Annotated in this window: 93 protein-coding genes, 10 tRNA genes, 3 rRNA genes, 1 other RNA gene, 1 pseudogene and 1 riboswitch (2 of these 109 only partly in view); of the genes and pseudogenes, 54 read left to right on the forward strand and 54 right to left on the reverse strand. The window is 72.0% G+C overall.

From position 1 onward, the window contains the following. Positions 1–320: the 3' portion of an NAD(P)H:quinone oxidoreductase gene (gene wrbA, locus OG309_RS19070; RefSeq protein ID WP_329422452.1), read on the forward strand. The gene continues 289 nt to the left of window position 1, outside the view; only the last 320 of its 609 coding nucleotides appear in the window; the start codon falls outside the window, past its left edge; its stop codon occupies positions 318–320. A 178-nt stretch (positions 321–498) separates the two neighbouring features. Here the strand turns inward: wrbA and OG309_RS19075 are convergent, their stop codons facing one another. Next, entirely contained in the window at positions 499–786 is a 288-nt protein-coding gene (locus OG309_RS19075) for a metal-sensitive transcriptional regulator (protein ID WP_132918810.1), read from the reverse strand. Positions 787–871: 85 nt separating this feature from the next. Beyond that, entirely contained in the window at positions 872–1,537 is a 666-nt protein-coding gene (locus OG309_RS19080; RefSeq protein WP_329422454.1) for a TetR/AcrR family transcriptional regulator, read from the reverse strand. Between the two features lie 68 nt (positions 1,538–1,605). Between OG309_RS19080 and OG309_RS19085 the strand changes: the two genes are divergently transcribed. Then, positions 1,606–3,174, forward strand: a complete 1,569-nt coding sequence (locus tag OG309_RS19085) for an MFS transporter (protein ID WP_329422456.1) — start codon at positions 1,606–1,608, stop codon at positions 3,172–3,174. Positions 3,175–3,182: 8 nt separating this feature from the next. Here OG309_RS19085 and OG309_RS19090 read toward each other — a convergent pair whose 3' ends face one another. The 6 genes from OG309_RS19090 to OG309_RS19115 all read right to left on the reverse strand — a co-directional run bounded on the left by OG309_RS19090 (position 3,183) and on the right by OG309_RS19115 (position 9,780). Beyond that, positions 3,183–4,376, reverse strand: a complete 1,194-nt coding sequence (locus OG309_RS19090; RefSeq protein WP_329428435.1) for an RNA polymerase sigma factor — start codon at positions 4,374–4,376, stop codon at positions 3,183–3,185. Between the two features lie 290 nt (positions 4,377–4,666). Further along, complete coding sequence (locus OG309_RS19095; protein WP_329422457.1) at positions 4,667–5,101, reverse strand: YciI family protein; 435 nt, start codon at positions 5,099–5,101, stop codon at positions 4,667–4,669. Between the two features lie 149 nt (positions 5,102–5,250). Further along, complete coding sequence (locus tag OG309_RS19100) at positions 5,251–6,459, reverse strand: winged helix DNA-binding domain-containing protein (RefSeq protein ID WP_329422459.1); 1,209 nt, start codon at positions 6,457–6,459, stop codon at positions 5,251–5,253. Between the two features lie 217 nt (positions 6,460–6,676). Beyond that, positions 6,677–7,738, reverse strand: a complete 1,062-nt coding sequence (locus OG309_RS19105) for an aldo/keto reductase (protein WP_329422460.1) — start codon at positions 7,736–7,738, stop codon at positions 6,677–6,679. A gap of 60 nt (positions 7,739–7,798) precedes the next feature. Continuing rightward, positions 7,799–8,803, reverse strand: a complete 1,005-nt coding sequence (locus tag OG309_RS19110; protein WP_329422462.1) for an alpha/beta fold hydrolase — start codon at positions 8,801–8,803, stop codon at positions 7,799–7,801. Continuing rightward, positions 8,800–9,780, reverse strand: coding sequence for an ArsR/SmtB family transcription factor (locus OG309_RS19115; RefSeq protein ID WP_329422463.1), 981 nt, complete (start codon positions 9,778–9,780; stop codon positions 8,800–8,802). The genes OG309_RS19110 and OG309_RS19115 overlap by 4 nt, the downstream gene beginning before the upstream one ends. An 84-nt stretch (positions 9,781–9,864) precedes the next feature. Here OG309_RS19115 and OG309_RS19120 point away from each other — a divergent pair. Further along, positions 9,865–10,974, forward strand: a pseudogene (locus OG309_RS19120) (MFS transporter); the annotation flags it as partial. Between the two features lie 156 nt (positions 10,975–11,130). Here the strand turns inward: OG309_RS19120 and OG309_RS19125 are convergent. The 6 genes from OG309_RS19125 to OG309_RS19150 form a co-directional block, all read right to left on the reverse strand. Next, positions 11,131–11,343 (reverse strand): DUF4287 domain-containing protein, encoded by a 213-nt coding sequence (locus OG309_RS19125; protein ID WP_329428437.1) that lies wholly within the window; start codon positions 11,341–11,343, stop codon positions 11,131–11,133. Positions 11,344–11,547: 204 nt separating this feature from the next. After that, the gene (locus tag OG309_RS19130) at positions 11,548–13,827 is read right to left on the reverse strand and encodes an ABC transporter permease (RefSeq protein WP_329422464.1); all 2,280 of its coding nucleotides are present in this window, start codon (positions 13,825–13,827) and stop codon (positions 11,548–11,550) included. Then, positions 13,824–14,483: an ABC transporter ATP-binding protein gene (locus OG309_RS19135; protein ID WP_329422466.1), complete on the reverse strand. Its 660-nt coding sequence runs from the start codon at positions 14,481–14,483 to the stop codon at positions 13,824–13,826. The genes OG309_RS19130 and OG309_RS19135 overlap by 4 nt, the downstream gene beginning before the upstream one ends. A 21-nt stretch (positions 14,484–14,504) precedes the next feature. Further along, positions 14,505–14,921, reverse strand: coding sequence for a hypothetical protein (locus OG309_RS19140; protein ID WP_329422467.1), 417 nt, complete (start codon positions 14,919–14,921; stop codon positions 14,505–14,507). A 172-nt stretch (positions 14,922–15,093) separates the two neighbouring features. After that, positions 15,094–15,687, reverse strand: a complete 594-nt coding sequence (locus OG309_RS19145; protein WP_329422469.1) for a dienelactone hydrolase family protein — start codon at positions 15,685–15,687, stop codon at positions 15,094–15,096. A gap of 143 nt (positions 15,688–15,830) precedes the next feature. Next, positions 15,831–16,451: a GNAT family N-acetyltransferase gene (locus tag OG309_RS19150; protein ID WP_329422470.1), complete on the reverse strand. Its 621-nt coding sequence runs from the start codon at positions 16,449–16,451 to the stop codon at positions 15,831–15,833. Positions 16,452–16,555: 104 nt separating this feature from the next. Here OG309_RS19150 and OG309_RS19155 point away from each other — a divergent pair, with 104 nt between their 5' ends. Beyond that, entirely contained in the window at positions 16,556–16,876 is a 321-nt protein-coding gene (locus tag OG309_RS19155) for a hypothetical protein (RefSeq protein WP_329422471.1), read from the forward strand. Positions 16,877–16,915: 39 nt separating this feature from the next. On the opposite strand, the gene OG309_RS19160 is transcribed toward OG309_RS19155, so the two are convergent. After that, the gene (locus OG309_RS19160) at positions 16,916–17,557 is read right to left on the reverse strand and encodes a TetR/AcrR family transcriptional regulator (RefSeq protein ID WP_329422472.1); all 642 of its coding nucleotides are present in this window, start codon (positions 17,555–17,557) and stop codon (positions 16,916–16,918) included. 186 nt (positions 17,558–17,743) lie between these two features. On the opposite strand from OG309_RS19160, the gene OG309_RS19165 reads away from it, so the two are divergent. The 4 genes from OG309_RS19165 (at position 17,744) to OG309_RS19180 (ending at position 20,153) form a co-directional block, all read left to right on the forward strand. After that, positions 17,744–18,133, forward strand: a complete 390-nt coding sequence (locus OG309_RS19165; protein ID WP_329422473.1) for a VOC family protein — start codon at positions 17,744–17,746, stop codon at positions 18,131–18,133. Between the two features lie 165 nt (positions 18,134–18,298). After that, positions 18,299–19,180 (forward strand): GNAT family N-acetyltransferase, encoded by an 882-nt coding sequence (locus OG309_RS19170; RefSeq protein ID WP_329422474.1) that lies wholly within the window; start codon positions 18,299–18,301, stop codon positions 19,178–19,180. Between the two features lie 149 nt (positions 19,181–19,329). Next, complete coding sequence (locus OG309_RS19175) at positions 19,330–19,539, forward strand: hypothetical protein (RefSeq protein WP_329422475.1); 210 nt, start codon at positions 19,330–19,332, stop codon at positions 19,537–19,539. Positions 19,540–19,592: 53 nt separating this feature from the next. Next, positions 19,593–20,153, forward strand: a complete 561-nt coding sequence (locus OG309_RS19180; protein WP_329422477.1) for a hypothetical protein — start codon at positions 19,593–19,595, stop codon at positions 20,151–20,153. Between the two features lie 82 nt (positions 20,154–20,235). Here OG309_RS19180 and OG309_RS19185 read toward each other — a convergent pair whose 3' ends face one another. Together OG309_RS19185 and OG309_RS19190 are read right to left on the reverse strand one after the other, a co-directional pair. Continuing rightward, on the reverse strand, positions 20,236–21,003 hold the full coding sequence (locus OG309_RS19185) for a hypothetical protein (RefSeq protein ID WP_329422478.1): 768 nt from the start codon (positions 21,001–21,003) through the stop codon (positions 20,236–20,238). Between the two features lie 372 nt (positions 21,004–21,375). Further along, a tRNA-Ser gene (locus OG309_RS19190) sits at positions 21,376–21,463 on the reverse strand. A 117-nt stretch (positions 21,464–21,580) separates the two neighbouring features. Here OG309_RS19190 and ffs point away from each other — a divergent pair. From ffs to OG309_RS19220, 6 genes are all read left to right on the forward strand, one after another. Then, positions 21,581–21,679, forward strand: an RNA gene (ffs, locus tag OG309_RS19195) — signal recognition particle sRNA small type. Between the two features lie 50 nt (positions 21,680–21,729). Further along, entirely contained in the window at positions 21,730–23,865 is a 2,136-nt protein-coding gene (locus OG309_RS19200) for a DNA polymerase III subunit gamma and tau (protein ID WP_329422480.1), read from the forward strand. 61 nt (positions 23,866–23,926) lie between these two features. Beyond that, positions 23,927–25,177, forward strand: coding sequence for a phosphoribosylamine--glycine ligase (gene purD / locus OG309_RS19205; RefSeq protein ID WP_329422481.1), 1,251 nt, complete (start codon positions 23,927–23,929; stop codon positions 25,175–25,177). 300 nt (positions 25,178–25,477) lie between these two features. Next, entirely contained in the window at positions 25,478–27,421 is a 1,944-nt protein-coding gene (locus tag OG309_RS19210; RefSeq protein ID WP_329422483.1) for a hypothetical protein, read from the forward strand. A 219-nt stretch (positions 27,422–27,640) separates the two neighbouring features. Beyond that, entirely contained in the window at positions 27,641–29,101 is a 1,461-nt protein-coding gene (locus OG309_RS19215; protein WP_329422485.1) for a N,N-dimethylformamidase beta subunit family domain-containing protein, read from the forward strand. Positions 29,102–29,189: 88 nt separating this feature from the next. Further along, positions 29,190–30,086 carry a phosphoribosylaminoimidazolesuccinocarboxamide synthase gene (locus OG309_RS19220; RefSeq protein WP_329422486.1) on the forward strand — a complete coding sequence of 299 codons (897 nt, stop codon included), beginning with the start codon at positions 29,190–29,192 and terminating at the stop codon, positions 30,084–30,086. Positions 30,087–30,130: 44 nt separating this feature from the next. On the opposite strand, the gene OG309_RS19225 is transcribed toward OG309_RS19220, so the two are convergent. The 4 genes from OG309_RS19225 to OG309_RS19240 all read right to left on the reverse strand — a co-directional run bounded on the left by OG309_RS19225 (position 30,131) and on the right by OG309_RS19240 (position 31,045). Beyond that, positions 30,131–30,206, reverse strand: a tRNA-Gly gene (locus OG309_RS19225). A 167-nt stretch (positions 30,207–30,373) separates the two neighbouring features. Further along, a tRNA-Gly gene (locus OG309_RS19230) sits at positions 30,374–30,446 on the reverse strand. An 80-nt stretch (positions 30,447–30,526) separates the two neighbouring features. Then, positions 30,527–30,598: transfer RNA gene (locus tag OG309_RS19235), tRNA-Gly, on the reverse strand. 102 nt (positions 30,599–30,700) lie between these two features. Further along, positions 30,701–31,045 (reverse strand): histone-like nucleoid-structuring protein Lsr2, encoded by a 345-nt coding sequence (locus tag OG309_RS19240; protein ID WP_329422488.1) that lies wholly within the window; start codon positions 31,043–31,045, stop codon positions 30,701–30,703. A 361-nt stretch (positions 31,046–31,406) separates the two neighbouring features. Here OG309_RS19240 and purS point away from each other — a divergent pair, with 361 nt between their 5' ends. The 3 genes from purS to purL are packed head-to-tail and all read left to right on the forward strand — an operon-like array spanning position 31,407 to position 34,578. Continuing rightward, positions 31,407–31,652, forward strand: a complete 246-nt coding sequence (purS, locus tag OG309_RS19245; protein ID WP_046909015.1) for a phosphoribosylformylglycinamidine synthase subunit PurS — start codon at positions 31,407–31,409, stop codon at positions 31,650–31,652. Next, positions 31,649–32,329: a phosphoribosylformylglycinamidine synthase subunit PurQ gene (purQ, locus tag OG309_RS19250; protein ID WP_329422491.1), complete on the forward strand. Its 681-nt coding sequence runs from the start codon at positions 31,649–31,651 to the stop codon at positions 32,327–32,329. Before purS ends, purQ begins: the two co-directional genes overlap by 4 nt. Further along, a complete protein-coding gene (gene purL, locus OG309_RS19255; RefSeq protein WP_329422492.1) occupies positions 32,329–34,578 on the forward strand; it encodes a phosphoribosylformylglycinamidine synthase subunit PurL in 2,250 nt (749 codons plus the stop codon). The genes purQ and purL overlap by 1 nt, the downstream gene beginning before the upstream one ends. Positions 34,579–34,666: 88 nt before the next feature. Here purL and OG309_RS19260 read toward each other — a convergent pair whose 3' ends face one another. Further along, positions 34,667–35,077, reverse strand: coding sequence for a nuclear transport factor 2 family protein (locus tag OG309_RS19260; RefSeq protein ID WP_329422494.1), 411 nt, complete (start codon positions 35,075–35,077; stop codon positions 34,667–34,669). 66 nt (positions 35,078–35,143) lie between these two features. On the opposite strand from OG309_RS19260, the gene OG309_RS19265 reads away from it, so the two are divergent. The 4 genes from OG309_RS19265 to purM all read left to right on the forward strand — a co-directional run bounded on the left by OG309_RS19265 (position 35,144) and on the right by purM (position 39,727). Continuing rightward, positions 35,144–35,932: a maleylpyruvate isomerase family mycothiol-dependent enzyme gene (locus tag OG309_RS19265; RefSeq protein WP_329422496.1), complete on the forward strand. Its 789-nt coding sequence runs from the start codon at positions 35,144–35,146 to the stop codon at positions 35,930–35,932. Between the two features lie 97 nt (positions 35,933–36,029). Then, complete coding sequence (locus OG309_RS19270) at positions 36,030–36,824, forward strand: META domain-containing protein (RefSeq protein ID WP_329422497.1); 795 nt, start codon at positions 36,030–36,032, stop codon at positions 36,822–36,824. A 264-nt stretch (positions 36,825–37,088) separates the two neighbouring features. After that, positions 37,089–38,615 carry an amidophosphoribosyltransferase gene (gene purF, locus OG309_RS19275; protein WP_329422499.1) on the forward strand — a complete coding sequence of 509 codons (1,527 nt, stop codon included), beginning with the start codon at positions 37,089–37,091 and terminating at the stop codon, positions 38,613–38,615. A gap of 44 nt (positions 38,616–38,659) precedes the next feature. Beyond that, positions 38,660–39,727 carry a phosphoribosylformylglycinamidine cyclo-ligase gene (purM, locus tag OG309_RS19280; RefSeq protein ID WP_329422501.1) on the forward strand — a complete coding sequence of 356 codons (1,068 nt, stop codon included), beginning with the start codon at positions 38,660–38,662 and terminating at the stop codon, positions 39,725–39,727. A gap of 222 nt (positions 39,728–39,949) precedes the next feature. Here purM and OG309_RS19285 read toward each other — a convergent pair whose 3' ends face one another. Together OG309_RS19285 and OG309_RS19290 are read right to left on the reverse strand one after the other, a co-directional pair. Continuing rightward, a complete protein-coding gene (locus OG309_RS19285) occupies positions 39,950–40,204 on the reverse strand; it encodes a DUF3073 domain-containing protein (RefSeq protein WP_329422503.1) in 255 nt (84 codons plus the stop codon). A 301-nt stretch (positions 40,205–40,505) separates the two neighbouring features. Continuing rightward, positions 40,506–41,594, reverse strand: a complete 1,089-nt coding sequence (locus tag OG309_RS19290; RefSeq protein ID WP_329422505.1) for a Leu/Phe/Val dehydrogenase — start codon at positions 41,592–41,594, stop codon at positions 40,506–40,508. A 153-nt stretch (positions 41,595–41,747) separates the two neighbouring features. On the opposite strand from OG309_RS19290, the gene OG309_RS19295 reads away from it, so the two are divergent. Next, positions 41,748–42,662 (forward strand): hypothetical protein, encoded by a 915-nt coding sequence (locus OG309_RS19295; protein WP_329422506.1) that lies wholly within the window; start codon positions 41,748–41,750, stop codon positions 42,660–42,662. A gap of 588 nt (positions 42,663–43,250) precedes the next feature. Continuing rightward, entirely contained in the window at positions 43,251–43,457 is a 207-nt protein-coding gene (gene bldC / locus OG309_RS19300; protein WP_003949541.1) for a developmental transcriptional regulator BldC, read from the forward strand. A gap of 420 nt (positions 43,458–43,877) precedes the next feature. On the opposite strand, the gene OG309_RS19305 is transcribed toward bldC, so the two are convergent. Then, positions 43,878–43,954 (reverse strand) — tRNA-Asp (locus tag OG309_RS19305). An 88-nt stretch (positions 43,955–44,042) separates the two neighbouring features. Continuing rightward, a complete protein-coding gene (hrpA, locus tag OG309_RS19310; protein ID WP_329422507.1) occupies positions 44,043–48,017 on the reverse strand; it encodes an ATP-dependent RNA helicase HrpA in 3,975 nt (1,324 codons plus the stop codon). A 118-nt stretch (positions 48,018–48,135) separates the two neighbouring features. Here hrpA and OG309_RS19315 point away from each other — a divergent pair, with 118 nt between their 5' ends. Genes OG309_RS19315 through OG309_RS19325 form a run of 3 tightly spaced genes read left to right on the forward strand, consistent with a single transcriptional unit; the run spans position 48,136 to position 50,161 of the window. Next, positions 48,136–48,483, forward strand: coding sequence for a hypothetical protein (locus OG309_RS19315; RefSeq protein ID WP_329422509.1), 348 nt, complete (start codon positions 48,136–48,138; stop codon positions 48,481–48,483). A gap of 59 nt (positions 48,484–48,542) precedes the next feature. Beyond that, positions 48,543–49,331, forward strand: coding sequence for a DsbA family protein (locus OG309_RS19320; protein ID WP_329422510.1), 789 nt, complete (start codon positions 48,543–48,545; stop codon positions 49,329–49,331). After that, the gene (locus tag OG309_RS19325) at positions 49,328–50,161 is read left to right on the forward strand and encodes a cytochrome c biogenesis CcdA family protein (RefSeq protein ID WP_329422511.1); all 834 of its coding nucleotides are present in this window, start codon (positions 49,328–49,330) and stop codon (positions 50,159–50,161) included. The genes OG309_RS19320 and OG309_RS19325 overlap by 4 nt, the downstream gene beginning before the upstream one ends. Before the next feature lie 124 nt (positions 50,162–50,285). Here OG309_RS19325 and OG309_RS19330 read toward each other — a convergent pair. From OG309_RS19330 to OG309_RS19340, 3 genes are all read right to left on the reverse strand, one after another. Then, positions 50,286–50,359, reverse strand: a tRNA-Phe gene (locus OG309_RS19330). A gap of 22 nt (positions 50,360–50,381) precedes the next feature. After that, positions 50,382–50,455 (reverse strand) — tRNA-Asp (locus OG309_RS19335). Positions 50,456–50,494: 39 nt separating this feature from the next. Next, a tRNA-Glu gene (locus OG309_RS19340) sits at positions 50,495–50,567 on the reverse strand. 125 nt (positions 50,568–50,692) lie between these two features. Between OG309_RS19340 and OG309_RS19345 the strand changes: the two genes are divergently transcribed. The 5 genes from OG309_RS19345 (at position 50,693) to OG309_RS19365 (ending at position 58,117) form a co-directional block, all read left to right on the forward strand. Next, positions 50,693–51,043: a metallopeptidase family protein gene (locus OG309_RS19345; RefSeq protein ID WP_329422512.1), complete on the forward strand. Its 351-nt coding sequence runs from the start codon at positions 50,693–50,695 to the stop codon at positions 51,041–51,043. 239 nt (positions 51,044–51,282) lie between these two features. Then, positions 51,283–51,813 (forward strand): hypothetical protein, encoded by a 531-nt coding sequence (locus tag OG309_RS19350; protein ID WP_329422513.1) that lies wholly within the window; start codon positions 51,283–51,285, stop codon positions 51,811–51,813. Between the two features lie 201 nt (positions 51,814–52,014). Beyond that, positions 52,015–54,372 (forward strand): DEAD/DEAH box helicase, encoded by a 2,358-nt coding sequence (locus OG309_RS19355; RefSeq protein WP_329422514.1) that lies wholly within the window; start codon positions 52,015–52,017, stop codon positions 54,370–54,372. 207 nt (positions 54,373–54,579) lie between these two features. Next, the gene (locus OG309_RS19360; RefSeq protein ID WP_329422516.1) at positions 54,580–57,945 is read left to right on the forward strand and encodes a FlgD immunoglobulin-like domain containing protein; all 3,366 of its coding nucleotides are present in this window, start codon (positions 54,580–54,582) and stop codon (positions 57,943–57,945) included. A 99-nt stretch (positions 57,946–58,044) separates the two neighbouring features. Further along, positions 58,045–58,117: transfer RNA gene (locus OG309_RS19365), tRNA-Lys, on the forward strand. A gap of 91 nt (positions 58,118–58,208) precedes the next feature. Here the strand turns inward: OG309_RS19365 and OG309_RS19370 are convergent. Both OG309_RS19370 and sigJ read right to left on the reverse strand, forming a co-directional pair. Then, complete coding sequence (locus OG309_RS19370) at positions 58,209–58,994, reverse strand: GNAT family N-acetyltransferase (RefSeq protein WP_329422517.1); 786 nt, start codon at positions 58,992–58,994, stop codon at positions 58,209–58,211. A gap of 119 nt (positions 58,995–59,113) precedes the next feature. Next, positions 59,114–59,986 (reverse strand): RNA polymerase sigma factor SigJ, encoded by an 873-nt coding sequence (gene sigJ, locus OG309_RS19375; RefSeq protein ID WP_329422519.1) that lies wholly within the window; start codon positions 59,984–59,986, stop codon positions 59,114–59,116. 194 nt (positions 59,987–60,180) lie between these two features. On the opposite strand from sigJ, the gene OG309_RS19380 reads away from it, so the two are divergent. The 8 genes from OG309_RS19380 (at position 60,181) to OG309_RS19415 (ending at position 67,695) form a co-directional block, all read left to right on the forward strand. Further along, positions 60,181–60,684, forward strand: coding sequence for a rhodanese-like domain-containing protein (locus OG309_RS19380; protein ID WP_329422520.1), 504 nt, complete (start codon positions 60,181–60,183; stop codon positions 60,682–60,684). 76 nt (positions 60,685–60,760) lie between these two features. Further along, positions 60,761–60,834 (forward strand) — tRNA-Met (locus OG309_RS19385). A 175-nt stretch (positions 60,835–61,009) separates the two neighbouring features. Further along, positions 61,010–61,489: a hypothetical protein gene (locus tag OG309_RS19390; protein WP_329422522.1), complete on the forward strand. Its 480-nt coding sequence runs from the start codon at positions 61,010–61,012 to the stop codon at positions 61,487–61,489. Between the two features lie 83 nt (positions 61,490–61,572). Then, positions 61,573–62,607 carry a PLP-dependent cysteine synthase family protein gene (locus OG309_RS19395; protein ID WP_329422523.1) on the forward strand — a complete coding sequence of 345 codons (1,035 nt, stop codon included), beginning with the start codon at positions 61,573–61,575 and terminating at the stop codon, positions 62,605–62,607. Further along, positions 62,604–63,863 (forward strand): MFS transporter, encoded by a 1,260-nt coding sequence (locus OG309_RS19400; protein ID WP_329422524.1) that lies wholly within the window; start codon positions 62,604–62,606, stop codon positions 63,861–63,863. Before OG309_RS19395 ends, OG309_RS19400 begins: the two co-directional genes overlap by 4 nt. Positions 63,864–63,969: 106 nt before the next feature. Further along, on the forward strand, positions 63,970–65,244 hold the full coding sequence (locus OG309_RS19405; RefSeq protein WP_402544775.1) for a PP2C family protein-serine/threonine phosphatase: 1,275 nt from the start codon (positions 63,970–63,972) through the stop codon (positions 65,242–65,244). A 201-nt stretch (positions 65,245–65,445) separates the two neighbouring features. Then, a riboswitch (cyclic di-AMP (ydaO/yuaA leader) is annotated at positions 65,446–65,591 on the forward strand. Between the two features lie 12 nt (positions 65,592–65,603). Next, positions 65,604–66,683, forward strand: coding sequence for a M23 family metallopeptidase (locus OG309_RS19410; protein ID WP_329422526.1), 1,080 nt, complete (start codon positions 65,604–65,606; stop codon positions 66,681–66,683). Between the two features lie 64 nt (positions 66,684–66,747). Continuing rightward, positions 66,748–67,695, forward strand: a complete 948-nt coding sequence (locus OG309_RS19415; protein ID WP_329422528.1) for an aldo/keto reductase — start codon at positions 66,748–66,750, stop codon at positions 67,693–67,695. A gap of 58 nt (positions 67,696–67,753) precedes the next feature. Here OG309_RS19415 and OG309_RS19420 read toward each other — a convergent pair whose 3' ends face one another. The 4 genes from OG309_RS19420 to OG309_RS19435 form a co-directional block, all read right to left on the reverse strand. Continuing rightward, entirely contained in the window at positions 67,754–69,136 is a 1,383-nt protein-coding gene (locus OG309_RS19420; protein WP_402544773.1) for a PrsW family intramembrane metalloprotease, read from the reverse strand. Positions 69,137–69,222: 86 nt separating this feature from the next. After that, positions 69,223–69,942: a tRNA (guanosine(46)-N7)-methyltransferase TrmB gene (trmB, locus tag OG309_RS19425; RefSeq protein ID WP_443067638.1), complete on the reverse strand. Its 720-nt coding sequence runs from the start codon at positions 69,940–69,942 to the stop codon at positions 69,223–69,225. Between the two features lie 261 nt (positions 69,943–70,203). Next, positions 70,204–71,406: an L-2-hydroxyglutarate oxidase gene (gene lhgO / locus OG309_RS19430; RefSeq protein ID WP_329428443.1), complete on the reverse strand. Its 1,203-nt coding sequence runs from the start codon at positions 71,404–71,406 to the stop codon at positions 70,204–70,206. A gap of 73 nt (positions 71,407–71,479) precedes the next feature. After that, positions 71,480–72,910: an MFS transporter gene (locus tag OG309_RS19435; RefSeq protein WP_329422529.1), complete on the reverse strand. Its 1,431-nt coding sequence runs from the start codon at positions 72,908–72,910 to the stop codon at positions 71,480–71,482. Between the two features lie 594 nt (positions 72,911–73,504). On the opposite strand from OG309_RS19435, the gene OG309_RS19440 reads away from it, so the two are divergent. Then, positions 73,505–75,613 carry an asparagine synthase-related protein gene (locus tag OG309_RS19440; protein WP_329422530.1) on the forward strand — a complete coding sequence of 703 codons (2,109 nt, stop codon included), beginning with the start codon at positions 73,505–73,507 and terminating at the stop codon, positions 75,611–75,613. 140 nt (positions 75,614–75,753) lie between these two features. Then, complete coding sequence (locus OG309_RS19445) at positions 75,754–78,960, forward strand: ATP-binding protein (protein WP_329422532.1); 3,207 nt, start codon at positions 75,754–75,756, stop codon at positions 78,958–78,960. A gap of 46 nt (positions 78,961–79,006) precedes the next feature. Here the strand turns inward: OG309_RS19445 and OG309_RS19450 are convergent, their stop codons facing one another. After that, positions 79,007–81,019, reverse strand: a complete 2,013-nt coding sequence (locus OG309_RS19450; protein WP_329422533.1) for a sigma-70 family RNA polymerase sigma factor — start codon at positions 81,017–81,019, stop codon at positions 79,007–79,009. Positions 81,020–81,250: 231 nt separating this feature from the next. Beyond that, the gene (locus OG309_RS19455; protein WP_329422535.1) at positions 81,251–82,009 is read right to left on the reverse strand and encodes a TetR/AcrR family transcriptional regulator; all 759 of its coding nucleotides are present in this window, start codon (positions 82,007–82,009) and stop codon (positions 81,251–81,253) included. A 338-nt stretch (positions 82,010–82,347) separates the two neighbouring features. Here OG309_RS19455 and OG309_RS19460 point away from each other — a divergent pair, with 338 nt between their 5' ends. Next, on the forward strand, positions 82,348–83,739 hold the full coding sequence (locus OG309_RS19460; RefSeq protein WP_329422537.1) for an NAD(P)/FAD-dependent oxidoreductase: 1,392 nt from the start codon (positions 82,348–82,350) through the stop codon (positions 83,737–83,739). 106 nt (positions 83,740–83,845) lie between these two features. Next, positions 83,846–85,522: an ATP-binding SpoIIE family protein phosphatase gene (locus OG309_RS19465; protein ID WP_329422539.1), complete on the forward strand. Its 1,677-nt coding sequence runs from the start codon at positions 83,846–83,848 to the stop codon at positions 85,520–85,522. Between the two features lie 5 nt (positions 85,523–85,527). Here OG309_RS19465 and OG309_RS19470 read toward each other — a convergent pair whose 3' ends face one another. Then, positions 85,528–86,805 (reverse strand): MFS transporter, encoded by a 1,278-nt coding sequence (locus OG309_RS19470; RefSeq protein WP_329428444.1) that lies wholly within the window; start codon positions 86,803–86,805, stop codon positions 85,528–85,530. Between the two features lie 142 nt (positions 86,806–86,947). Here OG309_RS19470 and OG309_RS19475 point away from each other — a divergent pair, with 142 nt between their 5' ends. From OG309_RS19475 to rrf, 4 genes are all read left to right on the forward strand, one after another. Beyond that, positions 86,948–87,514: a MarR family winged helix-turn-helix transcriptional regulator gene (locus tag OG309_RS19475; protein ID WP_329422541.1), complete on the forward strand. Its 567-nt coding sequence runs from the start codon at positions 86,948–86,950 to the stop codon at positions 87,512–87,514. A 635-nt stretch (positions 87,515–88,149) separates the two neighbouring features. Further along, a 16S ribosomal RNA gene (locus OG309_RS19480) occupies positions 88,150–89,675 on the forward strand. A 285-nt stretch (positions 89,676–89,960) separates the two neighbouring features. Beyond that, positions 89,961–93,079: ribosomal RNA gene (locus OG309_RS19485) — 23S ribosomal RNA — on the forward strand. A gap of 82 nt (positions 93,080–93,161) precedes the next feature. Beyond that, a 5S ribosomal RNA gene (rrf, locus tag OG309_RS19490) occupies positions 93,162–93,278 on the forward strand. Together the 16S, 23S and 5S rRNA genes form the textbook arrangement of a ribosomal RNA operon. A gap of 118 nt (positions 93,279–93,396) precedes the next feature. On the opposite strand, the gene OG309_RS19495 is transcribed toward rrf, so the two are convergent. Genes OG309_RS19495 through OG309_RS19510 form a run of 4 tightly spaced genes read right to left on the reverse strand, consistent with a single transcriptional unit; the run spans position 93,397 to position 97,016 of the window. Then, a complete protein-coding gene (locus OG309_RS19495) occupies positions 93,397–94,068 on the reverse strand; it encodes a response regulator transcription factor (RefSeq protein ID WP_329422543.1) in 672 nt (223 codons plus the stop codon). Further along, a complete protein-coding gene (locus tag OG309_RS19500) occupies positions 94,065–95,294 on the reverse strand; it encodes a sensor histidine kinase (RefSeq protein ID WP_329422545.1) in 1,230 nt (409 codons plus the stop codon). Before OG309_RS19500 ends, OG309_RS19495 begins: the two co-directional genes overlap by 4 nt. A gap of 10 nt (positions 95,295–95,304) precedes the next feature. After that, entirely contained in the window at positions 95,305–96,114 is an 810-nt protein-coding gene (locus OG309_RS19505; protein ID WP_329422546.1) for an ABC transporter permease, read from the reverse strand. Then, on the reverse strand, positions 96,111–97,016 hold the full coding sequence (locus OG309_RS19510; protein ID WP_329422547.1) for an ATP-binding cassette domain-containing protein: 906 nt from the start codon (positions 97,014–97,016) through the stop codon (positions 96,111–96,113). Before OG309_RS19510 ends, OG309_RS19505 begins: the two co-directional genes overlap by 4 nt. Before the next feature lie 149 nt (positions 97,017–97,165). Between OG309_RS19510 and OG309_RS19515 the strand changes: the two genes are divergently transcribed. Further along, positions 97,166–97,723: a GNAT family N-acetyltransferase gene (locus OG309_RS19515; RefSeq protein ID WP_329422549.1), complete on the forward strand. Its 558-nt coding sequence runs from the start codon at positions 97,166–97,168 to the stop codon at positions 97,721–97,723. On the opposite strand, the gene OG309_RS19520 is transcribed toward OG309_RS19515, so the two are convergent. From OG309_RS19520 to OG309_RS19545, 6 genes are all read right to left on the reverse strand, one after another. Beyond that, positions 97,724–99,238 (reverse strand): type VI secretion protein, encoded by a 1,515-nt coding sequence (locus tag OG309_RS19520; protein WP_329422551.1) that lies wholly within the window; start codon positions 99,236–99,238, stop codon positions 97,724–97,726. Between the two features lie 3 nt (positions 99,239–99,241). Continuing rightward, a complete protein-coding gene (locus tag OG309_RS19525) occupies positions 99,242–100,630 on the reverse strand; it encodes an ATP-binding protein (RefSeq protein WP_329422552.1) in 1,389 nt (462 codons plus the stop codon). A gap of 20 nt (positions 100,631–100,650) precedes the next feature. Then, entirely contained in the window at positions 100,651–102,204 is a 1,554-nt protein-coding gene (locus OG309_RS19530) for an SCO6880 family protein (protein WP_329422553.1), read from the reverse strand. Then, positions 102,201–103,538, reverse strand: coding sequence for a hypothetical protein (locus tag OG309_RS19535; protein WP_329422554.1), 1,338 nt, complete (start codon positions 103,536–103,538; stop codon positions 102,201–102,203). Before OG309_RS19535 ends, OG309_RS19530 begins: the two co-directional genes overlap by 4 nt. Beyond that, a complete protein-coding gene (locus OG309_RS19540; protein WP_329422555.1) occupies positions 103,528–104,325 on the reverse strand; it encodes a hypothetical protein in 798 nt (265 codons plus the stop codon). The genes OG309_RS19535 and OG309_RS19540 overlap by 11 nt, the downstream gene beginning before the upstream one ends. 115 nt (positions 104,326–104,440) lie before the next feature. Beyond that, positions 104,441–104,749 carry a hypothetical protein gene (locus tag OG309_RS19545; RefSeq protein WP_046908545.1) on the reverse strand — a complete coding sequence of 103 codons (309 nt, stop codon included), beginning with the start codon at positions 104,747–104,749 and terminating at the stop codon, positions 104,441–104,443. A gap of 356 nt (positions 104,750–105,105) precedes the next feature. Here OG309_RS19545 and OG309_RS19550 point away from each other — a divergent pair, with 356 nt between their 5' ends. Together OG309_RS19550 and OG309_RS19555 are read left to right on the forward strand one after the other, a co-directional pair. Beyond that, a complete protein-coding gene (locus OG309_RS19550) occupies positions 105,106–106,131 on the forward strand; it encodes a C40 family peptidase (protein WP_402544581.1) in 1,026 nt (341 codons plus the stop codon). Between the two features lie 197 nt (positions 106,132–106,328). After that, positions 106,329–107,039, forward strand: a complete 711-nt coding sequence (locus OG309_RS19555) for a phosphatase PAP2 family protein (protein ID WP_329422557.1) — start codon at positions 106,329–106,331, stop codon at positions 107,037–107,039. A 7-nt stretch (positions 107,040–107,046) separates the two neighbouring features. Here OG309_RS19555 and OG309_RS19560 read toward each other — a convergent pair whose 3' ends face one another. Continuing rightward, the gene (locus OG309_RS19560; RefSeq protein ID WP_329428758.1) at positions 107,047–107,184 is read right to left on the reverse strand and encodes a hypothetical protein; all 138 of its coding nucleotides are present in this window, start codon (positions 107,182–107,184) and stop codon (positions 107,047–107,049) included. A 100-nt stretch (positions 107,185–107,284) separates the two neighbouring features. On the opposite strand from OG309_RS19560, the gene OG309_RS19565 reads away from it, so the two are divergent. Together OG309_RS19565 and OG309_RS19570 are read left to right on the forward strand one after the other, a co-directional pair. Continuing rightward, entirely contained in the window at positions 107,285–108,103 is an 819-nt protein-coding gene (locus OG309_RS19565; protein ID WP_329422559.1) for a hypothetical protein, read from the forward strand. 113 nt (positions 108,104–108,216) lie between these two features. Further along, on the forward strand, positions 108,217–108,435 hold the full coding sequence (locus OG309_RS19570; protein ID WP_402544579.1) for a hypothetical protein: 219 nt from the start codon (positions 108,217–108,219) through the stop codon (positions 108,433–108,435). A gap of 123 nt (positions 108,436–108,558) precedes the next feature. Here OG309_RS19570 and OG309_RS19575 read toward each other — a convergent pair whose 3' ends face one another. Beyond that, entirely contained in the window at positions 108,559–108,945 is a 387-nt protein-coding gene (locus tag OG309_RS19575) for a metal-sensitive transcriptional regulator (RefSeq protein ID WP_329422562.1), read from the reverse strand. 193 nt (positions 108,946–109,138) lie between these two features. Here OG309_RS19575 and OG309_RS19580 point away from each other — a divergent pair, with 193 nt between their 5' ends. After that, positions 109,139–109,759, forward strand: a complete 621-nt coding sequence (locus OG309_RS19580; RefSeq protein WP_132911618.1) for a DUF47 domain-containing protein — start codon at positions 109,139–109,141, stop codon at positions 109,757–109,759. Positions 109,760–109,764: 5 nt separating this feature from the next. Then, entirely contained in the window at positions 109,765–110,763 is a 999-nt protein-coding gene (locus tag OG309_RS19585; protein ID WP_329422565.1) for an inorganic phosphate transporter, read from the forward strand. A gap of 305 nt (positions 110,764–111,068) precedes the next feature. Here the strand turns inward: OG309_RS19585 and pstB are convergent, their stop codons facing one another. The 4 genes from pstB to pstS form a co-directional block, all read right to left on the reverse strand. Further along, a complete protein-coding gene (gene pstB, locus OG309_RS19590; RefSeq protein WP_046908553.1) occupies positions 111,069–111,845 on the reverse strand; it encodes a phosphate ABC transporter ATP-binding protein PstB in 777 nt (258 codons plus the stop codon). Between the two features lie 27 nt (positions 111,846–111,872). Next, positions 111,873–112,946: a phosphate ABC transporter permease PstA gene (gene pstA, locus OG309_RS19595; RefSeq protein ID WP_329422566.1), complete on the reverse strand. Its 1,074-nt coding sequence runs from the start codon at positions 112,944–112,946 to the stop codon at positions 111,873–111,875. Beyond that, a complete protein-coding gene (gene pstC / locus OG309_RS19600) occupies positions 112,943–113,926 on the reverse strand; it encodes a phosphate ABC transporter permease subunit PstC (protein ID WP_329422567.1) in 984 nt (327 codons plus the stop codon). The genes pstA and pstC overlap by 4 nt, the downstream gene beginning before the upstream one ends. A 115-nt stretch (positions 113,927–114,041) precedes the next feature. Then, on the reverse strand, positions 114,042–114,697 hold the 3' portion of the coding sequence (gene pstS, locus OG309_RS19605; protein WP_329422569.1) for a phosphate ABC transporter substrate-binding protein PstS. It continues 478 nt past the right edge of the window; only the last 656 of its 1,134 coding nucleotides appear in the window; its start codon lies beyond the right edge, outside the window — the gene reads right to left on this strand; its stop codon occupies positions 114,042–114,044.

Raw genomic sequence — 114,697 nt, forward strand, 5'->3', positions numbered from 1 at the left:
TCGACACCGCGGGCGGCCTGTGGCAGCAGGGCGTCCTGGCGGACAAGCCGGCCACCGGCTTCACCAGCGCGTACAACACGCACGGCGGCAACGAGTCGACGCTGCTCGCGCTCTACAACACGTTCCACCACTGGGGCTCGGTCATCGTCTCCCCCGGCTTCACGGACCCGTCCGTGTACGCGGCCGGCGGCAACCCCTACGGCACCTCGCACGCGAGCACCAACGGCGCCCCCGAGGAGAACGTCCTCGCGGCCGCCCGCCACCAGGGCGAGCGCCTCGCGAAGATCGCCAAGCGCCTGAAGGGCCTCGCGGACGCCTGACCGGCGGCGCGCGGAACGAGAGGTGCCGCGGTGCGAGACGTCCCGCGGGATGAGGAGTGCCGCGGTATGAGACGTCCCGCGGAATGAGAAGTACCCCCGGAGCGACACCTCCGGGGGTACTTCTGTGCGTGCGCCTGTGCGTGCGCCCGCGTCGCGTTCTCCGCGCGGCCCCTCGGGCTCATGCCAGGGAGAGGAAGAGCTTCTCCAGGCGGGCGCGCATCTGGTCGCGGTCCTCGTCCGTCTTGCGGCCGTCCTCGATGTCCGTCAGGCACTGCTGCAGTCCGGTCGCGATGATGGCGAACCCGGCCCGGTCGAGCGCTCGGGAGGCGGCGGCGAGCTGGGTCACGACCTCCTCGCAGTCCCGCCCCTCCTCGATCATCCGGATCACACCGGCGATCTGGCCCTGGGCCCGGCGCAGCCGGTTCAGCACGGCCTTGAGCTCGGCGCCCGCGAGATCCAGTTCCACGACCAACTCCTCCATGGATACCCCAGGGGGTACGTTTCTCCCCGCCTCGGGGCCCTGTCGAAGACCAAGGATGGCACCTGCGGATTTATTGCCGGGGTGCGTACCGGTGCAGGAACATCCCGACCCCGTCGACGAGGAGCCGCTCGCCGAGGTCGTCGGTGAGCTCCGTCCCGTACTGCTCGAAGACCAACTGCGGGAAGACCAGCAGGGAGTAGAGCTGGAGGACGGCGACCTCCAGGTCCGGGATCTCCAGGCGGCCCCGCTCGGCGAGGGTGCGCAGGGTGTCGGCGACCGCGGGATGGTGGCCGGCCGGACCGTGCTCGCGCCAGGCGGTGCCGAGCTCGGGGAAGCGGTGCAGCTCGGTGGCGACGAGGGTGCGCAGGGCGCGCCCCTCGTCGTCGCGGCGCACGGCCGCGGTCCAGGCGCGGCCGGCCTCGGTGAGGGCGGCCGCGAGGTCGTCGGCCTCGGCGAGGCGGGCGAAGTCGGGCCCGTGCGGCGACTCGGCCGCCCCGCCCCCCTCGGTCGCGTCGGTCGCGCCGAGGGGTTCGTCGAGGGCGCCGGAGACGACGGCGGTGAAGAGGGCCTCCTTGCTGCCGAAGTGGTTGTAGACGGTCACCTTGGAGACGCCGGCCTCGGCGGCGATGGCGTCCATGCCGACCCCGAAGCCCTCGCGGAGGAAGAGGGTGCGGGCGGCCCGGACGATCGCCTCCCGCTTGCGGGCGGCGCGGGGCCCGGTGGGTGTGGTCTTCATGGGGTCAGCGTACCGAGAAACTGAACTGCACCGTTGAGTTCATGTGTACTGTGCCGTACAGTTCAGTTATGACGGCTCACCCGGACGTCCACGTCCCCCTCCCGCCCCCTGCCCTCCTCGCGCCACGCCGCTGGACGGCCCTGGCGCTGATCTGCGCGGCCCAGTTCATGCTGATCCTCGACGTCACCGTCGTGAACGTGGCGCTGCCCGCCATCGCCGACGACCTCGGCCTCGGGCGTACGGAACTGACCTGGGTGGTCGCGGCGTACACCCTCTGCTTCGGCGGCCTGATGCTGCTCGGCGGACGGCTCGCCGACACCCTCGGCGCCCGCCGCACCCTGCTCGCCGGCCTCGCCCTCTTCACCGCCGCCTCCCTGACCTGCGGCCTCGCCACCGGCGCGGTCCCGCTCATCGCGGGACGTGTCGCCCAGGGCATCGGCGCCGCCCTGCTCTCCCCGGCGGCGCTCGCCCTGGTCGCGACTCTCTTCCACGGCCCCGAACGCACCAGAGCCCTCGGCATCTGGGCCGCCATCGGCGCCACCGGCTCGGCGATCGGCGTCCTCGTCGGCGGCGCGCTGACGGACGGCCCCGGGTGGTCGTGGATCTTCTACGTCAACGTGCCGGTGGGAGCGGCACTGCTCGTGGCGCTGCCCCGGGTGGTGCCGGCCGGGCGCCCCGGTCCCGCGGGGACGGCCGGGGTGGCAGGCACGGAAGAGGCGGCAGACAGGGAAGGGGCGGCAGGCGCGGAAGGGACGACGGATACGACGGATGCGCTCGCGGGGACGGCCGGGGGTTCACGACGGGCCGGGAGCCGCCGCCCCCGCCCCGACCTCCCCGGCGCCCTCCTCGTCACCGCCGCGACCGGCTCCCTCGTCTACGGCCTGATCCGGGCCGGTGACGCGGGCGGCTGGGTCTCGCCCGCAGCCCTGCTCCCGCTGCTCGGGTCGCTCGCCCTGTACGGGCTCTTCGCGGCCGTGGAGAAGGCGAGCCCGGCACCTCTGATGGACCCGAGGACACTCACCCGGCGCCCGGTGGTCGCCGGATCCCTGCTGATGCTGGTCGCGACCGCGCTCCTGATCTCGTTCTTCTTCCTCGGCTCGGTGCTGCTCCAGCACGTCCACCACTTCTCCGCCCTGCGGACGGGCCTGCTCTTCCTGCCGGTCGCGCTCACCACGGCCGTCGGCGCCCACCTCGGCTCGCGGCTCGTCGCCGGGACGGGCCCGCGCGCCCTGGCGGCGGCGGGCACCGGCCTGGCCGCCCTGGCGCTGCTCCCGCTCACGCTGCTCCCGGCGGACGCGAACCCCTGGACCACCCTGCTGCCCGCCCTGTCGGTCGCGGCCCTGGGGCTGGGCGCGGTGTTCGTCACGGCGACGACGACCGCGCTGGGCCTGACCGCCCCGCACGAGGCGGGCCTCGCCTCCGGGATCGTCAACACCTTCCACGAACTGGGCGGCTCCCTCGGCGTCGCCGCCGTCTCCACCCTCGCCGCCCCGGCCCTCACCGGGACCGGCACCCCCGGCTCCTTCACCGCCGCCTTCACCCTCCTCACGGCCACGGCCGCCGTCACGGCCCTGGCCGCCCCCGCCCTCGTCCCGAAGGGCACACCCCGCCTGACGGGCGGACCGCACGCGCACTGAACGGGGCGTCACGGATCGAGGCGGGCCGCGCGGGTCTGGAGGTAGCGGCGTTCCGGGAGGCTGAGGGTGCGGCGGGCGGCGGTGCGGTAGGCGTCGGCGGCGGCTCGGTGGGCGCCGGTGCGTTCGAGGAGGTGGGCGCGGACGGCGGGCAGGCGGTGCGAGTCGGGCAGCCGGGGTTCCAGTGCGGTCAGGGCCGCGAGCCCCGCCTCCGGGCCCTCGACCATCGCGAGGGCGACCACGCGGCCCAGCTCCGCCATCGGGTCGGGCGTCTTCGTCACCAGGACGTCGTAGAGGGCGAGGATCTGGGGCCAGTCCGTCGTCCCGGGCGCGGTCGCCTCGTCGTGGAGGGCGGCGATGGCGGCCTGGAGCTGGTACGGCCCCGGCGGGCCCTCGATCAGGGCCTCCGCCACCAGCGCGGTGCCCTCGGCGATGGCCGCCCGGTCCCAGCGGCCGCGGTCCTGCTCGTCCAGCGGGACCAGCTCGCCGTCCGGCCCCGTGCGCGCCGCGCTGCGGGCCTCCGTGAGCAGCATCAGGGCCAGCAGACCCGTCACCGCGCCCTCCCGGGGCAGCAGCCGACGGGCCGCCCGGGTCAGCCGGATGGCCTCGCGGGCCAGGTCGGCGCGGTGCAGGGCGGGGCCGGAGGTGGCGGTGTAGCCCTCGTTGAAGATCAGGTACAGCACCTGGAGCACGGAGGCCAGGCGCGCGTCCCGGTCCCGCGCGGCGGGCGGCCGGAACGGCTGGTCCGCCCCGGTCGCCCGCAGTCTCGCCTTCGCCCGGCTGATCCGCTGCGCCATCGTCGCCTCCGGCACGAGGTGGGCGCGGGCGATCTCCGCCGTCGTCAGGCCGCCCACCGCCCGCAGCGTCAGCGCGATCCGCGCGGCCGGCGCCAGCACCGGGTCGCAGCACAGGAAGAGGAGGGTGAGCGTGTCGTCCTCGGCGGGCGCCGCCTTGGGGTCGCGCGGTTCGAGCCGCAGCGCGGTCTCCTCCCGCCGGGCCCGCGCCTCCTCGGCCCGCAGCGTGTCCGTGAGCCGCCGGGACGCCACCCGGATCAGCCAGCCGCGCGGATTGCCCGGCACGCCGTCCGCCGGCCACTGCCGGGCCGCCGCGAGCAACGCCTCCTGCACGGCGTCCTCGGCGGCCGCGAAGTGCCCGTACCGGCGCACGAGCGCGCCGAGGACCTGCGGCGCGTGCAGGCGCAGCAGGTCCTCGACGTGACGGCCGGGGGGTGGGGCGGGGGGTGGGGGTGGGCCGGGCGTTCGGTCCGGGGGCGAGGGCGGGCTTGGGGTCCGGCCCCGGGGCGGGGCCGGAGTCGGGTCCCGGTGCGGGTCGGCTGTCCGGTCCTCCGGGGCCCGGGCCGGGCGTCGGGACGTGGTCCGGTCGGCCGGCGCCCGCCCCGTTCGCCCGTCCTCGGCCGGGTCCTCGGCCGGGCCCTCGGCCGGGCCCTCGGGCGGGTCCTCGGCCGGGCCCTCGGGCGGGCCCTCGGGCGGCAGGGTCAAGCCGTCCCGTCCCCGCCGAGGTCCGCCCCGCCGGCCTCGTCGATCTGCCGGATGACCACCGGGTAGACCGGCGAGCCGACGGGGCCGGGGCACTGTGCCACCCGGGCCGCGATCTCGGTCACCCGGTCCAGGCTCGCGCAGTCGAGCACCCAGTACCCGGCGAGCACCTCCTTCGTCTCCCCGTACGGGCCGTCGGTGACGACCGGCCGGCCCTCCTCGTCGGCCGTCACGAAGCGGGTCCTGGCCGGCTCGACCAGGCCCTGCGCGTCGACGAGCTCGCCCGACTCGGACAGGTCGTCGCTGACCGCGTTCATGTAGGCGAACATCGCCCTGAGCTCCTGCTCGCTCCAGGCCGGGCTGCGGTCGCTCGCCGTCCCCTTCATGGCCTCGTAGTCGGCCTGGGCGCCCTGCACCATCACCAGGTACTTCATGACGTCTCCTCGTTCCCGGGTTCCTCGGGGCTCCTGCGGAGCCTTGGGTCCGAGGCCCTTCACAGGAGACGTCGGAGCCGGGCCGGGTTTCTCGACACCTCGCCGGAGCTCACCTGTACGGGTTCCCCCGTACGGGCCAGCCGCGCCGCTCAGCCCCCGGCCACCAGCTCCCGTTCCAGCGGCGTGCGGAAGCGCGGCGTGACCCGGACCTCGCCCACCCAGGCGGCGAGCCGCGCGGCCTCCGCCTCGACCGCGCGGACCGCGTCGGCGCCGACGTCCGAGAGGAACCGGTGCGCGATCCCGCCGTCCGGACGCTGCGCCCAGCCGCCGACGATCCGGCCGTTCCACCAGACGGTCGGCCCGATGTTGCCGCTGCGGTCGAACAGCGCGGGCCGGTGCGCCGGGTCCAGGTACCAGTCGCGGGACTGCCAGCCCATCGGCGTCGGGTCGAGCGCGGGCAGCAGGGCCGCCCACGGGCCGGCGGCATCGGGCCGTACGGGATCGAGGTCGTCGGGCAGGAGATGGCCGACCGTCCCGGCCCCGTCCAGGGCGACCGGCTCCGCGCCGAGCGCGGCCAGGGCGAGGCGGACGTCCGTGACCTTCCAGCCCGTCCACCACTTCAGATCGGCCTCGGTCGCCGGACCGTACGCGGCGAGCCAGCGCCGGACGAGCTCAGACTGGGCCTCGGCGGCCGGGAGTTCGTCGTGCGCCGGGGTCAGCGCCCAGCGGAAGCGGCTCGACGTCCAGGACCCCTGCGGCCGGCCCCGCGCGATCCGGCCCTCCATGCCGAGGACCCGCAGCACCCGGCTGGACACCGACTGCGGCCCCTCCTGGGCGGTCCCGACGCCGTACACGTACTGCTCGCGCAACCTCGGTACGGCGGTCCCGAGTTCGGCCCCCGTCGCCTCGCCGCGTTCCGCCAGCTCGGCCAGGACCCGGCGTTCGGTCTCGGCGAGCCAGGCCGCGTCGAAGTCGCTGCCGGCCGCCAAGTGCTTGACGAGGGTGGTGCGTTCGCGGACCGCGGCGGCGGTGGAGGTGGAGGAGTGGACGGCGGCGGCGAGACCGGAGGGGACGACGAAGACCGTGTGCCGCATGCCGTGCATCCGGGTCAGCGTCCGCTCCTCGTACAGTGCCCGTTCCACCTCCGCCACGGGGTCCCGGTCCTCCGCGAGCCGCGCCCCCGCCGCCAGGAACACCGTCGCCGGATCGGTCGCGTGCAGCGCCACCAGCGCACCGGCGACCTCCTCGGCGGTCGCCGCGCGAGCCGCCCCGGCCAGCCGGTGCCGCAGCGCGAGCCGGGCCCTGCGCTCCTCGGGACCGACGAGCCTGCCGTGCCGCTTCTTCTCGCCTCTGCTCATGGTCCCAGCATGGCGCGAGCATGCCCTCGACATGGCCCGGTACGGCCCCCGTACGGACCCGGTACGGCCCCGGTACGGACCCGGTACGGCCCCGGTACGGACCCAGCGGCCTATCGCGATCCAGTACCGCCCCCCAGCGCGGCCTCGAATCGTGCGCAGGACCGCTCGCACGGGCAGGAACCCCGTCACCGTCCTCAGGGGGCGGGAGGGAGCCGGTTCAGTCGGCCGCGGCCCGCTCGCCCGTCGGCCGGCGTCGCAGCGAGGCGTCGGTCAGGACGGCCGGGCGCCAGACGCCGTCGGCCCGGTAGAGGTCGGTCCCGGGCGGGACGATCGCGTCGATGCGGTCCATGGCCTCGTCCGTGAGGACCACGGAGGCCCCCTTCAGCAGCCCCTCCAGCTGGTCCATCGTCCGGGGCCCGAGGATGACGGAGGTCACCGCCGGGTGGGCGGCGGCGAAGGCGACGGCCAGCTCGGGCAGGGTGCAGCCGAGGGACTCGGCGACGCCGACCAGCTCCTCGACGGCGTCCAGCTTGGCCTGGTTGCCGGGGAGGGCGGGGTCGAAGCGGTGCGGGGTGAGCGCGGCGCGCCCGCGCGTGAGGTCGACGGGCAGCCCCCGGCGGTAGCCGCCGCTGAGGAACCCGGACGCCAGCGGGCTCCAGGTCAGCACCCCCATCCCGTACCGCTGGGCGACGGGCAGGACGGACGCCTCGACGCCGCGGGCGAGCAGCGAGTACGGGGGCTGTTCGGTGCGGAAGCGGCGCAGCCCGCGCCGTTCGGCGACGGCGTGCGCCTCGACGATCTCCTCGGCGGGGAAGGTCGAGCAGCCGAAGGCGCGGATCTTGCCCTGGGAGACCAGGTCGCCGAGGACGTCGAGGGTCTCCTCGATGTCGGTGCGGTGGTCGGGCCGGTGCACCTGGTAGAGGTCGATCCAGTCGGTGCCGAGCCGCTTCAGGCTGTTCTCGACGGCCCGGGTGATCCAACGGCGCGAGGTGCCGCCCCGGTTGGGGCCCTCGCCGCCGACCGGGAAGTAGACCTTGGTGGCGAGGACGGTGTCGTCCCGGCGGCGCGGGTCGCCGAGCGCCTTGCCGACGATCTCCTCGGACTCGCCCGCCGAGTACATGTCGGCGGTGTCGACGAAGTTGACGCCCTGGTCGAGGGCGGCGTGGATGATCCGTACGGACTCCTGGTGATCGGAGTTGCCGACGGACCCGAACATCATCGTGCCGAGGCAGTAGGTGCTGACTTCGATCCCGGTCCCGCCGAGTACCCGATAGCGCATGCGCCGCACCCTAGGTGCTGGAGCGCGCTCGAAGGCAAGGGGGAAGCGGCGGCGTGGAGTTCAGCGCGGGAGCTCGTCCAGGAACCGGGCCACGAGCTCGTGCAGCACGTCCGGCCGCTCCAGGTGCAGGTCGTGCCCGGCGCCGGGCAGACAGGCGCCCCGCAGGCCGGGCTGGAGCCGCGCCATCCCGTCGTACTCGTCCCCCTCCACGATGCCCTTCTCGCCGATGACGGAGAGGAGCGGAACGCCGATCGCGGCCCACTCCGCCCACCAGTCGCGCCCCGAGTTCTCGGCGAGCGAGGCGACCATCACCTCCGGGTCGAACCGGGGCCACCAGCCCCCGTCGCGCTGCTCCAGACCGCCCGCCCAGCCGTCCCCTACGGGGCCGCCGCCGAGGTACGCGGCGGCCGCCTCCCGCGAGGGGAAGGGCACGGGCCAGGCCCTGAGCCAGCCCCCGATCTCCTCCGGGACACCGGGTTCGGCCGGTCCGGGCCCGGCCTCGACGAGGACGGCCCCGGCGAGGCGCGAGGAGTGCGCGGCGGCGGCCAGGAAGGCGGCGTGCCCACCGTACGACTGCCCGACGAGCACGGGCGGCAGGCCCCCGGGACCGCACGCCAACCCCAGCTCGGGGTCGTCGAGTACGGCGATGATGTCGGCGACGTACGCGGCGCGCGAGGTGTCGGCGGGGCGCCGCTCGCTCGCGCCGTGCCCGCGCTGGTCGAGGGCGACGACCCGGTGCCCGTCGGCGCGCAGGAGCCGGGCGAGCGCGTCCCATTCGCCGGCCTGCCCGGCGAGCCCGTGGAGGAGGAGCAGGGATCGCGGGGGGCCGGCCGGGCCGGTTCCGTCGGCGGGGACGACCGGGCCACGCGGGCCGGTCTCGCCACCCCTGCCGCCCCTGCCGCCCCCGCCGCCCCAGTCGCGGCAGGAGAGCCGCACTCCGTCCCGTACGAGGACGTGCTCGGTCCACTCGGCCTGTGCGGCCTGCTCGGTCTGTGCGATCCGATCGGTCTGGTCGGTCTGACTGGTCCCGTCAGCCCGGTCGGGTCGGGGGAGGTGGCTGGTCATGCGGGTTCCTCCGTGGAGCAGAGCAGGCTGTCGGCGACGGTGGTGCGGGCGTAGAGGACGGAGCGTCCGCTGCGGTGGGCGGTGACCAGGCCGGCGTTCTTGAGGGCGATGAGGTGCTGGGAGACGCCGGCCGGCGACAGACCGGACGAGGCGGCGAGTTGGGTCGTCGAGGCGGGGGTGTCGAGCTCGGCGAGGAGGAGGGTGCGGGAGCGGCCGAGGACGGCGGCGACGGCGTCGGTGGCGCTGCTCGTGGTGCGGGGCTCCCAGAGGTTGCCGATACCCCGTGCGGGATAGGCGAGTTGGGGCGCGTCGGGGGCGACGGAACGGGTCAGGACGCGCGGCCAGGCGAAGGCCGAGGGGATCAGCAGCAGTCCGGACCCGGCCTGGTCGCGGGTGAGCGCGCAGGCGCGCCGGACGAGGCGCAGGGTGCCGTCGTCCCACCGGACGGTCTCGTGGAGCTCGCTGAGCACGGTCGCCGAGCCGTGTTCGGCGACCTGGCGGGCGCGGTGGAAGACGTCGGCTTCGAGGAGGCTGCGGATGCGGGCCCAGTAGGGGGCGAGGGCGAGTTCCCAGTAGGTCTCGATCTCGTGGGCGAGCCGGTCCAGGTCGAGGTCGCGATCGAGGCCTGCCGGGAGGTCGGTGTCGCGGCTGAGGAGCCGCAGGTCGCGGGCGATCTGTTCGGGCGGGGTCTTCCGGACGGCGTCGAGTTCGGACGCGAGGGTGGGGAAGGGCCCGGTGGGGGTGGGATTGAGGAAGTCGGCGAGGTAGCCGCGGGCGGGAACGAGCGCGGCGAGCCGGCCGCGGTCGAGCCCGGCGCGGGCGATCCGGGGCCGCACCTGGGCGGCCCAGCGGCGGTGGAGCGGCGGGTCGGCGGCGTCTCTGAGCAGGCGGAAGCTGGTGACGACCTCCCACATGGGGGAGACGGCGAAGCGGGTCTGGGCGAGATCGGCGGCGGAGAAACTGAGTCCGGACTCCATGTGTACCCCCGTGATCCGAGCGTTGGATTCGGCCTGAGCTTAATCACTGGAGGGGGGTGGTGGAGGAGGAGCAACCTCCTGCCCATGCCCTCCAAGCCAGCGCGGTCCAACTCCCCGTCCCCCTCTGCCTCCCCGTCCCCCTCCCCTTCCCCTTCCCCGTCCCCGTCCCCGTCCCTCTTCTCGACGTTCAAGAACCTGCCGCCCGTGGTCTGGACGCTCTTCGGCGGCACGGTCGTCAACCGTCTCGGCTACATGGTCACGCCCTTCCTGGTCTTCTTCCTCGCCTCGCGCGGAGTGACCGGAACGGAGACCTCGTACGTCCTCGGCGCCTTGGGGGCCGGGAACCTGCTCGGCCCGGCGGTCGGCGGCGTCCTCGCCGACCGGATCGGCCGCCGTCCCACGATGCTGATCGGTCTGCTGGGCGCGGCGGTGGCGCAGGGCACGCTGTTCGTGGCGCCGGAGGTGTGGACGATGGCCGCGGCGGCGCTGCTGATCAGCGCCACGGGCACGCTCGTCGCCCCCGCGGCGTTCGCGTTGATGGCGGACGCGGTCGACGCGGAGCGCCGGCAGCGCGCGTACGCGCTGTTCGGCTGGGGCGTCAACATCGGCACGGCCGTGGCCGGCGTGCTGGGCGGGGTGCTCGCCGCGCAGGGCTACTGGCTGCTGTTCGCCGTCGACGCCGGGACGATGCTGGTCTACGCGGCCGTCGTCGCCACCCGGCTGAGCGAGCCGCCGCGCGGACCGCGCCCGGAGAAGGACGGCATCGGTTACGGGGTGGTGCTGCGCGACCGGCTCACGCTGCTCCTGCTTCCCCTGTTCGGCGTCCAGCTCTTCGTCTACTCGCTGACCGAGGTGGCCCTGCCGCTGGCCATCCACGACAGCGGCCTCTCGCCCGCGGTGTACGGCGCGATGGCGGCCGTCAACGCCGTCCTGGTGGTCGCCCTGCAGCCCTTCGCGACGGCCCGCCTCGCCGGTCTGCCCCCGCTGCGGGTGCAGGCCGTGGGCAGCGTCCTGATCGCGCTCGGCGTGGCCCTGACGGGCGTCGCCGACGGCATCGTGGGCTTCGTCGTGTCGGTCGTGGTCTGGTCGCTGGGCGAGGTCGTCGTCGCGGGCATCGCGGCCGCCGTCATCGCCGACCTGGCTCCGGCGCACGCCCGAGGCCGCTACCAGGGAGCGTTCAGCTGGACCTGGGGTGTCGCACGCTTCGGCGCGCTGACGGTGGGCGTCACGGTGTACACGGGCCTCGGGGCCCCGGCCCTGTGGTGGTCGGCGCTCGCAGGGGGCCTGGCGGCGGCGGCCGCGACCCTGGCCCTGGCGGGCCGGGTCACGCGGCGGACGGCCCGGCAGGAACTACTTGGCGCCGGCGAGGGCGTGGGCGACGAGGGCGTTGGCGTGGCCGTGACCGAGCCCGTGCTCGGACTTGAGCCAGGAGACGAGCTCCATGTGCTTGGTGAGCGGGGAGCTCTCGATGAGCCCGAGCCACTCGGAGACGGGGCGCCCGTACTTCTTCTCGATGGAGGGGAAGTAGCTGGCGGGGCCCTTGACGGGGGGAGCGGCGGACATGGGGAGGCCTCTTCTCTGCGGGGCGCGGGCGCGGCTGCGGCTGCTGTGTCGTGAGCTGTCGAGAGGAGAGACCGGGGCCCCGCCGAGAACTCATCGGCGGGGCCGTGATGTTTTTCGAAGCCCGGGACGCCGGCCGGGCCGGACATGAATCCCCGTCCGCCCGAGGTGCTTGGGATGAATCCCCGTCCGCCCGCGGCGCTCGGCTCAGTCCCGCCGGATGTGCTCGGGATCGACGTGCCGCCGCACGAGCGGCAACGAGGCCAGCCCGCCGACCACCAGCACCCCCAGCGCCGACACCACCAGCAACGGCAATCCGGCCCAGTCCCAGTGCACCGCCCCGCCGCCGGTGATCAGGTAGCTGGACTCGGCCAGCCACCCCGTCACGACGGCCGCCCCGAGCCCCACCCCGAGCGGCAGCACGACCTGCGCACACTGCGCCCACCGCAACGTCGCGCCCCGCGCCCCCAGCAGAGCGAGCGCGGCCACCTGCCCGCGCCGCTCCATCGCCCGATCCGCCACCGACACGACGAACGCGGCGACCCCGACGACGAGACCGAGCACCATGCCGGCGGCGAGGAGGCTGCGGATGACGGTGAGCTGGTGCAGCGAGCTGACGACGATCCCGACGGGCTCGACCTCGGCGGTGGGCGCGATGGCGCCGATGGCGTCGAGGGCGGTGCGGACGGTGGTGGGGTCGGAGGGGGTGACGAGACTGATGGTGCCGTCGGCGGGGACGGTGCCAGGGGGGAGGAGGGATGGGGGGATGAGGACGTCGATGCCGGAGAACGCCGAAGGCTGCCAGGCGAACACGGTCACCGCCTCCTGCGGAATGGCGACGGTGATCTTCCTCCCGCTGTCGAGGAGGAACGGAAAGCCGCGGCCGGGCTGGCCGTCCGGGTTCTGAAGCGTGTCCGGCTCGTTGACGCGGAGCACCTTGCCGTCGATGCAGCCGCTGCTCGACTTCGTGAAGGAGGCCAGTTCGGCACAGGTCGCGATAGCCGCCGTGATCCGTGGAGTGTCCACGTCGAGGGAACGGATCCACGAGTCTGCGGTGAGTCCTTGCCCCCGGACTCCTTCCACCTGGCTGAGCCGGGCTCGCTGGTGGGCGTCGACGGCGTCCACGGACAAGGCGTACTCCTGGACGGGCGCGGTACGTCGGCTCACCTGGTCCAGCTCGACGAGGACGCCCTGCGTCAGCGAAGCCGCGTAGACGAGCAGGACGAGCCCGGTGACGACACGCAGCGCGCTGCCCGGGTCGACCTCGGCCCGGCGCATCGCGAGGGTGAGCGGCAGCGACCGCACGCGACCGGCCAGTCGGCGGGCCAGCCACGCGGTGACGGGCGCGAGCCCGAACACCAGCCCCGCGCCGGTGAGGAGCACGGCCCCGGGAACGAGTACCGCGCCGGCGCTGCCCCCGGACGGGTCCCGTCCGAGGACACTGAGGGCGCAGTACCCACCGATGACACCGAGCCCTGGCACCAGCAGCAGCGTCCCGTACATCTTGGGCGGCTTGCGCTGAGCGCTGCGGCGCACGTTCAGCGGCGTGAGTGCCGCCTCGCGAGCGGATCGCCGTCCGACGAACCAGGCGAGCGCCGGGCAGAGCACCAGGCAGACGGCGAGAGTGGTGGTTTCCGGCCGCCCGTCGGCCGGAAACCATTGCAGACCGGGAAGACCGATCCGGGCCATGACCTCGTTGAAGCCGAGGTATCCGGCGACTCCGACGACAGCCCCGAGGGATGCGGCTGCCACCGTCTCGCCTGCGTTGACCCGCAGCGTGTCCTTCACGCTCAGCCCGACCAGCCGGAGCGCGGCCAGTCTTCGGGCCCGCGACTCGGCGGAGAGCCGGGCGCAGACGGAGAGGAACACGGCGAGGGGAAGGAGGACGATGCAGGCGAGTGTGAAGCGGAGGATGTCGAGCGTCGACTCTTCCACGGCGGGATACGGGTCGAACGAGGAACCGAACGAGCTGAGTCCGGAGGCATCCGACGGCAGCTGCTGCCGCGTCCGTCCGACATACGCGTAGAGGTCGTCCTGACCGGCCAACCCCGCCGGCCCGATGACGCCGATCACCTTCCCGGGCAGGAGTCCGGCGATGCCCGGTTCCTCCGTCAGGACCTGCCGCAGGCGAGGAGAGACGATCACCTCCCCCGGGGCGGGAAGCCGGTCCACGCCGGGTGGCAGCGGAGTCGGCCCCGGCCGGGTGCGCGCGACGAACACCCGGTAGAACGGCTCGGATCCGTACGTGTCCTGACGTATGGCGTACGCGGCGGCCGAGACGGGCCTCGAGGGCGTGTCCTCCACCACCGGGCGGGGATTCCGGTCGCTGGAGCGCGCCTCGTGCGCGCCGATGATCGCCGGAATGGTGAGGACGGCGGCCAGGCAGGCCACCCCCAACGCGCATCCGCCCGTCATCAGCAGGAAGCGGGCCCGCCCCCGCCGCCCGCCGCGCCACAGCAGGCGCAGCCCGAACAGGAAGCCGTTCACGTCAGGACTCCGTCGGACATCCTGTACTGGACGTCGGCTCGCGCGGCGACACTCTCGTCGTGCGTGACGATGACGACCGCCGTGCCCTGATCTCGGGCCAGCCGCAGGAACTCGTCCAGTACGGCGGCGGCGTTGGCACTGTCGAGGGCCCCGGTCGGCTCGTCCGCGAACACCACTGCGGGGCGGTGCACCAGGGCCCGTGCCACGGCGACCCGCTGGCTCTGACCGCCGGACAGCTGGGAGGTCCTGCGCTGGAGCAGCTCGGTCATGCCGAGCCGCCCCAGCACCTCCCCGGCCACCGCGTGCGCGGGAGCCTTGCGCCGGCCCGCGAGTCGAAGCGGGAGCGCCGCGTTCTCCTCGACGGTCAGCTCGGGCAACAGCTCGCCGTACTGGAAGACGAACCCGAACCGCTCCCGGCGCAGCGTGCTCAGCTCGTCGTCGTCGAGGCTCGCGAGATCGACACCGTCGAAGACGACCCGGCCGCCGGTGGGGGCCAGTACCCCGGCCAGGCAGTAGAGCAGGGACGACTTGCCGGATCCGCTGCTCCCCATGACGGCGGCCACTTCTCCGCGCCGCAGCGTGAAATCGGCGCCGCTGACGGCTTGGTGTGCACCGTAGGACAGGTCCACGCGCTCGGCGCGGAGAACGGAGTTCATGGTGAGGTGTGCTCCGTGCCGTCAGCCCTTCCGGTGGTAGGAGAGCTCGGGGGAGCAGTTGTCGGGCCGGAGTGAGCCACGATCACGGCACACCCGGATCGAGGCATCCGTGGAGTACAGCGCCGCGCCGTCGTACACCTCCCGGTCCAGGTGGACGGTCTTGCGCTGGACACCGTTGAAACGGTTCCAGGCGTAGCCCTGGACCTTCGCCTGCAGGTAGACGTTGTGGCCGTCGTTCGGGAAGCTGTCGACCAGGTCGCCCTTGAAGTGGAAGCCTCCGTGATTGCCGTCCTTGGGCTCCCAGCGGTACTTCGCGTCGCGGAACTTGGAGCCGTCAGTGGTCCGGGTCTTGATCTCCTGCCACGAGTCCGCCACCGCGGCACCGATTCCACCCATGAACAACCCGGCGGTCACCGCCACCGTCACCCACTTCCGCACAACGCCTCCACTCAGAGCACCAAGGGATCTTGTGGCTCTGAGTATCGAGGGCATTGCTCACCGTAGTGAAATGGTGGATCGTTTCCTTCCTACCATCTGGTGAATCGACGGCCGGCGATCGTCAACACCCGCACTCCCGCCGCCCGTTCTCCGGCACCTCGTTCCCGACCCCTCAGCCCTCCAGCCCGGCCAGGAACCCCCGCACCCGCCCCATCAGCACGCCCGCCGCCTCCGCGTCGTACCCGGCGAGCCCCGGGTCCGCGAACAGGTGCCGGTCCCCCGGGTAGAGGAACAACTCACCGCTCCCCGCGCTGTCGCGCACCCGCGCCACCAGCGCCCGAGCCGCCTCGACGTCGCCCTCGCCCGCGAAGAACGGGTCGGCGTCCATCCCGTGCACCTGGACCGGCACCCCCTCCGGCCAGCCCCCGCCGAACTCCTCCGGCGGCACGCACGCCTCGAACAGCAGCGCCCCCGCGGCCCCCGCCCGGGTCTGGGCCAGCTTCTGGGCGGGGAGGACGCCGAGGGAGAAGCCGGCGTAGACGAGCCGCTCGGGGAGCGAGTCCGCCGCGCGGACGCCACGCTCGACGAGCGTGCCGAAGCCGACCTCCTGCGCGTACCCGGCCCCGGCCTCCAGGCTGTCGAACGTCCGGCCCTCGTACAGGTCGGGCACGTGCACGGTGTGCCCGGCGTGCCGCAGCTCCTCGGCGAACGCGAGGACACCGGGGGTGAGCCCGTGGGCGTGGTGGAAGAGCAGTACCTCGGCCATGGCGAGCGGCCCCCGTTTCTCGTTCGCTTCGCGTTCCTCGATGCCCGCTCATCATGCAGGGCCGCACTGACACCAACGCCGCGTCACGCGACGACGGACCGGCCGGCCTACGCCGTAGCACCCCGCCCCGCGGATCCGTCAGGTCACCCCAGCCGCCCCAACCGCCCCAACATCCCTTCCTTGCATTCCGGCCACTCCGCGTCCGTGACGGAGAAGATCGCCGAATCGCGCAGCTTCCCGTCCTCGCCCGGCGCCCAGGAACGCGACCAGTTCCGCAGGACGCCCTCGAAGCGCGCACCGGTCTTCGCGATGGCGGCGCGGGAACGCGCGTTGCGCGCATCGGTCTTGAGGTCGAGACGGGCCACGTTCCAGTGCTCGAAGGCGTGCCGGAAGAGGAGGTACTTGGCCTCGGTGTTCACGCCGGTGCCCTGGGCCGACGCCGCGAGCCAGGTGAAGCCGACCTCGACCGCCTGGAGTGCGTCCCCGGACTCCCGCAGCCTCGGGTCCCAGAAGGACGTGACGCCGACGGCCCGGCCGGTGGCCTTCTGTACCTGCGCGTACGGCGCGAGCGTCCCGGCGGCGACGCGGCCGAGATGTGCGTCGATGTACGCGCCGACCTCGGCGGCCCTGGGCACCCACGTGTACAGGTACGCACCGCGGTCCTCCTCGACCGCCACCGCGAGGTCGGCCGCGTGGCGGTGGTCGAGCGGTTCGAGGCGGACGAGTTCGCCTTCCAGAACGGGCCCCTTGAACACGAACGGCATCGAAATCCCCAGTCTCGGTTGTCACGTACAGGGCGCAGGCTTACAGAGGCGCCTCTGCCGTGTCGCGCGATTTCGGCGCGGGCGGGACTGCCTAGGCTCGGCACGTGACGGAGAACGAGATCAAGCTCAAGGCCATCGCCGCTCTGACGGCGCTGCGTGGGGGAGTGGACGAGAGCCTCGTCTCGGACCTGCTCGGCGAGGTGATTCCGCGGGAGTTCTCGGTGCCGGTGGACGCGACCGCCGAGGAGGCCGGACTCGCCGTCCTCGCCCAGCTCTCGGACCCGCTGAGCGCACTCGTCAACGGCTTCATCCTCGCCTTCGACGCCGTGGCCGACGCCCACGACGCGGCGGGCGCGGAGCCGGGCACGGAACCGATCCTCCAGGAACTGGCCCTCCGCCTGGCCAGCGACAGCTTCGAGGACTGACCGAACGGACTGACGGAGAGGCGCGGCCCCTCCCCGTTGTCACGTCCTCAGCGCGGCCGCCAGCAGTCCAAAGACATGGTCCGTCTCCGGCACCAGCGTGGCCTCGATCTCGGCGTCCGTGTGTCCGGCCAGGGTGAGTTCCTGGATGCGGCGGAACAGAAGCCGGTCGGCGGCGGCGATCTGCGCGGCGGCGGCACGGGACGCGATGTCCTGGTCGCCGGCCGGGGCTCCGGCGGCGGAGTCCTGGTCCGCCGCGAGCAGCGCCTCGGCGAGCGCCTCCTCGCGCAGGTCGTGCAGCTCGCGCACCCGCGCGGTCAGGGTCGGGCTGTCGGCGACCATGCGGGCGAACTCGACGCCGGTGAAACCGGCGACGGGGCTGTGCTCCGCGAGCGTCGCGCGGAACGCCCGTTCCAGCGCGCTCAGCGGCGCCTCGTCCGGTTCGCGGGCGGCGACGGTACGGGCCAGGGCTCCGGTGAAGGCCTCGTGGTGGTCGAGGGCCAGGTCTTCCTTGCGCGGGAAGTAGTTGGTGACGGTCTTCTTGGCCACGCGGGCGGCGTGGGCGATCTCGGTGATGGTGGTCTGTTCGAAGCCCTGCTCGATGAAGAGCCGGGTGGCGCAGTCGGAGATCAGCTGCCTGGTCTCCTGCTTCTTGGACTCACGGAGTCCCAGCTCGCTACTCATGGGCGAATCTTACACCGGTGGCAAAAATACTCTTGACCACTCGACTCGCCTCTGCGTAAAGTTACGTCCGTAGCAAAGGTCGCCCTGGCGTCCGGCCTGGGCGATCCGATTCCGCGCGATGGGTGATCAGGGATCAGCGAGCCCTGATCTCCGATCAAGACCCACCCCGACCGACCGAGGAGCACCTTGAACGTCACCACCTCCACCCTCTCCCTCACCGTCGCCGACGTGGACGCCTCACGCGACTTCTTCTGCACCCACCTCGGATACGAGGTCGCCATGGCCGCCGACGGCTTCGCCTCCCTCACTCGGGGCGAGGAGGACGCGGCCGCGGACATCGTGCTGTTGCGCACCGGCATCGAGGTGCTCCCGCCCGAGCAGCGCGACCGGCAGGCCGGGGGCCTGATCCTCGCGCTGACCGTCAGCGGCCTCGACGCCGAGGAGCGCCGGCTGCGGGAGGCGGGCGCGCCCATCACGATGCCGCTGCGCGAAGAGCCCTGGGGCGAGCGCCTGTTCCAGATGACGGACCCGAACGGCATAGTCGTCCAGCTCGTCGAATGGACGAGCCAGGTCTGACCCCTTCCCCGCACCGACACAGGCGGGCACGCGCACAACCACCGCCACGGGCACAGTCATAGGCGCGGCCACCGGCACGGCCACCCGGCACCCGCTCCACCCCCACGGGCTACCCTCACCACGCTCAACACCCACGTAATCTCGCCCCGTTGTCACGGAGACACCTTGTCGATACGCATCACCGCCCTGACCGACCCCGAGCCGACCGCCATCGGCCGCCGCCTGGCCTGGCTGGCCTCGGCGGCGGACGGCACCCCCCTCGGGTCCGCGTTCCTCCGCCTGTTCGCGAAGGAAGGCCAGCGTCACCTCGCCGAGCTGGACCTCCAGGTCCACCCGGCCGAGCGGCGCCACGGGGTGGGCTCGCTGCTGCTGGACGCTGCGGTCGAGGCCGCGCGGCTGGACGGCAGGCGCAGCCTCGTCGCCCAGGCCGAGGCGGAGTCACCGGGGGCGGCGTTCCTGGCGGCGCGGGAGTTCGGGGTCGCGATGACCCTCACGTACGCCCGGCTCGTGCCCGCCGACGCGGACCTGCCCGCCCTCACCGCGCTCGTCGAGAAGGCGCCCGAGGGCTACCGGCTCGTGGAGTGGGAGGGGATGGTCCCGGAGGAGCTCGCGGAGACCTTCGTGGCCTCACGACGGGCGATGGACGACATGCCGATGGGCGCGGTCGACTACGGCACGGTCGTCTGGGACCTCGACCGCGTACGGGCGGCCGCCGGTGCCGTCGCCGGGCGCGGGGACGTCCTGCACACCGTCGCGGCCGTCGATGTCTCGGACGGCTCCATAGCCGGCTTCACCGAGCTCGTGGTCCCCGGCAGCGGTACGGGCGACGCCCAGCACTACGGCACCGGCGTCCTCCCCGAGCACCGCGGTCACGGGCTGGCCCGCTGGATGAAGGCGGCGGCGATCGTCCAGGCCCGTGAGACGTACCCGAAGCTGGGCGGCCTGCTGACGGACACGGCCGACAACAACCCGTACATGCGCCGGGTCAACGACGCACTCGGGTACCTGCCGACGCACGCGGCCCACGAGTTCCAGCGCGACCTGTAGGCGTCCGCCGTCCTCGCCGTGCCTCACAGCTCACTCCGCCCACCCTGCCCAACCGGCCCACCCGGCCCGCGAGCCCCGTACTGATCGGGTGAAGGCCGGGGCGGGTCCGTGAGACGGCGCCGTGCACCGCGTCGCTCGACGTCGCGATCGTGGTGAAGGCGCCGCTGACGTATCTGCCGCAGATCACGAACTCCGCCGAGGTCGCCGGCGGCACGCCCGACCCGGGACCGGGCAATGATGCCGGCGGCACGCCCGACCCGGGACCGGGCAACGACGCCGGCGGCACGCCCGACCCGGGACCGGGCAACGACGCCGTCACCATCGACACGCGGCCGAACCGACCGACCCCGCGCGGGTGATCATGCGGCGTGCCTGCGTGAACGGGCCCGGCGCGGTTGTCGAGGATGCGCGCATGCGCCTTTCCACCTCGCTGCCGCGCCGTGCCCTGCTGCCCTTCGTGGCGGCCGTCGCCCTCCTGACCGCCGCCGGGTCCACCTCGGCGACCGCGGCGGAAGCATGCGGTTCGATCATCACTGCCCCGCTCGCCCCGCCGGCGGCGGCCGACGACCCCTGTCCCAGCGCCGACCCGGTGGTGTGCCGCATCCGCGTCATGCCGATGGACCAGAAGGTCGACGCCCAGCGGACCCGCATCCGCTATCACGAGCTCCTGGAGGACATGCACCGCACCGAGGCCGACATGCGCGAGGCGGGCTACACCGAGGAGGAGATCGCCCGCGAGCTGGTCGACATGCGCAACCAGGCGAAGGAGATCACCCGCGCGGGCATGACCCCTGAGGAGGTCCGCGTCCTGGAGGAGCGCAACCAGGCCAAGTACGGCAACCCCCTGGGTCCCACGGCCGACCAGCTCCACGCGAAGTACGGCTCCTGGGAGCAGGTGACCGACGCGTCCATGCGCACCAGCTACGCCGTCGACCGCGAGCTCAGCCTCGAGTACCGCCCCTGCCCGGTGTAGTCCGTGATGCCCGGAGCGGCGGGCCGGACCGCTGACGCCGACACCGCCCCGACCCCTCGTCCCCCGCCCGGCCTCCTCGGGGTCAGGCCGGGTACGTGATCGAGCCCAGTGGAGGACAGGGGGCGAGGGCGGTCCCGGCGCCGGGGCGCTCGACGAAGGCGCGGGCCTCGGCGGCCCGTCTGCGGCGGGTCTCCAGCTCGTCGGCATGCCAGGCGTCGGACCTGGCGCGCGGGAGGTCCCAGGTACCGTCGATGAGATCGAGGCTGGTGTTGCCGGCGCTGCGCTGGAACTCCGCCTTCATGGCGGTCTGCTGGAGGGCGCTCTGGATCGCGGCGAGGTCGACGCGGGTGATCAGGACGCCGACGGTGTGCGGCTCGCGGGTGGGCAGGGGGGCCTGCGGGAGCATGGACACCCCGGTGTCGAGGCGCCCGATGTTGTCGACCGTGGCGTCCTGCGCGTCCCGCACCGCGATCTGCATCTCCCGGTGCAGCCAGAAGAACTCGTCGAGGTCCCCCTGGGTAATGCGCATGCGCTGGTAGAGGGCCTGGAACCGGGGATCGTGGTGCAGCGGACGCACGGGGGGCACGTGCAGTGCCACGCAGTCGTTGTAGCCGGCGTCCACCGCGGCTTCGAGGTGGGAGACCGCCCGGTCCGCCTGCCCCGTCATGAGGGCCGACCCGCCGAGGTTCACGTGGCACGCGGCGGCTATCCACATGCCGTCGGGCCCGAGCCTCGCGGCGCGCTCCACGAGGTCGTGGAGTCCCGCGGCCCCTGCGGTGGGCCCCTCGGTCAGCTGCGTCACGAGCAGCTGGTGCAGGCGGGCGACCAGTGAGTTGACGGTGTCGGCCATGGATCTCCTCGGACCTCGACGGTGAAGAGCGAAGGGACCGTGCCGCGTCCGTGGACGTGGGCGGTCCCGTGGAGATGACGGGCGGACGGGGGCAACGGTTCCTGCCGGCCCACCGTGTCGGAGGCCGCGAGACGACGAAGGCTGCGAGATTCGAACTCGTGAGGGGTTGCCCCCACACGCTTTCCATCCGAAGCCTTCCGTCGCTGTCAGGCCAGACCGGCGCACGATCGGCCAGGGTCTCCAGCACGGCGTCGAGTTCCCGAGCGGTGCTGGGTGTCGTCGCTCCCAGCGCCTTCGCGTGCCCTGACGGGAAACGTCGAAGGGCCCCACCGCGAACGGTGGGGCCCTTCGACATCGTGCCCGGTGAGGCACTGGCGGAGGATACGAGATTCGAACTCGTGAGGGGTTGCCCCCAACACGCTTTCCAAGCGTGCGCCCTAGGCCACTAGGCGAATCCTCCGGGGAGAACATTACATGACCGGAGGGGGTGCTCGCGCACACGATTCGGAGCGGGGGTCGGCGAAGGGCGCAGGTCGACGGGGGTGGCGGGGGAGGGGCTGGGATCGGGTACTCTGGGCGGAGCCCCTCACGTGGCGCTATCTGACTGAACTCCCCCAGGGCCGGAAGGCAGCAAGGGTAGGTCGGCTCTGGCGGGTGCGTGGGGGGCGCTTGCGTTCCCGGGTCGTCGTTCCCGGGTTGTCGGTGGGCGCCTATAACCTCGTATACGTGTCGTCTCTCGCGCTGTACCGCCGCTACCGCCCCGAGTCCTTCGCCGAGGTCATCGGGCAGGAGCATGTCACCGACCCGCTGCAGCAGGCGCTGCGGAACAACCGGGTCAATCACGCGTACCTGTTCAGCGGCCCCCGTGGATGTGGCAAGACGACCAGCGCGCGGATCCTGGCGCGCTGTCTGAACTGTGAGAAGGGTCCCACCCCCACCCCGTGCGGGGAGTGCCAGTCCTGTCTCGACCTCGCGCGCAACGGCCCGGGCTCCATCGACGTCATCGAGATCGACGCGGCCTCGCACGGTGGCGTGGACGACGCCCGTGACCTGCGGGAGAAGGCCTTCTTCGGGCCCGCCTCCAGCCGCTACAAGATCTACATCATCGACGAGGCGCACATGGTCACCTCGGCGGGCTTCAACGCCCTGCTGAAGGTGGTCGAGGAGCCGCCGGAGCACCTCAAGTTCATCTTCGCGACGACCGAGCCCGAGAAGGTCATCGGCACCATCCGGTCGCGCACGCACCACTACCCCTTCCGGCTCGTCCCGCCCGGCACCCTCCGGGAGTACCTGGGCGAGGTCTGCGGCCGCGAGGGCATCCCCGTCGAGGACGGCGTGCTGCCGCTCGTCGTGCGGGCCGGTGCCGGTTCGGTGCGTGACTCGATGTCGGTGATGGACCAGCTCCTCGCGGGCGCCACAGACGTGGGTGTGACGTACGCGATGGCGACCTCCCTGCTCGGCTACACCGACGGGTCCCTGCTCGACTCGGTGGTGGACTCCTTCGCCTCCGGCGACGGGGCCGCGGCCTTCGAGGTCGTCGACCGGGTCATCGAGGGGGGCAACGACCCCCGGCGGTTCGTCGCCGACCTCCTGGAGCGGCTGCGCGACCTGGTGATCCTCGCGGCCGTACCCGACGCCGCGGAGAAGGGGCTCGTCGACGCCCCGGTGGACGTCATCGAGCGGATGCAGGCGCAGGCCTCCGTCTTCGGCGCCGCCGAGCTCAGCCGGGCCGCCGACCTCGTCAACGCCGGGCTGACCGAGATGCGCGGCGCGACCTCGCCCCGGCTCCAGCTGGAGCTGATCTGCGCGCGCGTGCTGCTGCCCGCCGCCTTCGACGACGAGCGCTCGATGCAGGCGCGGCTCGACCGGCTGGAGCGCGGTGCCGCCGCCGCGCCGGCGCCCGTGTTCACGACCAGCTCGCCCGCGCCGCAGATGGGGTACGTGCCGTCGGCCGAGGCGCATGTCCCGCCGCCCGTCGCCCCCGTGCCGCAGGCCGCCCCCATGCCGCCCGCACCCGTGCCCGCCCCCGTTCAGCCCGAACCCGCCGCGTACCAGCAGGCCCCCGCGCCCCAGCCGGAGGCCGCCGACGCGCCGCGCCCCGGTGCCTGGCCCGGGGCCGCCAAGCCCGGCGGCGGTGCGCCCGGCGCCTGGCCGGGAGCCGCCGTGCCCGCGGCGGCGCCCGTGCAGCAGGCCCCGGCCTCCGCCCCGCAGGCCGCCGCCCAGCCCGCCGCCCCGGCGGCCGGAGGCAGCATGGCCGCGGGCGCCGCCCAGGTGCGCAACATGTGGCCGCAGATCCTGGAGGCGGTCAAGGGCCGGCGGCGTTTCACCTGGATCCTGCTCTCGCAGAACGCCCAGGTCGCCGGCTTCGACGGCACCACCCTCCAGCTCGGCTTCCTCAACGCGGGCGCCCGGGACAACTTCGCGAGCAGCGGCAGCGAGGACGTGCTGAAGGCCGCCCTCGCCGAGCAGTTCAACGTGAACTGGCGCGTCGAGGCGATCATCGACCCCTCAGGCGGTGCCGCCGCGCCGCCCGGCGCCGGAGGGTTCTCCGGCGGGGGCGCTCCCGGCGGCGGTTTCGGCGGTGGCGGCTTCGGCGGCCGACCGGCCGCGCCCGCTCCCGCGCAGGCCGCACCGCCCGTGCAGCAGGCCCCGGCTCCGGCCCCCGCTCCCGTGCAGGCCCCGCCGCCGGTCCAGCAGGCCCCGGCCCCCGTCCACACGCCGCAGGCGCCGCCGCCCGTCGCGCCCGAGGACGACGTGCCGGAGGAGGACGATCCGGACCTCGTGGACTCCGCGCTCTCCGGCCACGACCTGATCGTGCGCGAGCTCGGCGCGACGGTCCTGGAGGAATACACCAACGAGTAGCGGCGTCTCGCTCGGTGGCCCGCACAAGGAGCACCCGGCCCCGCGGGCTACCCTGGCTGGCGTGAAGGTCCTCGTCATCGGCGGCGGCGCCCGCGAACATGCCCTGTGCCGCTCCCTCTCTCTCGATCCCGACGTCACCGCTCTGCACTGCGCGCCCGGCAACGCCGGAATCGCCGAGGTCGCCGAGCTGCACGCCGTCGACCAGCTCGACGGCGACGCCGTCGCCCGCCTGGCCACCGAGCTCGGCGCCGAACTCGTCGTCGTCGGCCCGGAGGCCCCGCTCGTCGCGGGCGTCGCCGACGCCGTCCGCGCCGCCGGCATCCCCGCCTTCGGCCCGTCCCAGGAGGCGGCGCTGCTGGAGGGCTCCAAGGCGTTCGCCAAGGACGTCATGGCCGGGGCCGGCGTCCCGACCGCCCGCAGCTACGTCTGCACCACCCCCGAGGAGATCGACGAGGCGCTGGACGCCTTCGGCGCTCCGTACGTCGTGAAGGACGACGGCCTCGCCGCCGGCAAGGGCGTCGTGGTCACCGAGGACCTGGCGCAGGCCCGGGAGCACGCCCTCGCCTGCGACCGCGTCGTGATCGAGGAGTTCCTGGACGGCCCCGAGGTCTCCCTCTTCGCCATCACCGACGGCACCACCGTCCTCCCGCTCCAGCCCGCGCAGGACTTCAAGCGCGCGCTCGACGGCGACGAGGGCCCGAACACCGGTGGCATGGGCGCCTACTCGCCGCTGCCGTGGGCCGACCCCAAGCTGGTCGACGAGGTCATGGCGACGGTCCTGCAGCCGACCGTCGACGAGCTGCGCCGCCGCGGCACCCCGTTCTCCGGTCTGCTGTACGCGGGCCTGGCGATCACCAGCCGCGGCGTGCGGGTGATCGAGTTCAACGCGCGCTTCGGCGACCCGGAGACCCAGGTCGTGCTGGCCCGCCTCCGCACCCCGCTCGCGGGCGTCCTCCTGAACGCCGCCAACGGCACCCTCGAGGACCAGCCGCCGCTCGCCTGGCGCGACGACGCCGCCGTGACCGTGGTCGTGGCCGCGCACAACTACCCGGGCACCCCGCGCACCGGCGACCCGATCGACGGCCTGGCCGAGGTCGCCGCGACGGACGCCCCGGAGGCGTACGTGCTGCACGCCGGCACCAAGCGGGACGGCGACGCCGTCGTCAGCGCCGGCGGCCGCGTGCTGTCGGTGACCGCCACCGGTACGGACCTGGCGCAGGCCCGTGAGCGCGCGTACGCGGCAGTCGGCCGCATCCGCCTTGACGGTTCCCAGCACCGTACGGACATCGCCCTCAAGGCCTCCGGGGCCTGAGCGAACCGGAATCAACCGCTGTAGCGCGGGATAAAGCAGGATCAAGCAGTACGAAAGCGCGGCCGTGCAGTGAACAGCACGGCCGCGCTGCCGTCATCACCTTTACCCAAAGCCATTCCATCGAGTGACGGTTCGCCCGTCTGGATGACGCCGATCGAAGCCCCAACTAGGGTGCGGCGAGGGCGTTCCGACGGTGTTCCGGCACTTGGCCCACCGGCATTGCGATGTCGGTGGCGGATGCCACAGTGGGGGAGTGAGCAACACCGCCACGGGTAGTCCCGACGAGGGCAGGAGGGGGTGATGTACGGCGTGTCCGGTACCGGTTCGGCGATCGGCGAGGAGCTCGGCGCGCGCGCCGCGCGGGTCCGCGCCCTGGCCGTGCTCCGCGTCCGCGGCAGGGCGCTGGGGGCCGCGGTGCTCCCCGCCGCCGTCGCCGTCGTCCTCTACGCGGGCGGCGTCACCGACCACTTCACGGGCCCCGCCTGGGACACCGCCCGCTGGGTGGTCTCGGTCGTCGCCATCGGCGTCCTCCTGGTCGCCGCCGCCGTCGCCCTGGTCGTCGCGCGGGCCCGCCCGGCCGTGACGCCGACGGTGGAGCTCGCCGAGACCTCCGCCCCCGACCTCTACCGGATGGTCCGCGACCTCGCCGACCGCCTCGGGGTCCCCGCACCCTCCGCGATAGCCCTGACGCCGGACTGCGACAGCTGGCTGGAGGACCGCTCGCACCCGGCCCACGGCCGGCACCGCGGCGGCGACGCGCCCGTCCTCGTCATCGGCTCCCCCTTCCTGTGGTGGATGCGCGTCGGCGAGCTCCGCGCGGTCCTCGCCCCCGTCGTCGCCGGTACGGGACCGGCCGCGCACCCGGACATAGCCGCGGCCCGCCGTTTCGTACGGGGCCTGGACGCGGCGGTCGCCGTGCCCCGGCGCCCCGGCCTCGATCCGGTCCGCAGGCTGGGCGCGCTCGGCGTCGGCCGGCTGGCCCGGATCATGCTCGTGGGCTGTCGCACGCACGCGGCCGAGATGGAGCGGGGCGTGGCCGCGGCCGGCTCCGAGCGGGCGCAGGCCGTGGACTACGGCGTACGGATCGTCGCCCAGGAGCAGGTCGGCCTCGCCTACGCGGGCTGGGACCGGCTGCTGACCCGGGTCGCCCTGCCCGCCTGGCGGATGGGCCGCTGGCCCTCGCGCCTGGACGCGGGCGTGGTGTCCGCCCTCACCGAGCTCTCCCGCCGCGACCGTCTCGCCGAGGGCTTCACCTCCCGGCTGGGCGAGCGTCCCGCCTGCGACCTCCTGGAGGAGCCCGGCACGGTCGACGCGGCCACCTCGCTGCTCGCCGCCCGCCTCTTCCACGGCGGCCCCGCGGAGCCGGGCCCGGACTGGGCGCCGGTCGAGTGGAGCGAGTATCCGGAGGAGGTCGTCGACCGCAAGTGGCGTGCCGACGCGGCCCGCCTCCACCAGGTGCTCGACCGCCTCGGCCCGGCCGATCCGTCCGACGGGAGCCACGCCGCCGAGGACCGTACGGCCGCCGAGGCCCCCGACGGCCCCGACGGCCCCGACGACGGCCCCACCCTGTCCCGCGTCATGGCCCGCCTCGCCACGCCCCGCCCCCACGCGGGCGCCCTGGGCGGCGAAGCCGCCACCGAAGCCCCGCCGACCGCGCACGCCGAGGCCGGGGCGGAGGCGGCCGCCGCCACCGAAGCCGACGCCGTCGCCGGAGCCGCCCTCCTCGACCCGGACCTGGCCGACGCCGCCGACCCGGGCGTGGCCGACGCCGCCGACCCGGGCCCGGCCGACGCCGCCGACCCGGGCGTGGCCCCCGATCTGGCTGCCGGCCTCGACCCTGACCTGGCTCCCGACCCCGACCCCGTGGGCAACCCCGCCGCCGACGTGCTCGCCGCCGCGCTCACCGCGCAGGCGGCCCGCGAGGAGGGGCTGCGGCCGGCCGTGCCCGCCGCGGAGGGGCCGGACGGGCCGCTGCCGCTGTTCCCGCTCCAGCCGCCGCGCACCGGGCGGGACCTGCTCGCCGACCACGTGGCGGCCATGGTCTGCTGCGCCGCCGTGGACACGGCGGAGGCGGCCCCGGGGCTGGACTGGCTCGACGGGCCCGCGCTGCTCGTCGCCGGAGAGCGGAGCACCGATCTGAACGGCGTGGTCCTCGCCCTCGTCGAGGACGGCGACCCGGAGCCCCTGCGCGCCTGGCTGGCGCGTACGGGAGTGCGCCCGGAGAAGCCGGTCCGGCTGGTCTGAGGGCCTTGTGCGAAGCCCTCCGGAAAAGGTCCCGGGAGGGGCCCGCAGGATGCTCGTGCGCAGCTCAACACACCGGAGTGGCTGGTTCCACTCTCGTCAATTCGCGACGAACGGTGACGGAGTGCGTGCGTTATGTGATGTGCTGGAGACCGGCACTGACAGAGGCAGTATCCAGAGGCACTGACCAGCCGGCCGGGGGCGTAGAGGGAGGGGCGCAGCATGGGGGCGGAGCAGATCAGGCGGTGGGAATCGGGCGCGCTCGCCCATGCCGTATCGGATCCTTTCGGCCAGGGCCCGCTGCCCTGGCTGCGCGGATCCGAGAACTACTTCGACGACACCGGTCAGATGGTGCCCTGGTACGCCGACGAGACCCTGGCCCGCGGCGGTGGCGGCGGGCCGCGGACCGCCGACGACGTGCACGGTCAGATCAAGGGCTTCGTCTCCAGCGGGGCCGTCGCGCCCGGCGAGGCGATCGATTTCCACATCACGGTGGACCCGCCGCAGCAGTTCTCGGTCGACATCTACCGGATCGGGCACTACGGCGGCGACGGAGCCGCGAAGATCACCACCAGTCCGCGGCTCTCCGGGATCGTGCAACCGGCCCCGCTGACCGCCGACCGGACCGTCTCCTGCCACCACTGGTGGCAGTCCTGGCGGCTGCAGATCCCGTCGTACTGGTCGATCGGCGCCTACGTCGCCGTCCTCACCACCGTCGGCGGCTACCGCTCGCACATCCCGTTCACGGTCCGCGACAGCCATCCGGCGGACCTGCTGCTCGTGCTGCCGGACGTGACCTGGCAGGCGTACAACCTCTATCCGGAGGACGGCCGGACGGGCGCCAGCCTCTACCACGCCTGGGACGAGGAGGGCCGGCTGCTCGGCGAGGAGGAGGCGGCGGTCACGGTCTCCTTCGACCGTCCGTACGCGGGCGCGGGCCTGCCGCTGCACGTGGGCCACGCCTACGACTTCATCCGCTGGGCCGAGCGCTACGGCTACGACCTCGCGTACGCCGAGACCCGCGACCTGCACGCGGGCCGGGTGGACCCGAGCCGCTACCGGGGCCTCGTCTTCCCGGGGCACGACGAGTACTGGTCGGCGCCCATGCGCCGGACCGCCGAACTCGCCCGCGACCAGGGAACCTCGCTGGTCTTCCTCTCCGCCAACACCATGTACTGGCAGGTGGAGCTGGGCCCGTCGCCGTCCGGCGCCCCGGACCGGCTGCTCACCTGCCGCAAGCGCCGCGGCCCCGGCCGGCCGGCGCTGTGGCGGGAGGTCGACCGGCCGGAGCAGCAGCTGCTCGGCATCCAGTACGCGGGGCGGGTGCCCGAACCGCACCCCCTGGTCGTGCGGAACGCGGACCACTGGCTGTGGGAGGCCACCGGCGCGGGCGAGGGCGACGAGCTCCCGGGCCTGGTCGCGGGCGAGGCCGACCGCTACTTCCCGCGCACCGCGCTCCCCGAGCACCAGGGCCGCATCCTGCTCGCCCACTCGCCCTACCGGGACAGCGAGGGGGCGCTCCGGCACCAGGAGACGAGCCTCTACCGGGCCCCGTCGGGCGCCTGGGTCTTCGCCGCCGGCACCTTCGCCTGGTCGCCGGCGCTGGACCGGCCCGGGCACGTGGACGCGCGCGTCCAGCGGGCCACCGCGAACCTGCTCGACCGGATCTGCAAGAGGGACTGAGCGGGGGGTCACAGGGCCGGGCGGCAGGATCCGCCCGGATGTGCGAGAGAATCGGACACGCTCCTGGATCAACCTACGCGGAGGAACCGTGTCCGGATTCGTAGAAAAGCCCGAGCCTGTCCAGGTACCGGGCCTGACCCATCTCCACACGGGCAAGGTCCGCGACCTGTACCGGAACGAGGCGGGCGAGCTCGTGATGGTGGCGAGCGACCGCATGTCGGCCTACGACTGGGTGCTGCCCACCGAGATCCCCGACAAGGGCCGGGTCCTCACCAAGCTCTCCCTGTGGTGGTTCGACCGACTGGCCGACCTGGTCCCGAACCACGTGCTCTCCACCGAGCTGCCGGCCGGGGCGCCCGCCGACTGGGAGGGCCGCACGCTGATCTGCAAGTCGCTGGACATGGTCCCGGTCGAGTGCGTCGCCCGCGGCTACCTCACCGGCTCCGGCCTCGTCGAGTACGACGAGTCCCGCACGGTCTGCGGCCTCGCGCTGCCCGAGGGCCTGACCGACGGCTCCGAGCTGCCCGCGCCGATCTTCACCCCGGCGACCAAGGCCGCGGTCGGCGACCACGACGAGAACGTCTCCTACGAGGAGGTGGCCCGTCAGGTCGGTGCCGAGACGGCCGCGGTGCTGCGCCGGACGACCCTCGACGTGTACGGCCGGGCCCGTGACATCGCTCGTGAGCGCGGCGTCATCCTCGCCGACACGAAGTTCGAGTTCGGCTTCGAGGGGGAGACGCTCGTCCTCGCCGACGAGGTGCTCACCCCGGACTCGTCGCGTTTCTGGCCGGCCGACGAGTGGCAGCCGGGCCGCACGCAGCCCTCGTACGACAAGCAGTTCGTGCGGAACTGGCTGACCTCCCCGGCCTCCGGCTGGGACCGCAAGAGCGAGCAGCCGCCGCCGGCGCTCCCGCAGGAGGTCGTGGACGCGACCCGCGCCAAGTACATCGAGGCGTACGAGCGCCTGACCGGGACCACCTGGTAGGGGAACGAGAAAGCCCCCGGTCGATTCGACCGGGGGCTTCTTCATGGAGCGGACGACGAGATTCGAACTCGCGACCCTCACCTTGGCAAGGTGATGCTCTACCAACTGAGCCACGTCCGCATGCGCCGTAGCGCGCTGCTAACTATACCCAATGTTCCGGGCGTCGATGACCGGGTTTTCCAGGCCTCGGGCTGTGGCGGTCGACACAGATCCACTGTGCGCACGGGCGGCGTTCGCCGGACATGACGAAGGCCCCGGTTCTGATGAACCGGGGCCTTCGTTCCCTGAGCGGACGACGAGATTCGAACTCGCGACCCTCACCTTGGCAAGGTGATGCTCTACCAACTGAGCCACGTCCGCATTGCCTCCGCTCGGCTTTCACCGGGCGGCGCGAGCACCACTCTACCTGATGCACCGGAGTGCTCGGTAACGCGATGCAGAGCGGGTGACAGGGATTGCACACTGCGCCTTCCCCCTGGAAGGGGGCTGTTCTGCTACTGAACTACACCCGCACGCTGCTTGAGGTCCGGGGCCTTTCGGCCTCGCCCCTCGGCGTGTTCCAGACTCTAGCGGATCATGGGGGGTGGGATGCAAATCCGGGGTCGGACCCCGTGTCAGCTCGCGGCGCGGAAGGCCTCGTAGACCCGCTTCGGGATGCGGCCCCGGGCGGGCACGTCCATCTTGTTGGACTGCGCCCAGGCGCGGACCGCCGCCGGGTCGGGGGCGAGCGCGGTGTGCTTGAAGCCGCCTTCGGGCAGCGTCCGCGGGGCGCCGGCGGACCGGCCGCTCAGCTTGCGGCCCGCGGCCAGGTAGGGCGCGAGCGCCTTGCGCAGTTTCTTTGCATTGGCGGGATTCAGGTCGATCTCGTACATCTTCCCGTCCAGGCCGAACGCCACTGTTTCCGCCGCTACTCCGCCGTCGATGTCGTCGGAGAGAGTGACCACCACACGCTGAGCCACGGATATCGGTCCTTTCCTGCGGATCGCCGTGCCGTCTCGACGCTCGTGCCGCTCTGACGTGCGGCGATGCCGATGTAGCTGCTCTCCAAGAGGCAATACTGCGCTGGTCTGGTGCCTGTTCGCGCCCGGTTGCGCACGTCGGGTTTTTTCTCTGCATTCCCTTTGTACAGTGGCGGGTGGCGCATTGTGAAGCCCACTCAATTGTTTCCGCGTGTCCCGGTCGGCGGACGATATTCCGCTTGAATTCATCGGGGCGCTGTGCAGGGGCCCTTTGTAGGATCCTTCAGACTTCTACCCGCGTAGAATTTGGAGGCAGGTACGCTGAGGGAACCGCCCACGCAACACACCACCGGGAGTGCCAGTGGCACGCGTCGTAGTCGACGTCATGCTCAAGCCGGAGATCCTCGACCCCCAGGGACAGGCGGTGCAGCGTGCACTGCCCCGCCTTGGATTCGAGGGCATCGCCGACGTCCGCCAGGGAAAGCGCTTCGAGCTGGAGGTGGAGGGGCCGGTCGACGAGGCCGCCCTCGCCCGCATCCATGAGATGGCCGAGACTTTCCTTGCCAACACCGTGATCGAGGACTTCACCGTGAAGGTGGAGTCGTGACCGCACGCATCGGCGTCGTCACGTTCCCCGGAACGCTCGACGACCAGGACGCGCTGCGCGCCGCCCGCCTCGCGGGCGCCGAGCCCGTGTCGCTCTGGCACCGCGACAAGGACCTCAAGCAGGTCGACGCCGTGGTCCTGGCCGGCGGCTTCTCGTACGGCGACTACCTGCGGGCCGGCGCCATCTCGCGCTTCTCGCCGGTGATGGAGTCGATCATCGAGCAGGCGAAGGCGGGCATGCCCGTCCTCGGCATCTGCAACGGCTTCCAGATCCTCACCGAGGCCCACCTGCTGCCGGGCGCCATGCTGCGCAACAACCACCTCCACTTCATCTGCCGCGACCAGAAGCTGCGGGTGGAGAACGCGGAGACCGCCTGGACCTCGGACTACACCGCGGGTCAGGAGATCGAGGTCCCGCTCAAGAACATGGACGGCCGGTACGTCGCCGACGAGCACACCCTCGACGAGCTCGAGGCCGAGGGGCGGGTGGCCTTCCGCTACCTGGACATGAACCCCAACGGCTCGCTGCGCGACATCGCGGGCATCACCAACGCCGCGGGCAACGTGGTCGGCCTCATGCCGCACCCGGAGCACGCCGTGGAGCCGCTCGTCGGCACCGGCAAGACCGACGGCCTCGGTTTCTTCACCTCGATCCTCAAGAAGCTGGTCAACGCCTGATGACTCTGGACACGGTCAAGCACGCGACCGAGACGCCCGACGTCGAGCAGCCCTGGAAGGACCTCGGCCTCAAGCAGGACGAGTACGAGCGGATCCGCGAGATCCTCGGCCGCCGTCCCACCGGCGCCGAGCTGGCCATGTACTCCGTCATGTGGTCCGAGCACTGCTCCTACAAGAGCAGCAAGGTCCACCTGAAGCAGTTCGGCGAGAAGGTCCCCGAGAACGACGCCATGCTCGTCGGCATCGGCGAGAACGCGGGCGTCGTCGACGTCGGCCAGGGCTACGCGGTCACCTTCAAGGTCGAGTCGCACAACCACCCCAGCTACATCGAGCCCTACCAGGGCGCGGCCACCGGCGTCGGCGGCATCGTCCGCGACATCCTCGCCATGGGCGCCCGTCCGGTCGCCGTCGTCGACCCGCTGCGCTTCGGCGCCGCGGACCACCCCGACACCCGGCGCGTGCTGCCCGGCGTGGTCGCCGGCATCGGCGGCTACGGCAACTGCCTCGGCCTGCCGAACATCGGCGGCGAGGTCGTCTTCGACTCCTGCTACCAGGGCAACCCGCTGGTCAACGCCGGCTGCATCGGCGTGATGAAGCACGAGGACATCCACCTGGCCAAGGCCTCCGGCCCCGGCAACAAGGTGATCCTCTACGGTGCCCGCACCGGTGGCGACGGCATCGGCGGCGTGTCCGTGCTGGCCTCGGAGACCTTCGACGACAGCAAGCCGACGAAGCGTCCCGCGGTCCAGGTCGGCGACCCGTTCCAGGAGAAGCTGCTCATCGAGTGCACCCTGGAGATCTTCCAGGAGAAGCTGGTCGCGGGCATCCAGGACCTCGGCGGCGCCGGCCTGTCCTGCGCCACCTCCGAGCTGGCCTCCGCCGGTTCCGGCGGCATGCGCGTGGAGCTCGACCGGGTCCACCTGCGCGACGCGACGCTCTCGCCCGAGGAGATCCTCATGAGCGAGTCGCAGGAGCGCATGTGCGCGATCGTCGAGCCCGAGCACGTCGACCGCTTCCTGGAGATCTGCGAGAAGTGGGACGTCATCGCGGTCGTCATCGGTGAGGTGACCGAGGGCGAGCGCCTGGAGATCTTCTGGCACGGCGAGCAGATCGTCGACGTCCCGCCGCGCACCGTCGCGCACGAGGGCCCGGTCTACCACCGGCCGTACGCGCGCCCGGAGTGGCAGGACGCCCTGCAGGCCGACGACGCCGGCAAGCTGCCCCGGCCGCAGGACGGCGCCCAGCTGAAGGACCAGGTCCTCAAGCTGGTGTCCTCCCCGAACCAGGCCTCGAAGTCCTGGATCACGGACCAGTACGACCGGTTCGTGCAGGGCAACACGGTGCTCGCGCAGCCCGAGGACGCCGGCATGGTCCGGATCGACGAGGAGACCAACCTCGGCGTGGCCATGGCGACCGACGGCAACGGCCGGTACGCCAAGCTGGACCCCTACACGGGCGCGCAGCTCGCGCTGGCGGAGGCGTACCGCAACGTCGCCGCCTCCGGTGCGAAGCCGCTGGCGATCTCGGACTGCCTGAACTTCGGTTCGCCCGAGGACCCGGCCGTGATGTGGCAGTTCGCCGAGGCCACCCGTGGTCTCGCGGACGGCTGCCTGCAGCTGGGCACCCCGGTCACCGGCGGCAACGTGTCGCTGTACAACCAGACCGGTGAGGTCGCGATCCACCCGACGCCGGTCGTGGCCGTCCTCGGTGTGATCGACGACGTCAACCGCCGCACCCCGATCGCCTTCGCGGAAGAGGGCCAGCTCCTCTACCTGCTGGGCGACACCAAGGAGGAGTTCGGCGGTTCGGCCTGGTCCGAGGTGATCCACCAGCACCTCGGCGGTCTGCCGCCGGCCGTGGACCTCGACCGGGAGAAGCTGCTCGGCGAGATCCTGATCTCGGCCTCCCGCGACGGCATGATCGACGCGGCCCACGACCTGTCCGACGGCGGTCTGGTCCAGGCGGTCGTCGAGTCCTGCCTGCGCAGCGGCAACGGCGCGCGCCTGGTCGTGCCCGAGGGCCTGGACGCGTTCACCTTCCTCTTCAGCGAGTCGGCCGGCCGTGCGGTCGTGGCCGTCCCGCGCAGCGAGGAGCTCCGCTTCACCGACATGTGCGGTGCGCGGGGTCTGCCCGCCGCCCGCATCGGTGTGGTCGACGGCGACGCGGTCGACGTGCAGGGCGAGTTCAGCCTCTCCCTGGAGGAGCTGCGCTCGGCGCACGAGGCGACGATCCCGGGCCTGCTGGCCTGATCCGTCTGGCCTGATCCGTCCCGTACCGGTCCCGTACCCGTACGGAGAGGAGCCCCCGTCCGACCAGGGCGGGGGCTTCGTCGTGCGCTCAGCCGCCCAGGGAGTAGAAGGCGTCGAGTTCCGCGATGTCCTCGACGCACTCGTCGATGTCCGAGACCTTTCCTCCGATGATCGTGAAGAAGAGGGCGCCGGGCATCTCGATGCCCCGGTCGCCGTGCTCGGCGAACCACTTGTGGCTCGCGATGGCGTGGCCGCGCCCGTCGACGGTGATGGTGCCGAGCTCGATGCGCAGGGTGCCGCCGGTGTACTCGGCCAGCGACCCGTACATGGCGAGGACGTTGTCGCGGCCCTTGAAGTGCCCGCCGAACCGGGTGGTGCCCGGCGCGTGGTGGGTGCAGTCGCTGGTCATCAGGGCGGAGAGCGCCTCCATGTCACCGTGCATGAACGCTTCGTAGCCCTGCCGCACCAGGGCGGCGTCGGGGTGCTCGTGATGGGTCATGGTCCCGGCATGCCTTTCGGTGAGGGGATGTCCCCCCTCCTCAAGTCTCGGGGCTAGCCTCGGCCCATGCCACCCGCCAAGAAGCGCGCCCGCAGCTACGACTCCGCCAAGACCCGAGCCGCCGTCCTCGCCCAGTTCGGGCACGTACGGGACGCGGTGCTCGCGCTGCCCCCGGCGGCGCTCGACGGGCCGACCCGGCTGGGGGCGTGGACGGTGCGGGAGCTGGCCGGGCACATCGCGTGGATGGTCGACTCGGTGCCCGCGCTGCTCGCCGCGCCCGAGCCGGCGAAGCAGGAACTCCCGCTCCTGGACTGGCCGTCCGTGACCGCGTCGGCCGCCGGGCGGATCGACGAGCACACCCGGGGCATCGGCACCGCCGACCTCGCCGGTCTCTACGAGCGGACCCGGGAGGCGTACGAGACGGCGGTGGCGGCGGCCCCGGACACCCGGCTGCTCCCGGTGAGCTTCGGGGCGATGACGCTCGCCGATTTCCTCGTCACCCGGACCGTCGAACTCGTCGTCCACACCGACGACCTCAGCGCTGCGACCGGTGTCGGCATTCCGTACGACCGGCAGGCGCTCGCCGCCTGCACCCGCCTGCTCGCCGACACCCTCGCGGCGAGGGCGCCGGGCGGTGCGGTGGAGGTGCGCGTCCCGCCGTACGCGGTGGTGCAGTGCGTCGAGGGGCCGCGGCACACCCGGGGCACCCCGCCGAACGTCGTCGAGACGGACCCGCTGACCTGGATCCGGCTCGCGACCGGGCGCGCCGACTGGGCGGTGGAGCTGGACGCGGCGCGGGTGAGCGCGAGCGGGGAGCGGGCGGATCTGGCGGGGCTGCTTCCGCTGATGGGCTGAGGCGCCGGCGGCCGTCCCGGGAACCGTGGGCGGTCGCCCCCCCGGGAGCGTGAGCGGGCCCCCGGAACCGTAAGAGGAGCCGGCCCGTCCCATCGGCATGAAGAAGCCGCGCGTGTTCGCCGCCCTGGTCCCGCTGCTCTTCCTCGTCGCCTGCGGTGCGCAGCAGGGGACAGGTTCCGGAGCCGGCACCGTCACCCCCGGTCTGCCCGTCGAGGGCACCGACTGGACGATCGGGGCGGTCACGGTCGACGGCGCCCGGTCGGCGGCCCCACCCGGGGCGCGGGTGGCGTTCACGGAGGACGGGCGGGCCCGGGGGAACAGCGGCTGCAACACCTTCGGCGCCGCCGTCGCCGTGGACGGCACGAGCCTCACCGTCTCCCCGAGCGAGGTCACCGAGATCGGCTGCCCCGCCGACCTGCACCGTTTCGAGACGGCCCTGCTGAAGGCGTTCGACGGCCGGCTCAAGGGCGAGTGGAGGGGGAAGGCGCTCACGCTGACCTCGCCGGACGGGCGCCGGGTCGTGGAGCTGTCCGCCGAGCCCGACGCCCCGCTCGTCGGCACCACCTGGACGGTGGACGGGCTGCTCTCCGGGAAGACCGCCGCGTCCCTCCCGGCCGGCTCCGAGGGCAAGGCGAAGCTGACCTTCGGCAAGGACGGGCGGCTCACCGGCAGCCTCGGCTGCAACCGGGTCACCGCGCCCGCGCGGATCAGCGGCGGGACGATCACGCTCGGCGCGATCGCGACCACCCGGATGATCTGCACGGGGCCGCAGATGGACCTGGAGACGAAGCTGTACGAGGCCCTCGACGGCCCCCTCGGGTACCGGCTCGACCACCGCACCCTGACGGTCACCGACGCGGACGGGCAGGGCTTCACCGCGACCGCGGGCTGAGCCGGGAGGGCCTCCGGCCGTGCCGGGAGGGCCCGCCGGCTGCGTCCTCCGTCACATCCCGACCGTTCGGCCCGTGCCGTACGAGCGTCCGCTTCGGAGGGTCCCTTTCCCGGTCACCGGCCGGGAGCCCTTGTGCCCCTTGCTTTGTGGGCTCCGACAAGGATCGATGGATCAGTTCGTGGGATCGTACGAGCAGCTCGGGGGCCCTACCACGACCCGGTCGCCAATTCGGACCGGTGGTCGATCTCGCCTACACTCGGAGCCGTGCCACGTGGTGACGGTCGACTCAATCACGATCTGCTCCCCGGCGAGAAAGGCCCCCAGGACGCTTGTGGCGTCTTCGGTGTCTGGGCTCCGGGTGAAGAGGTCGCAAAGCTCACGTACTTCGGGCTCTACGCCCTCCAGCATCGGGGTCAGGAATCCGCGGGAATCGCGGTAAGCAACGGCTCCCAGATCCTCGTCTTCAAGGACATGGGCCTCGTGTCCCAGGTCTTCGACGAGACCTCTCTCGGTTCCCTCCAAGGTCATATCGCGGTCGGTCACGCCCGCTACTCGACCACCGGGGCCTCCGTGTGGGAGAACGCGCAGCCGACGTTCCGGGCGACCGCCCACGGCTCGATCGCGCTCGGCCACAACGGCAACCTGGTGAACACGGCCCAGCTGGCCGAGATGGTCGCGGAACTCCCCAAGCGGGAGGGCCGGTCCACTCAGGTCGCCGCGACGAACGACACCGACCTGGTGACCGCGCTGCTCGCGGGCCAGGCGGACGAGGACGGCAAGCCGCTCACCATCGAGCAGGCGGCCGCGAAGGTCCTCCCCGAGGTCCGGGGCGCCTTCTCCCTCGTCTTCATGGACGAGCACACGCTCTACGCGGCCCGTGACCCGCAGGGCATCCGCCCGCTGGTCCTCGGCCGGCTGGAGCGCGGCTGGGTCGTCGCGTCGGAGTCCGCCGCCCTCGACATCTGCGGTGCGACCTTCGTCCGCGAGGTCGAGCCGGGCGAGCTGGTGGCCATCGACGAGAACGGCATCCGCACCTCGCGCTTCGCAGAAGCGAAGCCCAAGGGCTGTGTCTTCGAGTACGTCTACCTGGCCCGTCCCGACACGGACATCGCCGGCCGCAACGTGTACCTCTCCCGCGTGGAGATGGGCCGCAAGCTGGCCAAGGAAGCGCCCGTCGAAGCCGACCTGGTCATAGCGACGCCGGAGTCCGGCACGCCGGCCGCCATCGGCTACGCGGAGGCCTCGGGCATCCCGTTCGGTGCCGGCCTGGTCAAGAACGCCTACGTCGGCCGGACCTTCATCCAGCCCTCGCAGACCATCCGCCAGCTGGGCATCCGGCTGAAGCTGAACCCCCTCAAGGAAGTCATCAAGGGGAAGAAGCTGGTGGTCGTGGACGACTCGATCGTCCGCGGCAACACCCAGCGCGCCCTGGTCAGGATGCTCCGCGAGGCCGGTGCCGCCGAGGTCCACATCCGGATCTCCTCGCCGCCGGTGAAGTGGCCCTGCTTCTTCGGTATCGACTTCGCCACCCGCGCGGAGCTGATCGCCAACGGCATGACGGTCGACGAGATCGGCAAGTCGCTCGGCGCGGACTCGCTCTCGTACATCTCGCTCGACGGGATGATCGAGGCGACCACCATCCAGAAGCCCAACCTGTGCCGCGCCTGCTTCGACGGCGAGTACCCGATGGAGCTTCCGGACCCCGAGCTGCTCGGCAAGCAGCTCCTGGAGACCGAGCTGGCCGCGGGCCCCGCAGCCACCGCGGCCGCGGACGCCCTCCGCCGCCCGTAACACCCCGCTGCGCCCCCGCAGTACGACACGAAAGTTCTGAAGCCATGTCTCAGGCCACCGGTGCCAGCTACGCGAGCGCGGGCGTCGACATCGAAGCGGGCGACCGCGCCGTCGAACTCATGAAGGAGTGGGTGAAGAAGACCCAGCGCCCCGAGGTCCTCGGCGGCCTCGGCGGCTTCGCCGGCCTCTTCGACGCCTCCGCCCTCAAGCGGTACGAGCGCCCGCTGCTCGCCTCGGCGACCGACGGCGTCGGCACGAAGGTCGACATCGCCCGCCAGATGGGCGTGTACGACACGATCGGCCACGACCTGGTCGCCATGGTCATGGACGACATCGTCGTCTGCGGCGCCGAGCCGCTCTTCATGACCGACTACATCTGCGTCGGCAAGGTGCACCCCGAGCGGGTCGCCGCCATCGTCAAGGGCATCGCCGAGGGCTGCGTCCTGGCCGGCTGCGCCCTGGTCGGCGGCGAGACGGCGGAGCACCCGGGCCTCCTGGGCCCGGACGACTTCGACGTCGCGGGCGCCGGCACGGGTGTCGTGGAGTACGACCGGCTGCTCGGCGCGGATCGCATCCGTACGGGTGACGCGGTCATCGCCATGGCGTCCTCCGGTCTTCACTCCAACGGGTACTCGCTCGTCCGCCACGTGGTCTTCGACCGCGCCGGCATGACCCTGGACCAGCAGGTCGAGGAGTTCGGCCGGACCCTGGGCGAGGAGCTCCTGGAGCCCACCAAGATCTACTCGCTGGACTGCCTGGCGCTGACCCGGACCACCGACGTCCACGCCTTCAGCCACATCACGGGCGGCGGCCTGGCCGCCAACCTGGCGCGGGTGATCCCGGACGGCCTGCACGCCACCGTGGACCGTTCGACGTGGGCCCCGGGCGCGGTCTTCGACCTGGTCGGCAAGGCCGGACAGGTCGAGCGCCTGGAGCTGGAGAAGACCCTCAACATGGGCGTCGGCATGATGGCCGTGGTCCCCGCCGACTCGGTGGACGCGGCGCTCACCACGCTGGCCGACCGGGGCGTCGAGTCCTGGGTGGCCGGTGAGATCACCGAGCGCGGCGACAAGGCGAGTGGCGCGGAGCTGGTCGGCGACTACGCGAAGTAGCCGGCCCCGGCACGTACGCGGAAGGGCACCCCTTGACCTCAAGGGGTGCCCTTCCGCGTACGTACGGGGTGGGGAGCCGTGTCCCGGGCCGGTGCGCCGGCGGTGTCGCGGGCGTCCCCGGACCGCTACCGTCCTCGGCGCCGCCGCTCCTGGAGCGGCCGTTTCCGGACAGCGCAGAAACCCGGTCCGGGTACCCCGGACCGGGCTGCGATGTTCAGAAGGTCAAGCGCGACGCTGAGTGGACGCCGGACCGGACTCGTCGTCCTCGTCCTCGTCCGTGTTGTAGAGATCCGCGTACTGCGCGTACGGGTCGTCTTCCTCGTCGTCGTCGTCCTCGAACGGCTCGCCATTCGGCGGCTGATTCGAGGTCGATGCGCCCAGCTCATTGGCCAGACGCGACAGGTCAGTCCCGCCGCTGCTGTACTTCAGCTGGCGGGCGACCTTCGTCTGCTTGGCCTTTGCCCGGCCGCGCCCCATGGCTCGACCCCCTCGGTGACGGGGCTCGACGGCCCCAGAGTCTTGACACGCGTTCATGATCCGGAACGGACTCTCGAATGAGAGACCGGTCCGTAGGGCTTCAACGGTACCTGTTTCCGTCGGTCTACGGTACGCCGCGCGCATCACATACCTCGGTACAGAACCTTCGAGGAGCCCCGTCCTCGCTGGTCAATCGCGATTTTAACCCCTTCTTGAGGGGCGACCCGCCGATCGGCGTGAGCGAAGTCTCCCGAATCGGCCCGGGAGGGGCTCTCCGTCGGCGGGCCGCCCCCGGCGAGGGTCAGTCGCGGCGGGCCTCGGCCATCCTCTGCTCGGCGATCCGGTCGGCCGCGGCGGCCGGCGGAATCCCATCAGACTTTGCGCGAGCGAAGATTTCGAGGGTGGTGTCGAAGATCTTCGTCGCCTTGGCCTTGCAGCGGTCGAAGTCGAAGCCGTGCAGCTCGTCGGCCACCTGGATCACGCCACCGGCGTTGATCACGTAGTCGGGCGCGTAGAGGATGCCGCGCTCCGAGAGGTCCTTCTCGACGCCGGGGTGCGCGAGCTGGTTGTTGGCGGCACCGCAGACGATCTTGGCGGTGAGGACCGGCACGGTGGCGTCGTTCAGCGCCCCGCCGAGGGCGCAGGGGGCGTAGACGTCCAGGCCCTCGGTGCGGATCAGCGCGTCGGTGTCGGCGACCACGGAGACCTGCGGGAACTTCTCGGTGATCCGGCGCACCGACTCCTCGCGGACGTCGGTGATCACGACCTCGGCACCGTCGGAGATCAGGTGCTCGACCAGGTAGTGGCCGACCTTGCCGACGCCCGCCACGCCGACCTTGCGGCCGCGGAGGGTGGGGTCGCCCCAGAGGAACTGCGCGGAGGCGCGCATGCCCTGGAAGACGCCGAAGGCGGTGAGGACGGAGGAGTCGCCGGCGCCGCCGTTCTCGGGGGAGCGGCCGGTGGTCCACTGGTTGGTGCGGGCCACGACGTCCATGTCGGCGACGTAGGTGCCGACGTCGCAGGCCGTCACGTAGCGGCCGCCGAGGGAGGCCACGAAGCGCCCGTAGGCGAGCAGGAGCTCCTCGGTCTTGATCGTCTCGGGGTCACCGATGATCACTGCCTTGCCGCCGCCGTGGTCGAGGCCGGCCATGGCGTTCTTGTACGACATGCCGCGGGAGAGGTTCAGCGCGTCGGCGACGGCCTCCGCCTCGGTGGCGTACGGGTAGAAGCGGGTGCCGCCGAGGGCGGGGCCCAGGGCGGTGTTGTGGAGGGCGATGACGGCCTTGAGGCCGGTGGCGCGGTCCTGGCACAGCACGACTTGTTCGTGGCCGCCCTGCTCCGAGTGGAACAGGGTGTGCAGTACATCAGGAACGCCGGTCACATCGGTCACGGTGGTGACTCCCAAGTTGATGCGGCGGAAGGTCCCCCCTGCGGGTGGGGGTGGGACCAGGTCGGCACGAGGGTAAGTCCTACCTGGCCGTAGCAGGGACGCAGTGCTGAGGATCACCCCCTCCCGGAGTACCCGCGTGGAAGGATTTGCGACATGCCGGACCCGTCGTGCCCCTCTTCGGTGCCCGTTCCGTACGCCTCCTACTTGCGGGTGTACGAGCCGCTGGCCGCGTTCCCGGAGCCGGAGCGGAGCCACTGGGCCCGCTACGCCTGCCGTACGGACCTGCCGGGGGCGCAGCAGGAACTGCGGAGCTCGCTGGCGGACTTGGTGCGGGTGCCGCCGGCTCCGGTGCCGGCCCGCGAGAGCGGGGACGCGTTCGTGGTGACGGTGGACGGGACGGTCCTGGTCTGTCCGTGGCGCACCCGGCTGCGCGGCTGGCTGGCGCTGGAGGAGCTGGTGGGCGGGACGCTGCCGGCGCCGGTCCTGGACGCGATGCTGGCGCCGGAGGCGCGGGCGCGGGTGGCGGCGGAGCACGAGCGGTGGCGGGAGCGGAATCCGGACGCGCGGCCGTGGATCCGCGGCGCGGTGTGGCAGGTGCCGCTCCGGTGGTTCGCGCTCTTCTCGGACGAGGAGCGGGAGTACGAGCCGGGGGCCCCGGGCGGGGCGGGCACGGGCGGCACAGGCGGCGGAGGGAGCGAGGGCGCCGGCGAGGCCGTGGCCCGGCCGCCGGTGCTGCGCTACCGGACGCCGATGGTGCAGGCGCGGCGGCGGCTCGCGCGGGCCCTGAAGGCGCTGCGGGAGGCGATCGACGAGGGCCCGATGACGGAGGGTCTGGTCGAGGTGGGGCGCTGGCTGGAGGAGTTCCATCCGCGGGCGCTGGTGGAGCTGGACTACGGCGGCCTGGTGCACGCGCTCGCGGCGGAGGCGCTGGAGGCGGACCGGTCGGCGGCCGACATGGCGGTGGGGATCGCGGCGCTGCGGGACGGCGACGAGGAGGCCGCGCAGGCGGCGTACGGGCGGCTGGCGGAGCGGTGGCGGGCGGTCCGCGACCTCCAGTTCGCCAACTGACGGGGCCGGTCTTCCCCCCTGGAACCGACCGTCCTCGCGGTTATCACTCGACAGATCGGGTCCATCTGGCTTAAATGATCTTCTCGCTGGACGTCTGTTCGGGTCTTTGGTGTGTTCTCGTGGGGACGTTGGGGCGGGTGTGGCAGGACGTAGGTCCCGATCCGGGCCTTTGGCTCAAGCGTGACGGACAGCACTTACCGCACCCTTGCGCCCATCACCCACCCTCGTGCCAAAATAGGACAAGGAGTCCGGGGAGGGTTCCTTCCGTCCAAGTAAGGGCGGAAAGCTCAGCATTGCACTCTATGGGGGGTCTGAGGACTCCTGATCGCTCTGTGACTGATCGTCACAGGGGCGTGACTGTCCGTTATGGCATGGTCCATCGACTTCCGCCGCTGATGAACACCTGCGAGGGCAATTCCATCGGTTTGGCCGACGTGGCTGGACGGATGGTGTAGTTGTAGTGCCGAGGACAAGCCGTTCGTCCTATAACCGACTCGGCCCGCTACTGCCATTTCGGGCAACGCGGGTCAAGGTGCAGAATTTAGAGGAAAGAACCGAGAAGGTTCGGTTCTCCCGAGGAGGCCGCTCATGACCGCTCGCACCCCTGATGCCGAGCCGCTGCTGACCCCTGCCGAGGTTGCCACGATGTTCCGCGTGGACCCGAAGACGGTGACCCGTTGGGCGAAGGCGGGCAAGCTCACGTCCATCCGCACCCTGGGTGGGCACCGCCGGTACCGCGAGGCCGAGGTTCGCGCTCTGCTGGCGGGTATTCCGCAGCAGCGTAGCGAGGCCTGAGGCGCTCGCGACTTACGCAACACCCCGTAATACCTGCACCACCGGGCACACGCCGGGTCCCCCAACCTGGTCCGCCCACCCCAAGCTCTGCTGACGAACGACCTGCCCCAACAGGTTCTCCGTCGTCGATCGCGCTGGACTCCGCCGGGTCCAGCGCGATCTTTTTATGTCCGGCGCCGACCCCGTCCCTGCGGTGCAATTGCACATATTAAATCGAAGCCATGTAGGAAGGGTGTAAGTGAAGCACTTCCGAAAACGGATTGAGTGACACCCGTCACATCGTCAGACTCTTGTCATGGAACAGCCTTCCACCCCCCGGAGGCTCGCCAACGCGCCGTTGGTCACCCCTTGCCGGGACCTTGGTCCCTCGCGGGCGGGAACGCAAGAAGGCCCGCACCGAACGGTGCGGGCCTTCTTCGCTGGCGATCCTGACGGGACTTGAACCCGCGACCTCCACCTTGACAGGGTGGCGAGCTAACCAACTGCTCCACAGGACCTTCGCAGCCGCTGAACCGTGGCTGCGAAGATGACTGTACAGCAGGTCAGCGGTCTGGTCGAACTCGCCGGGCGGGCCCGCCGAACGGGCTACGGCACCGCCGCGTCGATCGCCTTCACGATCCGCTTGTCGGAGACCGGGTGGGCCGTGCCCAGGGCGTGCGCGAAGTAGCTCACCCGCAGCTCCTCGATCATCCAGCGGATGTCCGTGACCTGCGTCGGCACCGGCCGGCCCTTGGGGAGCTGTTCGAGCAGCCACGCGTACTCGTCCAGCATCTCGTGGACCTTCTCCATGCGGGTGGTGTCCCGCTGCACGCCCGTCGGCATCTGCTGCAGCCGCCGGTCCGCCGCCACCAGGTAGCGCATCAGGTCCGGCAGCCGCTTCAGGCCCGTACGGGTCACGAAACCGGCCGGCATCAGCCAGGACAGCTGGTCGCGCACGTCCTTGAGGTTGGGGAGCAGCGCGGGGCTGCCGGTGGCCTTCAGGCGCCGCTCACAGGCCTGCCAGGCCGCCAGGACCTGCTGCACCTGCCCCACGGTCCGCACGGTCAGCTCGACGAGGTCCGCGCGGACCTTGTCGTACAGCTTCCGGAAGGACTCCTCGTCCCAGGCCGGGCCGCCGTGGTCCGCGATCAGCCGGTCGGCCGCCGCGGTCGCGCAGTCGTCGAACAGCGCCTGGATCGAGCCGTGCGGGTTCGCCGACAGGGCCAGCTTCTGCTGGTTGGTCAGCCGGTCCGAGGCGAACTTCGCCGGGTTCACCGGAATGTTCAGCATGATCAGCTTCCGGGTGCCCCGCCACATCGCCAGCTGCTGCTCGGCCTCCGTGTCGAAGAGCCGTACGGCCACGCTGTCGCCCTCGTCGACGAGGGCCGGGTACGCCTTGACCGGCTGGCCGGCCCGACGGGTCTCGAAGACCCGGGTGAGCGTGCCGATCGTCCACTCCTTGAGCCCTGAGCGCTCCAGAGAGGGCCCGGAGCCGTCCGGGCCGCCCGTCGCCGCCGCGGCGGCCTTGGAGAGCGCCTGACGGGCCTTGGGGCGCATCCGCAGCTTGAGCGCCTCCAGGTCCTTGTCCTCGGCCAGCTTGCGGCGCCGCTCGTCGACGATCCGGAAGGTGATCGTGAGGTGCTCGGGCAGCTTCGCCCAGTCGAAGTCCTCGGCGGTCACCGGGACGCCGACCATCCGCTGGAGCTCGCGGGCGAGCGCGGTCGTCAGCGGCTCCTGGACGGGCACGACCGCGTCCAGGAAGCGGGTCGCGAAGTTCGGCGCCGGGACGTAGTGGCGGCGGATCGGCTTGGGGAGGGACCGGATCAGCTCCGTGACGACCTCCTCGCGCAGGCCCGGGATCTGCCACTCGAAGCCCTCGTCGGTGACCTGGTTGAGCACCTGGAGCGGGACGTGCACGGTCACGCCGTCCGCGTCCGCGCCCGGCTCGAACTGGTACGTCACCCGGAACTTCAGCGCGCCCTGCCGCCACGAGTCCGGGTAGTCGTCCTTGGTGACCGCTCCCGCCTTCTCGTTGATGAGCATCTCGCGCACGAAGTCGAGGAACTCCGGCTCCTCGTGGCGCTTGTGCTTCCACCACGAGTCGAAGTGCGCCCCCGAGACGACGTGCTCGGGCACCCGCTTGTCGTAGAAGTCGTACAGCGTCTCGTCGTCGACGAGGATGTCCCGGCGCCGGGCCCGGTGCTCCAACTCCTCGACCTCGGTGAGGAGTTTGCGGTTGTCGGCGAAGAACTTGTGGTGGGTGCGCCAGTCGCCCTCGACCAGCGCGTTGCGGATGAACAGCTCGCGGGAGGCCTCGGGGTCGATCCGGCCGTAGTTCACCTTGCGGTCGGCGACGATCGGCACGCCGTACAGCGTCACCTTCTCGAAGGCCATGACCGCGGCCTGGTCCTTCTCCCAGTGCGGCTCGCTGTACGTCTTCTTCACCAGGTGCTGGGCCAGCGGCTCGATCCACTCGGGCTCGATCCGCGCGTTGACCCGCGCCCACAGGCGGGAGGTCTCCACCAGCTCGGCGGACATGACGAGCCGCGGGGGCTTCTTGAAGAGCGCGGAGCCGGGGAAGATCGCGAACTTGGCGCTGCGGGCGCCGAGGTACTCGTTCCGGGTGCCCTCCCGCTTGCCGTCCCTGCCGCCGCCGTCCTTGGACTCCTTCACGTCCTTCAGGCCGATGTGGCTGAGGAGACCGGAGAGCAGGGACACGTGGACGGACTGCTCCGGGGCGTCCTCCTCGTTGGGGTGTATCCCCATCTGCTTCGCGACGGTCCGCAGCTGGGCGTAGATGTCCTGCCACTCGCGGATCCGCAGGAAGTTGAGGTACTCCTGCTTGCACATCCGGCGGAAGGAGCTGGAGCCGCGCTCCTTCTGCTGCTCGCGGATGTAGCGCCAGAGGTTGAGGAAGGCGAGGAAGTCGCTCGTCTCGTCCTTGAAGCGGGCGTGCTGCTGGTCGGCCTGCGCCTGCTTCTCGGAGGGCCGCTCGCGCGGGTCCTGGATGGAGAGCGCGGCCGCGATGACCATGACCTCGCGGACGCAGCCGTTCCGGTCGGCCTCCAGGACCATCCGGGCGAGCCGCGGGTCGACGGGCAGCTGGGACAGCTTGCGACCCTGCTCGGTGAGCCGCTTCTTCGGGTCCTTCTCGGCCGGGTTCAGCGCGCCGAGCTCCTGGAGCAGCTGCACGCCGTCCCGGATGTTGCGGTGGTCCGGCGGGTCGATGAAGGGGAACTTCTCGATGTCGCCGAGGCCGGCCGCGGTCATCTGGAGGATGACGGAGGCCAGGTTGGTGCGCAGGATCTCCGCGTCGGTGAACTCCGGCCGGGTGAGGAAGTCGTCCTCGGAGTACAGCCGGATGCAGATGCCGTCGCTGGTACGGCCGCAGCGGCCCTTGCGCTGGTTGGCGCTGGCCTGGCTGACCGGCTCGATCGGCAGCCGCTGCACCTTGGTGCGGTGGGAGTAGCGGGAGATGCGGGCGGTGCCCGGGTCGATCACGTACTTGATGCCGGGGACGGTGAGCGAGGTCTCGGCCACGTTCGTCGCGAGGACGATCCGGCGGCCGGAGTGCGCCTGGAAGACCCGGTGCTGCTCGGCATGGCTCAGCCGCGCGTACAGCGGCAGCACCTCGGTGGAGCGCAGCTGCTTCTTGATCAGGGCGTCCGCGGTGTCGCGGATCTCGCGCTCGCCGGAGAGGAAGACCAGGACGTCGCCGGGGCCCTCGGCCTGGAGCTCGTCCACGGCGTCGCAGATCGCGGTGATCTGGTCCCGGTCGGACTCCTCGCTGTCCTCTTCGAGGAGCGGGCGGTAGCGCACCTCGACCGGGTACGTGCGGCCGCTGACCTCGACGATCGGGGCGTCGCCGAAGTGGCGGGAGAAGCGCTCCGGGTCGATGGTCGCGGAGGTGATCACGACCTTCAGGTCGGGGCGCTTCGGCAGCAGCTGGGCCAGGTAGCCGAGCAGGAAGTCGATGTTGAGGGACCGCTCGTGGGCCTCGTCGATGATGATCGTGTCGTAGGCGCGCAGCTCGCGGTCCGTCTGGATCTCGGCGAGCAGGATGCCGTCCGTCATCAGCTTCACGAAGGTGCCCTCGGGGTTCACCTGGTCGGTGAAGCGCACCTTCCAGCCGACCGCCTCGCCCAGCGGGGTGCGGAGCTCCTCCGCGACGCGCTCGGCGACCGTGCGGGCGGCGATCCGGCGGGGCTGGGTGTGCCCGATCATGCCGCGGACGCCGCGGCCCAGCTCCAGGCAGATCTTCGGGATCTGCGTCGTCTTCCCGGAGCCGGTCTCACCGGCGACGATCACGACCTGGTGGTCGCGTATCGCCTCCAGGATCGCGTCCTTCTTCTGGGAGACGGGCAGCTGTTCCGGGTACGTGACCGCGGGCACGCGGGCGGCGCGCGCGTCGACCCGCTCCTTGGCCTTGCCGGCCTCGGCGGCGATCTCGTCCAGGACGGCCTCACGGGCCTCGGGCTTACGGATGCGGCGGGCGCCTTCGAGACGTCGGCCGAGCCGGTGGGAGTCCCGCAGCGAGACCTCGGCCAGGACGGACTGGAGGGCGGCGAAGGAAGTAGACATACGGGATCCAGGATCGCACCTGCGGCGGAGAAGCGGCGAACCGATTTACGAGGCCCGGACCGGTGGGCTGCGTAATATTTCGGGCACACCCGCCAGCACCGTCCCGAAAGGTTTCCGCATGTCCCGCACCGCTCGCGCGCTCGCGGCGTTCGCCGCGCTGGCCGGCCTGGTGCTGGGACTCGTGGTCTGCGGGGCCGCCACGCCCCCGCCCGCGCCCGGACCGGTCGTCGCGGGCGCCGCGGCGCCCGGCTGCGGGCAGGGCCATCCGGCCGACGAGGGGGCCGCGGGCCCCGTCGTACCGCCGCGGTCGCACGGCTTCGGGGAACTGCTGCCGGCGCTCGTGGGGGCACGGGCGGGCTGCGCGGACTGGGCCGTGGACGAGGGCCCGGCGGAGACGACCCGGGGCCGGGAGCCGCCCGCGCTGGTGCCCCCCTCCCCGGTGGAGCTGTCGATCCTGAGGGTCTAGACGGCCGGCGCCCCTCCTCGCCGTCCGTCCTCTTCCTCCGTCCTCAGGAGCGCTTCCGCATGCCCACGTCCAAGCCCGTCATGATCATCGGCGGTGTCGTGCTCGCCGCCACGCTGCTCGGCGTCGCCTCGTACGCGACCACCAGGCCGTCCGGCCCCTCCTCCTCGCCCGGCGCCGCCGCCGAGGTCTCCGCCGACCCGTCCGCCGGCGTCTACCCGGAGCTGGAGGCCTACGCCCGCCGGGACGCCTCCGACAAGCTGGCCCTCGGCCGGGCCGACGCGCCGGTCGTCCTGATCGAGTACGCCGACTTCAAGTGCGGCTACTGCGGGAAGTTCGCCCGGGACACCGAGCCCGAGCTGGTGAAGCGGTACGTCGACGCCGGCACCCTGCGCATCGAGTGGCGGAACTTCCCGATCTTCGGCGAGGAGTCGGAGGCGGCGGCCAGGGCCTCCTGGGCGGCCGGGCAGCAGGGCCGGTTCTGGGAGTTCCACAAGGCGGCGTACGCGCAGGGGGCCAAGGAGAAGGGCTTCGGCAAGGAGCGCCTGACCGCCCTCGCGGAGGAGGCGGGCGTCTCGGACCTGGCCCGCTTCACCCGCGACACGGACGGGGCCGCGGCCCGGGCGGCGGTGGGCAAGGACCAGGAGCAGGGCTACTCGCTGGGGGCCACCTCCACCCCCTCCTTCCTCGTCAACGGGCGCCCGATCGCGGGCGCCCAGCCGATGGAGGCCTTCACCGAGGCGATCGACGCGGCGGCGAAGGCGGCCGCGGCCAAGAAGCCCGGGCCGCAGTCCGGGCCGCAGTCCGGGCCGGAGTCGGGTGCGAAGACGGGTCCGGAGTCCGGCCGGTGACCTCCGGTATCGGATACTTCGCGGCCTTCCTCGGCGGGCTGCTGGCCCTGCTCAGCCCGTGCAGCGCCCTGCTGCTCCCGGCCTTCTTCGCGTACTCGGTCGACGGCCGGGCCCGCCTGGTCGCCCGGACCGGTGTCTTCTACGCGGGCCTGGCCACCACCCTCGTCCCGCTGGGTGCGGCCGGCTCCTTCGCCGGGCGGCTCTTCTACGGGCACCGGGACCTGCTGGTGGCCGTCGGCGGCTGGCTGATCGTCGGCCTCGGGGTGCTGCAGATCCTCGGTCTGGGCTTCGCGTCCCGCCGGATGAGCGAGGTCAGCGGCCGGATCCGCCCCACGACCGCGTTCTCGGTGTACGCCCTGGGCCTGGTCTACGGCCTCGCCGGCTTCTGCGCGGGCCCCATCCTGGGCAGCGTCCTGACCGTGGCCGCGCTCAGCGGCAGCCCGGTCTACGGCGGCCTGCTCCTCGCCGTGTACGCGCTCGGCATGGCCGTCCCGCTCTTCGTGCTGGCCCTGCTCTGGAACCGGTACGACCTGGGGCGGCGGCGCTGGCTGCGGGGCCGGCCGATCCGGCTCGGCCGGTTCGAGCTGCATTCGACCTCGCTGCTCTCGGGCCTGTTCTTCATCGCCCTCGGCACGCTCTTCCTGGTCTTCGACGGGACGACCGCGCTGCCGGGGCTGCTGTCCGTGGACGACTCGTTCGCCGTGGAGGAGCGGGTGGGCGCCCTCGGCCGCCTGGTCCCGGACTGGGCGCTGCTCCTCGCGGTGCCGGCCGTGGTGGCGGGCGGCTTCGCCGTGCGGGCCCTGCGGGGACGGCGGCGCGGGGAGGCGTGAGGGTACGGGGAGGAGGGCGCCGCCCTCCTCCCCGTACGCCGGTCGCGCGCCGGTCACTCGAACGGCAGACGCGGGACGGCACACGAAGAAGGCCCCGTTCTTTCGAACGGGGCCTTCTCTTTTGTGGCTGGGGCCGGGGTCGAACCGGCGACCTATCGCTTTTCAGGCGATCGCTCGTACCAACTGAGCTACCCAGCCACGAGACTGTTTCCAGCCTCAGCGACTCTGACGGGACTTGAACCCGCGACCTCCACCTTGACAGGGTGGCGAGCTAACCAACTGCTCCACAGAGCCATATGTTGTGCGAGAACTAGTCTCGCACAGGATTGTGCGTGCCCCCAACGGGATTCGAACCCGTGCTACCGCCTTGAAAGGGCGGCGTCCTGGGCCACTAGACGATGAGGGCTAAGGGCCCACCTGGGCGCTTTCCAGCGCGTCGGGGACGTGAGAAGCATATGGGATCTCGGCCGGATCGCCAAAACGGTTTCTCCGGGCAGGTGAAGGGGCCCCTGAGGGAGGGAGAATGGGCGCGTGCTGGAGATGACGCGCGAGGAGTTCGAGGAGCTCGTCGCCGAAGCCCTGGACCGGATCCCGCCGGAGCTGACCCGGCTGATGGACAACGTCGCCGTGTTCGTGGAGGACGAGCCGGCGTCCGACGATCCCGAACTCCTCGGTCTCTACGAGGGGACTCCGCTGACCGACCGCGGCGAGTGGTACGCCGGGGTGCTCCCGGACCGGATCACCATCTACCGCGGACCGACCCTGCGGATGTGCGAGTCCCGCGAGGACGTGGTCGCGGAGACCGAGATCACCGTGGTGCACGAGATCGCCCACCACTTCGGCATCGACGACGAGCGGCTGCACGCGCTGGGTTACGGCTGAGCCGGCCGGGTCCGGGGCGGGGCGGGCGGGCGGTGGCCGGGATCGGTCCGGCGGTGGCTGGGGCGTGTCCCTCGCGGCGCCAAGGGAGTTGGGCAGGGCGACGCGTTCGATCGGCTCGATCGGCGCCCCGTTCCCGCCCGTCATGTCCTGGAGGTGCCTCCGTGCGCCATTTGCCCACCCCGGTGCGTTGGGCCGCGACCGCGTTGGCGGTCGCCGCCTGCGCGGGTCTGAGCGGCTGTATGAGTGTCAGCGACGACGGCGCGAAGCCGGCGCCCAGCAACTCCGCGGGGAAGCGGGGCGCTGCGGCCGGTGCCGGGGAGGACGGCGGCCTCTCCGGAGGGGGCGAGGGGGACGGGTACGACCGTACGGTCCGGAGCGGTCCGGACGCGGACGGCTCGGGCAAGGAGTCGCCGGTCCCGAGCGGCTCTCCGACGGCCTCCGCCAAGCCGGCCGGCGGCGCGGGCGCGGCGGGCGCGGGCGGGCTGCCGAAGCCGCCGCAGACACCGGGCGGGGCCGGCGGCCCCGGCGCGGGCCCCGGGGGCGACTCGGGTGCGCCGGGTGGCGAGACCACGCCACCGGTCGATCCGTCGCAGCCGACGCCGACCCAGGACCCGACCACGCCCCCGCCGGACCCGACGTCCGAACCGACGGTCAGCGAGACCCCCTCGACCACCCCCGGGGCGGATACCCACATGGGTGCCATGAGGGCGGCGGAGGGGCCGGGTGGGCCCTCCGAGCCGGAGGCATCACCGCAGGCCAGGCCGGTGTGACGGTGATCGGTTTGCCTTGGGTGGGGGGGAGTGCGTATGGTGGTAGATCGTTTGATCCCATTTGCCCGGCGCCACGACCGAAGAGCGCCGTGACTGGCGCGTACTCTCCCTTGCCGTGGCTGACCGCATTGAGGCGGTCCGTAGTGCGAAACACGGAGTTGACGGGCGCGTGCCGAGACTCCGGAAGGTTTCGCATTTCGCATGTCCATTTTCAGTTCTGATCACGCCGTCCTGCCCGAGAACGAGAACGACGAGACCGTCGCCGAGGCCGTAGTGGCCACCGACGCCGTCGAGACCGTCGAGGCCGAGGACACCACCGACAGCATCGACACCACCGACGCCGACGACGCCGACGACACCGTCGAGGCCGTCGAGGCCGACGCCGACGAGACCCCCGAGATCACCTTCGGTGACCTGGGCCTCCCCGAGGGCGTCGTGCGCAAGCTGGCGCAGAACGGCGTCACCACCCCCTTCCCGATCCAGGCCGCGACCATCCCGGACGCCCTGGCCGGCAAGGACATCCTCGGCCGCGGCCGTACCGGCTCCGGCAAGACCCTCTCCTTCGGTCTGCCGCTGCTCGCCACCCTGGCGGAGGGCCGCACCGAGAAGAAGAAGCCCCGCGGCGTCATCCTCACCCCGACCCGTGAGCTCGCGATGCAGGTCGCGGACGCCCTCCAGCCGTACGGCGACGTGCTCGGCCTCAAGATGAAGGTCGTCTGCGGCGGTACGTCGATGGGCAACCAGATCTACGCGCTCGAGCGCGGCGTCGACATCCTCGTCGCCACCCCGGGCCGTCTGCGCGACATCATCAACCGCGGCGCCTGCTCCCTGGAGCAGGTCAAGATCGCGGTCCTCGACGAGGCCGACCAGATGGCCGACCTGGGCTTCCTGCCCGAGGTCACCGAGCTGCTCGACCAGGTTCCGGCCGGCGGCCAGCGCCTGCTCTTCTCCGCCACCCTGGAGAACGAGATCGACAGCCTGGTCAAGCGCTACCTGGTGAACCCGGTCACGCACGAGGTCGACCCGTCCGCCGGCGCCGTCACGACGATGACCCACCACGTCCTGGTCGTGAAGCCGAAGGACAAGGCCCCGGTCACCGCGGCCATCGCCGCCCGTAAGGGCCGCACCATCATCTTCGTCCGCACCCAGCTGGGCGCCGACCGCATCGCCGAGCAGCTGCGTGACGCCGGTGTGAAGGCCGACGCGCTGCACGGCGGCATGACCCAGGGCGCGCGTACCCGCACCCTCGCCGACTTCAAGGACGGCTACGTCAACGCGCTCGTCGCGACCGACGTCGCCGCCCGAGGCATCCACGTGGACGGCATCGACCTGGTCCTCAACGTGGACCCGGCCGGCGACCACAAGGACTACCTGCACCGCTCGGGCCGTACCGCCCGTGCCGGCCGCTCCGGCGTCGTGGTCTCCCTGGCCCTGCCGCACCAGCGCCGTCAGATCTTCCGTCTGATGGAGGACGCGGGCGTCGACGCCTCGCGCCACATCGTCGGCGGGGCCGGCGCGTTCGACCCCGAGGTCGCCGAGATCACCGGCGCCCGCTCGCTCACCGAGGTCCAGGCCGACTCCGCGAACAACTCGGCCAAGCAGGCCGAGCGCGAGGTCGCCGACCTGACCAAGCAGCTGGAGCGCCTGCAGCGCCGCGCCGTCGAGCTCCGCGAGGAGGCCGACCGCCTGGTGGCCCGCGCCGCCCGTGAGCGCGGTGAGGACCCGGAGGCCGCGGTCGCCGAGGTGACCGAGGCCGCCGAGGCCGAGGTCGCGGAGGCCGTCGCCGCGGTGGCGGCCGAGCCGGTTCGCGAGGAGCGCCGCGACTTCGACCGCCGCGACGACCGCGGTGGCTACGAGCGCCGTGACAACGACCGTGGTGGCTTCCGTCGGGACAACGACCGTGGCGGCGACCGCGGTGGCTTCCGTCGCGACAACGACCGTCCGTCGGGCGGCTTCCGCCGTGACAACGACCGTCCGTCGTTCAACCGCGACCGTGACAACGACCGCGGTGGCTTCCGTCGCGACAACGACCGTCCGTCCGGTGGCTTCCGCCGTGACAACGACCGTCCGTCGTTCAACCGCGACCGTGACAACGACCGCGGTGGCTTCCGTCGCGACAACGACCGTCCGTCCGGTGGCTTCCGCCGTGACAACGACCGTCCGTCGTTCAACCGCGACCGTGACAACGACCGTGGCGGCTTCCGTCGCGACAACGACCGTCCCTCGTTCAACCGCGACCGTGACAACGACCGCGGTGGCGACCGTGGCGGCTTCCGCCGCGACAACGACCGTCCGTCCGGCGGCTTCCGTCGCGACAACGAGCGCCGTGACAACGACCGTCCGTCCGGTGGCGGCTTCCGCCGCGACGACCGCCCCTCCGGCGGCCACCGTGGCAGCGACCGTCCGTTCAACCGCGACCGTCGTGACGACCGCCCGTCCAGCGGCTTCCGCCGCGACGACCACCGCCCCTCGGGCGGCGGCTTCCGCCGTGACGACCACCGCCCGTCCGGTGGTGGCTTCCGCCGCGACGAGAAGCCGCGCTGGAAGCGCAACGGCTGATCTTCCGTAAGGCCGTGAAAGGGCCCGTATCCGCACTTCGGTGCGGGTGCGGGCCCTTTCCGTACCCGCTGTTAGAGTCGCCGCATCCGAACGGGTGGCCGTGGCTGGGGGGCTGCGACGACACCCTGTTCGCCCGACTGCATCTCGTCACGTCTCAGGGGGGACCGAGTGCGCCGTAGCGCTCTTGTACGCCATTCCATCGCAGCCGTGGCCGCGGCGACCGTCTTCGCCGGCCTCGGCCCGCTCATTCCGACGGCGGCCGCCGCCGAGGGCGACACGGTCGTCTTCCCGGCCGCGGTCGCGGCCCAGCCCCGCCAGGTCGTCCCGCTCTCGGCAGGCCCGGGCGGCTACCTCCGCTACGAACAGGGTCTCGGGCAGTTCTGGACCAGCTGGGACGGCGTCGAGACGATCGTCCACAACGACCGGGAGGGCGCGGAGACCGGCGGCGTGTACGGGGCGGGCTCCGACGTCGTCGCGGCGTACCAGTCGAACGGGCCGATCACGCCCGCGGACATACGCCTGTGGGACGTGACCGCCGGGGAGAACACCTACGTCCGGCTGCCGTCGCTCGACCACACGTACGTGGGGACCTTCGGTTCCACCGTCGTCACCTTCACGCAGAGCGGCGCCGACGCCCCGCGCGAGTGGCACCTGCTGCGGCGGGTGAACGGCGCCGTGCAGGACACCCCCGTGACCGGTTGGCCGGAGGGCGCGACGCCCGCCGACAAGGCGGTGGCGGGAGACGCGAACGGCTTTCTGATCGGCTACCAGGTGGACGGCGTCACCCGCCCCGCCTGGGTCGACCTCGCCTCCGCCAAGGTCAGGCCGGTCTCGCTGGACCCGACCGCCCGGGTGGGCTCCTTCGTCCAGACGCCCACCGAGGTCATCGTGTGGACGAAGGACGGCAAGGTGCGGTTCTTCCCCAAGGGGCAGCCCGGCGGCGAGGGGCCGCTCACCCAGGCCCCGGCCACGCTCGACCTCGCCTACAAGAACGACGGCGACGTCCTGCTGGGCTCCGTCAACCTGGACCTCGTCGTCGCCCGCGCCACCGGCTACTCGGCGACCGCCCCGTACAGCATCTTCACGGCGTCCCGGCTGGGCGGCCAGGAGAGCTACCGGTTCCTGTACGGCCGCAAGGACGCGGTGGCCACGCCGGACGGCGGGCTGCTGATGATCGGCGGCCTGGGCGCCGACGAACTGGGCCTCTACCGCTTCCGCCCGGAGGGAGCGTCCACGACCCTGAACCGCATCCGCGAGGTGACCCCGCTCACCTCGAAGCCGCGCCGGCTGAGCTTCAGCCACGGCCGGCTCGACTCGCTGGAGCGGATGCCGGACGAGAAGAACGTCGTCCGCTCGCGGACGGTGTCGGTCAGCGGGCCCCTTGAGGCGGGGGAGACGCAGGAGCGGGGAGACCTCGGCCTGCCCCTGGACTACTGCACGGACACGACCTCTTGCGAAGCACCGTTCACGACGGGCGACGGGCGGATGGTGTTCAACAGGCCCGGCAACGAAGCGGGGCTGCCGGTCGTGGTGGAGCCCGGGGCGGCCACGGGCCGTCCGATCAGCACCGAGTTCACCTCCTTCAACGTCTTCGACGTGTCGGGCCGCTATGCCCTGGGCGCCGGGAGCGGCCCCGACGGTCTGAGCTTCCGCACGTCCGTGATCGACCTGGACACGGGGAAGCGGGCCGCCACGTTCGCGGTCGGCTACGAGCTCAGGGAGGCCGAGCTCTACGGTGACACCCTCTGGGTGCCGGGCTCGGGCGAGACCGCCGGCAAGGTCGTCGGCTACGACGTCCGGACGCGCGCGGTGAAGCGCACGGTCGACCTGGGGGCCGACTGCGCCGCCCAGAACGTCCGGGTGACGGCGCACTGGCTCGGCTGGGACTGCGCGAGCGGAGCGGCCGGAGTCCACGACCTCGACACGCACACGAACCACCCGTTCGGCGACGCGTACTCCGTCCTCGGCGACGGCTACGCGGTCAGGGCTTCCGGGACCGAGCTCAAGGTCACGGACTACAGGGGGTCCGCCCCCGTGGCGAAGGGCACGTACCGGACCAGCGAGTTCAACGACGAGGCGGGCGAGTACGCCGTCGACACCGCCACCGGGCGCCTGGCGTACCAGTCGACCGCGGCCGGTGACGTGAGCGTCGTCGACCTCGGCGTCCCCGCCTCGCCGCTCGCCCGCATCGACGCCGACGTGCCCGCCACGGCCGCCGTCGCCGACGGGACGGGCACGTGGCGGCCGCGCTGGTGGCTGTCCAAGCCGGCCGCCTCCTGGCAGCTGACCCTGACGCGCAAGGCCACCGGCACCGTGGCCCGCACCCTGACGGGCGGCGAGGCGCGGGGCGTGCTCGCGGCCGCCTGGGACGGCAGGGACGCCGCGGGCAGGCTCGTCGCGAACGGCTCCTACAGCTGGAAGCTGACGGCCAAGGCGGCCGACGGCTCCGGGGCCGACCTGGTGCACTCCGGCGACGTCCTCCTGAGCGGGGCGGCGGCGTCGGAGTACGGCACGTTCGCGCCGCTCACGCCGACGCGGCTGATGGACACCCGGGCCGGGCTCGGGGTGCCGAAGGCCAAGGTCGGCGCGGCGCAGACCGTCTCGCTCCAGGTGGCGGGCGCGGGCGGGGTCCCGGCGGCGGGCGTCACGGCGGTCGTCCTCAACGTGACCGCGACGAACGCGAGCTCCGGCAGCTTCGTGTCGGTGTACCCGTCGGGCACGCAGCGGACGAGCGCGTCGAACCTGAACTTCACGGCCGGCCGGACCGCGCCGAACCTGGTGGTCGTCCCCGTGGTGGACGGCAAGGTGAACTTCTACAACCACGCCGGCTCGGTCGACCTGCTGGCCGACGTCGCCGGCTACTACACGAGCGCCGGCACGGGCACCACGTACCAGCCGGTCACGCCGACCCGCCTGATGGACACCCGCAGCGGCCTGGGCGTGCCCAAGGCCAAGGTCGGCCCGGCCGGCACGGTGAGCCTCGCCGTCCCCGAGCCGGGGGCGACGGCGGTCGTCCTGAACGTCACGGCGACGGGCCCGACGGCCGGCGGCTTCGTGTCGGTCTACCCGTACGGGACCCCGCGCACGGCGGCGTCGAACCTGAACTTCACGGCGGGTCAGACGGTGCCGAACCTGGTCGTCGTCCCCGTGAAGGACGGCAAGGTCACCTTCTACAACCACGCGGGCTCCGTCGACCTGCTGGCCGACGTCGCCGGCTACTACAAGGCGGGCGCCTCGGGCGCCGAGTACAGGCCGGTCACGCCGACCCGTCTGATGGACACCCGCACGGGCGACCCGCTCGGCGCGGGCGGCACGGTGAGCCTCCCGGTCGACCGTCCGGGGGCGACGGCGGTCGTCCTGAACGTCACGGCGACGGGCCCGACGGCCGGCGGCTTCGTGTCGGTCTACCCGTACGGGACCCCGCGCACGGCGGCGTCGAACCTGAACTTCACGGCGGGTCAGACGGTGCCGAACCTGGTCGTCGTCCCCGTGAAGGACGGCAAGGTCACCTTCTACAACCGGGCCGGTTCGGTCCACCTTCTCGCGGACCTCGCGGGCTACTTCGTCGGCTGACCCCGGCCCGGCCCCGGCGCACCGCCCGGTGCGCCGGGGCCGATACCCGATCGGTTTCGGGGAGGTCTCCGGCTATGCTGCTCGGGTGTGCTCGTCCACGGGCCGTTAGCTCAATTGGCAGAGCAGTGGACTTTTAATCCATTGGTTGTGGGTTCGAGTCCCACACGGCCTACCGACGCACGGCGGGCGAGGGGAGACCCTCTGTCCTGCTGCGGAGCGCCCCGACCGGTTTCGGCTGGTCGGGGCGCTCCGTCGTTCCGGGTTCACCGTGACGGTGCCACAGGAACGGAGGCCCACCAGGTCGAGGGCGCCGCGACGGTGTACCCCAGGGACTCGTACAGCGGCCTGCCCAGCTTCGAAGCGGTGAGCGTGACCGGCAGCTCCGCCAGGTGGGCCAGGGCTCCGAGCATGACGGACCGGCCGACGCCACGCGACCGGAAGGCCGGTGAGGTGCCGACCCAGTAGTGGCTGCCGACGCCGTCGTCCACGACGCTGACGCAGGCTCCCGCGGCCACGCCGTCGTGCCAGGCGACGAACACGTCCACGCCCGGCTGCCCGATCAGCGTCATCGGGAACAGCTCGCCGGGGCGGTAGGGCTCGAAGCCGGTCAGTTCGAAGCCCTCGATGACGATCCGCTCGGCGGCCTGGAGCTCCTCGGGCCGCTGTACCCGGGTCACCTCCAGGGCCGGTTCGCCGACGGGCCCGGGCGGGCGCAGCATGACCGGCATCTGCCAGCTGCGCATGCCCAGCGGGCTCAGGTCGGTCGAGCCGAACGGATCCTCGACGTTCACCGGCCCCGCGGCCCGGCGGGCCAGCTCGCTCAACTCGGCCCGTTCGCCCGGGTCGAGGTCGGGCTCCTGGATCAGGATCCGCAGTCCGGCCCGCTCGTCTCCGTCGACCGCGACGAAGCCGCGGCGCCGGATGACGTCATGCCCCCGGCTTCGTCCGGTCGCGGTCCAGAGGGCGGCGGAGTTGCGGGCCTGACGCGTCGGCGCCTCGGCCAGGGCCAGGGGCGTGGGCCGGCCGGCCGGAGTGGATCTTGTTGTCATTGCGCTTACGGTAGTGCGCAGTTGACCCGTCACGCAGGCCGATTCCGGGCGGGCCGTCGGGCCGCCCGGCGCCCCTGCCCGGCTCCCGCCGGGACGGGGGCGTCTCGTCGTGACGGGGGTCAGCCGGTGACGCCCAGGGCCGCCAGGCGCTCCGGGTCCGCCACGATGTCGATGCCGACGATGCGGTCGGCGACGATCGTGAAGGCCATGAGGCCGACCGGGCGCCCGTCGGCGAGGGAGACCAGGCCGGCCGCGCCGTTGACCACGACCGGGCGGGCCGCGTGGCGGAACCGGGCGAAGGTGAGGGCCTGGCTCGTGACCGCCTCGGCGCCGCGGACCAGCTTGGAGGCGGCCCTCAGCAGGGTGCCGCCGTCGGCGCGGAGGACCACGCCGGGGTCGAGGACCGTCAGCAGGCCCTGGAAGTCGCCGGCCCGGGAGGCGGCCAGGAAGGCGTCGACGACCTCGCGCTGGCGGGCCAGGTCGGGCGCGGGGGCCGGGGTGGCGCCCTGGACGCGGCGGCGGGCGCGGCTGGCGAGCTGGCGGGTGGCGGCGGGGCTGCGGTCGACGATGGGCGCGATCTCGTCGAAGGAGACCGCGAACAGGTCGTGCAGCACGAACGCGAGGCGCTCGGCCGGGGACAGGGTCTCCAGGACGACGAGGAGCGCGAGTCCGACCGAGTCGGCGCGCAGCGCCTCCTTCTCGGGGTCGGCGACGCCCTCCTCCCGGACCACCGGGTCGGGCACGTAGCTCTCCAGCGGGTCCTCGCGGCGGGCGGTGCGGGAGCGCAGCATGTCGAGGCAGACCCGGCCGACGACGGTGGTCAGCCAGCCGCTGAGGTTCTCCACGCCGCTGGTGTCGGAGCGGTTCAGCTTGAACCAGGCCTCCTGGACGGCGTCCTCCGCCTCGCTGAGCGAGCCGAGCATCCGGTAGGCCACCGCCCGCAGGTGGCCGCGGTCGGCGTCGAAGCGTGCGGCCAGGAGGTCCTTGTCCATCGGTGGGTGTTCCCCTTCGCGTCCGGTCACAGGGTCGTACGGGTATGACGGATGACGCCCCACGGATGTGACAGGTTCCGGTACGTGAGATCCCCGCCCGGTCGAAGGAAACGGCCCGGATTCCCCGGGCGAACCCCGCGAGCGCCGTGGATCAGCCCTTCAGCGTGGTGATCGTCTTCCCTAGATTTATGTCCATGACGACGACATCGACGCAGGTCAGCCCCGTGAACTCGGTCCTCCGCACCCCGCCCGCCGCCCCCGCCGCCGCGGTCGCGTACTTCTCCGCCAGCCTCGCCTTCCACGCCGACGTCTCCGATGTGGCCTCCGCCCTCGCCGACGCCCGGGCCACCGGCGGCGACCCCGGTTTCGTGGTGCTCGACTCCCGCTCCACCGCCTCCTGGGACCAGGGGCACGTGCCGGGCGCGGTGCACCTGCCGACCGCCCTCATCGCCGAGCAGGCCGAGCAGCTCCTCGACAAGGGCGTCCCGGTCGTCACGTACTGCTGGGGCCCCGGCTGCAACGGCGCCACGCGCGCCGCGCTCGCCCTCGCGCAGCTGGGCTTCCAGGTGAAGGAGATGCTGGGCGGCTTCGAGTACTGGGTGCGCGAGGGCTTCGGCTTCGAGACGTGGGAGGGCGCCGAGCAGAGGGCGGCGGACCCGCTCACGGCGCCGGTCGACTCGGACGACTGCGGTTGCTGAGGAGGACCCCGGCGGCGGCCCGGCGGCAATGGATTTCGTGACCTGGGCATTCATGCCGTAGAGTGGTGTTCACCGACGCGGGGTGGAGCAGCTCGGTAGCTCGCTGGGCTCATAACCCAGAGGTCGCAGGTTCAAATCCTGTCCCCGCTACTCAGTAGCCCGAAGGCCCGGATCCGATCATGGATCCGGGCCTTCGGCGTTTCCGTGTACCCGGACCCGTAGCCGTGGGCAACCGGAAAGGCCATACGCCCGCAAGTAAACGGTGGCCAAAACCGGGTCCGCCTTTTTGCGCGCCGCACGTGCGCCGCGTAGCCTCACGCGCACGATGAGTGACCGAGGTGTGACGGAACTGCGGCAGGCGGGACGGCGGGCGCCCGCCGTCCTGCTGCTGTTCGCGCTCGTCGCGCTGATCGCGGGCGTCTGCCACGGCGCGCACGGGCACGCGCTGGCGGCGCCCGGGGCGGTGACGTCGGGTGCGGTGCCCGCCGGTGAGGCGACGGCCGTCGGGGCGGTGGCCTCGGGTGCGGTGGTCCCCCGCGCGGTGGCCTCCGGTGGCACCGCCGCCTTCTCCGTCCCCGGGTTCCCGCACGGCTGCGAGCGGTCCGGGGAGGGGTGGTCCTTCGACGCGCACCTGCCCGCGCAGTCCGCCGGTGCGCAGTTCCCGGCGCCGGACGCCGCGGGCGCCGTCCTCGCGTACGACGAGGTGTTCCCCGAGGCCCCGCACACGCGCTGTGTCCGTGGCCGGGCCGGGCCCGGACCCGAGCCGGGCCGGCTGCTGATCGCCCTCGGGGTGGACCGGAACTGAGCCGGGTCGCGCACCTAAGCGACCTCGTTCCTTCCGCACGCCCCGGACGCCGGGGCTGCCCCACCCCAAGGACGCTACCCCCCATGAGCAATCCCGCCCACCTGATCTCCGTGGCCCGGCAGACCGTCGGCAACACCCCCGTCCTGTGGATGGACGACGGGTACTGGGCCAAGCTGGAAGGCTTCAACTTCGGCGGCATCAAGGACCGCGCCGCCCTCCACATGGTCGAGCAGGCCCGCCGCCGCGGGGAGCTGCGGCCGGGCGCCCCCATCGTCGAGTCCACCTCCGGCACCCTCGGGCTCGGGCTCGCGCTCGCCGGGATCCTGCACGGGCACCCCGTCCACGTCGTCACCGACCCCGGCCTCGAACCGATCGTCGAGCGGATGCTCACCGCCCACGGCGCCCACGTGCACGTCGTGCCCGAGCCCAGCCCGGACGGCGGCTGGCAGCAGGCCCGGATGGACCGGGTCGCCGAACTGCTGATCGCCCTCGACGGGGCCTGGTGGCCCAACCAGTACGGCAACCCCGACAACCCGCAGGCCTACGGCGGGCTCGCCGCCGAGCTCGGCGAGCAGCTGGACCGGGTCGACGTGCTGGTCTGCGCGGTCGGCACCGGAGGCCACTCGGCCGGCATCTCCCGCGCGCTGCGCGCCACCACCAGCCCCGCCCTCGAACTCGTCGGGGTGGACTCCATCGACTCCACCGTCTTCGGCCTCCCGGCCGGCGAGCGCCTGATGCGCGGGCTCGGCTCCTCCATCCACCCGGGCAACGTCGACCACGCCGCCTTCGACGAGATCCACTGGGTGGGTCCCGCGGAGGCGGTACGGGCCGCCCGGCGGCTCGCGTCCCGGCAGTTCGCCACCGGCGGCTGGAGCGTGGGTGCGGTCGCGCTGGTCGCGGGCTGGCTGGCCCGCACCCGGCCGCGCGGCACCCGGATCGCGGCGGTCTTCCCCGACGGGCCGCAGCGCTACTTCGACACCGTCTTCAACGACGAGTTCTGCGCGGCGCACGGGCTGCTCGACGGCCCCGTACGGGAGGACCCCGCCGGGTACGCCGAGGGCGAGCCGGTCCGTGGCTGGACCCGCCGGGTGCTGGACCGGGCGGAGCGGGTCCGTTGAGCACGACGACCGCGCCGCCCCCGGGCGGGATCTGGAAGCAGAGCCGCACCTTCGACCCGGCCGTGCGGCTGCTCTTCCTGAACCAGCTCACCATCAACCTCGGCTTCTACATGCTGATGCCGTACCTGGCCGCCCACCTGGCCGACGGCCTCGGGATGGCGGCCTGGGCGGTCGGGCTCGTGCTCGGCGCGCGGAACCTGTCCCAGCAGGGCATGTTCCTCGTCGGCGGCGCGCTCGCCGACCGGCTCGGCTTCAAGCCGCTGATCGTCGCCGGGTGCGCGCTGCGGACGGCCGGCTTCGGGGCGCTCGCCTTCGCGCAGTCGCTGCCGATGCTGATCGCCGCCTCGCTGGCGACCGGCCTGGCGGGGGCGCTGTTCAACCCCGCGGTGCGGGCCTATCTGGCGGTGGAGGCGGGGGAGCGGCGCGTGGAGGCCTTCGCGCTGTTCAACACCTACTACCAGGCGGGCATCCTGCTCGGGCCGCTCGTCGGGGTGGCGCTGACCGGGGTGTCGTTCCGGCTGACGTGCGTGGTGGCCGCGGTGCTGTTCGCCGGGCTCACCCTCGTACAGCTGCGGCACCTGCCCGTGCGGAAGGAGCTGCCCGCGGGGGACGGGCGGGAGCGGGGGCAGTTCGGGACGGTGCTCGCCAACCGGGTGTTCTGGCTGTTCTCGCTGGCGATGACCGGTTCGTACGTGCTGTCGTTCCAGGTCTATCTGGCGCTGCCGCTCGCCGCGGACAGCACGGCGGTGACGACGGCGCTGTTCGTGGTGTCGGCGGTGGTGGCGCTCGTCGGGCAGCTGCGGATCACCGCCTGGTGCAAGCGGCGGCTCAGCCGGGAGCGGTGTCTGGTGCTCGGGCTCGGGCTGATGGGCGTGGCGTTCCTGCCGCCGGCGCTGCTGGGCGGCGGCCGTTCGCTGCCGGGGCTGCTGCTGTGCGCGGCGCTCCTGGCGGCGGCGAACGCGGTGCTCTACCCGTACGAGATGGACACCGTGGTCGCCCTCGCCGAGGGCCGCTGGGTCGCCACCCACTACGGGCTCTACAACACCGTCTGCGGGATCGGCATCACCCTGGGGAACCTGGGCACGGGAGCCCTGCTCGACCTCACCGGCTGGTCGTCGGTGCCCTGGCTGACGCTGTGCGCGGTCGGTCTGGGCTGCGCGGCGGCGATGGCGGCGCTGTCCCGGGGCGGGCGGCTCGCCGTCCGGCCGGCCGTACGCCAGTCGGCCGCGCGGGAGTCGCCGACGGGCACCGGCTGACCTCACCCTGGGGAGGGCGCGGGTCCTCCCGTCGCCCTCGGGCCGGGCCCGGTGCTCCAGGCGGGCCCGGGGCCGGGCGGGCCCAGGTCCAGGCGGGAGAGCAGAGGTGGCGCGAGCAGCGGTGCGGCACGGGCCTCCCGGCGGGGCCGGTGGTGCGGGCGGTGACGGGGGACGGGGGCCGTTTCCCGTCGCCCGTCGCTTCATCCGCGCCCTTCCCCCGCTGATCATCGTGGGCGGTGTCTGCTTCGACCTGGCGACTCCGCCCGAGTACACCGCGGCGCCGCTGTTCTCGGCGGCGCCGCTGATCGCCGCCCCCTTCTTCTCCACGTTGACGACGTTCCTGACGGGCGTCGCCGCCGTGCTCGCGAGCATCGGCCTGCACGTGTACAACGGCACGGTCAGTCGTGTCTCCTCGCTCACCGAGACGCTGACCGTCCTCACCGTCGCGGCGCTCGCCATGCTGATCAACCGGGTGGTGCGGCGCAGCGGCGAGCGGCTCGCGTCGGCGCGGGTGATCGCGGCGACGGCGCAGAAGGCGGTGCTGCCGACGCCCGCCGAGCGGATCGGCGGGCTGCAGATCGCGGCCCGGTACGAGGCGGCGCAGGCCGACGCGTTCATCGGCGGCGACCTGTTCGCCGTCCAGGACACCCCCTACGGGGTGCGGCTGGTCGTCGGCGACGTGCGGGGCAAGGGGCTGGACGCGGTGGAGGCCGTCGCCGTGGTCATCGGCGCCTTCCGGGAGGCGGCCGAACTGGAGCCGACGCTGGAGGGCGTGGCGCAGCGGCTGGAGCGGGCGCTGGACCGGGAGGGCACGCGGCGGGACGGGCTCGACGCCTTCGAGGGGTTCACGACGGCGGTCCTCGCGGAGATCCCGCGCGCGGACGGTGGCGGCGGTGTCGTGCGGGTCGTGAACCGGGGGCATCCGGAGCCGCTGCTGCTGTACGGGGACGGCGGGCTCGACCGGCTGCAGCCGACCGAGGCCGCGCTGCCGCTGGGGATGGGGGAGTTGGCGGTGTGGCCCGACCGGGCCGACGAGACGCCGTACCCGGCGGGCGCGACGCTGCTGCTCTACACGGACGGTCTCTCGGAGGCACGGGACGGGCGCGGGGTCTTCTACGATCCGGCGGAGCGGCTCGCGGGGCGGCTCTTCCCCGGCCCGGAGGAGCTGCTGGACGCGCTGGTGGCGGATGTGCGGCGGCACACCGGCGGGGGCTCGAACGACGACATGGCGCTGCTCGCGGTGAGCCGCCCGGCGGCGGGACAGCCGGAGCGGCGACGGACGATGCCGGTGGTGCCGCCGGAGGGGGCCGCGGAGACGTCTCCCGGGGGGCTTCCCGGGGGGCCTTCAGGGGCGCCTCCCGAGGGTGGTGACGGGACGTAGTCGAGGGGTGTCGCTCCGATAACAATTGATACAACGTCAGATTCCCGATGTGACGCGGATCCTGCCTGACCAGGGGTCAACTCGGGCCATTCCCTCTCAATCCAGCTAATGATCAAGGGGGACGGCTTGGAATCGGGAGGCCGTGTCTATTAACGTTCGATAACGCAGCGCGGTCGTCACAGCCGTCGCAAGAGACGGCACCGTGCGCGCGCGCCGAATCCCGCAAGGGAACCGGGGAACCACCACTTGGGGTGAATCGGGCCACGTCGCACCCGTGCGGCACACCCGTAGGAGACCTTCCTGCTCCGAACCCGTCAGCTAACCCGGTAGGCGAGAAGGAAGGAAAGGAGAGCGCCTCCGTGGCGTCCAACACCCCTGCTCCCGAAGCCCCCTTCGACTCATTCGGCACTCACGGTGCCGCGGGCACGGGCGGGGAGGAATGGAACCCCACCGAGGACTCGCTGCGGGCCCAGAACCGCTCCGGCGGCCGGCACCGGGTCGTCAAGCAGCGCTCCAACTTCGCCCGCTCCTCCACCGTCCTCGGTGTCGGCGTCATCGCCGCCGTCGGCGCGGGCGGCCTGGCCACCGCGCAGGAGAAGCCCCCGGTCGCCATCGCCCTGCCGGACCTCGACCTGCCCGACGCCTCCGAACTCCCCGGCATCGGCGACCTGATCGGCGGCAAGGACAAGAGCTCCGGCGACAGCGCCCAGGTCACGAACAACGCGCAGCCGCTCACCGCCCTCACCTACACCGCGCCCGCGGACAGCACCTCCGCCGCCGCGCCCGCGGGGACCAAGCAGCAGACCGCCGACGCCGGCGAGGCGCTGCGCGCCCGCATCCTCCAGCAGGCCGAGCAGCAGCAGGCCGCCGCCGACACCGCCGAGAAGGAGGCGGCGCAGAAGGCCGCCGCCGAGAAGGCGGCGACGGAGGCCGCGGCCAAGGCAGAGGCGGCGGAGAAGGCGGCGGCCGAGGCGAAGAAGAAGGCCGAGGCGGAAGCCGCGGCGAAGGCCGAGGCCGAGCGCCTGGCCAAGCTGGCCGCCAGCTACTCGCTGCCCACCTCCTCGTACACGCTGACCTCCACCTACGGCGAGGCCGGCTCGATGTGGTCCTCCGGCTACCACACCGGCCTGGACTTCGCCGCGCCCACCGGCACCCCGGTCAAGGCCGTCCACAGCGGCACCGTGAAGTCGGCCGGCTGGTCCGGCGCGTACGGCTACCGGATCGTCCTGGAGCTCGAGGACGGCACCGAGGTCTGGTACTGCCACCTGTCCTCGATGACGGTCGGCGCGGGCCAGTCCGTCGGCACCGCCGACACCATCGGCCGGGTCGGCGCCACCGGCAACGTCACCGGCCCCCACCTCCACCTGGAGGTCCACACCCCGTCCGGCGGCGGCATCGACCCGGCGGGCTGGCTGCGCTCGAAGGGCCTCAGCCTCTGACGTCCGGCCGGACGTCACCCGCGGAAGCGGAATAGGCCCGGCCACGCGGGGGGTTGACCACCTCATGACTTCTCTCCGCAAGCTGGGCTCCTCCGACCTGCACGTCTTCCCGCTCGCCCTCGGCGGCAACGTCTTCGGCTGGAGCGCCGACGAGGCGCAGTCCTTCGCCGTCCTCGACGCGTACACCGCCGCGGGCGGCAACTTCGTCGACACCGCCGACCTCTACTCCGCGTGGGCCGAGGGCCACGAGGGCGGCGAGTCCGAGACCGTCATCGGCCGCTGGCTCGCCTCCCGCGGCAAGCGCGCCGACGTCCTCGTGGCGACCAAGGTCGGCGCCCACCCCCGCTACAAGGGCCTGAGCGCGACCACCATCAAGGGCGCCGCCGAGGAGTCGCTGCGCCGCCTCGGCACCGACTACATCGACCTCTACTACACGCACTTCGACGACGAGTCCGTGCCCGTCGAGGAGATCGTCACCGCGCTCGACCAGCTGGTGAAGGACGGCAAGGTCCGTGCCGTCGCCGCCTCCAACATCTCCCCGGAGCGGCTGCGCGCCTCCCTCGACTTCGCCGAGGCCGAGGGGCTCGCCCGCTACGTCGCCCTCCAGCCGCACTACAACCTGGTCTCCCGCGAGACCTACGAGGGCGCCCTCCTGGAGACCGCCGAGCAGGCCGGCCTCGCCGCCGTGCCGTACTTCGGGCTCGCCTCGGGCTTCCTCACCGGCAAGTACCGCCCGGGCACCACCGTCGCCAGCGTCCGCGCCGAAGGGGCGGCCAAGCACCTGGAGACCGAGCGGGGCCAGAAGGTGCTCGCCGCGCTCGACGCGGTCGCCGAGGCCCACGACGCCGAGCCCGCCACCGTCGCCCTGGCCTGGCTCGCCTCCCGCCCCACCGTCGTCGCCCCGATCGCCTCGGCCCGCACGGTCGAGCAGCTGCCCGCCCTCGTCGCGGTCGCCGAACTGGAGCTGACGGCGACCGAGCTGGCGGCGCTGGACGAGGCCTCGGCGGTCTGATCCGCGCTCCCGCCCGCCGGGCACCGCGTCCGGTCCGTCCGCCCCGCCGGCTGCCGTACTAGCTGCGGTACGGGTTGTAGCCGCCGTAGTCCAGGTACTGCGGCGGCGCCCAGACCCGGCCCGTGGCCCGCGCGGCGTGGGTGAGCGCGGGCGAGGCCACCTGCCTGCGCTGCCACAGGTGGTGCAGCAGCTCCTGCTCGCGGGCCGCGAAGTCCGGGGCCGCCTGGCCGCGTCCGGCCCGGTGGCGCAGGAAGGCCAGGGTGGTGGCGAAGGCCTCGTACTCGCCGACGGCCTGCGCGGCCGGCTTCCCGTACGTACGGGCGGCGAAGCCGCGGGCCAGCGCGCGGGCCCGCATCGAGGAGAGCGCGAGCGGTTCGTCGTGCGCGAGCCACCCGGCCGTCGCGTAGGCCGGGAGCTCGCCGGATATCGTGCGCAGCTCCTTCTGCCGGCTCCATATCGCGAGCCAGGTCAGCAGGGCGAAGACCGGGACCATGAACATCCCGTACACCGCGAGGAACGCCAGCGGGTGGAAGGACGCCGAACCGTTCCACAGGGCGTGCATGCCCATGCCGAGCACGAGGCCGGCGAGCGGGAACAGCACCAGCCGGGTGCGGCGGAACCGGGCGCCGGGCGCCAGGGCGGCGGCGAAGCCGAAGCCGAGGCCGGTGAGCGAGGTGAACAGCGGGTGGGCGAACGGCGACATGATGATCCGGACCAGGAAGGTCCCGAAGGTCATGGAGCCGAGACCGGTGGAGCCGATCTCCTGGTCCTCGCCGAAGGCGTTGCCCAGATAGAGGATGTTCTCGGTGAAGGCGAAGCCGGTGGCCGTGAACCCGGCGTAGACGAGGCCGTCGACCGGGCCCGTGAAGTCCCTGCGGCGGAAGAGGAAGAGCAGCAGCACCGCCGCGCCCTTGGCGGTCTCCTCCACGACCGGGGCGACCGCGGTCGCGCCGAGGGTGTCGGCGGAGCCGGGGTCGGCGGTGGCGCTGCTGATCCACTCCACCGCGAAGGAGTTGGCCAGGATCGCCACCAGCGTGGAGGCGAACGCGCCCCAGGCGAGGGCGAACAGCAGGTTCTTCCAGGGGGCGGGCTCGACCCGGTCGAGCCAGCGGAACGCGGCCATCAGCAGCGGCACGGGCAGGACCGCGAGGCCGAGACCGACGAGGAAGCCCTCGGTGCCGGTCTCCTCCCGGACCAGCGCGAGGATCGCCAGGGCGCACAGCGCGAGCAGGGTGATCAGGGTGATGGCCCGCAGCAGCTTGCTGCGCCAGAAGGCGCGGCGCGGCTTGTACCGCCACTTGGAACGCTCCGGGACCGCCGCGAAGTCCGGCTGGTCGGTCTCCAGGGCGGGCACGGGTGCGGGCGCGGGGATGACCGCCTTGGCGGGGGCCGGGGCGGGGGCGGGCTCGGTGGCAGATCCGACGATCGGGTTCGACGACACGGAACGACCCTAACGAGCGTCACCGACACCGGCGAGGGAGTTCCCGCAGCCTGTGGAAAACCCGCCCTCGCCGGTGCGGTGCGAGCTCAGCGCCTGCGGAACAGCAGGTCGTGGACGACGTGTCCCTTGTCGAGGCCCTGCCCCTCGAACCGGGTCAGCGGCCGGTACCCGGGCCGGGGCGCGTAGCCGCCGTCGGCCTGGGTGTTCTCGAAGTCGGGGTGCGCGCTGAGCACGTCCAGCATCTGCTCCGCGTACGGCTCCCAGTCCGTGGCGCAGTGCAGCACGCCGCCGGGCTTGAGGCGGGGCGCGAGCAGCGTGAGGAAGTCGGGCTGGATCAGGCGCCGCTTGTGGTGCCGCTTCTTGGGCCAGGGGTCCGGGAAGTAGACCCGGCAGCCGTCGAGGGACTCGGGCGTGAGCATCTCGCGCAGCAGGATGATCGCGTCGCCGTTGGCGACCCGGACGTTCTCCAGGCCGTTGCGGTCGGCGAGCCCGAGCAGGTTGCCCTGGCCGGGGGTGTGGACGTCGACCGCGAGGATGCCGGTGCCGGGGTCGGCGGCGGCCATCTGCGCGGTGGCCTCGCCCATGCCGAAGCCGATCTCCAGGACGACCGGCAGCCCGCCGAACATGTCGGTCAGGTCGAGCCGGCTCTGGCCGTCGATGTCGAGGCCCCAGTCGGGCCACCGCTTCAGCATGGCCTCGGCCTGGCCCGCGGTGACGCGGCTGCGGCGCGGCTGGAAGCTGCGGATCCGCCGCTCGTAGTGCGAGCCGGCCGGGTCGGGCAGGGGACCCTCGCCCGGTGCGAACATCCGGCTGCCGAGCCGCGCGGCGCGCTGGTCGGCCCGGATGCGGTCGGCGGGGGTGGTGTGCGGGTGGTTCTCTGGCTGCTCAGACACAATGCGCCGATTCTACGGCGCGCCCGGGCGTGTGGCGGGGGCACCGGAGGGGCGGCGGCGGGGCCTGGGGCGGGCGTCCCGGGCGTCGGGGCGGTGTCCCGGGCGTCGGGGCGGTGTCCCGGGCGTCGGGGCGGGCGCCCCGGCCACCAGGGGCGGTCCGCACGGCGCCGCCCGCTACAGCAGCGCCAGCGCCCGGCCCGCGACCTCGCGGCCGATCGGCAGGGAGGCCGTCGCCGCCGGGGACGGGGCGTTGAGCACGTGGACCGTGCGCACGGACTCGCGGATCAGGAAGTCGTCCACCAGGGTGCCGTCCTTCAGCACCGCCTGCGCCCGCACGCCCGGCTTCGCCCGGCGCAGGTCGCGCTCCTCGACGATCGGCAGCATCCGCCGGACCGCCTCGGTGAAGGCGCGCTTGGACAGGGAGCGGTGCAGCTCGCCCGCCCCGTAGCGCCAGTGCGCCCGGGCGATGGCCCAGCTGCCCGGCCAGGCGAGGGTGCCGGCGAGCTCGCGCGGGCGGACCACCGACCAGCCGTAGCCCTCGCGGGCGAGGGCCGGGACCGCGTTCGGCCCGACGTGGACGCCGCCGTCGATGCCGCGGGTGAGGTGCACCCCGAGGAAGGGGAAGGCGGGATCGGGCACCGGGTAGACCAGGCCGCGCACGAGGGAGGGGTCGGCCAGCTCGTAGTACTCCCCTCGGAAGGGGACGATCCGCATCTCCGGGTCGTCGCCCGCGAGCCGCGCCACCCGGTCGCAGTGCAGCCCCGCGCAGTTGACCAGGACCCGCCCGCGCACCACCCGCCCGGCGGCCGTGCGCACGGCGACACCCCAGGGGCGCCGGTCGACGGCCGTGACCGCCGATCCGTACAGGATCCGCGCCCCGGAGGCCTCGGCCAGCTTCGCCGCGACCGCGCCGTAGTCGACGATGCCGGTCGTGCCGACGTGGATCGCGGCCACGCCCCGCACCCGAGGCTCGTACTCGCTGATCTGCGCCGGGCCCAGCTCCCGGACCGGGATCCCGTTCTCCCTGCCGCGCTGGACGAGCGCGTGCAGCCGGGGCAGCTCCTCGCGGTCGGTGGCGACGATCAGCTTGCCGGTGACCTCGTGGGGGATGCCGTACTCGGCGCAGAACTTGACCATCTCGGCCGCGCCCTCGGCCGCGAACCTGGCCTTGAGGGAGCCCGGCCGGTAGTAGATGCCGCTGTGGATCACACCGCTGTTGCGGCCGGTCTGGTGGCGGGCCGGGGCGTGCTCCTTCTCCAGGACGGTGACCCGGGTGCCCGGCGCGGCGCGCGTGATCGCGTACGCCGTCGACAGACCGACGATCCCGCCGCCGATCACCAGCACGTCACAGTCGTAGTCATAGCGGACAGACACCAGCGCCACCTCCCACCCCTGATAGTGCACTGGCCCACTGACAATCCCGCTAAACCGTTCCTGTCTGGGACGCGCGTCACGCCGGTGCCACGAGGAGCGGGCGGGCCCGCTCCCGGAGCTCCATGACCCGGGGCTCGTCCCCGTACGGTTCGAGCCGGGTCAGCAGGTCCCTCACGTACTCGGTGGTGCGGGCCGAGGAGATCCGCCCGGCGACCTCCACCGCGCGGGTGCCCGCGGCGCAGGCCGCGTCCAGGTTGCCCGACTCCAGCTCGGCCACCGCCGACACCACGAGCCGCAGCCCGTGCGAGCGCACGAACTCCTCGGTCGGGCGCGACAGGGCCTGCTCGGTGAAGCGCCGCACCTGGCGGGGCAGCTTCAGGTCCCGGTAGCACTCGGCGGCGTCGGCGCAGAAGCGGTCGTACGAGTAGAAGCCGAGCCACGTCGGGTCGGCGTCGCCCTCCCGGGAGCGCTCCAGCCAGCCCTCGGCCGCCTTCAGCGCGGCGGCGGCGGCCACCCCGTCGTTCGCCTTGGCGTGCGCCCGGGCCTCGACGAGCCGGAAGAACGACATGGTGCGGGCGGTGGCGAGGCCGCGGTTGCGCTCCAGCGCCGCCTGGGCCAGGTCGACGCCCTCGTCGGCGAAGCCGCGGTAGGTCGCCTGGAGCGACATGGAGGCCAGGACGTACCCGCCGAGGGGGACGTCGGCCGCCGCGCGGGCGAGCCGCAGCGCCTGGATGTAGTAGCGCTGGGCGGCCTCCTGCTGGCCGGTGTCGAAGGCCATCCAGCCGGCCAGCCGGGTCAGCTCGGCCGTCGCGCCGAACAGGGCGCGCCCCACCTCGTCCGAGTAGGAGCCGAGCAGCAGGGGCGCCGCGTCCACCCTTAAGCACTCGGGCACCATGGAGGAACGCCAGTCGCCGCCGCCGTACTTGGAGTCCCAGCGGCGGGCGTCCTCGGCGGCCTCGCGCAGCTTGGCGACGTCGCTGTGCCCCACCCGGGTGTGGTCGCCGGGCTCGCCCGCCGCCTGCGGGCGCACCGCCTGGCGCTCCACCGACGGGTCGGCGGGCGTGATCAGCCAGCGCGAGGCGGGCGTCGCGTACGCGCTCACGGCGAAGGAGCCGGCGAGCGACTGCCAGATCCCGCCGCCGCCCCGGCGGCCGGCGAAATCCAGCCGGTACAGCTCGGTGGCCGAGCGGACCGCCTCGCCGACGTCCCGCGGGAAGGCGAGGCCGACCTCGGGCGCCGGGTCGGCGTCGGCGAGCCCGATCTCGTGCAGCGGCACGGGCCGGCCCAGCTTCTGGCCGATCGCGGCCGCGATCAGGTGCGGGGCGGCGCCCTGCGGCACCATGCCCTTGGACACCCACCGGGCCACCGACGTCTTGTCGTAACGAAGCGTCAGGCCCCGCTGCGCACCGAGATCGTTGACGCGCCGGGCGAGCCCGGCATTGCTGATTCCCGCGAGGGCGAGAACCGTGCCGAGCTTTTCGTTCGGCCCGCGTTGCTCCCTGGACATGACGCCACCCCTCGACACGACACCCAGAAGGCCGCCACGACGCCGGGCATAGGCGTGCGGCATTCGTAAACACAGCGTAGTTCGCCGCATCCCTACCGTTAAGGGGCGGTGTTCCGTATGGCGAGATTGTTGTGTGATGGGCTGAGCGGTCCGGTCGCGGGGGCCGGTCGTGCTCCCGCCGTGTGGCCGTGCGCCCGCCCGTGCGCTCTCGCCGGTCCCCGGGGGGAGCGCTTCCATGAGTGCTGCGTGGGTCGGCCCACTTGGCCGAGGACCGTTGTCCGGGTCCGGTGGGCTGGGGGACACCGCCGCCCCATTCCCCGCGGGCGGCGGACGGCTCCGGGAGGCGACCGCCTCCCGGACTGCCGCGAGCTCCCGCCACGCCGGGAGCCCTCCCCAGGGAGGGTCTCCGGGCCGTCCTCGGGCCGCGGCCGAGTCGAGAATGGCCGAAACCCGCCGGTCGTCCACCGGTCGTCGGGCGGCGTCGGGGCCGGATACAACTGGCCCATGCCAGGGGCGCATTCGCCCCCTTGTGATGCCTCCTGCGCGCCCTCGGCATGGCAGCATGTCCTCCACTCGACCTTTGTGGAGGCGGCGATGCGGTGGCTGGTGGGCTGGAGCAGTGTCGCCGCGCGGTTCGGCGCCCCGCCCGGCTCCGCCGGGACCGTCGGCGACCCCGCCGAGGGGCGCACGGTGCACCCGGTGGGCGCGCAACTCCTGTGGGGCGACCCCGATCCGCTGTGGGCGGTCGGGGACTGGCGGCCCGACGAGGTGCGCCTGGTGACCGTCGACGAACACACCCGCATCGCCGTGCTCGGCTGCTGCGCGGCGAGCGACGACGAACTGCGGCGCGGACTGCTCACCGCGCGCGGGGGCGCACTGCGGCACCTGACCGCGTGGGCGGGCGGTTACACCGCCGTCGTGAAGGCCGGCCGCCGCATCACCGTCACCGGTGACCTCGCCGGCGCCCGGCCGGTCTTCCACACCCCCTGGGCGGGCGGTACGGCGTACGGCACGGCGGCCCTGCCGCTCGCCGACCTCACCGAGGCCCAGCTCGACATCGGACACCTGGCGGCCCTGCTCGCCTGCCCCGAGACCCCCGAGGCACTCCGCGACTCCACCCCGTACGAGGGGGTGCGCCGGGTGCCGCCCGGGCACGCGCTCATCCTGCGCGAGGGCTCGCGCGAGATCACCGGCTACGACCCGGTCGCCTCCCTCGCCGTGGCCGCGCCCGAGGCCGACCCGCGGCAGGCCGTGGAGGGGGTGCGGGACGCGCTGGTCGAGGCCGTACGGGCCCGGCTCACCGCCCCCCGGCACGCACCCGAGACGCCGCTGCCCGACCCGGGACCGGTGCCCGGGATGGGACCCGCCGACCGGCGCGCGGCCCGCGGCGGCGGCCCCGCCCCCGGCATCGGCGCCGACCTGTCCGGCGGCAGCGCGTCCGGCACCCTCGCCCTCCTCGCGGCGGGCCTCCCGGGCGTCCCCGGCACCCTCCTCGGGCACGGCACCGGAGCGGGCGAGCGCCTGCTCGCCGTCACCTTCAACGACCTGGCCGGCGCGGGCAGCAGGGACGAGCTCGCCCGCGCGGGGGAGATCGCGGCCAACCCGCGGCTGCACCACGTGGTCGTCGCGGCCGGCGAGGAGGCCCTGCCGTACGCGGAGCTCGACGGGCCGCTCACGGACGAACCGGGCCCCTCTCTCGTGTCGGCCGACCGGCACCGCAGGCGGCTCGCCGGGGGCAGCGCCGACCACTTCACCGGCTTCGGCGCCCGCCAGGTCCTGGACGCCCACCCGGCGCGCCTCGCCGACCTGCTGATGGACCGCCGGCGCCGCTCCCTGGTGCGCCCGGTGACGGCGCTCGCCAAGGCGACCGGCCCCTCGGCGGGGGCGCTCCTCGTCCCGCTCCAGGTGTACCGGGCGGCGCGCCGGCTCGCCCGTACGCCCTACCGCACCGGTCTGGAGGCCGCCGCCACCCGCGTCCTGGAGGCCAACCGGGCGCCCAACGGGGCCTACGGCCCCCTGGAGGCGTCGCTCTCCGCCCTCGCCTGGTCCCGGCCGGGTCCCGCCGCGCGCTGGCTGACGGGCGAGGCACTGGCCGAAGTATCGGTTCGCCTGAACCGGGCGGCGACCCTGCCGGCCTCCGTCCAGCGCCCCGGTGAGGCCCGCGCCCGCGCCGCCCTCGCCCGCGCGGCGGCCGACCACCGCGTCCTCGAACAGGCCGCCGAGATCCGCAGCCAGCGCCTGCACGCCCCCTTCCTGGACAACCAGGTCGTACGGGCCTGCCGCGACCTGCCCGAATCGCTGCGGGTCCAGCCCGACGCCCGCGCCACGATCCTCCGCACCGTCCTCGCCGGCGCCGGCATCCGCGACCTCCCGACCGGCTGGGGCGCCCCCCACTCGGCGGTCCCCGCCGCCACCACCCGCACGGGTCTGCGCGCCGCGCTCCCGCACCTGATCGCCCTCTTCGACGCCCCCCTCCTCGCCGACGCGGGCCTGATCGAGGCCCGCGTCGTCCGCCACGCCCTGCGCGCCGCAGCCGACGGCGAGCAGGTCCCCCTCGACGGTCTCGCCGACCTGGTCTCCACCGAGCTCTGGCTCCGCCGCCTCCTCGCCCGCCGGGGCTCCTGCTGGACCGGCACGGCGGCCCCCCGTCACCGGGCGGTACCGGGACCCCTGATCCCGTCGGCGCGGTCGCTTCCCGCGTGAGGGCGACCCGGGCAGCCGGAACGGGGGAGGGGTGGTGCCAGCCACGGGGCCCGACACCTCGGGGCTCCGACCGCCCCCTGCGCGCCCCTCTCCGGGTAAACCCCGAGGCGCCCCGCACCCCCAGCCGCGACAATGTCCCGGTGCGGTACCTCATCCTCGGCACCACCGACGCCCTCGACGCCCACGGCACCCCGCTCCCCCTCGGCGGGGCCCGGCTGCGGGCGCTGCTCGCCGCGCTCGCGTTGCGCGGGGGGCGGGCCGTGTCCGTCGGGGAGCTCGTCGACGACGTGTACGGGGACGAGCCGCCGCACGACGCGCAGGCCGCGCTCCAGGCACTCGTCGGGCGGCTGCGCCGGGTGCTCGGAAAGGACGCCGTCGCCTCCGGTCCCGGCGGGTACCGGCTGGTCGCCGGGGCCGAGGACATCGACCTGTACGTGTTCGAGCGGCACGTACGGGACGCCGGCGCCCGGCTCGAAGCGGGGGACGCCGGCTCCGCCGCCGCGCTCCTGCGCACCGCCCTCGCCCTCTTCCGCGGCCCCGCCCTCGCCGACCTGCCCGAGCCGGCGGGCGTGCGCCCCGAGGCGCAGCGGCTCGCCGCGCTCCGGCAGCGCGTCGAGGCCGATCTGCTGCGCGGCGCCACGACGGGGCTCGTCCCGGAGCTGACCGAGCTCACCACCACGTACCCCTACGACGAGACCTTCCACGCCCAGCTCGTCCGCGCCCTGCGCGCCGAGGGGCGCCCGGCCGACGCGCTCGCCGCCTACGAGGAGGCCCGCCGCACCCTGGCGGACGGGCTCGGCACCGACCCGGGCCCGGAGCTCACCGCCCTGCACGCCGAACTCCTCTCCGGCGAAGGGCCCCCGGCCCCCCGGACGCCCGCCGCCCCGGCCGCCGCCCCCGGCAACATCCGCCCCCGGCTCACCTCCTTCGTCGGCCGCGAGCCCGAACTCGCCGCGCTCCGGGCGGAGCTCGACCGCTCCCGGCTCGTCACGCTCACCGGACCCGGCGGCTCCGGGAAGACCCGGCTGGCCGAGGAGGCCGCCCTCCAGGCCGTCGGCCCCGCCGCGTGGAGCGCCGAACTGGCCCCGCTCGACGACCCCGACGCCGTGCCGGGCGCCGTCCTCTCCGCCCTCCGCCTGCGCGAGACCAAGCTGATCGCCCGCGACGGCCAGCCCGTCCACGACGACCCCACGGCGTACCTCGTCGAGCACCTGGCCCACCGCCCGCTCCTGCTCGTCCTCGACAACTGCGAGCACGTCATCGGAGCCGCCGCCGCCCTCGCCGAGACCCTCCTCACCCACTGCCCCGAGCTGCGCATCCTCGCCACCAGCCGCGAACCCCTCGGCGTCCCCGGCGAGTCGGTCCGCCCCGTCGAGCCCCTCCCGCCGCACCCCGCCCACCGGCTCTTCGCCGAACGCGCCCGCGCGGTGCGGCCCGGCTTCCGCGTGGAGGACGATCTCGCGGCCGTCGACGAGATCTGCCGCCGCCTCGACGGCCTTCCCCTCGCCATCGAGCTCGCCGCCGCCAGGCTGCGGCTGCTCACCCCGCGCCAGATCGCCGACCGCCTCGACGACCGCTTCCTCCTCCTCACCTCCGGCTCCCGCACGGTGCTGCCCCGCCAGCAGACCCTGCGGGCCGTCGTCGACTGGTCCTGGGAGCTGCTCGACACCCAGGAGCGCGCCCTGCTGCGCCAGGCCTCCGTCTTCGCCGGCGGCTGGGACCTGGCCGCCGCCGAGGCCCTGGCCCCGGAGACCTCCGCCGACACCCTCTCCGTGCTCGGCGCCCTCGTCGAGAAGTCGCTGGTCGTGGCCACCCCCACGGACGACGGCGAGATGCGCTACCGCTTCCTGGAGACCATCCACGAGTACGCGGTGGAGCGCGCCGCCGAGACCCCGGAGCTGCTCGCCGCCGCCGAGACCGCGCACACCGCCCACTTCACGGCCCTCACCGAGACCGCCGAACCCCTGCTGCGGTCGGGGGAGCAGCTGCCCTGGATCGCCCGGATCGAGCGCGACCTCGACAACATCCGCGCCGCCCTCCACCGCACCACCGTCACCTCCCCCGACGAGGCCGCCGCCCACCGGCTGGTCTTCGCCATGGGCTGGTTCTGGTGGCTGCGCAACTACCGTCCCGAAGGCCTCGGCTGGGCCGAGCGGGCGCTCGCCCTCGGCGAGGACCCGCCGGAGCGCACGGACCCGCGCTTCTGGCCCCGGATGCGGCTGCGCATGCTGCACTTCTTCCTCGGTGTGGAGAGCGGGGACATCGGCGACTTCCGCGAGGATCCGGAGGCCGCCGCGCTCGTCGCCCGCGTGCGGGCCGCCTTCGCCACCGACCCCGGCCCCGAGTCCGCCCGCTTCCCCGGGCTGCTCTGGCCGCTCACGGCCTACCTGACCGACGCACCCGTGGACGTCCGCGCCCTCCTGGACATCGGCGTCGCCAACGCGCGCCGCCACGGCGGGGCGTGGGAGACCGGCGTCTGCCTGATGTTCCGGGCCCACATGGCCGTCGACATGCCCGGCGGGATGGCCGGCGTCGACGAGGACCTCGCCGAGCTGCACGTCCTCTCCCACGAGGTCGGCGACCGCTGGATGCGGGCCCAGGTGGCCAGCGCCGCCGGTGAGGCCAGCATCATGCGGGGCCGGTACGCGCAGGCCCGTGAGGCGTACCAGGAGGGGCTGGCCCTGGCCCGCGAGGTCGGCGCGCACGCCGAGGCACCGTTCCTCATGGCCCGGCTCGCCGAGCTCGACTTCCGCGAGGGCGACCCGGCGGCCGCCACCCGGGGCCTCGACGAGGCGGAGGCCGAGGCCGAGCGCCTGCACACGGGCGACACCCGGACGTACGTCGGCTTCCTGCGCGCCTTCATCGCCCTGTACGAAGGCGACCTGCCGGCCGCCCGCCGCCATGTGGAGGAGGCCGGGGCCCTGGTCGCCGGGGGCAGCCCGCCGCCGCACTTCCTGGCCGTCGTGTCCGGGCTCGCCGCCCGCATCGAGGCCCACGAGGGCGGCGGCCGGGCCGCCGTCGGCTCCGCGGCGGCGGCGCTGCGCGGCGCCCGGGACGCGATGTGCTCCGAGTTCATCACCGCGGGCCTCGCCGAGGGCCTGGCCACCGCCCTCGCGCTGGCCGGGGAGCCCGCCGTGGCGGTCCGGGTGCTGGGCGCCTGCGACGGGTGGCGGACGGAGATCCCGCGCGGAAGGGCGGAGCTGCGCGAGACCGGGACCGTCATGGACCGGGCCCGCGCCGAACTCGGCGACACGGCCGCCGCGACCCACCGCGCGTCGGGGCGGGGCCTCGGTGTCGACGAGGTCCTGGCGCTGGTGGAGCCGTACGGGACGGGGACGGCGGGGTAGGCCCCCTCCAGAGGAGTGGGCCTACTGGGCCCCTGCGACCTCCGCCTCAGTCGCAGCTGATCTGCGACTGCGCCCAGTCCGCGACCGCCGCCCGGCCGAACGGCGTGTGCTCCTCGACCACCAGGCGGATCTGGCGGCGGCCGTCGATGCCCACGTGTACGGGGACCGGTGCGTCACCGGGGCGGATCACCTCGGAGCGCCACAGGCGTTCGCCGTCGCCGTAGACGGCGAAGCGGACGCCGCCGACCTGCTTGAACGGCAGGGTGATGTCGTCGATGCCGACGACCGCGTCATAGCTGGTGCATTGCCGGTTGAGGTCGATCAGCAGCGAGGACGGGGCGTGCACGCTCACGCCGTGCGCGTAGCGGGTGGAGTCCATGGAGAGTCCGGAGCGCTGCCACATCCAGCTGCTCTCGCTCAGGCTGACCTCCGGCTTGGTGCCGTCGCCGAAGATCCCGTACTCCAGCCGGTTGACCTGGTAGACGGCCGGTGGCGCGGGCGGCGTCGGCTTCGCCGAGGCCTTCGGGGGCGTGGGCCGGGGTGTCGGCTTCGGGGCGGGCGTGGGGGTGGGCGTCGGCCGGGGGCTCGGCTTCGCCGTCCTCGCCGGGGTCGGCTTCGGCGTGGGCTTCGGCGCGGGCTCCGGTGCGGGCGGCGGCGCCTGTACGGGCGGGGGAGTCGGCTTGGGGGTCGGCTTGGGCGCGGGCGGCGCCGGTTCGACGGGGGCGATGACCGAGGGGGTGGCCGCGGGCTGGGCGACCGGTTCCGGCTCGGCCCCGGTCAGCGCCCAGACCAGACCGGCGGTCGCGGCGACGGCGGCGACCGCGGCGATCCCCGCCTTCGCGGGGATGCCGAGCCCCTCGGCGGCAGCGGCGGACGAGGCCCCGGCCGAGCCGGTGGTGGCACCCGCCCCCGCGCCCGTGGCCGCCGCGGCGGCTCCGGCCGCGCCCGCCCCGGCCACCCCTCCGGCGACGACACCGGCGGCCTTGAGCGAGTACCCGGCGGCGAACCAGCCGATGACGGCGATCGGCAGCAGCGCGGGGATGCCCGCGTTCACGTGCGCCAGCTCACCGGCGGCCAGCCGGCACTTGGCGCACTCGTCGAGGTGCTTGCGCAGCCCCCGCTCGGCCCGCATCCGCAGCCCGCCGCGCGCGAACGCGCCGAGCCGGTCGGCGTAGCGGGCGCAGTCGCCGCCGGCGGTGAGCGACTGGCTGACGTGCGCCTGGAGATAGGCCTGCTTGAGCCCTTCGCGGGCCCGGCTGGCGAGCACGGCGGTCGCGTTGGCGGTCAGGCCGAAGAGCGGGGCGACCTCGCTGGGCGACTCCTCCTCGACCGTGGTGTGCCACAGCACCGCCTGCCAGCGCTCCGGCAGCGACCGGAACGCCTGCATGGCCATGGACTGTTCGGCCTCGTGCATGGCCAGCACGTCGGCGCCGAGGTCGAGGCCCGCTCCGAACGTGGCGGTCTGGTCGGGGACCTCCGAGCCGCGGGCGGACTCGGCGGCGAACACCGCGAAGTCCTCGACGAGGTGCTCGCGCTTCTGGGTCTTCGTCCAGGTCGCCGCGACCCGGCGGACGGTGGTCAGCAGGTAGGCGCGCACGGCCTGTTCGGGCCCGGCCCCGCCGCGTACCGCCTGGAGGGTGCGGGCGAAGACCTCGGCGGTCAGGTCGTCGGCGGTGTGCGCGTCCCGGCAGCAGGTCCTGGCATAGCGGCGCACGGCGTCGGAGTGGCGCCGGAACAGCTCCTCGTACGCGCTGTCGTCGCCGTCCCGCATGAGCTGGACGAGCTCGGAGTCGGAGGGCGGCAGGTCGTGCGGCGGCAGTACCGAGTCGTGCTCGTCGGCGGTGAACGGCGCGCCCGTCCCGGTGTGGACGCCGCCCTCGCGCTGCTGCGGCACGCTCGGCTCGGGGGCCGGCGCGGCGCCGGATCCGGCACCCAGGGGCCCCGCACCGGCGGCGGCGCCGATCGGTCCGCCCTGACTGGGCACCTGAGCGGAGGACGGGCCTCCGGTCTCCGTGGTGCCACCGGCGCCCGGCGTCTCGTCCCGACTGTCACCGCTCATCGCGGAAGCCCCCGTATGCACGCTCGGACCCGAACTCCGGCCAAGCCTGCCACAGAGCGCGGGCACGCCGAACCCCCGCGTCCACTTACCACTCGTCCGGGGCGACTTCCCGACTCGGGGCGTAACCGCTCACCCGTTCGCGTGCGGGTCGGCGGTCACCCGGACCACCGACCCGTCACCCCGGTGTTCGACTCGGAGCGTGCTCTCCGAGGGACGTGTGCCTACCGCTGCCTACCGCGAGCGCAGACCCTCCAGCAGGATGTCGAGCAGCCGCGACGAAGCCGCCGCCTGCTGCGCCGCGTCCGGCAGCGCGGGCGCCGCGGTGGCGATGACCAGCAGCACGTCGGACACCGTCACGTCCGGCCGCAGCTCACCCGCCTCACGCGCCCGGCCCACCAGCCGGCCCACGACCTCCAGGAGCTCCGCGGCCCCCGCGTCGTCCTGCTCGGCCGCCGGCACCGCGCGCGGCACGGTCACCCGCTGCTCGGCGAGGTCCCCGTACCCGTTCACGGCGGGAGCGCCGGGCGCCACGGAGACGCGCTGCGCCGGAACCCGCGCCGCGTCCTCCGGCGCACCCGCCGGAAGCAGCACGTCGTCCACGCCCACCCGCAGCACCTGCGGCGGCAGCAGCCGGCCGGCACCCGAGGCGACCGAGGTGCGCAGGAACCGGGAGAGCGCCGACCACGGCTCGTCCTCCTGGCCGAGAGCGGTCCGCGCCTGCTCGGTGAGCCGCGCGGTCTCCTCCTCGGCTATCCGCCTGACCAGCACGTCCTTGCTCGGGAAGCGCCGGTACACCGTGCCGACACCGACCCGGGCGCGGCGCGCCACGTCCTCCATCGGAGCCCCGTAGCCCAGCTCTCCGAAGACCTCGCGCGCGGCACGCAGGACGTGCTCCAGATTGCGCTGCGCGTCCACGCGCAGCGGCGCCGACCGCCCGTTCGGCGCGCTCTGCGCCGTACGGAGCTGCCCATACGAATCCTGAATCTGCATAAGCGTTCCCCCGCTCATGATGTCTCCCCCCGGAGACTCCCCGCCCTGACACGGAGCTCCGACCGCCTCGCGCTCTTGGTCCACGCACAGCGATCCGACACTCCGACGAGGTACGAACATAGTTGAGTCCGGGTCAATTCAGAAGGGGCAGTTCCGTACGGTGCGCCCCCCGATCGGAGCAAGGACCGGAACCCTCCCGATTCCGACCCCACGGCCCACCGGCCGCCCCCACCCTGACCTGCGGAGTTCACCACCGGCGCACCCCTTTCGCCACCCCACGCCTCCGCCCCGCTCCGGTCACACAATTTGCCGGGCCTGTGGACAAACCCCGAACGACGATGCGTCATGGGACAGTGACCGAACCTGTGCGCATTCTCGTTGTCGGCGGTGGCTACGTCGGGATGTACACCGCGCTGCGCCTCCAGCGGCAGCTCAAGGCCGAGCTGAGAAGCCGCACGGCCGAGATCGTCGTGGTCACGCCCGAGCCGTACATGACCTACCAGCCGTTCCTCCCCGAGGCCGCCGCCGGCTCCATCTCCCCGCGCCACGTCGTCGTCCCGCTCCGCCGGGTCCTCGACCGCTGCCGGATCGTCATCGGCGAGGTCCACTCGGTCGACCACGCCAAGCGCACGGCCACCCTGTCCACCCTCGCCACCGACGAGGAAGGCACCGGGCACGTCCACCTCGGCTACGACGAACTCGTCATCGCCCCCGGGTCCGTCTCCCGCACCCTCCCGATCCCCGGCCTCGCCGACCACGCCATCGGCTTCAAGACCGTCGAGGAGGCCATCGGCCTGCGCAACCACGTCATCGAACAGATGGACATCGCCTCCTCCACCCGCGACCCCGCGATCCGCGACGCCGCCCTCACCTTCGTCTTCGTCGGCGGCGGCTACGCGGGCGTCGAGGCCCTCGCCGAGCTGGAGGACATGGCCCGCTACACCGCGAGGTACTACCACAACATCAAGCCCGAGGACCTGCGCTGGGTGCTCGTCGAGGCCTCCGAGCGGATCCTCCCCGAGGTCGGCGAGGAGATGGGCCGCTACGCCGTCCGCGAGCTGCGCGCCCGCAACATCGACGTCCGCCTCGGCACCCGCCTCGACTCCTGCGTGGACCGCGTCGCCGTCCTCAGCGACGGCACCCGCCTGCCCACCCGCACGGTCGTGTGGACGGCCGGCGTCAAACCCGCGCCGCTCGTCGCCGCCACCGACCTGCCCCGCGACGAACGCGGACGGATCCGCTGCACCGCCCGGCTCACCGTCGAGGGCGTCGAGCACGCCTGGGCCGCCGGCGACGCCGCCGCCGTCCCCGACGTCACCGCAGGGGAGCCCGGCCGCGCATGCGCCCCCAACGCCCAGCACGCCGTCCGCCAGACGAAAGTGCTCGCCGAGAACATCGCCGCCTCCCTGCGCGGCGCACCGCTCAAGGAATACGCACACGAGTACGCCGGCTCCGTAGCCTCGCTGGGCCTCCACAAAGGAGTCGCCCACGTCTACGGCCGCAAGCTCAAGGGCTACCCGGCCTGGTTCATGCACCGCGCCTACCACCTCAGCCGGGTCCCCACGTTCAACCGCAAGGCCCGCGTCCTGGCCGAATGGACCCTCTCCGGCCTCTTCAAACGCGAGATCGTCTCCCTCGGCTCACTGGAACACCCGCGCGCCGAATTCGAACTCGCCGCCGCACCCCCACCCGCGCCCAAGCCGTCCGGCGAGGACGAGCCCTCGGGCTGACATCACTGTCAGTGCACTCGTCCACACTGGACGTGTGACCATAGGTGGGCTCACACCTGCACAGAGTGACTCTGCACGGCAACCACACCACGAGGCATACAGATCCGTGAACTTCACCCGTTGGAGCGCCCGGCTCCCCGGTACGCAGCGCCGCGCGGCGCGGGGGACCGAAGGTTCCGTGCCCGCTGCCCGCGGTGAGTACGGGCAGCAGCTGGAGCATCCCGCCGCCGAGGCGACGGACGCCACAGACGCCGCCGAGCCCGGCGGCACCGCCGAGGTCCCCGCCCTGGAGGACTTCACCGTCCGGGAGATCGTCGGCCGGCTCCCCGGCCTCGTCGCGCTCGTGTACGGCCCGGAGCACCGCATCGCGTACGTCAACGACGCCTACGCGGCCGCCTTCGGCCCGCGCCCCGCCGGCGCCACCGTCGCCGCCACCTGCCCCGAGGCGGAGGAGCTCGGCCTGCTCCCCCTCATGGACCAGGTCCTGCGCAGCGGCAAGCCCCGCACGGTCAAGTCCCGCCGCACCCACGACGGCGGCTCCTACACCGTCACCTGCCTGCCCGTCGAGAGCCCGCGGCTCCCCGACGGCGGCGTCCTCGTCCACGCCGCCGACGTCACCGATCACGCCGAGGCCGCCGAGCGGCTCCGCGCCAGCGAGCGCCGCCACCGCGAGACCGCCGTCACCCTCCAGCGCTCCCTGCTCCCGCAGGAGCTGGAGCAGCCCGACGACCTGCGCATCGCCGCCACCTACCAGCCCGGCGTCGCCGACGCCGCCGTCGGCGGCGACTGGTACGACGTCATCACCCTCGGCGCCGGCCGCACCGCCCTCGTCATCGGCGACGTCATGGGCCGCGGCGTCCGCGCCGCCGCCGTCATGGGCCAGCTGCGCACCGCCGTCCGCGCCTACGCCCGCCTCGACCTGCCCCCGCACGAGGTGCTCCAGCTGCTCGACGGCCTCGCCGCCGAGATCGACGCCAGCCAGATCGCCACCTGCGTCTACGCCGTCCACGACCCCAACGAGGGCCGGCTGGTCTACTCCTCCGCGGGCCACCTCCCGATCATCGTCCGCGACGAGGACGGCACCGTCCGCCGTGCCGAGGGCCCCACCGGACCCCCGCTCGGCACCGGCGGCTGGCTCCACACCTCCGGCACCATCGCCCTGCCGCCCGGCTCCACCGCCGTCCTCTACACCGACGGTCTGGTCGAACGGCGCCGCGAGGACATCGACGAGGGCGTCGCCGCCCTGGAGCGCGCCCTCTCCGGCGCCACCGGCACCCCGCAGGTCGTCTGCGACCGGCTGCTCCGCTCCCTCGGCGTCACCGCCGAGCACGACGACGACGTCGCCGTCCTCGTCGTCCAGCACCCCGCGCGCCGCGGCACCGACGCCGAGCTCTTCCACAACGCGGCCCTGGAGCTGCTCGGCGGAGTCGAGGCCGCGCCGCGCGCGCGGGCCTTCGCCTCCGGGGTGCTCGCCAGCTGGCGCTTCCCGGTGGAGCTGTGCGACCTCGGCGTCCTCGCCACCAGCGAGCTGGTGGCGAACTCCCTCCAGCACGGCACCCCGCCCATGCGCCTGCGGCTGCGCCGCACCGACCGCCGCCTGATCATCGAGGTCACCGACGGCGACGACCACCTGCCGCGCCGCCGCAGGGCGGAAACGGAGGACGAGGCGGGTCGCGGGATCTCCATCATCGCGACGATCGCCTCGTCCTGGGGGAGCCGCCGCACTCCGGGCGGCGGCAAAGCGGTGTGGTGCGAGTTCGCCCTGCCCGACCAGCCCTCATAAGAGGATCAGGCGGACGCGGTCTCCTTCGCGGGCCGGTGCTGAGCCACCACCCGCGAGGGCTTCGCCGCCAGCGACGGCTGGTTCTGCACGGGCGTGAGCTGCTTGCCGAGCCGGACCGCCAGGAACGTGATCCCGAGCGAGAACAGCACGAAGGTCACGATGTACGGCCCGTGCAGCGCGGCCCCCATGGGCCCGCCCACGGCCGGACCGACCGCCAGCGCGAGCTGCTTCACCAGGGCGAAGGCCGAGTTGTACGTACCGACCATCGACTCCGGCGCCAGATCGGCCACCAGCGGCGCCACGGTCGGCGACAGCATCGCCTCACCGAGCCCGAACAGGGCGTACGTGGAGACGAACGCCGCCGTCGCCATCGCCTGGCTGCCGTGGCCCAGGCCCGCGTACCCGGCGAACAGCCACGCCACGGTCCAGATCAGACCGACCGCCGCGATGACCCGGGTGCGCTTGCGGCGCTCGACGAACTTCAGCACCAGGAACTGGGCGGCCACGATGACGGCCGTGTTGGCGGCCAGCGCGATGCCCAGCGTCGACGGGGCGATCCCGGCGGCCTCGGTGCCGTACGCCGCGAGACCCGACTCGAACTGTCCGTAGCAGGCGAAGAAGAGCACGAAGCCCAGCACGCACAGCTGCACCATCGCCTTGTGCCCGAGCAGCGCCCGGACCCCGCCGCCCTTCTCGGCGGCCGGCCGCGCACCGGACAGCGCGGGCGAACCCGGCATCCGCACGGTCAGCACGATCGCGCCGAGGACCAGGAACATCACCGACTCGATCGAGAACAGCAGCAGGAAGCTGCCGGGCCGGCTCTCGTCCACCAGCTGGCCGCCGATCAGACCGCCGACGCCCAGACCCAGGTTCTGCAGGAAGAACTGCATGGCGAAGGAGCGCGTACGGGTCTCCGGCGTCGAGCACCAGACGATCATCGTCGCCAGCGCCGGCTGCATCACGGCCGTACCGGCACCGAGCAGCGCGGCGGCCCCCACGGCCGCCGGCACGGACGAGGCGAGGCCCATCCCGAGCGCGCCGAGCGCGGCGAGCACCGAGGCCACGAGCAGGACCGGCACCGGCCCGCGCCGGTCGATGGCGCGACCGCTGAAGGGGAGGACCACGAGGGCGGCCATGGCGAAGACGGCCAGCACGACACCCGCCGTGGCCGCGCCCAGATCCCGCACCTGAGCGACGTACACATAGAGGTACGGCACGGTGAAGCCGAGTCCGAACGCGCTCAGCGCGCTACCTGCCTGAATCCGGCGCATCGCAGCGCCCATCGCCTTGGTCACACTCACCCACTTCGGTCGCGGGTTCAGGTCTGTAGCTCTGAACCCTGAAGACTTCAACACTAAAATTAGATCCTTAACAATACACATAGAAGGACTTCAACGCCAACGAGCCGCGTGGGATACTCGCCGCATGTCCGACACCCCCGAGCAGTCCGGCCCGCGGCCACCGCAGGAGCCGACCCTCGACGAGCAGATCGCCGCCTACCAGCGCGAGTTCCGTGACCTCGACCCCCAGGTCGAGGTGGTGGTCTCCGCCCTGGGCCGGCTGAACCGGCGCATGAACGTGGCGTACGGCCGGCAGGTCGCCGACCTGGGCATCAGCAACGCGGAGTGGGAGGTCCTCAAGACCCTCGTCCTCTCCGGTGCCCCGTACCGCCTCGGTCCCGGCGAGCTCGCCAAGCGCCTCGGCCTCACCCCGGCCGCGATGACCCACCGCATCGACCGCATGGCGGGCGAGGGCCTGGTCACCCGCGACCGCGACGAGACCAACCGGGTGCGCGTGATCGTCGAGCTCACCGACGAGGGCCGCCAGAAGTGGCTGGAGGCGATGCGCATGGCGACGGACTTCGAGGAGGAACTCCTCCAGGACCTGTCGGCCGAGGAGCGCGGCGCCCTGGGGGAGATGCTGATCCGCCTGCTCCGGCGAGTGGAGCTGACCCAGCCGGACGCCGGCGGTCGGTTGACGGACCTCGACTGAAGGTTGACGTGCCTCCAGGAGACGCGTAGTGTTCTCCGAGTTGTCACGGAGCCGGAACGGTTCCACGGCAGCCATCCCGCCGCGAAAGCGGCAACCTCAACTCCGCACGGTCTCCCATCCGGGACGAATTTCGGCATGCCGAAATTCATTTCGAAAGACTCGATTACGAGTCGCCGGGAGAATCCGCTAGAGTTTGAGACGTCGGAACGGCCCAACAGCCGGAAAGACAAAACCCGCTGACTGGGAGTCAGGCCCGAAAGGATCTGATAGAGTCGGAACCGCCGGAAGGGCCCGGAGCGAAAGCGAAAGGGACCGGAAAGCACCGAGGAAATCGGATCGGAAAGATCTGATAGAGTCGGAAACGCAAGAACGAAGGAAGCGCCCGGAGGAAAGCCCGAGAGGGTCAGTACAAAGGAAGCGTCCGCACCTTGAGAACTCAACAGCGTGCCAAAAATCAACGCCAGATTAGTTGATACCCCGTCCATCTTCGGATGGTCGAGGTTCCTTTGAAAAAGTCCACCCCACGGGGTGGCACACAGCGAGGACGCTGTGAACAGTCGGCCACATTCCGGCATGACTGTTCCGCTCAACGCGAGTGTAACGCCGGCTGTATTAATTTACTGGCCGAGCAAACATTCACGGAGAGTTTGATCCTGGCTCAGGACGAACGCTGGCGGCGTGCTTAACACATGCAAGTCGAACGATGAAGCCCTTCGGGGTGGATTAGTGGCGAACGGGTGAGTAACACGTGGGCAATCTGCCCTTCACTCTGGGACAAGCCCTGGAAACGGGGTCTAATACCGGATAACACCGGCCTCTGCATGGAGGCGGGTTAAAAGCTCCGGCGGTGAAGGATGAGCCCGCGGCCTATCAGCTTGTTGGTGAGGTAACGGCTCACCAAGGCGACGACGGGTAGCCGGCCTGAGAGGGCGACCGGCCACACTGGGACTGAGACACGGCCCAGACTCCTACGGGAGGCAGCAGTGGGGAATATTGCACAATGGGCGAAAGCCTGATGCAGCGACGCCGCGTGAGGGATGACGGCCTTCGGGTTGTAAACCTCTTTCAGCAGGGAAGAAGCGAAAGTGACGGTACCTGCAGAAGAAGCGCCGGCTAACTACGTGCCAGCAGCCGCGGTAATACGTAGGGCGCAAGCGTTGTCCGGAATTATTGGGCGTAAAGAGCTCGTAGGCGGCGTGTCACGTCGGGTGTGAAAGCCCGGGGCTTAACCCCGGGTCTGCATCCGATACGGGCAGGCTAGAGTGTGGTAGGGGAGATCGGAATTCCTGGTGTAGCGGTGAAATGCGCAGATATCAGGAGGAACACCGGTGGCGAAGGCGGATCTCTGGGCCATTACTGACGCTGAGGAGCGAAAGCGTGGGGAGCGAACAGGATTAGATACCCTGGTAGTCCACGCCGTAAACGTTGGGAACTAGGTGTTGGCGACATTCCACGTCGTCGGTGCCGCAGCTAACGCATTAAGTTCCCCGCCTGGGGAGTACGGCCGCAAGGCTAAAACTCAAAGGAATTGACGGGGGCCCGCACAAGCAGCGGAGCATGTGGCTTAATTCGACGCAACGCGAAGAACCTTACCAAGGCTTGACATATACCGGAAAGCATTAGAGATAGTGCCCCCCTTGTGGTCGGTATACAGGTGGTGCATGGCTGTCGTCAGCTCGTGTCGTGAGATGTTGGGTTAAGTCCCGCAACGAGCGCAACCCTTGTCCTGTGTTGCCAGCATGCCCTTCGGGGTGATGGGGACTCACAGGAGACCGCCGGGGTCAACTCGGAGGAAGGTGGGGACGACGTCAAGTCATCATGCCCCTTATGTCTTGGGCTGCACACGTGCTACAATGGCCGGTACAAAGAGCTGCGATGCCGCGAGGCGGAGCGAATCTCAAAAAGCCGGTCTCAGTTCGGATTGGGGTCTGCAACTCGACCCCATGAAGTCGGAGTTGCTAGTAATCGCAGATCAGCATTGCTGCGGTGAATACGTTCCCGGGCCTTGTACACACCGCCCGTCACGTCACGAAAGTCGGTAACACCCGAAGCCGGTGGCCCAACCCCTTGTGGGAGGGAGCTGTCGAAGGTGGGACTGGCGATTGGGACGAAGTCGTAACAAGGTAGCCGTACCGGAAGGTGCGGCTGGATCACCTCCTTTCTAAGGAGCACAGTACCGATTGCAGACAAACGTTCTGCACGGTCAGCTCATGGGTGGAACGTTGATTAGTTGGCGTGAGTGACCTGATGGTCTTCCTAGTACTGCTTCGGCGTGGAACGGAATGATGCGGACGGGGCTCACGCTTGGCACGTTGTTGGGTATCTGAGGGTACGGCCGGTTGGTCGAACCTTCGCGATGCCGGCCCCAGTGAACTTGATTCTTTGGATCAGGGTGATGGGTGACTGGTCGTTGCTTGAGAACTACACAGTGGACGCGAGCATCTGTGGCCAAGTTTTTAAGGGCGCACGGTGGATGCCTTGGCACCAGGAACCGATGAAGGACGTGGGAGGCCACGATAGTCCCCGGGGAGCCGTCAACCAGGCTTTGATCCGGGGGTTTCCGAATGGGGAAACCCGGCAGTCGTCATGGGCTGTCACCCATGCCTGAACACATAGGGCATGTGGAGGGAACGAGGGGAAGTGAAACATCTCAGTACCCTCAGGAAGAGAAAACAACCGTGATTCCGGGAGTAGTGGCGAGCGAAACCGGATGAGGCCAAACCGTATGCGTGTGAGACCCGGCAGGGGTTGCGCATGCGGGGTTGTGGGATCTCTTTTTCACAGTCTGCCGGCTGTGAGACGAGTCAGAAACCGTATGGATAGGCGAAGGACATGCGAAAGGTCCGGCGTAGAGGGTAAGACCCCCGTAGCTGAAATTCATGCGGCTCGTTTAAGAGACACCCAAGTAGCACGGGGCCCGAGAAATCCCGTGTGAATCTGGCGGGACCACCCGCTAAGCCTAAATATTCCCTGGTGACCGATAGCGGATAGTACCGTGAGGGAATGGTGAAAAGTACCGCGGGAGCGGAGTGAAATAGTACCTGAAACCGTGTGCCTACAAGCCGTGGGAGCGTCGGACATAGCTTGCTATGTCTCGTGACTGCGTGCCTTTTGAAGAATGAGCCTGCGAGTTTGCGGTGTGTTGCGAGGTTAACCCGTGTGGGGAAGCCGTAGCGAAAGCGAGTCCGAATAGGGCGATTCAGTAGCACGCTCAAGACCCGAAGCGGAGTGATCTAGCCATGGGCAGGTTGAAGCGGAGGTAAGACTTCGTGGAGGACCGAACCCACCAGGGTTGAAAACCTGGGGGATGACCTGTGGTTAGGGGTGAAAGGCCAATCAAACTCCGTGATAGCTGGTTCTCCCCGAAATGCATTTAGGTGCAGCGTCGTGTGTTTCTTGCCGGAGGTAGAGCACTGGATAGGCGATGGGCCCTACCGGGTTACTGACCTTAGCCAAACTCCGAATGCCGGTAAGTGAGAGCACGGCAGTGAGACTGTGGGGGATAAGCTCCATGGTCGAGAGGGAAACAGCCCAGAGCATCGACTAAGGCCCCTAAGCGTACGCTAAGTGGGAAAGGATGTGGAGTCGCAGAGACAACCAGGAGGTTGGCTTAGAAGCAGCCACCCTTGAAAGAGTGCGTAATAGCTCACTGGTCAAGTGATTCCGCGCCGACAATGTAGCGGGGCTCAAGCGTACCGCCGAAGTCGTGTCATTGCAGCAATAAGCCCCAACGGGTGCTGTGATGGGTAGGGGAGCGTCGTGTGCCGGGTGAAGCAGCCGCGGAAGCGAGTTGTGGACGGTTCACGAGTGAGAATGCAGGCATGAGTAGCGATACACACGTGAGAAACGTGTGCGCCGATTGACTAAGGGTTCCTGGGTCAAGCTGATCTGCCCAGGGTAAGTCGGGACCTAAGGCGAGGCCGACAGGCGTAGTCGATGGACAACCGGTTGATATTCCGGTACCCGCTTTGAAACGCCCAATATCGAGCCCATTAATGCTAAGGCCGTGAAGCCGCCCTGGAGCCTTCGGGCAAAGGGGAGTGGTGGAGCCGCTGACCCAAGGTGGTAGTAGGTAAGCGATGGGGTGACGCAGGAAGGTAGTCCAGCCCGGGCGGTGGTAGTCCCGGGGTAAGGGTGTAGGCCGTGTGGTAGGCAAATCCGTCACACATTAAGGCTGAGACCTGATGCCGAGCCGATTGTGGTGAAGTGGATGATCCTATGCTGTCGAGAAAAGCCTCTAGCGAGTTTCATGGCGGCCCGTACCCTAAACCGACTCAGGTGGTCAGGTAGAGAATACCGAGGCGTTCGGGTGAACTATGGTTAAGGAACTCGGCAAAATGCCCCCGTAACTTCGGGAGAAGGGGGCCACGTCTGGTGATCGGATTTACTCCGTGAGCTGGGGGTGGCCGCAGAGACCAGCGAGAAGCGACTGTTTACTAAAAACACAGGTCCGTGCGAAGCCGTAAGGCGATGTATACGGACTGACGCCTGCCCGGTGCTGGAACGTTAAGGGGACCGGTTAGCTCTGTTTCGACAGGGCGAAGCTGAGAACTTAAGCGCCAGTAAACGGCGGTGGTAACTATAACCATCCTAAGGTAGCGAAATTCCTTGTCGGGTAAGTTCCGACCTGCACGAATGGCGTAACGACTTCTCGACTGTCTCAACCATAGGCCCGGTGAAATTGCACTACGAGTAAAGATGCTCGTTTCGCGCAGCAGGACGGAAAGACCCCGGGACCTTTACTACAGTTTGATATTGGTGTTCGGTTCGGCTTGTGTAGGATAGGTGGGAGACTTTGAAGCCGTGACGCCAGTCATGGTGGAGTCGCCGTTGAAATACCACTCTGGTCGTGCTGGATGTCTAACCTCGGTCCGTGATCCGGATCAGGGACAGTGTCTGATGGGTAGTTTAACTGGGGCGGTTGCCTCCCAAAGGGTAACGGAGGCGCCCAAAGGTTCCCTCAGCCTGGTTGGCAATCAGGTGTTGAGTGTAAGTGCACAAGGGAGCTTGACTGTGAGACCGACGGGTCGAGCAGGGACGAAAGTCGGGACTAGTGATCCGGCGGTGGCTTGTGGAAGCGCCGTCGCTCAACGGATAAAAGGTACCCCGGGGATAACAGGCTGATCTTCCCCAAGAGTCCATATCGACGGGATGGTTTGGCACCTCGATGTCGGCTCGTCGCATCCTGGGGCTGGAGTCGGTCCCAAGGGTTGGGCTGTTCGCCCATTAAAGCGGTACGCGAGCTGGGTTTAGAACGTCGTGAGACAGTTCGGTCCCTATCCGCTGTGCGCGTAGGAATATTGAGAAGGGCTGTCCCTAGTACGAGAGGACCGGGACGGACGAACCTCTGGTGTGCCAGTTGTCCTGCCAAGGGCATGGCTGGTTGGCTACGTTCGGGAGGGATAACCGCTGAAAGCATCTAAGCGGGAAGCCTGCTTCGAGATGAGTATTCCCACCTCCTTGAGAGGGTAAGGCTCCCAGTAGACGACTGGGTTGATAGGCCGGATGTGGAAGCCCAGTAATGGGTGGAGCTGACCGGTACTAATAGGCCGAGGGCTTGTCCTCAGTTGCTCGCGTCCACTGTGTTAGTTCTGAAGTAACGAACTCGCCCCCTGAGGGGTGCGGCTTGAGTTCAACTTCATAGTGTTTCGGTGGTCATAGCGTTAGGGAAACGCCCGGTTACATTCCGAACCCGGAAGCTAAGCCTTTCAGCGCCGATGGTACTGCAGGGGGGACCCTGTGGGAGAGTAGGACGCCGCCGAACAATCATTGTGGGAAAGCCCCGCACCATTCATGGTGCGGGGCTTTTCTGCGTTTACGGTCGGTTTCTGTGCGGTCGGGCGACGCCGTCGGGTGACGCGGTCGGTCGTGGTGGTGGTCTGTCAGGCCGGCTTCACCAGGCCCGTGTCGTAGGCCAGGATGACCGCCTGGACGCGGTCCCGGGAGTTCGTCTTCGACAGGATCCGCGTCACGTGGGTCTTCACCGTGGACTCGGAGAGGTGCAGACGGGTGGCGATCTCCGTGTTCGTCCAGCCCTGGCCGACGACCGTGAGGATCTCGCGCTCCCGGGTGGTCAGCGGTGCCAGGCGCGGGTCCTGCCCGGGCTGCGGAGGTGTCGCGGCCGACGGGGGCAGGTGGTGGAGGTACGCGTCCAGGAGCCGGCGGGTCAGGGACGGCGCCACCACCGCGTCGCCGCTCGCCACCGCGCGTACACCCGCGAGGAGTTCCTCGGGCTGCGCGTCCTTCACCAGGAAGCCGCTCGCCCCCGCGCGCAGGCCGTCGTACGCGTACGCGTCCTGGTCGAAGGTGGTGACGATCAGGACGCGGGTACGGGCGCCGGTCGCGACGATGCGGCGGGTCGCCTCGATGCCGTCGAGGCCGGGCATGCGGACGTCCATCAGGACCACGTCCGGGCGGTGCCGGTCGGCGAGGCGGACGGCCTCGGTGCCGTTCGTGGCCTCGCCGACCACGGTCATGTCGTCCTGGCTCTCCAGGAGCATGCGGAAGCCGAAGCGTTGCATCGCCTGGTCGTCCGCGATGAGAACGGTCGTCACGACGGGGAGCCCTCCCGGGGGATGCGGAGCCGAACACGCCAGCCGCCGCCGGTCGGTGGCGGGCCGCATTCGAGTGTGCCGTCGTAGAGGGCCGCGCGCTCGCGCATTCCGGTGAGGCCTCGGCCGGTCGTGCCGGTGTTCGGGTTCGGGCTTGGGCTTGGGCTTGGGCTTGGGGTTGGGGTTGGGGTTGGGACTCTTCCTTTTTCTGTTCCTGTGTCCGTCACCGTCGCCACCAGGGCGTCCGGGGCGTACGTCAGCTCCACCGTCGCCTCCGCCCCCTCGCCCGCGTGCTTGAGCGTGTTCGTCAGGGCCTCCTGCACCACGCGATAGACCGTCAGCTGGGCGCCGGGTGAGAGCGAGCGGGGCGCCGGGGGCAGGTCGGCGACGACCGGGAGGCCCGCTTCGCGTACGCCCGCGATCAGGGGCTCCAGGTCGGCCAGTGTCGGCTGGGGGTCCCGTACCGGCTCGGGCGTCCCGTCCTCGCGCAGGACGCCCAGGAGGCGGCGGAGGTCGGCCAGGGCCTCGCGGCTCGTCGTGCCGATGGCGTCGAGGGCCTGCGCGGCCCGGTCCGGGCGCTTCGCCGCCGCGTACCGGCCGCCGTCCGCCAGGCCCGTGATCACCGTCAGGCTGTGGCCGATGATGTCGTGCATCTCCCGCGCGATCCGGGCCCGTTCGGTCGCCGCCGCGAGACGGACCTCCCGGTCGCGCGCGTCCCTGCGGGAGCGGACCGTGAGGCCGAGCAGGGCGACGAGCGCGTATGCCAGGAGGGTGGGGACGACGTGCTGGTCCCAGGAGCCGCCTCCGGCGAAGCGGAGCGCGCCCACGACCAGTGGGGGGACGAGGAGGGCGGCCGACCAGAGCAGGGTGCGCGCCGGGCGGGTGAGCGCGATCAGGAACAGGGGGATCGCCTGGAGGTAGGCGACCTGGAGGAACGCTCCCGAGGCCTGGCCGACCAGGGCCGCGCATGCCAGCACGGTGAGGACGGCGGCGGGGTGTCGGCGGCGCCAGAACAGCGGGAGCGTCGAGACCAGGGTCAGGCCGGCCACCAGCCCGGCCGGGAGGGTCGGGTCGGCGGCGGTGTTCCGCCAGCCGCCCGACGCGTCGACGAGCGCCGCGCCGGTCCAGAACAGGGTCAGGAGCGTGTCCCACACCCGGGGCCGGGCCGCGTCGAAGGCCCTTACCCAGGACGTCGACCGCTGCAGGGCGCCGCTCAGGTCCGTGGTCATCCGGACATCCTCATACGTCCCGGCGCCGGAGCGACAGCGCCGGGACCGCGAGTGCCGCGCCCGCCCAGAGCAGCAGGGCGAGCAGGGCCGCTCCGGGCGTCGCCGCGCCGGGCAGCGCGGTGGCCGTGCCGAGGGCGCCGGCCGCCTGGGTGGGGAAGTAGCGGACGGCCGTCTCGACCCACCCGTACGGGAGCATCCCGAGGACCTCCGGCACGACCATCACTCCGCCGATGAACGCGCCCAGCGCGCCCGGCACCGAGCGGAGCGCGGCGCCCAGGCCGAGTGCGACGACGCCCAGCAGGGTGACGCCCGCGGCGTTGCCCGCGAGGGCGGCGAGGACGCCGGCGTCGGTGAGGGAGGCGGCCTGGTCGGTGTCGTCGAGGAAGACCTGGGCCACCTCGAAGGTCAGCAGCGCGGTCGCGAGGGAGATCGTGAAGACGGTCGCGGTGAAGACCGCCGCCTTCGCCCACAGCACGGGCAGGCGGCCCGGGACCGCGGTGAGCGTCGCCCGGACCAGGCCGGTCGCGTACTCGCCCGCCGTGAGCAGGATGCCCAGGACGGCGAGGGCGATCGCGCCGAGCTGGGAGCCGTACAGGGTGAGGAGCACGGTGTCGACGTCGGAGTCGCCGCCGTCGGAGGTGTACGTGGCGCCCATCAGGATGCCGACGCCGAGGACCAGGGCGACGGCGGTGAGGAGGGTCGCCCAGGTCGAGCGGACCGTCCACAGCTTGTGCCATTCGGCGTGGAGTACGCGGGGGTGGGTGATGCGGGGGTTGGTGGTGGGGGTGTGGGCGGTGGGGGTGGGAGGTGCCGGGGTCATGCCGCTGCTCCCTCGTACTCGACGGAGTCCTGGGTCAGGTCCATGAACGCCTGCTCCAGCGAGGCGGTCTGCGGGGTGAGTTCGTACAGCGGTACGCCGTGCGTCGCGGCCGCCCGGCCGATCTCGGGGGCGTCGAGGCCCGCCACGTGGAGCGTGTCGGGGGCGTCGGCGGTGACGCGGGCCGCGCCGGGGAGCAGGCCGCGCAGGCGGTCCGCTTCGGGCGTGACGACCTTGACGGTGGTGCCGCCGGCCTGTCGGACCAGTTCGGCGACGGTCGTGTCGGCGAGGAGCCTGCCCTTGCCGATGACGATGAGGTGGTCCGCGGTCAGGGCCATCTCGCTCATCAGGTGCGAGGAGACGAGGACCGTACGGCCCTCGGCGGCCAGGGACGTGAGGAGGGTGCGGATCCAGCGCACGCCCTCCGGGTCCAAGCCGTTGACCGGCTCGTCGAGGATGACGGCGGCCGGGTCGCCGAGCAGGGCGGCGGCGATGCCGAGGCGCTGGCCCATGCCCAGCGAGAAGCCCTTCACCCGGCGGTCGGCGACCTCGGTGAGGCCGGTGAGGGCCAGGACGCGGGTGACGCGGGAGCGCGGGATGCCGTGGGTGAGGGCGAGGGCCGTGAGGTGGTGGCGGGCCGAGCGGCCCGGGTGCAGGGAGCGGGCTTCGAGCAGGGCACCGGCCTGGGTGAGCGGGGCGGGGTGCGCGGCGTAGGGGCGGCCCGCGATCGTGGCGCGGCCGTGGGTGGGGGCGTCGAGGCCGAGGAGCATGCGGAGCGTGGTCGACTTTCCGGCGCCGTTGGGGCCGAGGAAGCCGGTGACGGAGCCCGGGCGGACCGTGAACGAGAGGTCCTGGACCACTGTTCTCGCGCCGTAGCGCTTGGTGAGGTTCTCTGCGCGGATCATGGGTTCGACGGTAGGCAGCGGGGTGTGGTGGGGCGTCGGACCGTGGGTGGGAGGGCGGTGGGGTCTGTCGTACCCGGGTACGACGTGCGGTGGGGTGCGTGTACAAAAGGCCTTGTCAGAGGGTGTTCCGGGTCGTCAGGATCTCCAGCATGGACTTTTTGATTCGTGAGATCCGTGGCGACGAGTGGGAGCGGACGAGAGAGATCCGGCTCGCCGCCCTCCAGGACCCGGCGGCCGCCATCGCCTTCCTCGACACCTATGAGGCGGCCGTCGAGCGGCCGGACTCCTTCTGGCAGGAGCGTGCGGAGGGCGCTTCGGACAGCGGGGCCGGCTCGGTGCGCCAGTTCGTGGCCGAGGCGCCGGACGGGCACTGGCTCGGCACGGTGACCGTGCTCGTGGAACGGCCCTCGGACGAGGTGCGGTTCGGCGAGGCCGCGCTCGTCGACCAGACGCACATCGTGGGCGTGTACGTGCGGCCCGAGGCGCGGGGGGCCGGTGTCATCGACGCGCTGTTCCGGGCGGCCGTGGAGTGGTCCTGGACGCTGCCCGAGCCGACGGTCGAACGCGTACGGCTGTACGTCCACGAGGAGAACGCGCGGGCCGCGGCCTTCTACCGGCGCTTCGGTTTCGCCCCGACGGGCGGGAAGGTGTCGATGCCGGGGGACGACGGCGCGCACGAGCTGGAGTACGCGTTCCCGCGTCCCTAGTCAGGCGGTCGGGAGGGGTTCGGGCCAGCGGGCCCGGGCCTGTTCCCGTGAGCGCATCAGGGCGAGCGTCGGGAGGCCCTGCGCGGCTCCGTCGGCGAGGAGTCCGGGGAGCGCCGGGAGCGGGGCCACGGCGGCGATGTCGTCGAGGACGAGGCTCATTGGTGGGTCGAGCCGACCGTCGGATGACCGTGCGGCCATGCGGCGGCCGTGCTCGACCACGCTTGCGACGAGCGCGGTGAGCAAGGGCATCGCGCCCGGGTGGGTGCGCGGGTCCTCGATCGGTTCACCCACCACGTAGAGGGTGCCCTGTTCGGCGACGAAAGATGCGAGCGTCAGGGAGTCCGTTCGATTCGGTGTGCAGGCCTCTCTGATGTGGATCGAGGAGAGGGCCGAGAGGGTACGGGCCGTCAGTTCCTGCGCGGCCTGGCGGCGTTCGGGGTGGGCGGTGAGGGCCGATTCCAGGAGGCCGGCCTGGCCGGACGTCGCCTTGGGGTGGGTGCGGAGGATCCGGACCGGGTCGTGGGCGTCGGCGCCCTGGGCCCAGCGGTGCACCTGCTTGAACGGGCGGCCGTCGATGGCGGCGGCGTGCAGCCAGCAGCGCAGGAGCGTTTCCGCGGTGTCGGCGAGGGCCGTGTCCAGGCGGGACTGGGGGCGTACGGGGGCGAGCAGGGCGGTGGCCCGTTCCTGGGCCACGGCCGGGTCCTCGCAGCCCTCGGCCGGGTTCCAGTGGAGGCGGGCCGGGGTGTCGCAGAGGTGGCCGGGGTCGTAGACGAGGACGGGGCCCAGCTTGCCCCGGGCGTCCTTGGTCTCCGCCCAGAGGGTGGGGTCGGAGGTGACGACGAGGACGGCGCCCTCCGCGTCGCGTACGGCTTGGGCGGCGGTGGGGCGGCGGGTGGGGGCGGGGGCGTAGACGAGGCGGGGGGTGTCGGTGCGGGGTTGTGGGACCGCGTCCGGCTGCGGGGTCGCGGACGGCTGCGGGGCCGCGTCAGGCCGTGCGGCCACGGGGTCCGGGGCCTGGGCGGGGCAGGGAAGTGTCCGGACTGCGACCTCCACTTCACTGCGCTCGTTCCGGGCGCCGCCACGTCCGGACGCTTCCCTCCCCCGCTCCGGCCCCGGACCCCTCCCCGCCGTCTGCGTCTTCGCGTATCCGCCCGCCCTGCGGTTCGAGCGGACCGCCTTCCAGCGGGCCAGGGTGCCGAGGGCGAAGACGGTGAGGACGGCCAGGATCATGGCCTGGCCGATCGCCAGGCCCCAGAACAGGCCGTAGCCCGGGAGGGCCGTGGGCGGGGTGTCCGGCCAGGCGGCGGGGAGGTCGGTGGGGGCCGTCATCAGGGAGCGGAGGGCCTGGGGGGTGCGGGCGAAGGTGACGCCCGCGGGCCAGCTGCCGTGGGTGAACAGGGCCGAGAGGCCCGTGGCCGTCCAGATGAGGACGGCCAGGCCGAGGAGGAGGGCCAGGAGGCCCACCACCAGGCCGTCGGGGATGCCGCCGCCGGCCTGGTGTCGTTCCTTCTGCATGCCTTAGGCCACCGTCGACTGCGGGTCGTTCATCTGCTGCTCGATGAGGATCGCGCGCTGCTCGGTCTCCCATTCGAGTTCCGGGTCGCTGGACGACTCGGTCATCGCGCGGTCGGTGTAGACGAGGGGGCGTTCTCGTTCGGTGATGAGGTGTTTGACCACCTGGACGTTGCCGTTGACGTCCCAGACCGCGATGCCGGGGGTGAGGGTCGGGATGATCTCCACCGCCCAGCGGGGCAGGCCCAGGACGCGGCCGGTGTTGCGGGCCTCGTCGGCTTTCTGGGCGTAGATGGTGCGCGTGGAGGCCATCTTGAGGATGGCTGCCGCTTCCTTGGCGGCCGCGCCGTCGACGACGTCGGAGAGGTGGTGGACGACCGCCACGAAGGACAGGCCGAGGCGGCGGCCGAACTTCAGGAGGCGCTGGAACAGCTGGGCCACGAAGGGGCTGTTGATGATGTGCCAGGCCTCCTCGACGAGGAAGATGCGCTTCTTCCGGTCGGGGCGGATCCAGGTGTGCTCCAGCCACACTCCGACGATCGCCATGAGGATGGGCATGGCGATGGAGTTGCGGTCGATGTGGGACAGGTCGAAGACGATGAGGGGGGCGTCCAGGTCGATGCCGACCGTCGTGGGGCCGTCGAACATGCCGCGCAGGTCGCCGTCGACCAGGCGGTCGAGGACGAGGGCGACGTCCAGGCCCCAGGCCCGTACGTCGTCTATGTCGACGTTCATCGCCTCGGCGGACTCCGCCTCGGGGTGGCGCAGCTGCTCGACGATGTCCGTGAGGATCGGCTGGCGGTCGCTGATGTGCTCGTTGACGTAGGCGTGGGCCACCTTGAGCGCGAAGCCGCTGCGCTCGTCGAGGCCGTGGCCCATCGCCACCTCGATGATGGTGCGCAGGAGGGCGAGCTGGCCCGTGGTGGTGATCGAGGGGTCGAGGGGGTTGAGGCGGATCCCGTCGTCGTTGGCGACCATCGGGTCCAGGCGGATGGGAGTTATCCCCAGCTCCTGGGCGATGAGGTTCCATTCGCCGACGCCGTCCTCGCCCTGGGCGTCGAGGACGACGACCTGCCGGTCGCGGAAGCGGAGCTGGCGCAGGACGTAGGTCTTCTCGAGGGCCGACTTGCCGTTTCCGGATTCGCCCAGGACCAGCCAGTGGGGGGCCGGGAGCTGCTGGCCGTACAGCTGGAAGGGGTCGTAGATGTACCCCTTGCCGCTGTAGACCTCGCGGCCGATGATCACGCCTGAGTCGCCGAGGCCGGGGGCCGCGGTCGGCAGGTAGACGGCCTGGGCCTGGCCCGTGGAGGTGCGTACGGGCAGGCGGGTCGTCTCGACCTTGCCGAAGAGGAAGGAGGTGAAGGCTTCGGTGAGGACGGACAGCGGATCTCGCATCGGTCTGTGCCCCTTCGGCCCTAGCGGCGGATGCCGGTCGCGAACGGCAAGGTGTTCACAAAGGCCCGGTGGTGCTCGCGGTCGCACCATTCCAGCTTCAGGTACGACTTGCCGGCGGAGGCCCTGATCGTGCGCTTGTCCCGGGCCAGGGCCTCGGGAGAGCGCGACGATACGGTGATGTACCCGACGAGGTTGACGCCTGCCGCACCACTGGCGAGATCTTCACCCCGCTGGTCGAGCCGGCCGTGGGCGGCGATGTCCCGGGGGTCGACGGTGCGGTTCATCTTGGCCTGCCGGGAGGCCTCCGCCTCGTCGTTGGTCTTCTCCGTGAGCATGCGCTCGATGGCGACCTCGGTGGGCTCCAGGTCCATGGTGACGGCGACCGTGCGGATGACGTCGGGTGTGTGGACCAGGAGCGGGGCGAGGAAGTTGACGCCGACGGGGGTCATCGGCCACTCCTTGACCCAGGCGGTGGCGTGGCACCAGGGGGCGCGGGTGGTGGACTCGCGGGTCTTGGCCTGGAGGTAGGTGGCCTCCATCGCGTCCAGCTCGGCCGGCCAGGCGTTTCGCTTCGTCATGGCCTGGATGTGGTCGATCGGGTGGTCCGGGTCGTACATGGAGTGCACGAGGGACGCGAGCCGGGACTGGCCGAGGGGCTGGCGGACGCGGATGTCGGCTTCGGCGAGGCGGGCGCAGATGTCGGTGAGCTCGCGGGCCATGACGACGGCGAGGCCGGCGTCGCGGTCCAGCTTGCGGGCGCCGGAGGCGTGCCGGGCGGCGCGGGCCATGGCGTTGGCCTCGGCGGCGAGTTCGCGGGTGTAGTGCATGCAGGCCACGAGGTAGGCGCGGTGCTGTTCGCTGGAGGTGGAGACCATCGACTGGAGCTGCTCGTACGACTCCTGGAGCCAGCCGGGGGCGTGGTGGTCGCCGCGCTGGGCGACGTCCTTGGCGTGGGCGTCGGGGTCGGCCGGGAGGGTGCGGGCGAGCATCTGGAGGCGGGTGACGAAGCCGTCCCCGTTGGCGACGTGCTTGAGCAGGGTGCCGAAGCGGTCGACGAGGGCTTCCTGGTCCTCCGAGTCGCGCAGGCCCACGCCGGGGCCCTCGATCTCGATGGCGGCGGTGACGGTGCGCCGGTCGGCGTGCAGCAGGACGGCGATCTCGTCCGGGCCGAAGGGGGCGGCGAGCCAGCCGATGCGGCCGATGCCGGGGGGCGGCCCGATCTCGACCTCGCGGCCGTCCATGCGGGTGCCGGCCTCGATGGTGCCGGAGCGGTAGGCGGTGCCGCGCTTGAGCATGCGCTTGTAGCTGCGGTTGATCTCGAACCACTTGTAGAAGGTGCGGTGCTTGTACGGGACGTAGACCGCGGCCAGCGCGAGCATCGGGAAGCCCGTGAGGAGGGCGATCCGCAGGGACAGGACGGGGACGATCAGTCCGCTCATCATGCCGAGGAAGGCACCGGCGATGATCAGCGCGATCTCGCCGGTCTCGCGGTTCTTGCCGACGATCGCGTTCGGCCGGGCGCGGCCGATGAGATACGTGCGGCGGGGCGAGACCGGCTGGGACTGGGTCGTCAACGCCCTCCACCTCCTGAGTTCTTGCTGTTGCTGCTACGGCTGGTGTGCGGGGTGCCCGCGGTGGGGCTGCCGCTCCGGGGCGGGGGCGGCGGCGTGGCGGAGCCGCCCGAGGAGCTGCCGCGGCTGCTGTGGGCGGCGACGCCGCCGGAGAGCGGGTTGGCGGGGCGGGGGGCACCGCCCTGGCCGCCGCCGGCGTCGCGGGTGCTGTGGGTCTTGATGCCCTGGGAGACGAGGGAGGCCGGGGAGGAGATGACGGCGGCCGCCGCGTTCTCGCCGGCGCGGTGGAGGCGGTTGTTGCGGGAGGCGACGATCTCGTCGCCGAAGCCGGGGACGAAGCGGTAGATCATGGCCGAGGCGAAGATCGCCAGCAGGATGATCGCGAGGCCGGACACGACGGCCGAGAAGGCGTTCGGGCCGGTGCCGGAGGACAGGGCGCCGGCGAGTCCGAGGACGATGACGATGACCGGCTTGACCAGGATCACCGCGATCATGATTCCGGCCCAGCGGCGGACGTGGCCCCACATGTTCTTGTCGACGAGCCCCGCGTAGACGACGACACCGAGCAGGGCGCCGACGTAGAGCAGCACGGCGCGCAGGACGAGTTCGAGGTAGAGCACGCCGGCGGCGAGGACGGTCACCAGGGAGACGATGATCAGCATGATCGGGCCGCCGCCGATGCTGTCGCCCTTCTCCAGGGCCTGTTTGAAGCTGCCGAAGAAGACGTCGGTCTGCTGGCCGGTGCCGGAGGCGATGACCTCGGTGACGGCGTCGGTGGCGTTGACGACCGTGTAGAGGATGAGCGGGGTGAAGGCGGACGCCAGGACGGTCAGCCAGAGGAACCCGATGGCCTCGGAGAGCGCCGTGGTCAGCGGCACGCCGCGGATGGCGCGCTTGGCGACGGCGAGCAGCCAGAGGAGCAGGGTGAGGAAGGTGGCGGCGGCGAAGACGATGGCGTAGCGGCCGAGGAACTGCATGTTGGTGAAGTCGACTTCGGCGGTCTGCTTGACGGCGGCTGAGAGGGTGTCGACGACCCAGGCGGCGGCGCTGGCGCAGCCGCGTGCGAGGGAGCTCAGGGGGTCGAGCGCGGAGGTGGGGTCGGTGACCGAGGGGGAGCCGGTGCCGCCCGGGGTCTGGCCCTTCTCGCACAGCTCGCGGGCCTGGCCCACGATGAGCCCGCACGGATTGTTGCTGGCCCCCGGTGAAGGCGTCCCGGTCGGTGTGGGCGTCGGGGTGGGGGCCGCGTACGCGCGGGAGGCGAGGAGGACGAGGGTGGCGGGGACGGTGGCCGCGGCCGCGCCCAGGGCGCGGAGCGGGAAGCGTCGGCTAGCGGGCATAGGTGAAGCCTCCGTAACCCTCGACGGCCTTGGCGATGTCGTCCGCGAGCGAGGCGCGGTTGTCGCCGTTGACGGGCGTGGGGCCCTCGGCCTGCTCCGAGCCGGTGATCTTCCAGTCGTCGCCGACCCAGCGGAGCTTCTCGGTGAGGGTGAACCACGTCGATGTGACCGGCTTGGTGGAGCCCTCGCCGGCGAGTCCCACGAGCCCGGTGGACCAGACCTCGACGGTGGCGGTGTCGCCGGTGAAGTCCTTGACCTTCGTGCCGACCGGGATGGTGCGGGAGACGAACGTCAGCCCGCTGGGGGCGGAGCCGTTGGCGTCGAGGCCGATCTCGGCCAGGAACGCGGTGGAGTACGAGGTGTCGAGGTTGCGCACCAGGGCGTCGGCGACCGCCGGGTCGTGGGTGGCCCGGACGATGCTCTCGCGGGGGCCGCGCTGGAACATGTCCACCGATCCGAGGGCGACCGCGTAGTTGGCCGCCGCGCTCTGCGCGCCCTGCTCGTCGCGTGCGAAGCCCCCGGGGATGTCCCCGTTGCGTCCGGTCACCGGGCGGACGCCGGTGGCCGCGGTGGGGGCGCCGGAGCGGGCGGGAGCTTCGGGGGAGCCGGACTTGGTGTCCGCCGGGCTGCCGTCGCCGCGGTTGGCGAGGGCGATGGCGGCGATCAGGAGGACCACGACGCCGACGACCGCGATGAGCGAGCGGGAGCTGCGGGCGGGCGGGCGGGGGGCGCCGGTCTCGGGGAGGCGGGTGCGGGTCTGGCCGTCGTGCTCGTCGCCGAGGCTCATGCGGGGGACACCCCTTCAGCCGTTCGCGGGTACGACAAAGGCCGTGCTGGCTGCCGCTCGGGCGCGGCGTGGTGACTGGACATCAGGGAACGCGACCTCGGTGGTGAGAAACGGGTTAGACGGCCATCCCGTACACGATGGTGAAGAGCGTCCCCAGAGACCCGATGATGAAGACGCCGGTCAGACCGGCCACGATCAGGCCCTTGCCCTGCTCCGCGCTGAAGGTGTCGCGCAGCGCGGTCGCGCCGATGCGCTGCTTGGCGGCTCCCCAGATGGCGATGCCGAGGCAGAGCAGGATGGCCACGGCCATCACGACCTCGATCATCACCTTGGCCTCGGCTCCCAGGCTCCCGAAAGGCCCCCAGTTCGGGGCGATTCCACCGATGATGGTGGTGATGTCGCCCTTCTCGGCCGCCAGGTACATGTAACTCACCGCCCCTGTTGGGTAGTTCGTCGCCCGTGCCGGACGGCATGGGTCGTCGACCTATCTTCGCTGATGAAACCGCTCGCGTGTGACGGCTTGACGGCTCTCTTTACCCGATCACCGCACACTTGACCGATCTGACCGTCTTGACCTGCGACGGTGCGGCCGGTTTGTATGCGAAGACGCGTATGGTCACTCTGTGTATCACGGAGGGTGACTCCGGGCAATGATTGTCGTTGTGGCACCTTTGGGGCCGCGTCGGAAGGCGTCGGGGCCGCCGGAGGGGCCGGAGTGAGGGGGTCGCGCCTAGACTGGCGCGGCGGGGCGTACTGCCAGGATCCGAGGGGTGGTTGACGGTGCGTAAGGCGCGCGGAGCGTGGCTGGTGGCCGGTGGGGCGTTCGGTGTCTGCCTCAGCTTTGTCGCCCTGATCGTCGTCGGGACGTACTCCGCCGCCGCCGGGCTCGTCGGCGGGGCCGGGAACGGCAGGAACGGGACGGTGGCCCTTGCGAAGGGGGCCGTGCCGGCCGCGTACCAGGGTCTGGTGCAGAAGTGGGGCAACCTCTGTCCCGCCATCAACCCCGCGCTGCTCGCCGCGCAGCTCTACCAGGAGAGCGGCTGGAATCCGACCATCGTCTCGCCCGCGAACGCCCGGGGCATCGCCCAGTTCATCCCCGGCACCTGGGCCGGCCACGGCATCGACGGGGACGGGGACGGCGACCGGGACGTGTGGGACCCGGCGGACGCGATCCCGTCGGCCGCCTCGTACGACTGCGAGCTCGCCGGGTACGTGAAGGACGTGCCGGGGGACCCCACGAACAACATGCTGGCCGCGTACAACGCCGGCGCCTACCGGGTCATCAGGTCCGGCGGGGTGCCGGGGATCAGCGAGACGCAGAACTACGTGCGGATCATCCGCTCGCTGGAGAAGAGCTTCGCCCGCCCGGTGGGCCGGGTCGATCCCTCGCGGCAGGCGGCCGGGGCGATCTACTACGCGCAGCAGAAGCTGGGCACGCCGTATCTGTGGGGCGGTACGGGCACGGCGGCGCAGAATGGCCGGTTCGACTGCTCGGGGCTGACCCAGGCCGCGTACCTGGAGGTCGGGATCGAGCTGCCGCGCGTGGCCAACGACCAGTACAACGCCGGGCCGCACCCCGGCCGTGACGAGCTGCTGCCGGGGGACCTGGTCTTCTTCTCCGACGACCTGACCAATTCGCGTGCCATCAGGCACGTCGGCATCTACGTGGGCGGCGGTTACATGATCGACGCCCCGCGGACCGGGGCGGTGATCCGCTTCGACCGGATCGACACGCCCGACTACTTCGGGGCGACCCGGGTGACGAAGGACGGGGCGGCCGCGCTGCCGACCGGACTGCCGCAGTAGCGCGGGGCGGCCGGGCCTGGCCGGAACTCGTCCGTCGGGCCGGGGCCCTGGGCTGCGACGACCCGTCACCTTTCGATAACGTCCTCATGATCTTGGGCGGAGAGCGGAACGCTGCCTTCGGGCGGATCGTTCTCCGATCCGACCACTCCGACCACGGGGGCTGGACACCACCCACACACAGCAAGGGGCCGCAGCAGATGGCTGGACTCGCCTCGGACGGTTCGAACCCCGATGTCAGCCTGCTCTACGACATCAACGGGCTGGCGAAGGCCGCCCCGCCGTGGTTCGACCGCGTCATGGGCTTCGTGGGCGAGTACGGCATCATGCTCGGCCTCGTCCTCGTCGCGCTCGGCTGCTGGTGGAGCGTCCGCCGCCGCGGCACCCCCGCCGACTCGGTCGCCGGGCTCGCCGCGCTGATCTGGGCCCCGCTCGCGGCCGGCGTCGCGCTGCTGGTGAACATCCCGATCCGCGGATTCGTCGAACGGCCCCGGCCGTTCAACGACCACCAGGGGCTTGAGGTCCTCGTCGACGGCAAGACCGACTACTCCTTCGTCAGCGACCACGCCACCATGGCGATGGCCGTCGCCGTCGGGATCTTCGTCGCCCACCGCAGGTTCGGCCTCGCCGCCATCGGCCTCGCGCTCACCGAGGCCTTCTGCCGGGTCTACATGGGCGTGCACTACCCGACCGACGTCGTCGGCGGCCTCGCCCTCGGCACCGCCGCCGCGCTGCTCCTCGCGCCGCCCGCGCTCGCCCTGCTCACCCCGGTCGTCTCCGCCGTCGCCCGCTCCCCGCGCGGTGCCCGCCTGGTCCGCTCGCGGCGCGCCGCCGAGCATCTGGCCGTGGCCGAAACCGTCGGCATGCCGGAGTCCCGGCTCGGATCGGGGGAACGGGACCTCGCCGCCTAGGGGGCCCTCAGGTCCTGGCGGACGCCAGGTGCTCCGTCGCGTCCGTACGGGCCCGCTCGCGTGATCTGCGGGCCGGGCCCGTCCAGCCGCAGCTGCACCGGGCCGTCGCGAACGAGCCGCGTTCCGTGGTCTCCGTGTGATGCACGCTCCCCACCGTACTGCGCGTGACGGGCCGCCCCGACCGTCGTTATCCGGACGGGTGGGACCCGGGCAGACAACGGAACGTCGTTGGGGGTTGGCAGGCGATGGTGGTGCGGAACGGACGCTCGGGCGGCGCATGGGCCGTCGCCGCGGCCCTGCTGGGAGCGGTGGCCGCCGGCGGCTGCGCGGCCCCGCGGGACGACGCCGAGCCGGGCGGCGATCCGGCCCAGACCGTGCGGGGCGCGGCCGAGGTCCTCGCCCGCGCCGGATCGTCCCGGACCAGCACCTCCATGGAGATGGCCTCCGGCGGCACCCGCGTCACCATCCGCGGCGAGGGCGGCTACGACTTCCGTCGCCGCACCGGCACCCTCCAGGTGATCCTCCCCAAGGACGCCGCGGGCGAGAGCGAGCACCGGCCCATCACGGAGCTCCTGGCACCCGGCGCGCTCTACATGAAGAACCGGGGCGCCGGCGTCCCGGCCGACAAGTGGGTGCGGGTCGACACCACCACCCTCGACGACGGCAACCTCGTCACCGGCGGCGCCACCGACCCGGCCGCCGCCGCCGAGCTCCTGCGCGGCGCCCGCACGGTGGCCTACCTGGGCGAGGTCGACCTGGCGGGGGTGAAGGTGCGCCACTACCGGGGCGTCGCCGACATCGCCGTGGCCGCCCGGCACGCCTCCCCGCAGGTCCGCGGGGCGCTCGCCGCCGCGGCGAAAGGGTTCACCACGGACACGGTGCCCTTCGACGCGTACCTGGACGGGGAGGGACTGCTGCGGAAGGTCCGCCACCAGTTCAGCTTCAGCAACCAGGGGCGCACGGTCGCGGTCGCGTCGACCACCCTGCTGTACGGGTTCGGCGCGCGGGTGACGGTGACGCTGCCGGACCACCAGGACATCTACGCCGGGAAGGTCAAGGTCTGACCGGCCTCCGCGCCGGGCCCCGCCGTGGCCATCGCCAAATGGTCCGGACGTGTCATGTGCGGTCCGTAGGGCGCTCCCTACGCTGGGAGACCGACGCCGGCAGGAAGAGGTGAATGCGCATGGCTCCGCCGCCCGCCACCGCGACCACGCTCAGCGATCCCGAGCGCATCGCCCTGGCCGAGATCGAACTGTGCGGTGAGCTGATCATCGCGGCCTCGGCGGCCGCCGAGGAGCGGCTGAGCGCCGACCGCATCGACGAGGTGCTCCGGGTCGGCGCCGGGGGTACGCACCAGCCACCGGGCGCACGCGGCGGGACGGGGCGGGCGCACTAGCAGCCCGGCCCTCGCCGCCCGCACCGCGCCACGCCCGCACCGAGCCACGCCCGCACCGCGCCGGATCGAGCCGGGTCGTGCACCGCATCGCATCGCGCCGGATCGAGCCGCGCACGCGCCGGCTCAGGTGCGCATCATGCGGGCGATGGCCTTGGTGGCCTCCTCGACCTTCGCCTCGATCTCGTCGCCGCCCTTGGTGGCGGCGTCCGCCACGCAGTGGCGCAGGTGCTCCTCCAGGAGCTGGAGCGCGAAGGACTGGAGGGCCTTCGTGGAGGCCGAGACCTGGGTGAGGATGTCGATGCAGTAGACGTCCTCGTCGACCATCCGCTGCAGCCCGCGGATCTGCCCCTCGATGCGGCGCAGCCGCTTGAGGTGCTCGTCCTTCTGCTTGTGGTAGCCGTGCACGCCGTGGTCGTGGTCCGTGCCGGCGGCGGCGCCGACCGAGGGGTCGCCTGCCGGGTCGGTGGTGGCGGCCTCGGGGGTGAGCTGGTCCGCCTCGGTGGTCGTCATCGCGTCCTCCCGTTGTCCAGAAAGGGTGGGTATACCCCTCGTGGGTATATGGTACCGATCCCCGCGGAAACCGTGCGGGCCCCGTGCAGATCACTGTGCCTGATGGAGGACACTGAAGGGACGCCGGTTAGCCGTGGCCGGATGATGCGCCTAGCATCAGCCTGACCGAAACCCAGCACCCCGAGGACCCCACGTGCGATTTCGTCTGACCCCCAGGGAGACGAGCTTCTATGACATGTTCGCCGCGTCCGCGGACAACATCGTCACGGGCGCCAAGCTCCTGATGGAACTGCTCGGAGCGGACGCCTCCGCCCGGGCCGAGATCGCGGAACGGATGCGGGCAGCGGAGCACGCCGGCGACGACGCGACCCACGCCATCTTCCACCAGCTGAACTCCTCGTTCATCACGCCGTTCGACCGCGAGGACATCTACAACCTCGCGTCGTCCCTCGACGACATCATGGACTTCATGGAGGAGGCCGTCGACCTGGTCGTCCTCTACAACGTCGAGGAACTTCCCAAGGGCGTCGAGCAGCAGATCGAGGTCCTGGCCCGGGCGGCCGAGCTGACCGCCGAGGCCATGCCGAACCTGCGGACCATGGCGAACCTCACCGAGTACTGGATCGAGGTCAACCGTCTGGAGAACCAGGCCGACCAGATCCACCGCAAGCTGCTCGCGACGCTCTTCAACGGCAAGTACGACGCCATCGAGGTGCTCAAGCTCAAGCAGATCGTCGACGTGCTGGAAGAGGCTGCCGACGCCTTCGAGCACGTGGCCAACACGGTGGAGACCATCGCGGTCAAGGAGTCCTGAGCTTCGTGGACACCTTCGCTCTGATCGTGACCATCGGCGTCGCGCTCGGCTTCACGTATACGAACGGCTTCCACGACTCCGCCAACGCCATCGCCACCTCGGTGTCGACCCGGGCGCTGACGCCCCGGGCCGCGCTCGCGATGGCCGCGGTCATGAACCTGGCGGGCGCGTTCCTCGGCAGCGGGGTCGCCAAGACCGTCAGCGAGGGCCTGATCGAGACGCCGCACGGCGACAAGGGGATGGGCATCCTCTTCGCCGCGCTGGTCGGCGCGATCATCTGGAACCTCGTCACCTGGTACTTCGGTCTGCCATCCTCCTCCTCGCACGCCCTCTTCGGCGGCATGGTGGGCGCGGCGCTCGCGGGCGGCACGGAGGTGATCTGGTCGGGCGTGCTCGACAAGGTCGTCATCCCGATGTTCGTCTCGCCGGTGGTCGGCCTCGTCGCCGGTTACCTGGTCATGTGCGTGATCCTGTGGCTCTTCCGCAAGGCCAACCCGCACAAGGCGAAGCGCGGCTTCCGCATCGCGCAGACCGTCTCGGCGGCCGGCATGGCCCTCGGTCACGGTCTGCAGGACGCGCAGAAGACCATGGGCATCGTGGTGATGGCCCTGGTCATCGCCGATGTGCAGCAGCAGGGCGACGACATCCCGGTCTGGGTGAAGATCGTCTGCGCCACGATGCTCTCGCTCGGCACCTACGCCGGCGGCTGGCGGATCATGCGGACCCTCGGCCGCAAGATCATCGAGCTGGACCCGCCGCAGGGCTTCGCCGCGGAGACCACCGGCGCCTCGATCATGTTCGGCTCGGCCTTCCTCTTCCACGCGCCGATCTCCACCACCCACGTCATCACCTCGGCGATCATGGGTGTGGGCGCCACCAAGCGCGTCAACGCGGTCCGCTGGGGCGTCGCCAAGAACATCGTCCTCGGCTGGTTCATCACCATGCCGGCGGCTGCTCTGGTGGCCGCGCTCAGCTACTACATCGTGGCGCTGTTCTTCGGCTGACGTGCGCCCCCGGCCGGCGCGCGGTGACGACCGGATACTGCTGGGGGTCCGGGGGTCGTCCCCCGGGGGATGCAGCATCACCATGCCGGCGGCTGCTCTGGTGGCCGCGCTCAGCTACTACATCGTGGCGCTGTTCTTCGGCTGACGTGCCGCGCACCACGTGGTTGGGCCCGGCTCCCCTGTGGGGGAGCCGGGCCCTTGTGCGTCATACGGCGGCACCGCCATGCAGCGCCGTACGACGGTCCTCGGTCCGGTCCGGACGCGCGGTCCGGACCGGGTCGCCCGGGAGCTCGCGCCCCCGGCGTCTATCCGAAGCGGCCGGAGATGTAGTCCTCGGTCGCCTGGACGCTCGGGTTGGAGAAGATGCGCTCGGTGTCGTCCAGCTCGATCAGCTTGCCGGGCTGGCCCACGGCCGCCAGGTTGAAGAAGGCCGTACGGTCCGAGACGCGGGCGGCCTGCTGCATGTTGTGCGTCACGATGACGATCGTGAAGCGCTCCTTGAGCTCACCGATGAGGTCCTCGATCGCCAGCGTCGAGATCGGGTCGAGCGCCGAGCAGGGCTCGTCCATCAGCAGGACGTCGGGCTCGACCGCGATGGCGCGGGCGATGCACAGGCGCTGCTGCTGGCCGCCGGAGAGGCCGGAGCCCGGCTTGTTGAGGCGGTCCTTGACCTCGTTCCACAGGTTGGCGCCCTTGAGGGAGCGCTCCACGATGTCGGCGAGCTCGGACTTCTTGTAGCTGCCGTTGAGGCGCAGGCCCGCCGCCACGTTGTCGAAGATCGACATGGTGGGGAAGGGGTTGGGGCGCTGGAAGACCATGCCGACCGTGCGGCGCACCGCGACCGGGTCGACGTTGGTGCCGTACAGGTTCTCGTCGTCCAGCATCACCTTGCCCTCGACGCGGCCGCCGGGGGTGACCTCGTGCATGCGGTTCAGGGTGCGCAGGAAGGTGGACTTGCCGCAGCCGGACGGGCCGATGAAGGCCGTCACGGAGCGCGGCTCGACGGTCATGGAGATGTCGTCGATCGCCTTGTGGTTGCCGTAGTAGGCGGAGAGGCCGCTGACGTCGATTCGCTTGGCCATATCAGTTCACTTCCAGGGTAGCCGCGGTCAGCGGCCGGTCTTGGGGGCCTTCCAGCGGGCGATGCCGCGGGCCACCATGTTGAGGATCATGACGAAGGCGATCAGGACGAGCGCGGCGGCCCAGGCGCGGGCCACGGCGGCGTCGGTGCCGACCGCGTACTGCTCGTACACGTAGAGCGGCAGCGAGGACTGGGCGCCTTCGAAGGGGTTCGGGTTGATGAGCTTCGTACCGAACACGAGGAGCAGCACGGGGGCCGTCTCACCGGTGATGCGGGCGACCGCGAGCATGACGCCCGTGGTGATGCCGCCGATCGCGGTGGGCAGGACCACCTTCAGGATCGTGCGCCACTTGGGGACGCCGAGGGCGAGGGAGGCCTCGCGCAGCTCGTTGGGGACCAGCTTCAGCATCTCTTCGGTGGAGCGGACGACGACCGGCATCATCAGGATCGCGAGGGCCATCGCGCCGGCGAACCCGGAGGGCCCGAAGCCCAGCATCAGGTTCCAGGTGGCGAGGATGAACAGACCCGCGACGATCGAGGGGATGCCCGTCATGACGTCGACGAAGAAGGTGACGGCCTGGGCCAGCTTCCCGCCGCCGTACTCGACGAGGTAGACCGCGGTCAGCAGCCCGATGGGCGCGGCGATCAGCGTCGCGATGGCGACCTGCTCGATGGTGCCGAGCAGCGCGTGGTAGAGACCGCCGCCCGCCTCGGCGTCGAGGACGCCGTTCATCGAGTGGCTCAGGAAGTACGGGTCGAGGACTTCCAGGCCCTTGCTGACGGTGACCCAGCCGAGCGAGAGCAGCGGGATCACGGCGAGGACGAAGCAGACCCAGACGAGGCTGGTCGCGACGCGGTCCTTGGCCTGGCGGGAGCCCTCCACCTTGGTGGTGATCCCGTAGGTGGCGAGGACGAAGAGCAGTCCGGCGATCAGGCCCCACTGGACCTTGCTGTGCCAGCCGGCGGCGAGGCCGATGCCGCAGCCCGCGGCGATCGAGCCGACGGCGACGGCGGCGGGGGTCCAGCGCGGGAGCCGGGCGTGGGAGAGGGAACGGCGCGGGCCGACCGCGGCGACCGGACGTTCCTGTATGGCGTGGCTCATGCGTTCGCCCCCGAGTACTCCTTGCGGCGCGCGATGATCATGCGGGCGGCGCCGTTGACCAGCAGGGTGATGACGAAGAGGACGAGACCCGAGGCGATCAGGGCGTCCCGGCCGAACTCGTTGGCCTCGTTGAACTTCGCGGCGATGTTCTGCGCGAAGGTGCCGCCGCCCGGGTCGAGCAGGTGGCCCGAGAGGACGAAGCTGGGGGAGAGGACGACGGCCACGGCCATCGTCTCGCCGAGGGCGCGGCCGAGGCCGAGCATCGAGGCGGAGATGATGCCGGAGCGGCCGAAGGGCAGCACCGACATGCGGATGACCTCCCAGCGCGTGGCGCCGAGGGCGAGCGCGGCCTCCTCGTGCATCCGCGGGACCTGGAGGAAGACCTCGCGGGTCACGTTGGTGATGATCGGGAGGATCATGATCGCCAGCAGGATGCCGACGGTGAACATGTTGCGGGCGACGCCGTCGCTGGACTTGTCGAAGATGTAGGTCCAGCCCAGGTACTGGTCGAGCCACTGGTTCAGGCCGTCCAGGTACGGGACGAGGAAGATCGCGCCCCAGAGGCCGTAGATGATGCTGGGGACGGCGGCGAGCAGGTCGACCACGTACGCGAGCGGCTTGGCCAGCTTGCGCGGGGCGTAGTGCGAGATGAAGAGCGCGATGCCGATCGCGACCGGCACGGCGATCGCCATGGCGATCACCGAGGACACGACCGTGCCGAAGGCGAGGACCGCGATGCCGAAGACCGGCGGGTTCGCGGAGGGGTTCCACTCGAAGGTCGTGAAGAAGTTGGTGCTGTCCTGCGAGATCGCGAGGACGGCGCGGTACGTGAGGAAGACCGCGATCGCGGCCATGATCACGAGGAGGGTGATGCCGGAGCCGCGGGACAGACCGCTGAAGACGCGGTCCCCGGCGCGGCCCACGCTCTTGGCGCGGCGGCTGCTCCGTATGTCAGGTGTGTCGGGTGATGTGGTGGCCATCTGCTTCTCCGGTCTGCGGGGCCGGTACGGGGGGCGTACGGGCTCCTGGCGGCGGTGCACCGGATGCCGGGGCCGGCCCCTCCACGGGAGGTGAGGGGCCGGACCCGGCCGGGGGTCAGGACAGGGTGGGGACGATCTCGCGGACCTTGGCCGCGATCTCGGCCGGGAGCGGGGCGTAGCCGGCGTCGGAGAGGACCTTCTGGCCCTCCTCGCTGGCGGTGTAGTTCAGGAACGCCTTCAGGGTCGGCAGGGTCTCCGCCTTGTTGCCCTTGTCGCAGGCGATCTCGTACGTGACCAGGGTGAGCGGGTAGGCGCCCTCGGCCTTGGTCGTGTAGTCGAGGGAGAGGGCCAGGTCGCTGCCGGTGCCCTTGACCTTGGCGGCGGCGATGGCCTTGGAGGCGTTCTCCGTGGTGGCCGCGACCGGGGCCGCGGCGCCGGTGTTGATGCTGACCGTGGAGATCTTGTTGGCGGTGGCGTAGGAGAGCTCGAAGTAGCCGATGGAGCCCTCGGCGTCCTTGACCGCGGTGGCGACACCGGAGGAGCCGTTGGCGGCCTGGCCGCCCGGGGCGGGCCACGACTTCGTCTTCGGGTCGTACTTCCAGTCGGCCTTCGCGGTGGCCGAGAGGTACTTGCCCAGGTTCTGGGTGGTGCCCGACTCGTCCGAGCGGTGGAAGGCCTGGATGGTGGAGTCCGGCAGCTTGGCGCTCGGGTTCAGCTTGGCGATCGCCGGGTCGTTCCACTTGGTGATCTTCGTGTCGAAGATCTTGGCCA

This window comes from Streptomyces sp. NBC_01268 (assembly GCF_036240795.1).
In the GTDB taxonomy this organism is placed as follows: Bacteria; Actinomycetota; Actinomycetes; order Streptomycetales; family Streptomycetaceae; genus Streptomyces.

Excerpts from the sequence above, each read along its gene's own strand:
- OG309_RS19080 (WP_329422454.1), bottom strand. The coding sequence starts at position 1,537 with ATGAAGACCACACCCACCGGGCCCCGCGCCGCCCGCAAGCGGGAGGCG.
- OG309_RS19085 (WP_329422456.1), top strand. The coding sequence starts at position 1,606 with ATGACGGCTCACCCGGACGTCCACGTCCCCCTCCCGCCCCCTGCCCTC.
- OG309_RS19095 (WP_329422457.1), bottom strand. The coding sequence starts at position 5,101 with ATGAAGTACCTGGTGATGGTGCAGGGCGCCCAGGCCGACTACGAGGCC.
- OG309_RS19100 (WP_329422459.1), bottom strand. The coding sequence starts at position 6,459 with ATGAGCAGAGGCGAGAAGAAGCGGCACGGCAGGCTCGTCGGTCCCGAG.
- OG309_RS19105 (WP_329422460.1), bottom strand. The coding sequence starts at position 7,738 with ATGCGCTATCGGGTACTCGGCGGGACCGGGATCGAAGTCAGCACCTAC.
- OG309_RS19110 (WP_329422462.1), bottom strand. The coding sequence starts at position 8,803 with ATGACCAGCCACCTCCCCCGACCCGACCGGGCTGACGGGACCAGTCAG.
- OG309_RS19115 (WP_329422463.1), bottom strand. The coding sequence starts at position 9,780 with ATGGAGTCCGGACTCAGTTTCTCCGCCGCCGATCTCGCCCAGACCCGC.
- OG309_RS19125 (WP_329428437.1), bottom strand. The coding sequence starts at position 11,343 with ATGTCCGCCGCTCCCCCCGTCAAGGGCCCCGCCAGCTACTTCCCCTCC.
- OG309_RS19135 (WP_329422466.1), bottom strand. The coding sequence starts at position 14,483 with ATGAACTCCGTTCTCCGCGCCGAGCGCGTGGACCTGTCCTACGGTGCA.
- OG309_RS19145 (WP_329422469.1), bottom strand. The coding sequence starts at position 15,687 with ATGGCCGAGGTACTGCTCTTCCACCACGCCCACGGGCTCACCCCCGGT.
- OG309_RS19150 (WP_329422470.1), bottom strand. The coding sequence starts at position 16,451 with ATGCCGTTCGTGTTCAAGGGGCCCGTTCTGGAAGGCGAACTCGTCCGC.
- OG309_RS19160 (WP_329422472.1), bottom strand. The coding sequence starts at position 17,557 with ATGAGTAGCGAGCTGGGACTCCGTGAGTCCAAGAAGCAGGAGACCAGG.
- OG309_RS19180 (WP_329422477.1), top strand. The coding sequence starts at position 19,593 with ATGCGCCTTTCCACCTCGCTGCCGCGCCGTGCCCTGCTGCCCTTCGTG.
- OG309_RS19185 (WP_329422478.1), bottom strand. The coding sequence starts at position 21,003 with ATGGCCGACACCGTCAACTCACTGGTCGCCCGCCTGCACCAGCTGCTC.
- OG309_RS19210 (WP_329422483.1), top strand. The coding sequence starts at position 25,478 with ATGTACGGCGTGTCCGGTACCGGTTCGGCGATCGGCGAGGAGCTCGGC.
- OG309_RS19215 (WP_329422485.1), top strand. The coding sequence starts at position 27,641 with ATGGGGGCGGAGCAGATCAGGCGGTGGGAATCGGGCGCGCTCGCCCAT.
- purL (WP_329422492.1), top strand. The coding sequence starts at position 32,329 with ATGACTCTGGACACGGTCAAGCACGCGACCGAGACGCCCGACGTCGAG.
- OG309_RS19260 (WP_329422494.1), bottom strand. The coding sequence starts at position 35,077 with ATGACCCATCACGAGCACCCCGACGCCGCCCTGGTGCGGCAGGGCTAC.
- OG309_RS19265 (WP_329422496.1), top strand. The coding sequence starts at position 35,144 with ATGCCACCCGCCAAGAAGCGCGCCCGCAGCTACGACTCCGCCAAGACC.
- OG309_RS19270 (WP_329422497.1), top strand. The coding sequence starts at position 36,030 with ATGAAGAAGCCGCGCGTGTTCGCCGCCCTGGTCCCGCTGCTCTTCCTC.
- purM (WP_329422501.1), top strand. The coding sequence starts at position 38,660 with ATGTCTCAGGCCACCGGTGCCAGCTACGCGAGCGCGGGCGTCGACATC.
- OG309_RS19285 (WP_329422503.1), bottom strand. The coding sequence starts at position 40,204 with ATGGGGCGCGGCCGGGCAAAGGCCAAGCAGACGAAGGTCGCCCGCCAG.
- OG309_RS19295 (WP_329422506.1), top strand. The coding sequence starts at position 41,748 with ATGCCGGACCCGTCGTGCCCCTCTTCGGTGCCCGTTCCGTACGCCTCC.
- bldC (WP_003949541.1), top strand. The coding sequence starts at position 43,251 with ATGACCGCTCGCACCCCTGATGCCGAGCCGCTGCTGACCCCTGCCGAG.
- hrpA (WP_329422507.1), bottom strand. The coding sequence starts at position 48,017 with ATGTCTACTTCCTTCGCCGCCCTCCAGTCCGTCCTGGCCGAGGTCTCG.
- OG309_RS19315 (WP_329422509.1), top strand. The coding sequence starts at position 48,136 with ATGTCCCGCACCGCTCGCGCGCTCGCGGCGTTCGCCGCGCTGGCCGGC.
- OG309_RS19320 (WP_329422510.1), top strand. The coding sequence starts at position 48,543 with ATGCCCACGTCCAAGCCCGTCATGATCATCGGCGGTGTCGTGCTCGCC.
- OG309_RS19350 (WP_329422513.1), top strand. The coding sequence starts at position 51,283 with ATGAGTGTCAGCGACGACGGCGCGAAGCCGGCGCCCAGCAACTCCGCG.
- OG309_RS19355 (WP_329422514.1), top strand. The coding sequence starts at position 52,015 with ATGTCCATTTTCAGTTCTGATCACGCCGTCCTGCCCGAGAACGAGAAC.
- OG309_RS19370 (WP_329422517.1), bottom strand. The coding sequence starts at position 58,994 with ATGACAACAAGATCCACTCCGGCCGGCCGGCCCACGCCCCTGGCCCTG.
- sigJ (WP_329422519.1), bottom strand. The coding sequence starts at position 59,986 with ATGGACAAGGACCTCCTGGCCGCACGCTTCGACGCCGACCGCGGCCAC.
- OG309_RS19380 (WP_329422520.1), top strand. The coding sequence starts at position 60,181 with ATGACGACGACATCGACGCAGGTCAGCCCCGTGAACTCGGTCCTCCGC.
- OG309_RS19390 (WP_329422522.1), top strand. The coding sequence starts at position 61,010 with ATGAGTGACCGAGGTGTGACGGAACTGCGGCAGGCGGGACGGCGGGCG.
- OG309_RS19395 (WP_329422523.1), top strand. The coding sequence starts at position 61,573 with ATGAGCAATCCCGCCCACCTGATCTCCGTGGCCCGGCAGACCGTCGGC.
- OG309_RS19415 (WP_329422528.1), top strand. The coding sequence starts at position 66,748 with ATGACTTCTCTCCGCAAGCTGGGCTCCTCCGACCTGCACGTCTTCCCG.
- trmB (WP_443067638.1), bottom strand. The coding sequence starts at position 69,942 with ATGTTCGCACCGGGCGAGGGTCCCCTGCCCGACCCGGCCGGCTCGCAC.
- OG309_RS19435 (WP_329422529.1), bottom strand. The coding sequence starts at position 72,910 with ATGTCCAGGGAGCAACGCGGGCCGAACGAAAAGCTCGGCACGGTTCTC.
- OG309_RS19440 (WP_329422530.1), top strand. The coding sequence starts at position 73,505 with ATGCGGTGGCTGGTGGGCTGGAGCAGTGTCGCCGCGCGGTTCGGCGCC.
- OG309_RS19450 (WP_329422533.1), bottom strand. The coding sequence starts at position 81,019 with ATGAGCGGTGACAGTCGGGACGAGACGCCGGGCGCCGGTGGCACCACG.
- OG309_RS19455 (WP_329422535.1), bottom strand. The coding sequence starts at position 82,009 with ATGCAGATTCAGGATTCGTATGGGCAGCTCCGTACGGCGCAGAGCGCG.
- OG309_RS19460 (WP_329422537.1), top strand. The coding sequence starts at position 82,348 with ATGCGTCATGGGACAGTGACCGAACCTGTGCGCATTCTCGTTGTCGGC.
- OG309_RS19470 (WP_329428444.1), bottom strand. The coding sequence starts at position 86,805 with ATGGGCGCTGCGATGCGCCGGATTCAGGCAGGTAGCGCGCTGAGCGCG.
- OG309_RS19475 (WP_329422541.1), top strand. The coding sequence starts at position 86,948 with ATGTCCGACACCCCCGAGCAGTCCGGCCCGCGGCCACCGCAGGAGCCG.
- OG309_RS19500 (WP_329422545.1), bottom strand. The coding sequence starts at position 95,294 with ATGACCACGGACCTGAGCGGCGCCCTGCAGCGGTCGACGTCCTGGGTA.
- OG309_RS19505 (WP_329422546.1), bottom strand. The coding sequence starts at position 96,114 with ATGACCCCGGCACCTCCCACCCCCACCGCCCACACCCCCACCACCAAC.
- OG309_RS19510 (WP_329422547.1), bottom strand. The coding sequence starts at position 97,016 with ATGATCCGCGCAGAGAACCTCACCAAGCGCTACGGCGCGAGAACAGTG.
- OG309_RS19515 (WP_329422549.1), top strand. The coding sequence starts at position 97,166 with ATGGACTTTTTGATTCGTGAGATCCGTGGCGACGAGTGGGAGCGGACG.
- OG309_RS19520 (WP_329422551.1), bottom strand. The coding sequence starts at position 99,238 with ATGCAGAAGGAACGACACCAGGCCGGCGGCGGCATCCCCGACGGCCTG.
- OG309_RS19525 (WP_329422552.1), bottom strand. The coding sequence starts at position 100,630 with ATGCGAGATCCGCTGTCCGTCCTCACCGAAGCCTTCACCTCCTTCCTC.
- OG309_RS19535 (WP_329422554.1), bottom strand. The coding sequence starts at position 103,538 with ATGCCCGCTAGCCGACGCTTCCCGCTCCGCGCCCTGGGCGCGGCCGCG.
- OG309_RS19540 (WP_329422555.1), bottom strand. The coding sequence starts at position 104,325 with ATGAGCCTCGGCGACGAGCACGACGGCCAGACCCGCACCCGCCTCCCC.
- OG309_RS19545 (WP_046908545.1), bottom strand. The coding sequence starts at position 104,749 with ATGTACCTGGCGGCCGAGAAGGGCGACATCACCACCATCATCGGTGGA.
- OG309_RS19555 (WP_329422557.1), top strand. The coding sequence starts at position 106,329 with ATGGCTGGACTCGCCTCGGACGGTTCGAACCCCGATGTCAGCCTGCTC.
- OG309_RS19565 (WP_329422559.1), top strand. The coding sequence starts at position 107,285 with ATGGTGGTGCGGAACGGACGCTCGGGCGGCGCATGGGCCGTCGCCGCG.
- OG309_RS19570 (WP_402544579.1), top strand. The coding sequence starts at position 108,217 with ATGCGCATGGCTCCGCCGCCCGCCACCGCGACCACGCTCAGCGATCCC.
- OG309_RS19575 (WP_329422562.1), bottom strand. The coding sequence starts at position 108,945 with ATGACGACCACCGAGGCGGACCAGCTCACCCCCGAGGCCGCCACCACC.
- pstB (WP_046908553.1), bottom strand. The coding sequence starts at position 111,845 with ATGGCCAAGCGAATCGACGTCAGCGGCCTCTCCGCCTACTACGGCAAC.
- pstA (WP_329422566.1), bottom strand. The coding sequence starts at position 112,946 with ATGAGCCACGCCATACAGGAACGTCCGGTCGCCGCGGTCGGCCCGCGC.
- pstC (WP_329422567.1), bottom strand. The coding sequence starts at position 113,926 with ATGGCCACCACATCACCCGACACACCTGACATACGGAGCAGCCGCCGC.